General features: G+C 67.7%; 96 protein-coding genes, 1 tRNA gene and 1 pseudogene (1 of these 98 running past the window's edge). 52 read left to right on the top strand and 46 right to left on the bottom strand.

Going from position 1 to position 105,191, the window contains the following annotated elements; translation table 11 throughout:
* Nucleotides 1-469, top strand: the 3' portion of a protein-coding gene (gene aat, locus AC07M9_RS11180) for a leucyl/phenylalanyl-tRNA--protein transferase (RefSeq protein WP_494883759.1). It extends 374 nt beyond the left edge of the window; only the last 469 of its 843 coding nucleotides appear in the window; the start codon falls outside the window, past its left edge; it ends in the stop codon at nucleotides 467-469.
* 35 nt (nucleotides 470-504) lie between these two features.
* On the opposite strand, the pseudogene AC07M9_RS11185 reads toward aat, so the two are convergent.
* From AC07M9_RS11185 to AC07M9_RS11200, 4 genes and pseudogenes are all read right to left on the bottom strand, one after another.
* Nucleotides 505-921, bottom strand: a pseudogene (locus AC07M9_RS11185) (DUF2155 domain-containing protein); the annotation flags it as partial.
* A 10-nt stretch (nucleotides 922-931) separates the two neighbouring features.
* A complete protein-coding gene (locus AC07M9_RS11190; protein WP_494883760.1) occupies nucleotides 932-1,339 on the bottom strand; it encodes an NADH:ubiquinone oxidoreductase subunit NDUFA12 in 408 nt (135 codons plus the stop codon).
* Between the two features lie 68 nt (nucleotides 1,340-1,407).
* The gene (locus AC07M9_RS11195) at nucleotides 1,408-1,899 is read right to left on the bottom strand and encodes a DUF192 domain-containing protein (protein ID WP_494883761.1); all 492 of its coding nucleotides are present in this window, start codon (nucleotides 1,897-1,899) and stop codon (nucleotides 1,408-1,410) included.
* On the bottom strand, nucleotides 1,900-2,472 hold the full coding sequence (locus tag AC07M9_RS11200) for a regulatory protein RecX (protein ID WP_494883762.1): 573 nt from the start codon (nucleotides 2,470-2,472) through the stop codon (nucleotides 1,900-1,902). It lies immediately after the preceding gene.
* 152 nt (nucleotides 2,473-2,624) lie between these two features.
* Here AC07M9_RS11200 and AC07M9_RS11205 point away from each other — a divergent pair, with 152 nt between their 5' ends.
* The 3 genes from AC07M9_RS11205 to AC07M9_RS11215 all read left to right on the top strand — a co-directional run bounded on the left by AC07M9_RS11205 (nucleotide 2,625) and on the right by AC07M9_RS11215 (nucleotide 5,518).
* Nucleotides 2,625-4,385 carry a fatty acyl-AMP ligase gene (locus tag AC07M9_RS11205; RefSeq protein WP_494883763.1) on the top strand — a complete coding sequence of 587 codons (1,761 nt, stop codon included), beginning with the start codon at nucleotides 2,625-2,627 and terminating at the stop codon, nucleotides 4,383-4,385.
* A gap of 111 nt (nucleotides 4,386-4,496) precedes the next feature.
* Entirely contained in the window at nucleotides 4,497-5,033 is a 537-nt protein-coding gene (locus AC07M9_RS11210) for a hypothetical protein (protein WP_494883764.1), read from the top strand.
* On the top strand, nucleotides 5,033-5,518 hold the full coding sequence (locus tag AC07M9_RS11215) for a DUF421 domain-containing protein (RefSeq protein ID WP_494883765.1): 486 nt from the start codon (nucleotides 5,033-5,035) through the stop codon (nucleotides 5,516-5,518). Before AC07M9_RS11210 ends, AC07M9_RS11215 begins: the two co-directional genes overlap by 1 nt.
* Before the next feature lie 3 nt (nucleotides 5,519-5,521).
* Here AC07M9_RS11215 and AC07M9_RS11220 read toward each other — a convergent pair whose 3' ends face one another.
* The 5 genes from AC07M9_RS11220 to AC07M9_RS11240 form a co-directional block, all read right to left on the bottom strand.
* Nucleotides 5,522-6,781, bottom strand: coding sequence for an MFS transporter (locus tag AC07M9_RS11220; RefSeq protein WP_494883766.1), 1,260 nt, complete (start codon nucleotides 6,779-6,781; stop codon nucleotides 5,522-5,524).
* 74 nt (nucleotides 6,782-6,855) lie between these two features.
* Nucleotides 6,856-7,296, bottom strand: a complete 441-nt coding sequence (locus AC07M9_RS11225) for a DUF2721 domain-containing protein (protein WP_494883767.1) — start codon at nucleotides 7,294-7,296, stop codon at nucleotides 6,856-6,858.
* 18 nt (nucleotides 7,297-7,314) lie between these two features.
* Nucleotides 7,315-8,136 (bottom strand): class I mannose-6-phosphate isomerase, encoded by an 822-nt coding sequence (locus AC07M9_RS11230; RefSeq protein WP_494883768.1) that lies wholly within the window; start codon nucleotides 8,134-8,136, stop codon nucleotides 7,315-7,317.
* A gap of 10 nt (nucleotides 8,137-8,146) precedes the next feature.
* Entirely contained in the window at nucleotides 8,147-9,190 is a 1,044-nt protein-coding gene (locus AC07M9_RS11235) for a mannose-1-phosphate guanylyltransferase (protein ID WP_494883769.1), read from the bottom strand.
* 89 nt (nucleotides 9,191-9,279) lie between these two features.
* Nucleotides 9,280-10,008: a TonB family protein gene (locus AC07M9_RS11240; RefSeq protein WP_494883770.1), complete on the bottom strand. Its 729-nt coding sequence runs from the start codon at nucleotides 10,006-10,008 to the stop codon at nucleotides 9,280-9,282.
* Nucleotides 10,009-10,160: 152 nt separating this feature from the next.
* Here AC07M9_RS11240 and AC07M9_RS11245 point away from each other — a divergent pair, with 152 nt between their 5' ends.
* Entirely contained in the window at nucleotides 10,161-10,880 is a 720-nt protein-coding gene (locus AC07M9_RS11245; protein ID WP_494883771.1) for a dienelactone hydrolase family protein, read from the top strand.
* 350 nt (nucleotides 10,881-11,230) lie between these two features.
* Complete coding sequence (locus AC07M9_RS11250; RefSeq protein ID WP_494883772.1) at nucleotides 11,231-13,759, top strand: TonB-dependent receptor; 2,529 nt, start codon at nucleotides 11,231-11,233, stop codon at nucleotides 13,757-13,759.
* A gap of 106 nt (nucleotides 13,760-13,865) precedes the next feature.
* Here the strand turns inward: AC07M9_RS11250 and AC07M9_RS11255 are convergent, their stop codons facing one another.
* The gene (locus AC07M9_RS11255; RefSeq protein ID WP_494883773.1) at nucleotides 13,866-14,936 is read right to left on the bottom strand and encodes an aminoglycoside phosphotransferase family protein; all 1,071 of its coding nucleotides are present in this window, start codon (nucleotides 14,934-14,936) and stop codon (nucleotides 13,866-13,868) included.
* A gap of 134 nt (nucleotides 14,937-15,070) precedes the next feature.
* Between AC07M9_RS11255 and AC07M9_RS11260 the strand changes: the two genes are divergently transcribed.
* The 5 genes from AC07M9_RS11260 to AC07M9_RS11280 all read left to right on the top strand — a co-directional run bounded on the left by AC07M9_RS11260 (nucleotide 15,071) and on the right by AC07M9_RS11280 (nucleotide 20,584).
* Complete coding sequence (locus AC07M9_RS11260) at nucleotides 15,071-16,279, top strand: CaiB/BaiF CoA transferase family protein (protein ID WP_494883774.1); 1,209 nt, start codon at nucleotides 15,071-15,073, stop codon at nucleotides 16,277-16,279.
* Nucleotides 16,279-16,698, top strand: a complete 420-nt coding sequence (locus AC07M9_RS11265) for a Zn-ribbon domain-containing OB-fold protein (RefSeq protein ID WP_494883775.1) — start codon at nucleotides 16,279-16,281, stop codon at nucleotides 16,696-16,698. Before AC07M9_RS11260 ends, AC07M9_RS11265 begins: the two co-directional genes overlap by 1 nt.
* The gene (locus AC07M9_RS11270) at nucleotides 16,695-17,879 is read left to right on the top strand and encodes a thiolase family protein (RefSeq protein WP_494883776.1); all 1,185 of its coding nucleotides are present in this window, start codon (nucleotides 16,695-16,697) and stop codon (nucleotides 17,877-17,879) included. The genes AC07M9_RS11265 and AC07M9_RS11270 overlap by 4 nt, the downstream gene beginning before the upstream one ends.
* Nucleotides 17,880-18,075: 196 nt before the next feature.
* Complete coding sequence (locus AC07M9_RS11275) at nucleotides 18,076-19,275, top strand: amidohydrolase family protein (RefSeq protein WP_494883777.1); 1,200 nt, start codon at nucleotides 18,076-18,078, stop codon at nucleotides 19,273-19,275.
* A gap of 1 nt (nucleotide 19,276) precedes the next feature.
* Nucleotides 19,277-20,584 carry a cytochrome P450 gene (locus tag AC07M9_RS11280; protein ID WP_494883778.1) on the top strand — a complete coding sequence of 436 codons (1,308 nt, stop codon included), beginning with the start codon at nucleotides 19,277-19,279 and terminating at the stop codon, nucleotides 20,582-20,584.
* A gap of 13 nt (nucleotides 20,585-20,597) precedes the next feature.
* Here the strand turns inward: AC07M9_RS11280 and AC07M9_RS11285 are convergent, their stop codons facing one another.
* The 4 genes from AC07M9_RS11285 to AC07M9_RS11300 form a co-directional block, all read right to left on the bottom strand.
* Nucleotides 20,598-21,212: a hypothetical protein gene (locus AC07M9_RS11285; RefSeq protein ID WP_494883779.1), complete on the bottom strand. Its 615-nt coding sequence runs from the start codon at nucleotides 21,210-21,212 to the stop codon at nucleotides 20,598-20,600.
* A 130-nt stretch (nucleotides 21,213-21,342) separates the two neighbouring features.
* The gene (locus tag AC07M9_RS11290) at nucleotides 21,343-22,335 is read right to left on the bottom strand and encodes a sterol desaturase family protein (RefSeq protein WP_494883780.1); all 993 of its coding nucleotides are present in this window, start codon (nucleotides 22,333-22,335) and stop codon (nucleotides 21,343-21,345) included.
* A 315-nt stretch (nucleotides 22,336-22,650) separates the two neighbouring features.
* The gene (locus AC07M9_RS11295) at nucleotides 22,651-24,024 is read right to left on the bottom strand and encodes a class II 3-deoxy-7-phosphoheptulonate synthase (RefSeq protein WP_494883919.1); all 1,374 of its coding nucleotides are present in this window, start codon (nucleotides 24,022-24,024) and stop codon (nucleotides 22,651-22,653) included.
* Between the two features lie 217 nt (nucleotides 24,025-24,241).
* Nucleotides 24,242-27,184, bottom strand: a complete 2,943-nt coding sequence (locus AC07M9_RS11300) for a M16 family metallopeptidase (RefSeq protein ID WP_494883781.1) — start codon at nucleotides 27,182-27,184, stop codon at nucleotides 24,242-24,244.
* A gap of 117 nt (nucleotides 27,185-27,301) precedes the next feature.
* Between AC07M9_RS11300 and AC07M9_RS11305 the strand changes: the two genes are divergently transcribed.
* The 6 genes from AC07M9_RS11305 to AC07M9_RS11330 all read left to right on the top strand — a co-directional run bounded on the left by AC07M9_RS11305 (nucleotide 27,302) and on the right by AC07M9_RS11330 (nucleotide 31,050).
* On the top strand, nucleotides 27,302-27,877 hold the full coding sequence (locus tag AC07M9_RS11305) for a NifU family protein (RefSeq protein WP_494883782.1): 576 nt from the start codon (nucleotides 27,302-27,304) through the stop codon (nucleotides 27,875-27,877).
* Between the two features lie 33 nt (nucleotides 27,878-27,910).
* Nucleotides 27,911-28,567 carry a tRNA (adenosine(37)-N6)-threonylcarbamoyltransferase complex dimerization subunit type 1 TsaB gene (tsaB, locus tag AC07M9_RS11310; protein ID WP_494883783.1) on the top strand — a complete coding sequence of 219 codons (657 nt, stop codon included), beginning with the start codon at nucleotides 27,911-27,913 and terminating at the stop codon, nucleotides 28,565-28,567.
* Nucleotides 28,564-29,022, top strand: coding sequence for a GNAT family N-acetyltransferase (locus AC07M9_RS11315; RefSeq protein WP_494883784.1), 459 nt, complete (start codon nucleotides 28,564-28,566; stop codon nucleotides 29,020-29,022). Before tsaB ends, AC07M9_RS11315 begins: the two co-directional genes overlap by 4 nt.
* A gap of 169 nt (nucleotides 29,023-29,191) precedes the next feature.
* On the top strand, nucleotides 29,192-29,638 hold the full coding sequence (locus AC07M9_RS11320) for a Ros/MucR family transcriptional regulator (RefSeq protein ID WP_494883785.1): 447 nt from the start codon (nucleotides 29,192-29,194) through the stop codon (nucleotides 29,636-29,638).
* A 199-nt stretch (nucleotides 29,639-29,837) separates the two neighbouring features.
* The gene (locus tag AC07M9_RS11325) at nucleotides 29,838-30,284 is read left to right on the top strand and encodes a Fur family transcriptional regulator (RefSeq protein WP_494883786.1); all 447 of its coding nucleotides are present in this window, start codon (nucleotides 29,838-29,840) and stop codon (nucleotides 30,282-30,284) included.
* 1 nt (nucleotide 30,285) lies between these two features.
* Nucleotides 30,286-31,050, top strand: a complete 765-nt coding sequence (locus AC07M9_RS11330; RefSeq protein ID WP_494883787.1) for a lysophospholipid acyltransferase family protein — start codon at nucleotides 30,286-30,288, stop codon at nucleotides 31,048-31,050.
* A gap of 434 nt (nucleotides 31,051-31,484) precedes the next feature.
* Here AC07M9_RS11330 and AC07M9_RS11335 read toward each other — a convergent pair whose 3' ends face one another.
* A complete protein-coding gene (locus AC07M9_RS11335) occupies nucleotides 31,485-32,153 on the bottom strand; it encodes a hypothetical protein (RefSeq protein WP_494883920.1) in 669 nt (222 codons plus the stop codon).
* Between the two features lie 67 nt (nucleotides 32,154-32,220).
* Between AC07M9_RS11335 and ispH the strand changes: the two genes are divergently transcribed.
* From ispH to AC07M9_RS11355, 4 genes are all read left to right on the top strand, one after another.
* A complete protein-coding gene (gene ispH / locus AC07M9_RS11340; protein ID WP_494883788.1) occupies nucleotides 32,221-33,198 on the top strand; it encodes a 4-hydroxy-3-methylbut-2-enyl diphosphate reductase in 978 nt (325 codons plus the stop codon).
* Between the two features lie 4 nt (nucleotides 33,199-33,202).
* A complete protein-coding gene (gene thrB / locus AC07M9_RS11345; RefSeq protein WP_494883789.1) occupies nucleotides 33,203-34,192 on the top strand; it encodes a homoserine kinase in 990 nt (329 codons plus the stop codon).
* Nucleotides 34,189-34,623 carry a ribonuclease HI gene (gene rnhA / locus AC07M9_RS11350; RefSeq protein WP_007687120.1) on the top strand — a complete coding sequence of 145 codons (435 nt, stop codon included), beginning with the start codon at nucleotides 34,189-34,191 and terminating at the stop codon, nucleotides 34,621-34,623. Before thrB ends, rnhA begins: the two co-directional genes overlap by 4 nt.
* A 135-nt stretch (nucleotides 34,624-34,758) precedes the next feature.
* On the top strand, nucleotides 34,759-35,850 hold the full coding sequence (locus AC07M9_RS11355) for an FUSC family protein (protein WP_494883790.1): 1,092 nt from the start codon (nucleotides 34,759-34,761) through the stop codon (nucleotides 35,848-35,850).
* Nucleotides 35,851-35,853: 3 nt separating this feature from the next.
* On the opposite strand, the gene AC07M9_RS11360 is transcribed toward AC07M9_RS11355, so the two are convergent.
* Nucleotides 35,854-36,939, bottom strand: a complete 1,086-nt coding sequence (locus tag AC07M9_RS11360; RefSeq protein WP_494883791.1) for an NAD(P)/FAD-dependent oxidoreductase — start codon at nucleotides 36,937-36,939, stop codon at nucleotides 35,854-35,856.
* A gap of 5 nt (nucleotides 36,940-36,944) precedes the next feature.
* On the bottom strand, nucleotides 36,945-37,925 hold the full coding sequence (locus AC07M9_RS11365) for an alpha/beta fold hydrolase (protein WP_494883792.1): 981 nt from the start codon (nucleotides 37,923-37,925) through the stop codon (nucleotides 36,945-36,947).
* A 77-nt stretch (nucleotides 37,926-38,002) separates the two neighbouring features.
* On the opposite strand from AC07M9_RS11365, the gene AC07M9_RS11370 reads away from it, so the two are divergent.
* From AC07M9_RS11370 to AC07M9_RS11415, 10 genes are all read left to right on the top strand, one after another.
* Nucleotides 38,003-38,713: an A24 family peptidase gene (locus tag AC07M9_RS11370; protein ID WP_494883793.1), complete on the top strand. Its 711-nt coding sequence runs from the start codon at nucleotides 38,003-38,005 to the stop codon at nucleotides 38,711-38,713.
* A gap of 69 nt (nucleotides 38,714-38,782) precedes the next feature.
* Nucleotides 38,783-39,796: a Flp pilus assembly protein CpaB gene (gene cpaB / locus AC07M9_RS11375; RefSeq protein WP_494883794.1), complete on the top strand. Its 1,014-nt coding sequence runs from the start codon at nucleotides 38,783-38,785 to the stop codon at nucleotides 39,794-39,796.
* Between the two features lie 47 nt (nucleotides 39,797-39,843).
* The gene (locus AC07M9_RS11380; RefSeq protein ID WP_494883795.1) at nucleotides 39,844-41,370 is read left to right on the top strand and encodes a type II and III secretion system protein family protein; all 1,527 of its coding nucleotides are present in this window, start codon (nucleotides 39,844-39,846) and stop codon (nucleotides 41,368-41,370) included.
* Between the two features lie 14 nt (nucleotides 41,371-41,384).
* A complete protein-coding gene (locus tag AC07M9_RS11385; protein WP_494883796.1) occupies nucleotides 41,385-42,047 on the top strand; it encodes a CpaD family pilus assembly protein in 663 nt (220 codons plus the stop codon).
* A gap of 3 nt (nucleotides 42,048-42,050) precedes the next feature.
* Nucleotides 42,051-43,322: a CpaE/TadZ family protein gene (locus AC07M9_RS11390; RefSeq protein WP_494883797.1), complete on the top strand. Its 1,272-nt coding sequence runs from the start codon at nucleotides 42,051-42,053 to the stop codon at nucleotides 43,320-43,322.
* Between the two features lie 31 nt (nucleotides 43,323-43,353).
* Nucleotides 43,354-44,325, top strand: coding sequence for a type II secretion system F family protein (locus AC07M9_RS11395; RefSeq protein ID WP_494883798.1), 972 nt, complete (start codon nucleotides 43,354-43,356; stop codon nucleotides 44,323-44,325).
* Between the two features lie 19 nt (nucleotides 44,326-44,344).
* Nucleotides 44,345-45,358 carry a type II secretion system F family protein gene (locus tag AC07M9_RS11400; protein ID WP_494883799.1) on the top strand — a complete coding sequence of 338 codons (1,014 nt, stop codon included), beginning with the start codon at nucleotides 44,345-44,347 and terminating at the stop codon, nucleotides 45,356-45,358.
* A 123-nt stretch (nucleotides 45,359-45,481) separates the two neighbouring features.
* Complete coding sequence (locus tag AC07M9_RS11405) at nucleotides 45,482-46,684, top strand: efflux RND transporter periplasmic adaptor subunit (protein ID WP_494883800.1); 1,203 nt, start codon at nucleotides 45,482-45,484, stop codon at nucleotides 46,682-46,684.
* Between the two features lie 8 nt (nucleotides 46,685-46,692).
* Nucleotides 46,693-48,642 (top strand): MacB family efflux pump subunit, encoded by a 1,950-nt coding sequence (locus AC07M9_RS11410; protein ID WP_494883801.1) that lies wholly within the window; start codon nucleotides 46,693-46,695, stop codon nucleotides 48,640-48,642.
* A 2-nt stretch (nucleotides 48,643-48,644) separates the two neighbouring features.
* Nucleotides 48,645-50,030, top strand: coding sequence for an efflux transporter outer membrane subunit (locus AC07M9_RS11415; protein ID WP_494883802.1), 1,386 nt, complete (start codon nucleotides 48,645-48,647; stop codon nucleotides 50,028-50,030).
* 147 nt (nucleotides 50,031-50,177) lie between these two features.
* Here the strand turns inward: AC07M9_RS11415 and AC07M9_RS11420 are convergent, their stop codons facing one another.
* Together AC07M9_RS11420 and AC07M9_RS11425 are read right to left on the bottom strand one after the other, a co-directional pair.
* Nucleotides 50,178-50,678, bottom strand: coding sequence for a GNAT family N-acetyltransferase (locus AC07M9_RS11420; protein ID WP_494883803.1), 501 nt, complete (start codon nucleotides 50,676-50,678; stop codon nucleotides 50,178-50,180).
* Nucleotides 50,675-51,847, bottom strand: a complete 1,173-nt coding sequence (locus tag AC07M9_RS11425; RefSeq protein ID WP_494883804.1) for an aminotransferase — start codon at nucleotides 51,845-51,847, stop codon at nucleotides 50,675-50,677. The genes AC07M9_RS11420 and AC07M9_RS11425 overlap by 4 nt, the downstream gene beginning before the upstream one ends.
* Nucleotides 51,848-51,990: 143 nt before the next feature.
* Here AC07M9_RS11425 and AC07M9_RS11430 point away from each other — a divergent pair, with 143 nt between their 5' ends.
* The 4 genes from AC07M9_RS11430 to ftsH all read left to right on the top strand — a co-directional run bounded on the left by AC07M9_RS11430 (nucleotide 51,991) and on the right by ftsH (nucleotide 59,484).
* The gene (locus tag AC07M9_RS11430) at nucleotides 51,991-53,811 is read left to right on the top strand and encodes a hydantoinase B/oxoprolinase family protein (protein ID WP_494883805.1); all 1,821 of its coding nucleotides are present in this window, start codon (nucleotides 51,991-51,993) and stop codon (nucleotides 53,809-53,811) included.
* Nucleotides 53,812-53,997: 186 nt separating this feature from the next.
* The gene (locus AC07M9_RS11435; RefSeq protein ID WP_494883806.1) at nucleotides 53,998-56,073 is read left to right on the top strand and encodes a hydantoinase/oxoprolinase family protein; all 2,076 of its coding nucleotides are present in this window, start codon (nucleotides 53,998-54,000) and stop codon (nucleotides 56,071-56,073) included.
* Nucleotides 56,074-56,368: 295 nt separating this feature from the next.
* Nucleotides 56,369-57,418, top strand: a complete 1,050-nt coding sequence (locus tag AC07M9_RS11440) for a sensor histidine kinase (protein WP_494883921.1) — start codon at nucleotides 56,369-56,371, stop codon at nucleotides 57,416-57,418.
* A 134-nt stretch (nucleotides 57,419-57,552) separates the two neighbouring features.
* Nucleotides 57,553-59,484: an ATP-dependent zinc metalloprotease FtsH gene (gene ftsH / locus AC07M9_RS11445; RefSeq protein ID WP_494883807.1), complete on the top strand. Its 1,932-nt coding sequence runs from the start codon at nucleotides 57,553-57,555 to the stop codon at nucleotides 59,482-59,484.
* An 89-nt stretch (nucleotides 59,485-59,573) separates the two neighbouring features.
* Here ftsH and AC07M9_RS11450 read toward each other — a convergent pair whose 3' ends face one another.
* The 12 genes from AC07M9_RS11450 to AC07M9_RS11505 form a co-directional block, all read right to left on the bottom strand.
* Complete coding sequence (locus AC07M9_RS11450; protein ID WP_494883808.1) at nucleotides 59,574-60,617, bottom strand: DUF3667 domain-containing protein; 1,044 nt, start codon at nucleotides 60,615-60,617, stop codon at nucleotides 59,574-59,576.
* Nucleotides 60,618-60,687: 70 nt separating this feature from the next.
* Nucleotides 60,688-61,455 carry a ParA family protein gene (locus tag AC07M9_RS11455; protein ID WP_494883809.1) on the bottom strand — a complete coding sequence of 256 codons (768 nt, stop codon included), beginning with the start codon at nucleotides 61,453-61,455 and terminating at the stop codon, nucleotides 60,688-60,690.
* Nucleotides 61,456-61,580: 125 nt separating this feature from the next.
* Nucleotides 61,581-61,925 carry a DNA-directed RNA polymerase subunit omega gene (gene rpoZ / locus AC07M9_RS11460; RefSeq protein WP_007687077.1) on the bottom strand — a complete coding sequence of 115 codons (345 nt, stop codon included), beginning with the start codon at nucleotides 61,923-61,925 and terminating at the stop codon, nucleotides 61,581-61,583.
* Between the two features lie 93 nt (nucleotides 61,926-62,018).
* Complete coding sequence (locus AC07M9_RS11465; RefSeq protein WP_494883810.1) at nucleotides 62,019-63,080, bottom strand: phosphotransferase; 1,062 nt, start codon at nucleotides 63,078-63,080, stop codon at nucleotides 62,019-62,021.
* Entirely contained in the window at nucleotides 63,077-64,294 is a 1,218-nt protein-coding gene (locus tag AC07M9_RS11470) for an acyl-CoA dehydrogenase family protein (RefSeq protein ID WP_494883811.1), read from the bottom strand. The genes AC07M9_RS11465 and AC07M9_RS11470 overlap by 4 nt, the downstream gene beginning before the upstream one ends.
* Nucleotides 64,294-64,857, bottom strand: coding sequence for a VOC family protein (locus AC07M9_RS11475; protein ID WP_494883812.1), 564 nt, complete (start codon nucleotides 64,855-64,857; stop codon nucleotides 64,294-64,296). Before AC07M9_RS11475 ends, AC07M9_RS11470 begins: the two co-directional genes overlap by 1 nt.
* Before the next feature lie 14 nt (nucleotides 64,858-64,871).
* Nucleotides 64,872-66,314 carry a dihydrolipoamide acetyltransferase family protein gene (locus tag AC07M9_RS11480; RefSeq protein ID WP_494883813.1) on the bottom strand — a complete coding sequence of 481 codons (1,443 nt, stop codon included), beginning with the start codon at nucleotides 66,312-66,314 and terminating at the stop codon, nucleotides 64,872-64,874.
* A 13-nt stretch (nucleotides 66,315-66,327) separates the two neighbouring features.
* Complete coding sequence (locus AC07M9_RS11485; RefSeq protein ID WP_494883814.1) at nucleotides 66,328-67,341, bottom strand: alpha-ketoacid dehydrogenase subunit beta; 1,014 nt, start codon at nucleotides 67,339-67,341, stop codon at nucleotides 66,328-66,330.
* A 17-nt stretch (nucleotides 67,342-67,358) separates the two neighbouring features.
* On the bottom strand, nucleotides 67,359-68,348 hold the full coding sequence (locus AC07M9_RS11490; protein ID WP_494883815.1) for a thiamine pyrophosphate-dependent dehydrogenase E1 component subunit alpha: 990 nt from the start codon (nucleotides 68,346-68,348) through the stop codon (nucleotides 67,359-67,361).
* Between the two features lie 34 nt (nucleotides 68,349-68,382).
* The gene (locus AC07M9_RS11495; protein ID WP_494883816.1) at nucleotides 68,383-69,591 is read right to left on the bottom strand and encodes an acyl-CoA dehydrogenase family protein; all 1,209 of its coding nucleotides are present in this window, start codon (nucleotides 69,589-69,591) and stop codon (nucleotides 68,383-68,385) included.
* Nucleotides 69,592-69,596: 5 nt separating this feature from the next.
* Nucleotides 69,597-70,760 carry a thiolase family protein gene (locus AC07M9_RS11500; RefSeq protein WP_494883817.1) on the bottom strand — a complete coding sequence of 388 codons (1,164 nt, stop codon included), beginning with the start codon at nucleotides 70,758-70,760 and terminating at the stop codon, nucleotides 69,597-69,599.
* Nucleotides 70,757-71,152 (bottom strand): Zn-ribbon domain-containing OB-fold protein, encoded by a 396-nt coding sequence (locus AC07M9_RS11505; protein ID WP_494883818.1) that lies wholly within the window; start codon nucleotides 71,150-71,152, stop codon nucleotides 70,757-70,759. The genes AC07M9_RS11500 and AC07M9_RS11505 overlap by 4 nt, the downstream gene beginning before the upstream one ends.
* A 135-nt stretch (nucleotides 71,153-71,287) precedes the next feature.
* On the opposite strand from AC07M9_RS11505, the gene AC07M9_RS11510 reads away from it, so the two are divergent.
* Entirely contained in the window at nucleotides 71,288-72,919 is a 1,632-nt protein-coding gene (locus tag AC07M9_RS11510) for a GMC family oxidoreductase (RefSeq protein ID WP_494883819.1), read from the top strand.
* A 21-nt stretch (nucleotides 72,920-72,940) separates the two neighbouring features.
* On the opposite strand, the gene AC07M9_RS11515 is transcribed toward AC07M9_RS11510, so the two are convergent.
* From AC07M9_RS11515 to AC07M9_RS11530, 4 genes are all read right to left on the bottom strand, one after another.
* Nucleotides 72,941-73,321, bottom strand: a complete 381-nt coding sequence (locus tag AC07M9_RS11515) for a hypothetical protein (RefSeq protein ID WP_494883820.1) — start codon at nucleotides 73,319-73,321, stop codon at nucleotides 72,941-72,943.
* An 8-nt stretch (nucleotides 73,322-73,329) separates the two neighbouring features.
* Nucleotides 73,330-73,671: a hypothetical protein gene (locus tag AC07M9_RS11520; protein WP_494883821.1), complete on the bottom strand. Its 342-nt coding sequence runs from the start codon at nucleotides 73,669-73,671 to the stop codon at nucleotides 73,330-73,332.
* Between the two features lie 237 nt (nucleotides 73,672-73,908).
* Entirely contained in the window at nucleotides 73,909-74,361 is a 453-nt protein-coding gene (locus tag AC07M9_RS11525; RefSeq protein ID WP_494883822.1) for a GNAT family N-acetyltransferase, read from the bottom strand.
* 317 nt (nucleotides 74,362-74,678) lie between these two features.
* Nucleotides 74,679-75,452, bottom strand: a complete 774-nt coding sequence (locus tag AC07M9_RS11530) for a helix-turn-helix transcriptional regulator (protein WP_494883823.1) — start codon at nucleotides 75,450-75,452, stop codon at nucleotides 74,679-74,681.
* A gap of 168 nt (nucleotides 75,453-75,620) precedes the next feature.
* On the opposite strand from AC07M9_RS11530, the gene AC07M9_RS11535 reads away from it, so the two are divergent.
* The gene (locus tag AC07M9_RS11535) at nucleotides 75,621-76,745 is read left to right on the top strand and encodes an acyl-CoA dehydrogenase family protein (RefSeq protein WP_494883824.1); all 1,125 of its coding nucleotides are present in this window, start codon (nucleotides 75,621-75,623) and stop codon (nucleotides 76,743-76,745) included.
* A 71-nt stretch (nucleotides 76,746-76,816) separates the two neighbouring features.
* On the opposite strand, the gene AC07M9_RS11540 is transcribed toward AC07M9_RS11535, so the two are convergent.
* A complete protein-coding gene (locus AC07M9_RS11540) occupies nucleotides 76,817-77,599 on the bottom strand; it encodes a ThuA domain-containing protein (protein ID WP_494883825.1) in 783 nt (260 codons plus the stop codon).
* 4 nt (nucleotides 77,600-77,603) lie between these two features.
* Nucleotides 77,604-79,052: an aromatic ring-hydroxylating oxygenase subunit alpha gene (locus tag AC07M9_RS11545; RefSeq protein ID WP_494883826.1), complete on the bottom strand. Its 1,449-nt coding sequence runs from the start codon at nucleotides 79,050-79,052 to the stop codon at nucleotides 77,604-77,606.
* Between the two features lie 142 nt (nucleotides 79,053-79,194).
* On the opposite strand from AC07M9_RS11545, the gene AC07M9_RS11550 reads away from it, so the two are divergent.
* The 5 genes from AC07M9_RS11550 to AC07M9_RS11570 all read left to right on the top strand — a co-directional run bounded on the left by AC07M9_RS11550 (nucleotide 79,195) and on the right by AC07M9_RS11570 (nucleotide 83,965).
* Nucleotides 79,195-79,974: an SDR family NAD(P)-dependent oxidoreductase gene (locus AC07M9_RS11550; RefSeq protein WP_494883827.1), complete on the top strand. Its 780-nt coding sequence runs from the start codon at nucleotides 79,195-79,197 to the stop codon at nucleotides 79,972-79,974.
* Nucleotides 79,971-80,786, top strand: a complete 816-nt coding sequence (locus AC07M9_RS11555; RefSeq protein WP_494883828.1) for an SDR family oxidoreductase — start codon at nucleotides 79,971-79,973, stop codon at nucleotides 80,784-80,786. Before AC07M9_RS11550 ends, AC07M9_RS11555 begins: the two co-directional genes overlap by 4 nt.
* A gap of 155 nt (nucleotides 80,787-80,941) precedes the next feature.
* Nucleotides 80,942-81,721: an SDR family oxidoreductase gene (locus AC07M9_RS11560; RefSeq protein WP_494883829.1), complete on the top strand. Its 780-nt coding sequence runs from the start codon at nucleotides 80,942-80,944 to the stop codon at nucleotides 81,719-81,721.
* 36 nt (nucleotides 81,722-81,757) lie between these two features.
* Nucleotides 81,758-83,437 carry an FAD-dependent oxidoreductase gene (locus AC07M9_RS11565; protein WP_494883830.1) on the top strand — a complete coding sequence of 560 codons (1,680 nt, stop codon included), beginning with the start codon at nucleotides 81,758-81,760 and terminating at the stop codon, nucleotides 83,435-83,437.
* Nucleotides 83,438-83,464: 27 nt separating this feature from the next.
* Nucleotides 83,465-83,965: a VOC family protein gene (locus AC07M9_RS11570; RefSeq protein WP_494883831.1), complete on the top strand. Its 501-nt coding sequence runs from the start codon at nucleotides 83,465-83,467 to the stop codon at nucleotides 83,963-83,965.
* A 420-nt stretch (nucleotides 83,966-84,385) separates the two neighbouring features.
* On the opposite strand, the gene AC07M9_RS11575 is transcribed toward AC07M9_RS11570, so the two are convergent.
* Nucleotides 84,386-85,885 carry an aldehyde dehydrogenase family protein gene (locus tag AC07M9_RS11575; RefSeq protein ID WP_494883832.1) on the bottom strand — a complete coding sequence of 500 codons (1,500 nt, stop codon included), beginning with the start codon at nucleotides 85,883-85,885 and terminating at the stop codon, nucleotides 84,386-84,388.
* 119 nt (nucleotides 85,886-86,004) lie between these two features.
* On the opposite strand from AC07M9_RS11575, the gene AC07M9_RS11580 reads away from it, so the two are divergent.
* Complete coding sequence (locus AC07M9_RS11580) at nucleotides 86,005-86,460, top strand: GbsR/MarR family transcriptional regulator (RefSeq protein ID WP_494883833.1); 456 nt, start codon at nucleotides 86,005-86,007, stop codon at nucleotides 86,458-86,460.
* A 66-nt stretch (nucleotides 86,461-86,526) separates the two neighbouring features.
* Here the strand turns inward: AC07M9_RS11580 and AC07M9_RS11585 are convergent, their stop codons facing one another.
* Both AC07M9_RS11585 and AC07M9_RS11590 read right to left on the bottom strand, forming a co-directional pair.
* A complete protein-coding gene (locus AC07M9_RS11585) occupies nucleotides 86,527-87,291 on the bottom strand; it encodes an SDR family NAD(P)-dependent oxidoreductase (protein ID WP_494883834.1) in 765 nt (254 codons plus the stop codon).
* Between the two features lie 93 nt (nucleotides 87,292-87,384).
* Entirely contained in the window at nucleotides 87,385-89,682 is a 2,298-nt protein-coding gene (locus AC07M9_RS11590; RefSeq protein WP_494883835.1) for a TonB-dependent receptor, read from the bottom strand.
* A gap of 150 nt (nucleotides 89,683-89,832) precedes the next feature.
* Between AC07M9_RS11590 and AC07M9_RS11595 the strand changes: the two genes are divergently transcribed.
* A complete protein-coding gene (locus AC07M9_RS11595) occupies nucleotides 89,833-90,846 on the top strand; it encodes an NADP-dependent oxidoreductase (RefSeq protein WP_494883836.1) in 1,014 nt (337 codons plus the stop codon).
* Between the two features lie 64 nt (nucleotides 90,847-90,910).
* Here AC07M9_RS11595 and AC07M9_RS11600 read toward each other — a convergent pair whose 3' ends face one another.
* Nucleotides 90,911-91,672, bottom strand: coding sequence for an SDR family NAD(P)-dependent oxidoreductase (locus AC07M9_RS11600; protein ID WP_494883837.1), 762 nt, complete (start codon nucleotides 91,670-91,672; stop codon nucleotides 90,911-90,913).
* 146 nt (nucleotides 91,673-91,818) lie between these two features.
* Between AC07M9_RS11600 and AC07M9_RS11605 the strand changes: the two genes are divergently transcribed.
* Nucleotides 91,819-92,625 carry an SDR family NAD(P)-dependent oxidoreductase gene (locus tag AC07M9_RS11605; RefSeq protein ID WP_494883838.1) on the top strand — a complete coding sequence of 269 codons (807 nt, stop codon included), beginning with the start codon at nucleotides 91,819-91,821 and terminating at the stop codon, nucleotides 92,623-92,625.
* A gap of 82 nt (nucleotides 92,626-92,707) precedes the next feature.
* Here the strand turns inward: AC07M9_RS11605 and AC07M9_RS11610 are convergent, their stop codons facing one another.
* A complete protein-coding gene (locus AC07M9_RS11610; RefSeq protein WP_494883839.1) occupies nucleotides 92,708-94,345 on the bottom strand; it encodes an AMP-binding protein in 1,638 nt (545 codons plus the stop codon).
* A gap of 154 nt (nucleotides 94,346-94,499) precedes the next feature.
* On the opposite strand from AC07M9_RS11610, the gene AC07M9_RS11615 reads away from it, so the two are divergent.
* From AC07M9_RS11615 to AC07M9_RS11630, 4 genes are all read left to right on the top strand, one after another.
* Complete coding sequence (locus tag AC07M9_RS11615; protein ID WP_494883840.1) at nucleotides 94,500-95,678, top strand: aromatic ring-hydroxylating oxygenase subunit alpha; 1,179 nt, start codon at nucleotides 94,500-94,502, stop codon at nucleotides 95,676-95,678.
* Between the two features lie 160 nt (nucleotides 95,679-95,838).
* Entirely contained in the window at nucleotides 95,839-96,633 is a 795-nt protein-coding gene (locus AC07M9_RS11620) for a sugar phosphate isomerase/epimerase family protein (protein ID WP_494883841.1), read from the top strand.
* Nucleotides 96,630-96,983, top strand: a complete 354-nt coding sequence (locus AC07M9_RS11625) for an EthD domain-containing protein (RefSeq protein WP_494883842.1) — start codon at nucleotides 96,630-96,632, stop codon at nucleotides 96,981-96,983. The genes AC07M9_RS11620 and AC07M9_RS11625 overlap by 4 nt, the downstream gene beginning before the upstream one ends.
* A 51-nt stretch (nucleotides 96,984-97,034) precedes the next feature.
* A complete protein-coding gene (locus AC07M9_RS11630; protein ID WP_494883843.1) occupies nucleotides 97,035-97,370 on the top strand; it encodes a hypothetical protein in 336 nt (111 codons plus the stop codon).
* 3 nt (nucleotides 97,371-97,373) lie between these two features.
* Here the strand turns inward: AC07M9_RS11630 and AC07M9_RS11635 are convergent, their stop codons facing one another.
* Entirely contained in the window at nucleotides 97,374-98,381 is a 1,008-nt protein-coding gene (locus AC07M9_RS11635) for an NADP-dependent oxidoreductase (RefSeq protein ID WP_494883844.1), read from the bottom strand.
* Nucleotides 98,382-98,527: 146 nt separating this feature from the next.
* Between AC07M9_RS11635 and AC07M9_RS11640 the strand changes: the two genes are divergently transcribed.
* Nucleotides 98,528-100,981 (top strand): TonB-dependent receptor, encoded by a 2,454-nt coding sequence (locus tag AC07M9_RS11640; RefSeq protein WP_494883845.1) that lies wholly within the window; start codon nucleotides 98,528-98,530, stop codon nucleotides 100,979-100,981.
* Between the two features lie 180 nt (nucleotides 100,982-101,161).
* Nucleotides 101,162-103,213, top strand: a complete 2,052-nt coding sequence (locus AC07M9_RS11645) for a M13 family metallopeptidase (protein WP_494883846.1) — start codon at nucleotides 101,162-101,164, stop codon at nucleotides 103,211-103,213.
* 41 nt (nucleotides 103,214-103,254) lie between these two features.
* On the opposite strand, the gene AC07M9_RS11650 is transcribed toward AC07M9_RS11645, so the two are convergent.
* Nucleotides 103,255-103,683 carry a nuclear transport factor 2 family protein gene (locus AC07M9_RS11650; RefSeq protein ID WP_494883847.1) on the bottom strand — a complete coding sequence of 143 codons (429 nt, stop codon included), beginning with the start codon at nucleotides 103,681-103,683 and terminating at the stop codon, nucleotides 103,255-103,257.
* A gap of 75 nt (nucleotides 103,684-103,758) precedes the next feature.
* Nucleotides 103,759-104,109, bottom strand: a complete 351-nt coding sequence (locus tag AC07M9_RS11655; RefSeq protein ID WP_494883848.1) for a Rieske (2Fe-2S) protein — start codon at nucleotides 104,107-104,109, stop codon at nucleotides 103,759-103,761.
* 145 nt (nucleotides 104,110-104,254) lie between these two features.
* Here AC07M9_RS11655 and AC07M9_RS11660 point away from each other — a divergent pair, with 145 nt between their 5' ends.
* Complete coding sequence (locus AC07M9_RS11660; protein WP_494883849.1) at nucleotides 104,255-104,665, top strand: nuclear transport factor 2 family protein; 411 nt, start codon at nucleotides 104,255-104,257, stop codon at nucleotides 104,663-104,665.
* Nucleotides 104,666-105,114: 449 nt separating this feature from the next.
* Here the strand turns inward: AC07M9_RS11660 and AC07M9_RS11665 are convergent.
* Nucleotides 105,115-105,191: transfer RNA gene (locus AC07M9_RS11665), tRNA-Met, on the bottom strand.

Consider the following 105,191-nt stretch of genomic DNA (forward strand, 5'->3'; position numbering starts at 1 on the left):
AGAGGGCCCTGCGCGCGAACTGGTCGGCGGACTGTATGGTGTGGGGTTCGACCGGGTGTTCTGCGGCGAATCGATGTTTTCGCGTGTCAGCGATTCGTCGAAGGTCGCGCTGTGCTGGCTGGTGGCGGCTTTGCGGCGCGGCGGCGCCAGCCTGCTAGACTGCCAGTTCATGACCCCGCACCTCGCCTCGCTCGGCGCAGTGGAGATGCCGCAGAAGCGATACCTGTCGCTGCTACAGGACGCGCAGGGCGAGCCATCGGCGTCCCCCGATCAGTTGGCGGCGACGGGTTCCTCGACCGGCTCGGGTTCGGCCGGCGTCGGCGCGGCAGTGGGAGACGGCGTCGCGGCAGGTGCGGGCGTGCTGGCGCTGCCGGACGCTTTCCGCGCGCTGCTGGCGGACGCGGCGTCCTGCGGGCTCGCCTCCTCGCCCGGGAAGCTCATCGCGCAGGCCTTGACCCAGACGTCGTAGACCGGGTGCTCAACCACGTTGAGCGAGGGGTTGTTCTTGAACAGCCAGCCCGAGAACACCTTGCGCCAGGCCAGCTTCTCGGCCGTGGTGCGCCGTTCCTCGACGAACACCTGGACGAAGGCGCCCTCTTCCTGCGGCCGCTCCCACGGGAGCGACTTCTCGCAAGTCGAGACCTTGACGACAAGGTTGCCAAGCCGGCGCGATTCGCCCGGCTTCATCACCATGTCCTGTGTCAGGTTGTTGCGCTTGTTGAGGACGCCGAGCGTGACCACGCGGTCCTTGTTCGGAGTGCCGATCTGCTGGCCGCGGGCCGCTTGTGCAGGGCCGGCAGCCATCCCGGCGATGGCGTCGGGGACCCCTGTGTCCTGCGCCTCAGGCTCGGGTTCGCCGCTTCCGCAGGCGGCGAGGACCGCCAGCAAGGCCAGGCCGGCAAGGCTCCGCACCCGGATCATGCCGTCAGCCTCAGGCGTCCGGGGACCAGGCTTCGTAGTCGCCGGTCGCGGCGGCGCGCACGCCTCCGCGCTCCAGCGCGCCCTGCGGGCGGTACGCCGTGACGGTGCCGGTGGCGTTGGGCGTGTAGTCCACTTCCCAGATCCGCGGCGGCGGCAGGTGGCTTTCGGGGACGCCGTCGTAGGAGTGGTGCAGCCAGCCGTGCCATTCGGCCGGCACGTTGCTGGCATCGTTGGCGCCCACGTACATCACCCAGCGGCGCTCGTAGCCCTCGGTCGTCCTGACGTTCTTGCCGGTGGACCGGAAATACTTGTTGCCTTGCGCGTCGGTGCCGACGTGCTCGCCGTTACGCGCGCTCCAGAGCGAGGTGCCGATGGTGGCGCCGTCCCACCAGGTGAAGATCTTGGACAGGATTCCCATGAGCGGCGCACTAGCCCCTCTGCCCCCCGGAAGGCAAGGGCATTGAGGAGATACGCGATGGAGAAATGCTACCAGCTGACCTTGTCGCCGGCCTTGATCCCGAGTTCGGCAGAGCGGCCGCCGTTGAGTTCGAGAACGCCGGAGGTAACGCCGGTCGAGGACACCGGGGTCTCGTCGTAAGGCACGGCGTTGGCGGCGATGTTGAGGATACGGTGGTCGGTGCCGATGAAGATGATGTCGAGCGGGATCACCGTGTTGCGCATCCAGAACGAGGCGGGACGCGGCGGATTGTTGACGAAGATCATGCCTTCGTCGGCGCCCAGCCGGGTGCGGAACATCAGGCCCTTGGCCTGCTCCTGCGTGGTGGTCGCCACTTCAACCCGGAAGGCGTGGGTACCCTTGGCCGACTTCACCTTGAGCGGCACCACCGGCAGACCCGATTCGGGATGGACGGCGGCCTGCGTGGCCGAAGGCTTGGCGTCGGCGTCGGCACCGCCCTGCGAACAGGCCGCAAAGGCCAGGAGGAAGGCTGCGGCAACACTGCTGCGGGTAAGGCGCATTCAATCGTCTCCGAATTCCGACTCACCCCACTCTTCGAGCGCGGCGGCGTCATCGCTCTCCACGATCCGGCGCGCGATGTCGAGCGGATGCCCGGCGCGCAGCATCGCCGACAGCTGCTTGTCGCGCGCCTTTGGATCGGCAGCGGTTTCGCCGCGCTGAACCGCGAAAGGGCCGAAGCGGCGGCGACGCGCCAGCACCAGCGCGGCGCGGCGCTGCTCGCCTATACCCGGCCGTTCCTCCGCGCGCAGATCCTCGCTCACCCCTGCCTGCCCCAGCGCCTCGCCCACCCGGCGGGCGCCGTAGCCGCGCCGCAGCAGGCTGCCCGCCTTCATGTGCGCCCAGGCCGCATCGTCGACGTAGCCCTGCTCGGCATAACGGCTCACCAGCCCGTCGAGCGGCGGCGTGTCCTCCCCATCCCAGCCCCGTTCCCTAAGCTTGCGCTGGAGATAAAGGCGCAACCTGGCTTGCGTCGTCGCGAAGCGCGCGACATAGGCCAGCGCCAGTTCCTCAAGGCGGACCGGGTTCAGGGGTTTGGGGCCGACACGGCCCTGATTGCGACGCTTGTCCGACATGCTGCCCTATTCGTGCCACACTCAGGCCGGATTGGGGAGAGTGCGTGGGACCGTAATCGGGACGCAAACGCAGCTAACCGGGGTTCACATTGGACCTGTTAGAGGCGCCGATCTCGCGAATACAACGGTATAACAACAACGGGTTAGAACACATGGGCGACACCATCAGCATGGTGCCGAATACGGGTCAGGCACTTATACCGACCCCCAACGAAGATACGCTGGAGCGCGTCTTCGCCGACTTCGCCACCTTCGGCGATGCCCTCGACTATGCCGCGAAAGGCCGGCGCGGGTTCAATTTCCACGATCCGCGCGGCACGCTGACGCGCGTCTATCCCTTCAGCGAGCTGTGCGAGGACGCGATCAAGGTCGCCCATGCGCTGATCGCGCGCGGCGTGAGGAAGGACGACCGCGTCGCCCTCATCGCCGAGACCGGCGTGGATTTCGCGGCGCTGTTCTGCGGCGCGGTCTATGCCGGCGCCTGGCCGGTGCCGCTGCCCCTGCCCACCAGCTTCGGCGGCAAGGATAACTACATCGACCAGCTTGCCGTCCAGCTCGCCAGCTCGGACCCCGTGCTTCTGATCGGCCCCGACGAGATCACCGCGATGACCCAGGCCGCGGCGACGCGCCAAGGCTGCGCCCACGCGACCTGGTCCGACTTCGCCGCCAAGGATGCCCCGGTGGTCGAGCTTCCCAAGGCCAGCCCGGATGACATCTGCTATCTGCAGTATTCCTCCGGCTCCACCCGCTTCCCGCACGGCGTCGCGGTGACCCACAGCCAGTTGCTGGCGAACCTGGCGGCGCACAGCCACGGCATGGATTTCCAGCCCTCGGACCGCTGTGTCTCGTGGCTGCCGTGGTATCACGACATGGGCCTCGTCGGCTGCTTCCTCTCGCTGATCGCCAACCAGGTCTCGGCCGACTACCTCAAGACCGAGGATTTCGCGCGTCGTCCGCTGGCATGGCTCGACCTGATCTCGCGTAACCAGGGCACCACGGCGTCGTACTCGCCGACCTTCGGCTACGACATTTGCGCCCGCCGCATCTCCAGCCAGAGCCCCGTCGCCGACCGCTTCGACCTCTCGCGCTGGCGGATCGCCGGCAACGGCGCCGACATGATCCGCCCTGACGTCATGCAGAACTTCGTCAACGCTTTCGCCGATGCCGGCTTCAAGGCCAGCGCGTTCCTGCCCAGCTACGGCCTTGCCGAAGCGACGCTGGCGGTGACCATCATGCCGCCGGGCGAAGGCATCCGCGTCGAACTGGTAGAGGAGGAGCGCCTGTCGGGCAGCCCCCGCGACCTCAGCCGCCCCGCCCGCTACCGTGCCATCGTCAACTGCGGCAAGCCCGTGCGCGACATGGAAGTGGTGATCCGCGGCGAGGACGGTCACACCCTCGGAGACCACAAGATCGGCAAGGTCTGGTGCCGCGGCACGTCGGTGATGCATTCCTACTTCCGCGATCCCGAGGCGACCGCCGCCTGCATGGTCGACGGCTGGCTGGACACCGGCGACATGGGCTACATGGCACAGGGCTACCTGTTCATCGTCGGCCGCGCCAAGGACATGATCATCATCAACGGCAAGAACCACTGGCCCCAGGACATCGAATGGGCCGTGGAACAGCTGCCGGGCTTCAACCACGGCGACATCGCCGCCTTTTCGGTCGAGATGGACAACGGCGAGGAAACCCCCGCCGTGCTCGTCCACTGCCGCGTCTCCGATCCGGTCAAGCGCCTCGAACTGCGCGAGATGATCCGCGACAAGGTCCGCTCGATCACCGGCATGAACTGCGTCGTCGAACTGGTGCCGCCCAAGAGCCTGCCGCGCACCAGCTCGGGCAAGCTGAGCCGCGCCAAGGCCAAGAAGCTGTACCTTTCGGGCGAGATCGAGCCGTTCAAGCTCGCGGCCTGATCGGCCGCCGGACCGCGTGAAAAGGCAGGGCGCCCTCGGGTTCCCTGCCTTTTTTCTTGCCTTGGGCGCCGTTGGGAACACTTGCACCCGGCGCGGCTTTGTTGCTGCACCATGTCCCAAGACACCCTCCACTCGCAGGCCCCATACGGCATCGACGCCATGCACTGCGAGGTCGAGCGGTTCGCCCGCTGGCGCACGCCGCTGGCCGTGGTGGTCTTCATCGTCGTGCTGGGAAGCGCCCTGCTGGGCTGGCTCGGCGGCGGGCGCGCCAGCGTTACGGCCTACGTCTCTCCCTCGGCGCGCGTCGTGCTGGAGCATGAGCCCATCCTGCGCAGCGGTAACTGGTTCGAGACGGTGCTGACCGTCACCCCTGCCCGCGACGTCACGGACCTCGTCATGGCGATCGACCAGCCGCTCTGGCGCGGCATGAGCATCGACACCATCGCTCCGGATGCCGAAAGTGCCGAAGGTCTGGATGGCACCTACAGCTACCATTTCGGCCCGGTGAAGGCGGGGCAGCCGCTGCGCATCAAGTTCGACGGCCAGATCCAGCCCCGCGCCCTGCGCATACTTGAAGGGGACGTCACCATCGCCGACGACAAGAGCGACCTCATCGCCATCCCCCTCTCGATCACGGTCCTGCCGTAATGGAGATCGTCATCCGCGCCTCGGTGATGTTCATCCTAGTCTATGTCCTGCTGCGCCTCATGGGCAAGCGTGAGCTGGGGCAGATGGCGCCGTTCGAGCTGGTCTCGCTGATCGTCATGGGCGACCTGATCCAGCAGGGCGTCACCCACCAGGACTTCTCGCTGACCGGCGCGACGCTGGCGATCTTCACGTTCGCGGGCTGGAGCTTCGCACTCGGCCTGATCGCACACCGAATCCCGAAGATGCGCCGACTGCTGAAGAGCCGCCCGGTCGTTCTGATCCGGGACGGCAGGCTGTTGCCGGGCAATCTCGACGAAGAGCGCATCGACAACGACGAGCTTGCCATCGAGATGCGACTGGCGGGCATCTCCGGCCTGAACCAGATCGCCTGGGCCATACTCGAGCCCGAAGGCAAGATCAGCTTCATCCGCAAGGACGATGCCGACCAGGACCCGCGCGCGGCGGACGATTCGCAGGTCGCCTGAGCATCAGGGGAGAGCTTCCTTCTCCTCCTCCCACTTCGGCATCGGCGGCAGGGCCAGCAGCAGCGCCCCGCCCAGCGCGCAGGCGATCGCCCCGGCCCAGAGGAACGGCTCGTAATTGCCGGCCATGTCGTAGACCTTCCCTGCGATCCAAGGTCCCAGGCCCGAGGCCAGCGCCACCAGTGCCGACATCACGCCGTAGATCATCCCGAAGTTGCGCATGCCTGCATAGCCGGCGGTAAGGAACGCGGTGATCTGGGTCTTGGAGCCCGCAGCATAGCCGTTGATGATCATCGCCAGCAGCAGCGCGGGCGTGGAATCGAGCCACCATATCAGCACGAAGAACGTCACCGCAGTGACGCCCATGGTCACGCTGCCGGTCCAGTTGGGCCGGAACCTGTCGAGCAGCGCCCCGGTAACCAGCTTGCCGATGATCCCGGCGATGCCGCCGAGCGAAAGCAACCACGCCGCCTGCGTGCGCGGCACGCCAGCCTCGGTCAGGATCGGGAAGAGGTGCATGGCGAGGCCGATGGTCATGGCCATCACGATGAACGAGGAGATCGCCACCTGCGCCAGCGCCAGGCTGCGCAGCGCCTGCCGCTTCGTAAGCCCGGGCAGGATGACGACAGGCCGCGCGACCAGTCCGGCCTTCGCCTCCTTCGCCTTGCGGTCGTGGGCGTCGGTGAGGAACAACCAGCACAGGACCAGCGTAACCCCGCCCCAGCCGAGCCCGAACCAGACATAGGCCGCCCGCCAGCCGAAGCTCTCGATCAGGAAATTGCCGAGCGGCGGCACCAGGGTCTGCGCGATCGCGGGACCGGTCACCGCAAGGCCGAGCGCTAGGCCCCTGCCCTTGCTGAAGGCGCCCGCGACGGCGGTGGTCCAGATGGTCGACTTGATGCTGGTGAGGATGAAGCCGAAGACGACCCACATCACCACCCACTGCGCCTTGGAGCCGCTGGCGAATGCGAACATGCAGGTCGCGCCCATGGTCACCGCGACGCCCGGCAGGCCCAGCCGACGCGAACCGAAGCGGTCGATAAGGGCACCGTAGAAGGGCGATAGCAGCGCAGTAACGGCGGTCGCGATGGCAGGGCCCATCGAGAGCGTCGCGCGGTCCCATCCGAACTCGCGCTCCAGCGGCTGGATGAACAGGCCGGTGGCGGACAGCAGGACGGAGAAGAACGAGAAGCCAGCCATGGCCGCGACCACGATCGGCCAGCCGCGTTTCCACTCCTCGCGCGCGCCTTCGGTCCGTGTCCCCATGTGCCTCTCCTCTTATGAGGCGACACTAGGCCAAACCGCGCAATCTCCAACCGCCGCGGCGATGGCGGACGGCGTCAGATCTCGCGGTGCAGTTCCAGGTAGTCGTTGGGGATGCGAAGGGCCTTTGCGGCGACCTGTGTCTCGCGCAGGAACAGTACCAGCGCGACCAGCAGCAGCACGATCGAGGCGAGGAAGGTCATCGCCGCCGCCGTGTGCCAGTCGCGGCCGCTGAGCCCCGAGAGGAACAGGATCGCCACGGTCACGCCGATCGCGAGGCCCGAAAGCACCATCATGCGCACGGCCTGGGTGATGAGGGTGGTGCGCCGATGGACCAGGCGCAGTTCGCTGACGATCATGTCGTGCTGGGGCCCGTCCGTTGTGCCGTGCTGTTCCTGCAACAGCCGCGCGCGGTCCACCACGCGTCCCAGCCGCGACGAGAGGACGTTGAGGATGTTGCCGATGGCAACCAGCACGAAAACCGGGGTCAGGGCGAGCTGTATGGTCTGGACGATCATGCCGCCCTCCATGCAATATTATCGCTGCGGGGCACAGGGCCTTGCCAGCAGACAGACGCCGTTATCCGCAAAGCGGACATCCGCAAGGCTGGCCGCCAGCCCGCAACCGCCCGGCGCGATCGTCGCACCGGCGATCACCACCTCGCCCTCGCGGGGGATCACGAGCAGCGCGGCGGGGTAGCGGACGGCGACCTCGGCGGTCGGGGCACCGGCGACCTGATCGAGCACGAACAGCGGCCCATCGACCAGCGGCTGCGAACCATGCGCGGGAACCCGCTTGTGCCAGCGGCCGACCCCATAAGGCTCGCCTTTCGCCACCGCGACGCCGTCCTCCAGATGCAGCTCGCGCGGGCGGCCGTAGTCGTAGAGACGATAGGTGATGTCGCTGTTCTGCTGCACTTCGATCAGGCTAATCCCGGCGCCGATGGCATGGACGGTATTCGCCGGGATATAGAAGAAATCGCCAGGTGCGACCTCGTACCAGCTCATCAGTCCCTCGATCGAGCCGTCGAGCGCGGCGGCGCGCATTGCCTCTGCGGAAATCGGCCCCTCAAACCCCATGCCGAGCTTCGCGCCCGGCTCGGCGGCGACGATGAGCCAGCACTCTTCCTTGCCCTGCCGGCCGAGGCCCCGCTCGATCGTCTGCGCGTCCGTCGGATGGACCTGCACCGACAACGCCTCGCTGGTGAAGATGTACTTCACCAGCAGTTCCGGCAGCGCGGCGGGCGGCTCGAACCAGATCTCACCGATCCGCTGGCCTTCCGGCGCGGAAAAAGGCGCGGGAAGCCGGTCCTTGCCCCAGGGCTTCTCGACCTCACGGATCGGCAGGGCGGCACTCATCTGCGCAGGTTCATTGATTGACGGCTCCTGAAAGCTTGCCCACTTTCTGTACGCCGGAAACGGTGGTGATCATGATGTCGTTCCCGTCGACGACGACGATCACGTCTTCCAGCCCCACCACCGAGACGCGCGGCCCGTCGCTGTCTACCAGCACGTTGCGGCAGTCGACCATCTCGACTTCGCCGGCGCCGCGGACCGAATTCCCGTCCTCGTCGCGGTCGAGCGCTTCGTGGAGCGCGTGCCAGTTGCCGATGTCCGACCAGTTCATGTCGGCCGGCACCATGGCGGCGCGCGTGGTGTTCTCCATCACCGCGTAGTCGACCGAATCGCTGGGCACCTGCGCGAAAAGGTCGGCATGGGGATGGAAGCGCTGGCCATCCTCGCTCCCCTTGGCGACCGCCTCGGCAACGCCGGCGGCAATCTGCGGACGGTGGGCCTCCAGCTCGGCGATGAAGTCCTTGACGCGGAACGCGAAGATGCCGCCGTTCCAGGCATAGATGCCTTCCGCAAGGAAGGCCTTGGCGCGTTCGAGGTCGGGCTTCTCGACGAACTGGGCGGTGCGGTAGGCCGTTTCGGAGATCGCCTCGCCGCGCTTGAGGTAGCCGAAGCCGGTCTCGGGCGCGGTGGCTTCGATGCCGAAGGAGACCAGCCAGCCGTCCTGCGCCAGGTCGGCAGCCGCGCAGGCGGCGACCGCGAAGGCCTCGGCATTGCCGATGTGGTGATCGCTCGGGCAGACCAGCATGACCGCATCCTCGGGCAGGCGGTAGGCCGCCAGCGCGATGGCGGCGGCCGTGTTGCGCGCCGCCGGCTCGACGATCACCTGCGCGCCCTCGATGCTGCCGAGCTGCCTCTCGACATGCTCGAGATGCTTGTGCCCGGTGACAACGACGGGCGCGGCAAAGCCACCCGACGCGGGACAGCGGGCCAGCGCGGCCTCGAACAGCGTGTTGTCGCCGACGAGCGGCAGGAACGGCTTCGGCTTGCCGGCGCGGCTGCGAGGCCAGAGGCGCGTGCCGCTGCCTCCACAAAGGATCACGGGAACGATCGTGGGCATGAAATCTTTCGCTCGTCGAATGCGGGCAGGGTGACTTGATGTAATAGCCGGTGCTTGCTGCATTGCAACGTCACAGGTTATGTTGACGCTCAGTAAAACCAGCGTTGTCGCCAGCGATAGACTGCGGCGACCGGCAACCCCTCCGCATTACGCGCGGGGCGGAACCGAAAACGCTTCTGCGCCAGAGCGCAGGTCACTGCGTCGGCCTGCGGATCGGGGCTTGGCTGGATTACCCGGCAACCCGTCGCCCTGCCGTCCACGCCTACCGAGAGGTCGATGGTGACGGAGGCGCCGATGCGCAGGTCCCGGGTCTTGCGCGGATAGTCGCCGGCAGAACTGATGTCGCCGGCGATCTTGACGGTAGGAGCGCTCCCGCCGCCTCCGCCGGTGCCGCTCCCGCCCGATCCGGCGCCCGTCCCGCTTCCGTCACCGAACGCGCCCGTGCCCTCGCCCTGCCTGCTCGCGCCCGCAGCATCCGCCCGGCCCTGGCCGGCCACCGGCGGCGCCTGGGTGGGCATGACGACCAGCGGCGCCTTCGGCGCGGCAACGGGGCGCGGGTCGGCCCGCCGCCCGGGCGCACCGGCAGCACCCTCCCCGCCGCGCAACGCAGTCCGGGGCGAAACCGCGGGAACGGGTTCACGAGAGGGCGGCGGCGGCGTGACAAGCTCGACCGAGAACGCCTGCGTTACTGTCCGCACCGCCTGCGCTGCGAACTGCGGCGTAAACGCCCGCACGAGCGCCGCGATCACGGCAAGGTGGATCAGCAGCACCAGCGCCGCGACGCTCCAGCGGGGCCGCCGGCCGGTCAGGTATGACATTCGATAAGACTGACGCCTCATGCCCCGCCGATCGCACGAGCGGACAACCGCGCGCAAGCTTTGACAAGGCGTGCGCGCCCCCCCATTCCCCTGACCGACACCGAGTTCGCATATGCGACCGGCAGGCGGACTATGACCATGGGAGAGGCGCAATGACCGACACCTTCGAATCCGTACGATGCACCCATGACGGCGTGGACCTGGAAGGCTTCATGGCCCGCCCCGCCGGGGACGAGCCCCATCCGGCCGTGCTGATGTTTCCCGGTGCGACGGGCCCCGGCCCCGCCTTCCGCGGCGCCGTGCGCGAACTGGCCGAGGTAGGCTATGTCGCGGTGGGCATCGACATGTACGGGCGCGACGCCGACGTTTCGAGCCCACAGGCCGCCGGCACGTACTTCGCGCAGCTCATGGCGCGGCCCGAAGCCATCCGCGAGCGTACTGTCGCGTGGTTCGAGGCCGTCCAGGCGCTGCCTGTCGTCGATCCGGAGCGGATCGCCGCAATAGGCTACTGCTTCGGCGGCAAGTGCGTTCTCGAACTCGCCCGCAGCGGTGCGGCGGTGGCCTGCGTGTCGAGCTTTCACGGCCTGCTCACCACCCATGCACCGGCGCTGGCCGGAGCGGTCTCCGCCCGGGTCGCCGTATGGTCGGGCGGCCGCGATCCATACGCACCGATCGCGGAGTTCGACGGCTTGCGCGCCGAATTCGACGCGGCCCACGTCGATTACCAGGCCACCCTGTTCGCAAGGGCGCAACATTCGTTCACCGACCCCGATCACGACGGTATCGCTGAGGGGATAGCCTATGACCTGACGGCACACCGAATTGCCTGGAGCGGCACACTCGCGCTTCTGAAGGTAGCGCTGTCGGTGTGAGCGGCTGAACAGCTGTTACAAATGCGCCACAACGAGGCATGAATTCGCATATACGATGCATCTTCCTCCATTGTGAACTGAATTCCCGCCAGTTATTCTTGCAAACAGACGAGGGATTCGTACTGTTTCCCCAAGCCAAGAACTGATGCCGGCATTCGGCACGATGGGGAGATGAGGATAGACGCTGGGGGGCGTCACACGCGGTTATCCGCGCTGCGATGCAGTATGCCTGCCGGGCACTTCCCCAAATTTTGAATCCCATAAACGAACTTGCGCAGACCGGAACGCCGGCTGCGATGCCGCATCAGTCGGCTGAAAAGAAAACAAGGTTTCCGGAGGAGAGGAAAGTCATGATTACACGGAATTTCAGGAATGCGCTGATGCTCGGCGCCGCATTTGCCGGGACGTCGGCGGCAGCTCCGGCCTTCGCGCAAAGCTCGGAGGCGATCAATCCTGGCGACATCATCGTCACCGCCCGCCGTACCGAGGAACGGCTTCAGGACGTGCCGATCTCGATGACCGTCTACAGCGGCGACCAGATCGAGAAGCGCAACATCGCTGTCGCCTCCGATCTCGCCGCGTTCACGCCCTCGCTCTCCGTCAACACCCGTTACGGCCCTGAGAAGTCGACCTACTCGATCCGCGGCTTCAACCAGGACGCGGCGACCGCCCCGACCGTGGGCGTCTATTTCGCCGACGTCGTCGGCGTGCGCGCGCAGGGCGGCACCGCGGGCGGCAACAGCGTCGGCGCGGGCGCCTTCACCGACCTCCAGAACGTCCAGGTCCTGAAAGGTCCGCAGGGCACCCTGCAGGGCCGCAACACCACCGGCGGCGCCGTCATGCTGGTGCCGTCCAAGCCGACCGACGTGCTCGAAGGATCGCTCGAAGGCACTTACGGCAACTATGACCAGAAGCGTGTCCAGGCGGTGTTCAACGCCCCGCTCGCCGAGACCTTCAAGGTCCGCCTCTCGATCGACCGCAACGAGCGCGACGGCTACATGAAGAACCACTCGGGCGTCGGTCCGAAGGACTTCAACGACGTCAACTACTTCTACGGCCGCCTCAGCATCGTGGCCGACCTGACGCCGGAACTCGAGAATTACACGATCTTCCACTACAGCCGCTCGGACACCAACGGCTACGCCTCGCACTACGAAAGCTGCGACCGCAACCCCGCCTCGCCGCTCGCGGGCGGCAGCCTGACACGCTACTACACCGCGCTTTCCGGCTGCGATCAGATCGACCGCCAGGCCGCCCGCGGCGACGGCCCGCTCGACGTCGAGGTGAGCAATCCCAACCCGCGCATGTTCCTGCGCCAGTGGCAGGCAATCAACACCACCACCTGGCAGGCCAGCGACACGCTGACGGTCAAGAACATCGTCAGCTACGGCGAGTACCGCGAACAGAGCCAGTTCCAGCTCTACAGCGACAACTTCTTTATCCCGAACACGCCGGTAACCCAGTTCTTCGCATCGCGCGGCGGTCCGCGTCCGGGTCAGCCCTACGACTACATCCAGCTCGGCACGCAGCCCGGCTACAACGCAGCGGCGGAATCGACCACCACCGAGGAACTCCAGCTGCAGGGCCGCTCGGCTGACGGCAAGTTCAACTTCGTGGTCGGCGGCTATCTCGAATTCAGTCGCCCGCTCGGCTGGAACCAGCAGCGCACGGGCATCTACGGCAACTGCGTGGATCCCGGCATCATGGACTGCACGGGCGGCCTCCCGCTCGTGCCGATCGCTCCGGGCGTGACTGTGCCGGGCTCCATCATTTCGGAATCGCGCACCAAGCTCGCCTTCGACAACCACGGCATCTTCGCGCAGGGCACCTACCACTTCACCGACCAGCTCGCGCTGACCGCCGGTGGCCGCTGGACCTTCGACAAGATCGACGGGTATTCGGAAAGCAACCGTTACACGCTCGCCACCATTCCCGGCCGCGGTACGCTGCCGGTAGCGCGCAGCTGCAACGACGTGCTCAACCATCCGACCGTCAACCTGCTCACCAACGGCGGCGACACCTCCGCCTGCGGCACCCGCATCGTCAACAAGTCGAACAAGCCGACGTGGCTGATCGACCTCGACTTCAAGCCGACGGCCGACACCCTGTTCTACGCCAAGTATGCGCGCGGCTATCGCCAGGGCACGGTCAACTTCACCAACCCGGGTCTCGAAACCGCGAAGCCCGAAAAGGTCGATGCCTACGAAGTGGGCGCCAAGCTGACCTTCCGTGGGTCGCTGCCTGGGTACTTCAACGTCGCCGGCTTCTGGAACGACTTCTCGAACCAGCAGGTCTTCGGCGCGCTGGTCGCCAAGCAGGGCAGTGGCCTCGCCGGCGGTGCGGCGATCATCAACGCGGGCAAGTCGGTCATCAAGGGCGTCGAGGTCGATGCGGGGATCTCGCCGTTCCAGGGCATGCGCCTCTCGGCCGGTTACACCTACCTCGACACCGAGCTGAAGGAACTCGTCGCACCGACGCTTTCGGCCGACAGCCCGTTCGAGCAGATCATCCCGCGCGGCGTGGTCGGCGGTCCGCTGACCTATTCGCCCAAGCACAAGCTGTCGGTCTCGGGCGATTACACCGTGCCGCTGGGCGAGAACGTGGGTGAGCTGAACTTCGGGGCGATCTATACCTACACCGCCAGCCAGTTCGTGGACGGCAACAACAAGATCCCCGGCTACAACCTGCTCAACCTCAACGCGAGCATCACCGATGTCGGCGGCACCGGCTTCGACCTCGCCTTCTTCGGCCAGAACATCACCAACAAGCACTACCGCACGACTTCGGGCGGCGGCTACGAAAGCGCCGGCGTCATCGACTTCATGTACGGTGCGCCGCGCATGTACGGCGTGCGCCTGAAGTACGCCTTCGGCAGCTGATCACAAAGAACCCCGCGCCTTCTACCGAGTGGCGCGGGGTTCGAAACGGCCTTCGGGCCAGACTTGAGCCACGCCCCACCGGGCGTGGCTTTTTCATGCGCCGTGCCTAGCCTGCTCCGAGCAGTCCGAAGCTGTCATGACGGGTGACCGCCTTGCCGAGCCGGTCGACGAACTGGACGATGATCGGCGGATCGACGCGCCGGGTGATCGACCACAGGTAATAGCCGTAGGTCACGCCCTCGCGGTACTGGAGCCAGGCCTCCTCCTCGCCCGGCATGTCCATGCCGTGGCCGCGCATCATGGCGAGGTATTCGCCGAGCAGCCGGCGCTCCTCGACCTCGGCCACCTCGGTCGGCAGCACCGCATTCAGGTGGTAGGCGACGTCGAGCGCCCAGCCGCCGCGCTGGAGCAGCTGCCAGTCGATCACGCCAAGCCCCTCCGAGGTGCGGAACACGTTGCCGGCATGCGCATCGCCGTGAATCATGAACTGCGGGCGCCGGCCGTCGCGCGCGGCGAGTTCCTTGATCGCCACCGCGAGATTTGCGGCGCTGCGCACGCGCGGGTCGAGGTTGTCGCCGCGCGGGCCGTCGAGCAGCTCCTGCAGCGCCTCGGGCGTCACGTAGCTCATCTGCGCCAGTTCCGCGGCCCGGGGGCGGATCCAGTCGGCGCCCCCCAGGAACGCGCTGCGCGCATGGAGCAACGACAGCTGCCCCAGGCTCTGCACCGCATCGTCCGCGCTGAACGGATCGAGCGCGGAGCAGAACGTCGCGCCGTCGACGATGAGGTCGCGCATCAGCGTCACCGCCTGCTGCGTCTCGCGGTCGATCACGGTGGCGACGCAATCGGGCACGCGCACGGCGATCGTCGGCGCGACCTTGTTGTAGAACTCGGCCTCGAGCACGCAGGTCGGCCCGCCGCGCGCGGTCATCGCGTCCACGTCGAGCAGGCCCTTGAGGCAGAAGGCCAGGGTTTCACCGTCGTCGAATGTCACCGCGAAGCGGACCTTGGTGGCGACGGTGCGAATCACCTCGACCCGTTCGACCTTCGCGATTCCCCGCCCGCCCGCGATGTCGGCCAGCGCGCCGGCCAGCCACTGCGGATCGAGCGCCTCGACCAACGTGGCAGGCACCGCGACCTGCGGCTGCGACGGAAGCCGCCTTTCCAGAAGCTGTGACATGTCTTCTCCCATTTTTGATATCTCGGCTTGGCTTGACCTAATTCGCCATTTCGGTCCATCCTTCGCAATAGAGAATTTCAACGGTCGCGCGATAGTCACGCAAAAGGCCGGATCAAACGGGAGAGGCACGGCCCATGGGCAAGCCGCTGGCAGGAATCAAAGTCGTCGAAGTCGCGATGTGGGCTTTCGTGCCCGCCTGCGGCGGCATGCTCGCGGACCTCGGCGCCGACGTCATTAAGATCGAGCCGCCCACCGGCGACCCCCTGCGCGGGCTCAAGATCGGGGGCATGGGCTCCAGCACGATCGACTTCTCGTGGGAAAGCTACAACCGCGGCAAGCGCTCGGTCACGCTCGACCTCAAGCAGGAAGCCGGGCGCGCCGTGCTCTACCGGCTGCTGGAGGACGCCGACGTGTTCCTCACCAATCTGCTGCCCCCCGCCCGCCGCGCCATGACAATCGACGAGGCCAGCATCCGCGCCGCCTTCCCGCAGATCATCTACGCCAGCGGCAGCGCGCTCGGCCCCAACGGCCCCGACTACGAGAAGGGCGGCTACGACGCGATCACCTTCTGGGCGCGCGGCGGCATCTCGTCCTCGCTGACCGAGGCGGATGCGGCGCACCCGGTCGGCCCTCCCGGCCCGGCGTTCGGCGATACGCTGTCGGGCTCGATGCTCTCGGGCGCGATCTGCGCCGCCATCGCCAAGCGCGCGCTGACCGGGGAGGCGTCTGCGGTCGACGTCTCGCTGCTGGGCACGGCGCTGTGGTCGATGCAGCGCTACGTCTGCCAGGCGACGGCGGACGGCGTGCAGAAATTCCCCAAGCCGCCCGCCGACCAGCCGCACAACGTGCTCGTCAGCAACTACCGCACCTCCGACGGCCGGTTCCTTGCGCTCTGCATGCTGCAGGCCGACAAGTACTGGGCGCCGTTCTGCGAGGTTGCCGGCCGCCCCGACCTCGCCGCCGACTCGCGCTTCGCCGATGCCGCCGCCCGGCGAGAGAACATCGCCGAATGCTACGCCGAGGTGAAGGCGCTGTTCGCCAGCAAGACGCTCGCCGAATGGAAGCAGATCCTCGCCCGCCAGCAGGGCCAGTGGGACGTGGTGCAGGACGTGGGCGAGATGAAGGACGACGTTCAGGCGCAGGCCAACGGCTACCTCAAGCACATCGACTACGGCGACGGCACGCAAATCCCAATGGTCGGCCTGCCGATGGTGTTCGACGGCGCGCCGCTGTCCTCCACCCGCTCGCCGGAACTGGGCGCGGACAGCGACGCGGTGCTGGAAAGCCTTGGGTACTCGGAGCACGAGATCATCGACCTCAAGGTGCAGGGCGTGGTGTTCTGATGAGCGAAGCGCCTGTCCGCAAGCTGCCGAAACTCGAGCCCGAGACCGCGTTCTTCTGGACAGCCGGGGCCGATGGCGCCTTGCGTATCCAACGCTGCACCGACTGCGGCTTCTACCAGCACCCGCCCTTCCCGCTCTGCTCGAAATGCCACGGCGAGGCAGTCGTGCCCGAGGCTGTCTCGGGCAAGGGCCGTCTCGCCAGCTACACGATCAACCATGAACCATGGGCTCCGGGCCTTGCGGTGCCGTTCGTCTTCGGCGTCGTCGAACTGGCCGAGCAGGCACAGCTCTACGTCTTCACCAACGTGCTCGCAGAGTTCGACGCGGTGCGCGTGGGCATGCCGCTGGCGGTGGAGTTCGAACGGCACGACGACGTCTGGCTACCGATGTTCCGACCCGACGAGGGACGCACGGCATGACCCTCCTCCCCGAAAAGCTCGCCTGCATCACCGGCGCCGCGCAGTCCGAGGTCGGCCGCCCGTCGAAGCGCAGCGCGTTGCAGCTGACCGCCGACGCCTGCCTTGCCGCCATCGCCGATGCCGGGCTCACCCCCGAGGACATCGACGGCATCGCCACATACCCGGGCAAAAGCAGCGAAGGCGGCGGCATCGCGCCGGTCAGTCCTTCGGAAGCAGCCGCCGTGCTCGGCATCGAGCCGCGCTGGATCCTCGCCTCGGCGGAGGGGTTCAGCCACATGGCGCCGATCTTCAACGCGGTCACCGCCATCGCCTGCGGGCTCGCACGCCATGTCGTGGTGTTCCGCAGCGTCGCACAGGCGCAGGCGCGGATGGTGTCGCGCTCGTCCACGCTGATGTCGGGATCGCGCGAGCGGGTGGACGGCAACAATGCGTGGACCGTGCCGTACAACGCGCTTTCGCCGATCAACACCTTCGCGCTCTACGCGCAGGCCTACTTCGAGAAGTACGGGGCGAACGAGGCACAACTGGGCGCGATCGCGGTCAACAACCGCGCCAACGCCGCGCACAATCCGAACGCGATCTACCGCAAGCCCCTCACCCTCGAAGACTATCTGGCGAGCCGCGTGATCTCCTCGCCGCTGCGTCTGCTGGACTGCGACTCGCATATCGACGGCTCCACCGCGATCGTGCTCTCGCACCGCGACGCAGCAAAGGATCTGCGCAATCCGCCGCTCCACATCGAATCGATGGGCATGGCGGTCGGCGGGCTGTGGGTGGGCCGCTTCGAGGGCGACTTCACCGAAATGCCCGCCGCCGGGCGTGCCGGACGGATGCTGTGGGAGCGCACCGAGCTCACGCCCGCCCAGATGGACTGCGCGCAGATCTACGACGGCTTTTCGATCCACGTCTGGATGTGGATGGAGGCGCTCGGCCTCGTGCCGCCCGGCGAGGCGTGCCGCTTCGTCGAGGGGGGGAAGCGCATCGCCATAGACGGCGAACTGCCGCTCAACACCGGCGGCGGTCAGCTCTCTGCCGGGCGCTTCCACGGCTACGGCCATATCCACGAGGCGACCGTCCAGCTCTGGGATCGCGGCGGCGGGCGGCAGGTGCGGGACGCGAAGACCTGCGTGATCTCGAACGGCGGCTACGGCTACGGCGCGATGATCCTGCGGCGGGATTGAAACTTCGTCGTCCCGGACTTGATCCGGGACCGCTGTCCGCGACCAGCCCACCTGTCGGCAAGGCTGCGCCCGCAGCGCGCGAGTGATGCTCGGGCAGCGTCGACACTTGACCAACTCATTCATAACTGCGATAATGCATTCACCATTTCGAATTATTGATCAGGCCGCAAAAGACGGCGCGAGAGGAGCCCCAGAGATGAGCGAAGCAGATCCGGCGATCAAAGGCGGCACCACCGCCGACTGGCCCTACGGCCCCATCTTCGATGCCGACGCCCACATCGATCCCCCGCACGACATGTGGAAAAACTACCTCCCCTCGCACCTCAAGGACCGCGCGCCCTTCATCGAGCATGCCGAGGACGGGGACTACATCTGCTTCGAAGGCGGCCGCCGTCCGTTCATGATGATCAACAACCAGGCCGGGCGCGAGGGCAAGAATTTCAAGATGAAGGGCCGCCTCGCCGACCAGCGCACGGTGTGGGAGCCTGCCACCCGCCTCGCCGACATGGACGCCGACGGCATGGACGCCGCGCTGCTGTTCGGCGGCGGGCCGCTCGGCTCGTTCGACAACGAACTCTACGTCGCCAGCTACGTCGCCTACCAGGACTGGGTGATGGACTTCGCCTCGGTCGCGCCGGACCGGCTGTTCCCCGTCGGCTACGTGCCGATGCGCGACATCGACGAGACCTGCCAGCATGTCGAGCGGCTCGCCAAGAAGGGCTTCCGCGCGATCAACCTGCCCGCCTTCCCGCAGAACCCGGACGCCTGGAAGACCTCGTCCGGCATCCAGAACATGAAGGACGGCCAGGTCTCCGCCCTCACCGGCGACAGCAAGGGCGCGCTGCAGTATTCAGACCCCGCCTTCGACAAGCTGTGGAAGACGATCTGCGACCACAACCTCGTCATCACCTTCCACCTCGGCGCCCGCGTGCCGCGCTTCGGGCAGAAGGAGTTCTTCCTCCCCGACATGCCGATGAGCAAGATGGCGATGGCCGAGCCGATCGGCATCTTCATCTTCAACTGCATCTTCGACCGCTTCCCCGACCTTCGCATCGGCAGCATGGAAAGCGGCGTGGGCTGGTTCGCGTGGTACACCGAATACATCACCCGCACCTGGGAACGGCAGCGCTTCTGGACCGAGAGCGCGCTCAAGAATCCGCCGAGCTACTACATGGACCGCAACGTCTTCGGCTCGTTCATCCAGGACCGCACGGGCATCCTCAACCGCGACCTGCCGGGCGGCGGCAACATCATGTGGTCCTCGGACTATCCGCACTCGGAGACCACCTTCCCCAAGTCGCGCGAGATCATCCTGCGCGACTTCGCCGGCGTCCCCGAGGCCGACGTGCGCGCGATCATCCACGACAACGCGCGCAAGCTGCTGGGCCTGAGCTGACATGCTGGAAGGTGCCGACGCAACCGACGTCCTGACCGCCGACGACCCGCTCTACGAGGAGCTCTACGACGTCCGCAAGGAAGCGGAGTCGGTGGGCAACTCGGTCGAGGTCGCCGCGATCATGCCCGCCGTCCATGCCCTGAGGGCGCAGGGTCCGGTGCTAAAAGGGCGGCTGCGCGAGCTGCTCGGCCTCCCGCTGCACGAGCGCCACGCGCGTGCGGCGGGGCGCCCGCACTGGACGGTGCTGTCCTACGATGCCTGCGAGGCCGCCTTCCGCAACCCGGCGATCTTCTCCAACTCGGTGCAGGGCCACGACAATCCGGCGGGCGAGAAGGCGATGGGCATCCTCGAGATGGACCCGCCGATGCACCGCGCCTACCGCCGCACCATCCAGCCCAAGTTCAACATGCCCGAGGCGCTCGGCTGGTGGCGCGAGCACACCATCGACACCATCATCGAGCGCCTGATCGCCCGCATGGGCAAGGGGGAGCGCGCCGACCTCAACCTCGATTACTGCGCGCGCATCCCGGTCTACACGATCACCACCGCCATCGGCCTCGACGGCGACGAGGCGCTGCGCTTCCGCCACGCCTACCTCAACTCCACCAGTTCCAGCCGCTCGGTGACGATGGAGCAGCGGATCGCCAATGCCAGGATCGTCGAGAGCACCGTGCTCGGCCTGATCGCGCGCCGCCGCGCCGCGCCGCAGGACGACCTCGTCAGCTTCCTGCTCGGCATGAAGCTGCAGATGCCCGGCGAGACCCCGCGCGCCCTCACCGACCGCGAGATCCTCGCCCACGTCAAGCTGGTGATGGTGGCCGGCGGCGGCACCTCGTGGCGCCAGATGGGCATCGCCCTGTTCGCCCTGCTCACCCACCGCGAGCAGCTCGACGCCGTGCGCCAGGACCGCGCCCTCATCGACGACGCGATCGAGGAAAGCCTGCGCTGGAACCCCACCGCGCCCTACTTCTACCGCATGGTAATGCAGGACACCGAGTTCTACGGCCACCAGATCCCCGAAGGCGCCGTCCTCGAACTCGGCCTCGGCCCCGCCAACCGCGACCCCGCGCGCTGGGAGCGGGCGGACGAATACGACCTCTTCCGCCCCAAGCTGACCAACATGGCCTTCGGCCTCGGCACCCACCGGTGCCTCGGCATGAACGTCGCCCGCGTGGAGATCAACCGCGGCATCAACGCCCTGATCGACCACTTCCCCAACCTGCGCCTCGACCCGGATGCGCCTGCGCCGTTCATGACCGGCGGGCTGGAGCAGCAGGGCGTTTCAGGGCTTCCGGTCTTGCTCCGCTGACGGCAGGGACGAGCTAGGCTGCCTGCAATTTGCGCCGGAACAGGGATCTGATCTTCCGGTCCTCGAGAATGCGGCCGATGACGTAGAGCGCGGCGAAGATCGCAGCGAAGACATAGGCGGTGGTGGGCGAGTGTTCGTCGTCCTTGTCCTCGGCCTTTTCCTTGGCCTTGTCCGCTTTCTTCTTTTCCGGGGAATCGGGTGCGGGCGCGCCAAGGAACTTGTCGACCGGGTTCAGGACCTGCGCCTTTTCCGGCTTCTTCTTTTCTTCGGTCTTGGCCGCCGGTTTTTCGAACTTGCCGATCGTCACCGTCAATTGTCCGAACGCGATAAACAGCAGCGGTGCGAGGAAACAGAACAGCAAGGCCCGGCTGGTCAGGTGATATCGCAGCACGGGGCCGGTCGCCATGCGTTCGACCTGCAGCACACCTCCGTCGAAAACGGCCATCTTGTCCTGCGCCGCCTGGTCCTTCTTGCGGAAGGTCAGTGTGTCGCTGTCCTGCTCGTGACTGGTGCCGGTCTCGCGAAACAGGGGGCGGAGCCTGTCGAAGGCATCGTCGCTCGATTGCTCGGGAGCGAGCGCCAGACTGCCCCGGATGTGCCAGATCCAGTCTATGAAACGCGAGTTCATGTGATCTCCAGTCGGGAGAGTTTTCCGATGCCGCCAAGGCGGCAAGGCTCAGGCAGGACCGCTCTGCCGCCGCAGCGGTCGGGGCCTGACAAATGGGATGTGTGGGCGTTACCGGGGCGAGCCGGTCCCGTTACTCGGCCGGGACCGCCGTATCGCCGAAGGACTGTTTGCCGAAGCGCTGCTTGAGCGACTTCCAGCCTTCGGTGAAGGGGAAGGTCATCTGTTCGCGGATGCCCATGCGGCGGCCACCTTCCATGCCGAGCAGTTCGGCTTCGCCATCGAGGCAGGTCCCGAACATGCGGTCGATGAAGATATAGGCGCCGGAGTAGTTGCTGCGGGTGGCTTCGAAGTCCTGCGAGTGGTGCAGGCTGTGATGCTCGGTCGTGTTGAAAAGGAAGCGCCACCAGCGCGGCGAGTTGAAGCGGACGTTGATGTGCTGGTAGCTTCCGACCGCCAGGCCGACGGCGCCGGCAAGGAGAAACGCCCTCGGCACGAAGTCGAAGAACCCGCCGATGCCAAGGCCGATCAGGAACAGTTCGACCGGGTTGCCGACTGCGCCCTTGTTGATGTTCAGCTGGGTGATGTAGTGATGAACCGAGTGCGGCAGCCAGAGCGGGTACCAGTTGTGCATCCCGCGATGCATCCAGTACTGCCCGAAATCGAAGATGAACGAGATCAGGAACGCCTGCAGCAGTAGCGGCATACCCGTGAACCAGGCGAACTTGTCCCAGTTGAAGGAATGCTGGACGGCCTCGATCATCACGTCGCCGCCGATGTAGCCGTCGATCATGCGCAGGATGGTGTAGCCAAGCCCGACGTAGAACAGGTCGGTGGTCAGTTCCTTCCAGGTCACGTCCCAGCTCTGGTGGCGCGGGAAAGCCCACTCCATGCCGAGCAGCAGCAACCTGAAACCGATGCCGATGGCGATGCCGGTCGATGCCGTAGCGATCGAATTGGGCGCGTAGTACCAGAAGGCGATCAGCGCGAAGAGTACGACCGGCTGAAACCAGGTGAAGAAGAGGACCTTCAGTGGGCCGCCTTCAACCTTGGGGACGTTTTCCCAGCCGATGGTTACCGGAGCCTGGGTGCCGATCATTCTCTTACCTACGCGAACGCCTTCCATACGCCTTGCCCTCGTAATATTCGGTCACCGGTGTAAGTAATACTAATCGATAACATGGTAATACGGACTGCCTGACGCGTCTACAGGATTCGCAGATGTTACCGTAGAAGGACGATCTGCGGCATCACGGATTGCGAGATGGCGGTCTGGCCTCATAATGTTTCGCTGGCCTTTCATGCACATGCCGTGCGCACGGCCGTCATCAGGCGTAACCGCAGACCACGCTGCAACACCGCCCTGCCCGCGCCCCGGGCAAAGAAAAAGGCGCGGGAAGCCTTGCCTCCCGCGCCCTTGTCGCTCCGGTTCCGGTGGCGGTTACGCCGCCTGCTTGTGCCGTTCGGTCGCTTCGAGGTTGAGCAGGTCCGCCATTTCGAAGGCCAGCTCGATCGACTGCGCGCCGTTGAGGCGCGGGTCGCAGTGGGTGTGGTAGCGGTCGGCGAGCGAGGCATCGGTGATGGCGATGGCGCCGCCGGTGCACTCGGTCACGTCCTGCCCGGTCATCTCGATGTGGATGCCGCCCGCATGCGTGCCCTCGGCGCGGTGGACCGCGAAGAAGCCGCGCACTTCGGACAGGATGCGGTCGAACGGACGGGTCTTGTAGCCGCTGTCGGCCTTGATGACGTTGCCGTGCATCGGATCGCACGACCACACCACCGGATGGCCCTCGCGCTGCACCGCGCGCACCAGCTTGGGCAGGCCCGCCTCGACCTTGTCGTGGCCGTAGCGGCTGATCAGCGTCATGCGGCCGGCCTCACGCCCGGGGTTCAGCGTGTCGAGCATGCGCAGCAGCGCGTCGGGCTCGAGGCTGGGGCCGCACTTCATGCCGATCGGATTGCCGACGCCGCGCAGGAACTCGACGTGGGCCGAGTTCTCGAAGCGGGTGCGATCGCCGATCCACAGCATGTGGGCCGAGCAGTCGTACCAGTCGCCCGTCAGCGAATCGCGGCGGGTCAGCGCCTGCTCGTAGGGCAGCAGCAGCGCTTCGTGGCTGGTGTAGAACTCGGTGCCCTTGAGCTGCGGCACGGTCGTCGGATCGACGCCGCAGGCGGCCATGAAGTCGAGCGCCTCGCTGATGCGGTCGGCCATCTGCGCGAACTTCTCGCCCCAGGGGCTGCGGCCGATGTGCTCCATCGTCCACTGGTGCACCTGGCGCAGGTTCGCGTAGCCGCCATGCGCGAAGGCGCGCAGCAGGTTGAGCGTCGCCGACGACTGGCCGTAAGCCTTGAGCATGCGCTCGGGATCGTTGCGGCGCGCCTCGGCGGTGCCCTCGATGCCGTTGATGATGTCGCCGAAGTAGCTGGGCATCTCGACGCCGCCGACGGTCTCGGTGGGCGCCGAGCGCGGCTTGGCGAACTGGCCCGCCATGCGGCCCAGCTTCACCACCGGCTGCTTGCTCGCGAAAGTCAGCACCACGGCCATCTGCAGGATGACGCGGAAGCTGTCGCGGATGTTGTCGGCGCTGAACTCGGCGAAGCTCTCGGCGCAGTCACCGCCCTGGAGCAGGAAACCGCGGCCGGCCGCCACTTCGGCAAGGTCCGCCTTGAGCGCGCGGGCTTCGCCGGCGAAGACCAGCGGCGGAAACTTCGCCAGCGTGGCCTCGACCTCGCCCAGCTTCGCCTCGTCGCCATAGACCGGCAGGTGGCGCGCTTCGTGCGCTTTCCAGCTCTCCGGTGTCCAGTTGCTCGCCACGTTCTTCACTCCCGATGTCCGCGGCACCATGCCGGGACCGTTACCGACGCCGCTTCGTCATGCACGGCGCGAACGAGGGGCGGCCCATAGCGCCTGTCGGCAATTTTTGCAAAGTCGGGATTGACGATCAGCGTGATCGGTTGCGCGGGGGTTGAAGCTGGCTGCTGCCCTTCACGCGGGCGATGGCGCGAGACATCCGATCGTGGCGCCGCCCGGCCTACTTCGCCGCGACAGTCCTGGACTCCTTGCCCTCAGGCATGACTTCCAGGCGCCACGAGTGGTCCTTGCCGAGGTAACGCGCCGCCAGGGCCTGCATCGCCTGCGGAGTGGTCACCGTATAGTCGCTGAGCACCGTGCGCACGGTACCGATGCGCGAAGGATCGCTGGTCGCCCCTTCGAGCTGGCTCATGAAGAACGAGGTGCTCGATGCCGCCCGCGTCACCTGCTGGCGCAGCGGTTCGACGACAAGCGCCAGTTCGTCGGCGGTGGGAGGGCTGTTGATGAGGTTCTGCGCGATCTCGTCGGCGGTCTGGAAGAAGATCGGCACCGACTTGGGATCGAGCTGCGCCATCGCCGTGATCGAGCCGCCGGCGGCGAGGTCCACCGGCCAGGTCGAGTAGACGTAAGGCGCATAGGAAACGCCGAGCTTCTCGCGCACCGCGTCCATCAGGCGGTTGGTGAACAGCTGCGTGAGGATCTCAAGCTGGCGCGATTCGCGGATGCCCATGACGCCGCCGCCGGTGGGCCACGAAATCACCGCCGCCGCCTGGTCGGGATCGCCGTGATGGACGAGCGTGACCGGCTTGTCGGAAGGCTGCGGGACGGGAATCTTCACGTCGGTCGTCGTCACCGCGACCGGCTGGCGGCCCTTGAGCGCACCGAACGTCTTCTCCAGGGCGGCGATCGCCGCGACCTTGTCGAAGTCACCGAAGATCTGGACCTCGACCGGGCCTTCCTTGAGCGCCTTGCTCCACACCCGCTTGAAGCCTTCGGGCGTGGTCGCCTCGATCTCGTCGGGGGTCGGGGTGGCGAAGCGGGCGTCCTCGCCGCGCTGGTAGAACTGCAGGTCGCGGTTGAGCACGCCCTGCGGCGATGTCGAGAAGGTCGCGTACTGGATCTTGGCGGCCGCCTTGGCGCGGGTGAACGGGGCTACGTCCCATTGCGGCAGGTCGAGCTTGGCGGCGAAGAGGTAGAGCTGGTCAGCGAGATCGGCCGGGCGCGTCTCGGCGGAAAGCTCGAAGGCGGCGTCCTGGACCTCGAAGTCGAAGCCCATCTTGCGGCCGGTGGAGATGCGGTCGAGATCGTCCTGGCCCAGCGTCGCCAGGCCAGAGCCGACGAGCGCGTAGTTGCCCAGCGTGATGTAGGCCGCGTCCTTGGGATCGACCGCGCGGTAGCCGCCGCCGAAGCGGGTCTTGACCATGACGCGGCCCGGCTCCTCGGCGACCGGCCAGAGCAGCGCCTTGACGCCGTTGGCGAAAGTCAGTTCCTCGATCTCCAGCAGGCCGGTCGGCGCGTCGGTCACGGCCTTGGCGGGCTTGCCGATGACCGGAAGCTTCTCGAACGAGACAGGCGCCAGTGCGGCGCGCACGCCGGCGTCCGCCTTGACCGGCTCCGCGAGCGCGAGCTGGAGCTGCCGATCGGTCGCCTTCCCGGCTTCCTGAACGGTGAACAGCCCGCGCGTGACGGTGCCGGTGAAAAGCTGGCGGGTGTGCTTGAGAACGGCGTCGGGCGTGAACAGCGCCTGCGATTCGCGGAAGATGCGCAGTACGTCGTTCGGCGCTGCCACGGTTTCGCGGATGTCGAGCGCATTGACGAGGTCGTCGGCGAGCTTGGAGCCGGGCAGGATGCGCTGCTGCTCGACAGGCACCTGGAAGGCGACGTCGAGTTCGGCGGCCTCGCGGTCGATCTCGGCCTGCGTGGGCGCGCGGGTCAGGGCGTCGGCGATCACCGAACGCACGTCGCGCAAGGCCCCCTGCCAGTCGTCGCCGAGCGGAGTGACCGACACGAAGGTCGCATCGGCAGAGCGCGAGACGTCGTCCTGGTTGACCGAGGCCGAGAGGAACGAGCCGCCGGCACGTGCCTTCGATTCCAGCCGGCGGTTGATGATCGCCTGCGCAATCGCATCGGTCATCAGGCCCTGGTTGTAGACGATGTTGTCGTTGACCTGCCGCCAGGGGCGCAGCACCGCATACATCAGCGAGGGCGGCAGGTCGGGCTCGACCAGCACGCGCGTCTCGCCGACCGGGTTCTTCGGGTCCGCACCCTTGGGAGCGGCCGGATCGCCGAAACTGGGCGCTGGCGTGCGCTTGCCCTTGGCGGACCAGTCGGTGAACCACTTCTTGACGTAGGACTCGAGCATCGCCGGATCGACGTCGCCGGCGACGATCACCGCCACGTTATCGGGGCGATACCAGCGCGAATAGAACGCGCGCACGCTCTCAGGCGTTGCCGAGGTCAGCGATTCCAGCGTGCCGATCGGCTCGCGGTTGGCGAGCGGCTGGCCGGCATAGAGGACCTTCTGCATCGCATCCTGCACGCGCTTGGAAGCGCCGCCGCGCTCGCGCATTTCGGACAGCACGATCGGCAGGTCGGACTTGAGGTTCGAGGCCGAGAGCGTGGGCGCGGTGACCATGCCGCTCATCAGCTTGAAGGTCTCGTCCAGCGAGGTCGGCGTGGCGTTGGGCAGGTCGAGCTTGAACACGGTCTGCGTGGTGGAGGTAACGGCGTTGGTGTCGGTGCCGAAGGTCGCGCCCAGGCGCTGGAACGCGGCGATCGCGGTGCCCTCGGGAATGTACTTCGACTGCCGGAACAGCATGTGCTCCAGCAGGTGCGCATAGCCACGCTCGGCGTCGGTCTCGTAGAGCGAGCCGGCATCGACGCGGATGCGGATCGAGACCTGGCCCGGCGGCACCCCGTTCTTGCGCACGGCATACTTGATGCCGTTGGCAAGCTCGCCGAAGTGCCATTCGGGGTCATGCGGGATGTCGCTCCCGCGATAGAGCCAGGGGTCCGACTGGCCGACGACCGGGGTCGCCAGCGGAGCCGTCGCCGGGGCGGCGGCCGGCTGTGCGGCAGCCTCCTGGGCAAGCAGTGGCGGGATCGGAGCCTGAAGGAGAAGCAGGCAGGCGAGCGTGCGTGCGGCGCGCGGAGAAGTCGTCATTGCGCAAGGTATAGGGGGCCGCTTCCTTAAGGACCAGTGAATAGCGCAGTCATCCCGGCTTCGGTTGGTCGCGGTTGGACTTGACCCAACGGCCACTTCACCTACATCGCAAGCATCATGTTCATCGAAACCGAAACCACGCCAAACCCCTCGACGATCAAGTTCCTGCCCGGGCGGCAGGTCATGACCGCGGGCACCCGCGAGTTCACCTCGCCCGAGGACGCGGTCGCATCGCCGCTGGCGGAAGCGCTGTTCGACCTGGGCGACGTCACGGGCGTGTTCTTCGGCGGCGAATTCGTCTCGGTTACTGCGGCGCCCGGCGTGGAATGGGCCTCGCTGCGCCCACAGGTGGTCTCGATCCTGCTCGACCACTTCGTCTCGGAAGCCCCGCTGTTCGCGGGCGGGACTGCCGGCAGTTTCTCGGTTCCCGCCGAGGACGAGGACTTCGGCGACGATCCCGCCGACGCCGACATCGTCGAGCAGATCAAGGACCTGATCGAAAGCCGCGTCCGCCCGGCCGTCGCCAACGACGGCGGCGACATCGTCTACCGCGGCTTCCGCGAAGGCGTAGTCTACCTCTCGATGCAGGGTGCCTGCTCCGGCTGCCCGTCGTCGAGCGCGACGCTCAAGCAGGGCATCGAAAGCCTGCTCAAGCACTACGTCCCCGAAGTCAGCGAAGTGCGCGCGGCCTGACCGGGCCGTGGGCATGCTGCGCGAAATCGACGCGTGACAGCCACCATCGACGATAACTTTCCGTCCGCCGCGACAACGCTGGTCATCGACAGCGCGACCGATGCCTGCTCGGTCGCGCTTTTCGCGGGCAAGCGCCTCGTCGCGGGCGACTTCCGCGTGCTCGGGCGCGGACATGCCGAAGCACTGGTGCCGATGATCGCCGCCCTGCCCGGCAAGGGCCGTGCGGACCGCATCGCCGTGGCGCTCGGTCCGGGCAGCTTCACCGGGGTGCGCGTTGGCCTCGCCGCCGCGCGCGGGCTGGCGCTGGCCTGGGGTTCGGACCTCGTGGGCTACCCCAGCCTCGCACTTGTCGCTGCGATGGCCCGCGATGCCGAGGGGGAGCAGCCCGTGGGCGTGGCGATGACGGGCGGTCACGGCGAATGGTTCGTCGAGGGCTTCGGGGCTTGCGGTCAAACCACCCGCGCGCTGGCATCCCGGCGACCGGCCGCCGCCGCCGCCGACACAGTCGAAGCCCTGGTCGCCGGCAATCAGGCCGAAGCGCTGGTCGCTGCGCGGGGCCATGGACGCGCCCTGCCGATCTGGCCCGACGCGCGCGCCTTCGCACTGCTGCCACGCTCCGCCCTCATGGACGAAACGCAACCGCTCTACGGCCGCGCGCCGGACGCCCGTTTACCCGCGGGAGCCGCATGATCGAAGATGTCGACAAGATCATGGCGGTCATGGCGACCGCCTTCGACCCCGCCTACGGGGAGGCGTGGAACAGGCGCCAGGTCGAAGACGCGCTCGCCTTCGGCACCTGTCACTATTGCCTGACCAATTCCGCGGGCGGTCGAACTTCCGAAAACGAGCCGGCGGCCGGCTTCTTCTTGTCGCGCACGGGCTACGAGGAAGAAGAACTCCTTCTACTTGCGATTGACCCGCAGTATCGGGGCCAAGGACTAGGCAGATCGCTGCTTGAAACCTTGCGAATCGATGCGGCTTCCCGCGGCGCCCGACGGCTGCTCCTTGAAATGAGAAGAGGAAATCCTGCGGAAACGCTTTACCGCAGCTTTGGCTTCAATTCTATCGGAGAAAGGCGCGAATACTACCGAACTCCGGGAGGAGAACGCCTCGACGCCATCACCTTTGCATGCGACATATCCTGATCGAATGTATTAATTCTTCGTCATGGGTATCAATTTGGGACCGCAATCGGGCTGCAACTTCGAATTGAACTTGCACTTCTGTGCAGAATCGTTCACTGCACTATCCGCAAGCCCTGACAGGCCTGCCTCCCCCCGAACTAAAATTGGTCGCACCAAAGGATAATAAGAAATGGATAATATCCAGCCCGACATGAACGAAACGTTGATCACGCTGGCGTCGGACATCGTCTCCGCGCACGTGAGCAACAACAGCGTCGCGGTCGAGGATCTTCCCGCCCTGATCACCAACGTCTACGGCGCGCTGGCCGGCCTTGGCGGCACTGCCCCGGTGATCGAGGAAAAGCCCGAGCCGGCTGTTTCGATCCGCGCTTCGGTCAAGCCCGACTACATCGTCTGCCTCGAGGACGGCAAGAAGCTGAAAATGCTCAAGCGCCACCTCATGACCCACTACAACATGACCCCCGACGACTATCGCGCGCGCTGGAACCTTCCCGCGGATTACCCGATGGTCGCCCCCAACTACGCCGAAAAGCGTCGCGAACTGGCCAAGAAGATCGGCCTGGGTCGCAAGCCCGACGTACGCCGTGGTCGCAAGCCCAAGGCGGCCGTCGCCTGATTTCCGGCGGACGGACCGCAAGGGCTTCGCTGGTCGCACGGCGCCGTCGGCATCCGCACTCCACGCCCGAGTCCGATTTCTCGGGGACAAAGATGCCGATGACCGCCACCGCAGAGTGACAGGCCATCCATTGCGGTTGTGATTGCAGGCGCATCGCCCTATCTAGGCGATGCGCCTCATTCATTTTACAGGTCCATCCGTGCATCAACCCATCGACATCGAAGCTCTCTGCGCCGAACGCGGCCTTCGCATCACCGAGCAGCGCCGCGTGATCGCCAAGGTGCTTTCGGAAAGCACCGACCATCCCGACGTCGAAAAGCTGCACGAACGCGCCACCGCGATCGACCCGGGCATCTCGATCGCCACCGTCTACCGCACCGTTCGCCTGTTCGAGGAAGCCGGCATCCTCGACCGTCACGATTTCGGCGACGGCCGCGCCCGCTACGAAGCGGCGCCCGAGGCCCATCACGACCATATGATCGACGTCGAATCCGGCCAGGTCACCGAATTCGTCGATCCCGAACTGGAAGCGCTGCAGCGCCAGATCGCCGAGCGCCTGGGCTTCCGTCTCGTCGACCACCGGATGGAACTGTTCGGCGTCAGGCTCGACCGCCCGGAAGGCGCCGGTACACCCACCCGCAGGTGATATGACGCGGACGCTGCCGGCCCCGGCTCGCCGCCTCGCTCCCTGGACATGGCCGCTGATCGCGGTCCGACTGGCAGCCCTGCTCGGACTGCTGGCGGTCTGCACCCCGCTCTACTACCTTCTGGCCCCGTTCACGGCGCGCAACCCGGCGCCGCGATGGTTCCTGCGCGGCGTCGCGGCGATCGCAGGCGTGCGCCTGCACATTCGCGGCCACCGCCCGGCCCGCCGCAGCTTCTTCATCGCCAACCACGTCAGCTGGATCGACATCCCCGCCATCGCCGGCGCCAGCGGCAGCGCCTTCATCGCGCATGACGGGCTGGCGCAGATCGGCCCGCTGCGCTGGCTCTGCGGCCTCAACGACACCGTCTTCGTCGCCCGGCACGAGCGGCGCAGTGTCGCGGCGCAAGTCGAGCAGGTCCGCACCGCGCTGCGCGAGACCGGCGCGCTGACGATCTTCCCCGAAGGCACCACCTCGGACGGCAGCGGGACACTGCCGTTCAAGTCCTCGCTGCTCTCGGCGCTGGAGGGGGAATTCGACGCCGAAGCGATCCCGGTCTGGCTGGACTACGGCGCGGAAACGCGCGTGATCGCCTGGGTCGGCGACGAACCCGGCCTCGACAATGCCTTGCGCATCCTCGCGCGGTGGCGCCCCGTCGCGCTCACCTTGCACTTCCTGCCGCCGCTGGCCCCCGAAGAACGCGGCGACCGCAAGCGCATGGCCGCCGCCGCCCGCGCCGCGATAGAGGCAGCCCAGGCCAGCGATTGACACAACGAACCATTTAGGTTATATACTCGGCCGTCGATCCCCTTCGACACATGCGGCGGGACGGGAGGCGCGAAGCTGGCGCCGAGCGCTTTTCCGTACGCGGTCGGCGCCCGGTCACGGACCGGACAAACCGTACCATGGATGCGTGGATGAACATGAGGGTATGCCCTCAGGAACGACGGCCAAGGAGCGAGCCCGCACCGTCACCCCGCGCACCGAGGGCCGAGCCGGAGAGTCCCACGCGGTACTGCCCCTCTCCAGCCGTTCGCAATCAAAAGGCAGGACCCAGCACCCGCCGCCTGATGCTGGCGGCACCCCAGCGCCGGCCGCACCCCGTCCGCTGCCTCTTCCCCGGCGTAACCCCGCATTCGCCAGCGGGCGCTTTCGTGCGTCCAGAATCCCCCCTGCCGCGAAGCGAGAGGGGGATGTTTGCCTCAGCGGGTGGCGTTGTAGGCCAGCTGGGTTTCGTTGAGCTGGAAGCCGACCAGCACTTCGAACGAAGAGCGCGCCACGGCGGCCTTCACTTCGGGATCGGCCAGCGGGTCGACGGCGGCGTCGGTATCGCCGGCCTTGCGCTTGCGCGTGATGCGCTCGCGAATCTCCTGCGGCAGCGTCGCGGCGGCACGGTCGATGAAGGCGTTGACGTCACCGCTGACCTGCGCGCGCTGCTCGCCATCGGCGAAGGTCAGCGTCACGTTGCCAACGCGCTTGCTGATGACGGCGGAGCCGCCCTGCAGCACGGTCACGAAGTAGGGCAGCGTCACCTGGCGAGCGCCGGCGGTGTCGTTGCGCCGAGCCTGGACCTGGAACGAGACGGTGGAGGTCACCTTGTCGCCGGCAGTTTCGGTTTCGTTGCACTGGGCGCGCACGTCGGTCATCGCCGCGACGAGATCGATGTTCGGGGCGGTGCGGTCGCCCGCGACGCGGAACAGGGTCACGTCGCCGGTATACTCGGGGATGCCGACGGCCGGGCACTTGCTGCGGATCGAGGTAATGCCCACGCCCTGGTCGACCACGATCTCCCCCTTGGTCTTGCACCCGCCAAGCAGCGACAACGCGGCTGCGGAGCACAGGACAGTGGCAGTCAGGCGGCGTGCATTCATCGTCACTTCCTCGAATGGCATGCGCTTGCCCTAGCGATGCAAGCGGCAAAGCGCTAGAGGGCCGATCATGAACGCGCCCTTTCAGTCCCCGACGCCGTCCGACGGCACCCGGCAGCCCCTGCGCCTCCTGATCGCCGCCCCGCGCGGCTTCTGCGCCGGCGTGGACCGGGCGATCGAAATCGTCGAGCGGGCGATCGAAATCTACGGAGCGCCCGTCTACGTGCGGCACGAGATCGTCCACAACAAGTTCGTGGTCGACAATCTCAAGGCCAAGGGCGCCGTCTTCGTCGAGGAACTGGACGAAGTGCCCGACGGCGTGCCGGTGATCTTCAGCGCCCACGGCGTACCCAAGGCCGTGCCGGCGGCAGCCACCTCGCGCGGGCTGGACTGGCTGGACGCGACCTGCCCGCTGGTGAGCAAGGTCCACCGCCAGGCGGAGCGCCAGATCGAGGCCGGCCGCCACATCCTGTTCATCGGCCATGACGGCCATCCCGAAGTGATCGGTACGCTGGGCCAGGTGCCCGAGGGCACGATCACCCTCGTCGAGACGGTCGACGATGTCGCCTCACTCGAATTCCCGGCCGAGACCGAACTCTCGTACCTTTCGCAGACGACGCTCTCGGTCGACGATACCGCCGCGATCATCAGGGCGATCGAGGCGCGCTTCCCGAAAGTCGTCGCGCCCAAGGCGGAGGACATCTGCTACGCGACGTCCAACCGCCAGGCCGCGGTCAAGCAGATCGCCCCGCAATGCCAGCTGGTGCTCGTGATCGGCGCCCCCAACAGCTCCAACTCCGTGCGCCTCGTGGAAGTCGCCGAGCGCGAGGGTTCGGCCGCGCAGCTGATCCAGCGCGCCGATGAGATCGACCCCGCCTGGCTGGAGGGCATTGACGTGCTTGGCCTGACGGCAGGCGCCTCCGCGCCCGAGGAACTGGTCAACGAAGTCATTGCCCGGATCAAGGAACTGCGCCTGGTGGAGGCCGAGGAAATCGTGACCACCAAGGAGCACATGACCTTCAAGCTCCCCCGCCAGCTGGTGCGCTGATCGCATGGCAGTCTACACCAGGCTCGGCGCCGAGGAGATGGCCGGGATCATCGCCGCCTTCGACGTGGGCACGCTGGTTTCGGCCAAGGGCATCGCCGAAGGCGTATCGAACAGCAACTGGCTGATCGAGACGCACGACGGCGCCGGTGCCAGCCGCCGTTTCATCCTGACGATGTACGAGAGCCGGACCGAGATCGCGGACCTGCCCTTCTTCCTCGACCTGCTCGACCACCTCGCCGCAAAGGGCGCCCCGGTGCCGCGCACGATGCACGATTGCGAGGGCGCCAGCCACCGGCTGCACGCGACGGCCGAAGGCACCAAGGCGCTGGCGCTGATCGAGTTCCTGCCCGGCGTCTCGGTCTCGGAACCCACGCCCGAGCAGGCGCGCGCGGTGGGCGGGGCGCTGGCGCAGATCCACCTCGCCGCTGCCGACTTCCCATCGTCGCGCCCCAACACGCTGGCCCTGCCCGACTGGCAGAAGCTGCTGGACGACTGCGGGCGCGAGGGACTCGAATCGATCCACCCGGAACTCGGCCGTATCGTCGAGCGCGAACTGGCGGCGCTTGCCGCGAGTTGGCCCGCCGACCTGCCGCGCGGCGTGATCCATGCGGACCTGTTCCCCGACAACGTGCTGATGCTCGGCGACGCTGTGACAGGACTCATCGATTTCTACTTCGCCTGCACCGACCTGTTCGCCTACGACGTTGCCGTGACACACGCAGCCTGGTGCTTCAGCCCCGACGGTGCCCGCTTCCTGCCGGCGCTGTCCGACGCCCTTGTCGAAGGCTACACCGCCGTACGCCCGCTTTGCGAGGCCGAGCACGCGGCGCTCCCGCTGCTGGCACGCGGCGCGGCGGTGCGTTTCCTCGCCACCCGCGCCTACGACTGGCTGAACACGCCCGCCGGCGCGCTGGTGACGCCCAAGGACCCGATGGCCTTCGCGCGGCGCCTCGAATTCTATGCCGATCCGGCCAACGCAGGGATTTTCGCATGAAACAGGTCGATGTCTTCACCGACGGCGCCTGCAAGGGCAATCCCGGCCCCGGCGGCTGGGGCGTGCTGCTGCGCATGGGAAGCCACGAGAAGGAAATGTCCGGCGGCGAGCCCGACACCACCAACAACCGGATGGAAATGACCGCCGCGATTCGCGCGCTCAACGCGCTGATCGAGCCGTGCGACGTGACGCTCCACACCGACAGCAAGTATGTCATCGACGGCATCACCAAGTGGGTGCACGGCTGGAAGAAGAAGGGCTGGATCAACGCCAGCAAGCAGCCGGTGCGCAACGCCGACCTCTGGCACGACCTGATCGAGGCCTCCGGCCGCCACAAGGTCCGCTGGGAATGGGTGCGCGGCCACTCCGGCCATGTCGAGAACGAACGCGTCGACAAGCTGGCGAGCGATGCCGCCAAGGCGGCGGCTTAGGTTTTTGCGACCATACGCTCGGCCTGATCTTTCTTTCTCCGTCTTCCCCGCCTTCGCGGGAATGACGGGAGCGTTTTAAGGCGCCAGAGGGGGAGTTACGACGTGTCGATTGGCGGTCCTCGGCAAAGCGCACTCATGAACAACTTCACCGCCGAACTGCGCGCCCTCGTCTCGCCGGGCCCCCGCATGGCGGACGAGTGGGCCTGCGTCGCCTCGGTCCTGCTGGCGATCGTGCTCGCCCACGCCATCGGCGCGGACATGGTTTCGTGGGCAGCGTTCACCGCCTTCGTGCTGCTCAAGAGCGACGTCTCCGAGACGCTGCTGCGCGGCGTCCTGCGGATCGTCGGCACCATCGCCGGATCGGGGCTGGCGCTGGCCGTGGTCCCTTATGCCGCCCGCTCGCTGCCCTTCGCGATGATCGCCGCCGCGCTCGTCGGCGCGGTGGGGCTCTACGGGATGCTGACGGCGCGGCGGGCCTATGCGTGGCTGCTGTTCGGCCTGACCTTCGAGATGATCCTGCTCGACAAGCTCGACCGTCCCGACCTCGACACCATCGGCTTCGCGCAGACGCGGCTGCTGGAAGTCATCGCCGGCACCGTCGCCTGCACGATCGTCAGCCTCGCGGCGGGAGCGCTGGCCGGCAAGCGCTGGTGGGCCGACCGCAAGCCCGCGCCGGCGCGGATGGGCTGGCAGCCCCACGCCGCGCGCCATGCCGCCCAGGCGGGCCTCGCCATCGCCGTGCTGCCGCTGCTGCACGCCCTGTTCGACCTGCCGGAACTGCCGCAGGCGGCGGTGACGATCATGGCAGTGATGATCGTACCCGTCGCGGGCATCGGCGCGAGCGGCTTCGTCCCCGTCACGCGCCGGCTGTTGCACCGGGCGCTCGGCTGCATGGCGGGCGGAGCGCTGGCGCTTGCCGTGCTGCTGCTGGCGCAGGGCAGCGCGCCGGTGCTCATCATCGGAACCTGCATCGGCATCGTCGTCGGCCGCCACATCGAGAACGGGCTTCCCGGCGTGACCTACATGGGCCTCCAGTTCACGCTCGCGGTGCTGGTGGTGCTGGTGCCCGACAGCTACGCCGACGCGCGGATCGGCCCCGCCATCCAGCGCCTCGTCAGCGTCTTCGTCGGCATGGCGGTGCTCGAGCCGGTCCTGCTGGGCTGGCATCTCTTCGCGCCGGGTCGCAAGGCCGGCTCCGCCGCATCGGATGGACCGGGCGGGGAATGAGCCTCAGCCGAAGCGCCCCGGCCCGAACGGCTCGGGATCGACCGCTCCCGGGCCCTCGCCCATGAGCATCCGTGCGGCGAGATCGGCGGCGGCGGGGGCGGTCTGGATGCCGAAACCGCCCTGCCCCGCGAACCAGAAGAACGCTTCGTCCTGGGGCGCGAAGCCGTAGACCGGCAACCGGTCGGGCGCGAAGGAGCGCAGGCCCGCCCAGCGATGCTCGACGCGGGAGACCGGCCAGTCGACCACCTGTTCGAAGCGGTCGACCGCCAGCGCCACGTCGATTTCCTCCGCCGCCGCGTCGCAGGGCATGCTCGGCGTCTCGTCGTGCGGACTGAGCCAGAGGCGCCCGCTTTCAGGCTTGAAGTAGAACGTCTCGGCCACGTCGAGCACCAGCGGCAGGTCGTCCGGCACCGGAACGCCGATGCCAAGCTGCGCGATGGTGCGGCGGTAGGGCGTGATGCCGAGGGGATCGAGGCCGGCGATCCGCGCGACCGGATCGGCCCAGGCTCCCGCGGCGTTCACGAGCACACCCGCTGTCACGCGCCGTCCGTCCGCCAGCGCCAACGTCCAGCCCGGGGCGGTACGCTCCGCAGCGGCGAGGCCGGCGCGGCACCACAGCCGGGAGCCTTCGCGCTGGGCCTGCGCGAGATAGTGCTGGTGCAGCGCCGCCACGTCGATGTCGCAAGTGCTGGGCTCCAGCGCGGCGCTGGTCCAGCCGGCGCGCAGGCCGGGCACGCGCGCCTCGATTTCCTGGCGGCCGAGTACTTCGACCTCCACCCCGGCGGCGGCATAGCGCGCGGCGAACGCATCGACCTCACGCTCCTGCCCGGCCCGGCCCAGCGTCAGCGCGCGGCGCGGGGTAAGCACGCCGAGATCGCGCAGGATCGGACCGGACGCCGTCGTCAGCGGCTGCACGCCCGGCCCGCCGTAACTTTCGGTCCAGAACGCGGCGGAGCGGCCGGTGGCGTGGTAGCCCGGCCTGTCTTCGGCCTCGAGCATCAACACCGAAGCCCGCGCGCCGATCGCGGCTGCCAGCGATGCACCGGCCATGCCGGCGCCGACGATGACGATATCGAACACCGCGTCCATGGCGTTCAGCCTCTCGCGGGGGCGTGCGAATCGAGGAAGTCGGCGATGGCGACCAGCGCACGGCCGCGCACCGGATCGACCTCGCGCAGGATCTCGTGGCGGCATTCGCTGCCGAACGTCACGAGTTCGCCCCTGGGCAAGCGAGCGGCGGCACGGCGAATCGCGGGCCACGAGACGAGACCGTCGATGCTGGTGCCCAGCAGCAGGGTCGGCACGTCGACGGCTTCCAGCGCGCCGCGCCGTTCCAACCCGCGAATCGAGGCGAGCGCGCGCTCGATCCAGCCCCAGCTTGCCGCGCCCATGGCGATTTCGGGCCGCCGTTCGCGCCACCACTGCTCGTCGTCGTAGCGGCTGTCGTCATGGGTCAGAAGCAGGCTGCGCGCCCGGACGATCGCGCCGGGCTTCTCCCCCCCCTTCCACGCCGGACGGGCAGGGTCGCCCAGCGATGCGATGGCGCGGCTGACGGGGTGCAGGACGCTCGCCGGAATCCAGGTCGGATGGATGCCGAGCATCGGCGCCGAAAGCACCAGCGCATCGGGACGTACCGCGCCCTCGGCCACCGCGCGCAGGACGATCTGGCCGCCCATCGAATGCGCGACGGCGACGTGCGGCCCCGGCGTGCGTGCCGCCCAGTCGGCGAACAACGCCGCATAGTCGTCCACCCAGACGGCAAAGTCGGAGACGTGCCCGGTCGTCGCGTCATTCCCCAGGCGGCCGGAACCGGCCTGCCCGCGCCAGTCGGCGGAAGTGACCTGCCAGCCTTCGCGGTGCCAGCCGTCCAGCGTCTCCAGCCACTTCTCGTAGGCGTCGCCGCGGCCGGGCATGAACAGGATCGAGCCGCGCGGCCCTGCCGGCCAGTCGATCCGGCGCAGCGCATGGCCGTCCGGCAGCGCCCAGCGCGATTCGGCGGCCTCGGGCGGGATTGCACGGCGGGCCGGTGACGGGCCGTGGGCAACCGGGTCTTGGATCGCGGGAATAGTCGTCACTGCGGAGGCCGGGTGCCTTGGTTACTATTTGGTAGTGGTGACCGATGTAGATGCCTGTCCATCAATGGGACAAACCTATGTCGGGCGCGTATTTTTCCTATGCTCTGCTGGCCGCCTTGGCAACGGCGCTGCTGATCGCGGCGGTGACCGACCTGCGGCGCCGGGAGATCAACAACTGGCTGACCGCCTCGATCGCGCTCGCCGCGCCGCTGTGGTGGCTGGCGATGGGGCTCGGGCCGATGGCCGTCGCCTTCCAGATGGCGCTGGCGGCGGTGACGTTCGTGGTCGCCTGTCTGCTGTTCGCGACCGGCCAGATGGGCGGCGGCGATGTCAAGCTGCTGGGCGCGCTGGCGCTGTGGTTCACGCCTTCCAGCTTCCTCGACCTCGTCGTGCTGATGGCGCTCGTCGGCGGCGGCGGCTCGATCGCGATGGCCGCGCTCAACATGCAGCGCGTGCCCGGGGAGGCGCTGCGTAACGTTCTGGCGGGTCTGGTCGCGCTGGTCTGGGTGTGGTGCGCCGCCGCCATCGTCTTCGCCGTCGCGACGGGCCGCCCGGTGGTCGAGAAGGCGACGATCGAGGCGCTGGTACGGCATCTTCCCAGCCCCTGGGCCATCGTGCTCGTGGTGCTGGTGGCGGGCGCGATCCTGATGCTGGGCTTCCGCCACATCATGCGCCGCCAGAAGTCGCGAATCGAGGTGCCCTACGGCATCGCCATCTCGGCGGCGGGGCTCTGGGTGCTGGGCGAACAGACTATCGCCGCAGCCCGTATGGCCGCGCAAACGGGGTGAACCCGATTTTAACCAATTTGCCCGATAAAGCGCTCTGGATCGGGGATTTTTCAAGGGGCTTACCAGGCCATGGATAGGAAGAAAGTGCTGCTGCTCGCAGCGGCGCTGCTCATTGCGGCATTCACTGCCTTCGCCGCAAGGTCGATGTTCGCAGGGGGCGCCGCGCCGCAGGCCGAGGCCGTGCAGGCGCAGAACGTGGGGCCCAAGGTTCTTGTGGCCCAGCGCGCCCTGCCGGTCGGCACGATCATCACCGCCGATTCGGTCTCCTTCCAGGGCTGGCCGGACCAGCTGGTGAAGGACGCCTATTACATCGAGGGCCAGGCCGACATGAGCAAGCTGCTCGGCACGGTCGTGCGTTTTCCGATCACCGCCGGCCAGCCGCTGACCCAGGGCGCGCTCGTCGCGCCGGGCGACCGCGGTTTCCTGGCCGCCGCGCTGGCTCCCGGCATGCGCGCCATCACCATTCCGGTTTCCGCCAAGACGGGCGTCGGCGGCTTCGTGTTCCCGGGCGACCGCGTGGACCTGATGCTGACGCAGGACGTCAAAGGCGAAGGCTCGGGCGATTCGCTGCGCACCGCCGAGACCATCCTGCGCAACCTGCGCGTGCTCGCCACCGACCAGGCGACCGACAGCGAAGTGGTCGACGGCAAGACCGTGGTCCACGCCTTCCGCACCGTCACCCTCGAAGTCACGCCCCGCATCGCCGAGAAGGTCGCCGTCGCACAGGAGATCGGCGAGATCAGCCTGTCGCTGCGCGCCATCGCCGACAACCAGGGCGAGTTCGAGCGCATCCTCGCCAGCGGCGACGTCAAGGTCCCCGAAGGCGCCACGCGCGAGCAGGAGGAATCGCTCATGAAGCAGGCGATGGCCCGCCCGCTCGACGGCGCGACCACGTACGTGACCGGCGGCGACGTCTCGCGCTTCCAGCGCAGCAGCGTGCCGACCGCAGCCCCTGCTCCCGCCGCCATGGCCGGACCCGCGCCGCAAGGCGGCCCGGCAAGTGCGGCTCCCGTGCGGACCGGCCCGGTGGTGCGCGTCACCCGCGGCAAGGACACGACCGAAGAACCGGTCGGCACCAAGTGATGATCCCCCGCGACAACAAGCGTTCCCACGCCTTTGAGGGCACTTCCATGAAGTCCAGCATTTCCCAGTTCATGCTGACTGCCGCCTGCGCGATCGTTCCGATGGGCGCCATGGCTGCCCCGGCCGCCGCCCCGTCTGTCGTCCGCCCGGTGCAGGATATCGAGCTGTCGATCGGCAACGGCCAGCTCGTGACGATGCCCGGCGCCATGACCGACGTCTTCGTCGCCAACGATTCGGTGGCCGACGTGCAGGTGAAGTCCGCGCGCCAGCTCTACGTCTTCGGCAAGGCCGGCGGCACCACCACCGTCTACGCCAGCAACGCGGCGGGCGCGGTGGTCTGGTCGGGCACGGTGCGGGTTGGCTCGAACCTCGACAGCGTCGATTCGATGCTGCGCCTCGCCATGCCCGAGGCCAGGATCGCGGTCTCGACGATGGGCTCCAGCACTTTCCTGCTGACCGGCGTCGTCCGCTCGCCCGAAGATGCCGCCGAGGCCGAGCGCCTCGTGCAGGCCTATGCCGGCAAAGACGCCAACGTCATCAGCCGCCTGCGCATGGCGACGCCGATGCAGGTCAACCTGCAGGTCCGCATCGCGGAGGTCAGCCGCTCGCTGGTCAAGTCGCTGAGCGTCAACATCGCCAGCTACGACCCCACCTCGGGCGCCAAGTTCGTGATCGGCCAGGGCACCGGCAAGTTCCCGCAGTACGCGCCCGGCGGCCCGATCGGCATCGGCGACGAATGGACCGAGGGCGTCACCGCCGTCACCTCCAGCAGCAGCAGCACGACGCTGGGCCTGACCGGCAAGGTGCTCGGCGTCGATCTGCTCGGCTCGCTCGACGCGGGCGAGACGGTCGGGCTCGTCACCACGCTCGCGCAGCCCAACCTGACCGCACTCTCGGGAGAGACCGCCGACTTCCTCGCGGGCGGCGAATACCCGATCCCGATCAGCCAGGGCCTGGGCGCCACCTCGGTCGAGTTCAAGCGCTACGGCGTCAGCCTCAGCTACACCCCCACCGTGCTCGCCAACGGCCGCATCTCCATGCGCGTCCGCCCCGAAGTGTCGGAGCTGACCAGCCAGGGCGCGGTCACGCTCAACGGCTACGAAATCCCGGCGCTGAGCATCCGCCGCACCGAGACGACCATCGAACTGGGCTCCGGCCAGAGCTTCATGATCGCCGGCCTGCTCAGCAACAACACCGCGAACACGATCCAGAAGATGCCCGGCGCGGGCGACCTGCCGATCCTCGGCTCGCTGTTCCGCTCGACCAGCTACAAGCGCGGCGAGACCGAACTGGTCATCATCGTCACGCCCTACCTCGTCAACCCGGTCAACGGCTCGCAGATCGCGCTGCCGACGGACGGCTTCAACTCGCCCAACGAGTTGCAGCGCCTGCTGGGCAACATGGAGAACGACGGCGTCAGCGGCGCCAAGCGTCCCGGCCCGACGCAGGCACCCACGGGCGCCACCGGTCCCGGCGTAGGCGCCGCCGCCACGCCCGCCGTCCCCGCGTCGGACAAGGCGGCCAAGCGCGCCGCGGCCAGCGACGCGGCCCGTCCCGGCTTCAGCCTGAAGTGAGAAAGATGACTTCCATGCGCAGCGCCCTCATCGCTCCGACCAATCACTTCGCACGTTACGGCCTTGCCCTCTCGCTGGGCCTCGCTCTCGCCGGCTGCGGCGGCGTGCCGTCCAACCGCTCGATGAACTCGGTACACCAGCCGGTGGTCGAACGCTCGGACTATACCCTCGACGTCACCACCGGCGCATCGGGGCTCGCCTACGGCGAACAGGCCCGCATCGCCGACTGGTTCGACGCGATGGGCCTCAAGTACGGCGACCGCGTCACCATCGACGATCCCAGCGGCAACCCCGGGACGCGCAGCACCGTCGAGGCGCTGGCCTCGCGCCATGGCATCCTGCTCGGCGACCAGCCCGCCCCGCAGACCACCGGCTATGTGACCGAGGGGACCGCGCGCGTGATCGTCACCCGTTCCAGGGCCTCGGTACCCGGGTGCCCGGACTGGTCGGCGAAGAGCGATTTCAACCCGGCCAACGGGCTGTCCAGCAATTTCGGCTGCGCGACCAACAGCAATCTCGCGGCGATGGTCGCCAACCCGGAAGACTTCATCCGGGGCGCGGAAGACACCGGCTACACCACGGCGGCGACCGCCACCAAGGCGATCGACGCCTATCGAACCGCGCTGCCCACCGGCAAGGGCAACGCTGTGTCCACCACCGGCAGCAAGGGGAACTGATCCATGAACGCACCCTGGAAATCGGGCGGACCGGCATCGCGTGACCAGTTCGCGGCCTTCCTGTGCGACGACGCCTCGCTCGACGTGGTGCGTTCGCTCGCCATGGACCTGGGCTGGCAGTCGGAGAAGTGCGGCAAGGGCGGCCTGCGCAGCGGCGTCCAGGCGCTCTCGATCACCGCGAGCCCCAACATCCTGATGGTCGACCTGTCGGAAAGCGGCGATCCGCTGAGCGACATCAACGCGCTCGCCGAAGTGTGCGAACCCGGCACCGTCGTCATCGCGGTGGGCCAGGTCAACGACGTGCGCCTCTACCGCGATCTCATCGCCAGCGGCATCCACGACTACCTGCTCAAGCCGCTGTCGCCCACGCAGGTGCGCGATTCGCTGGCGCAGGCCCAGGCGGTCTTCGCCGCGCCGCGCACCCATGACCCGGCCGCCGCGCAGGCCCACGTCGCGACCGCCGTCATCGGCACGCGCGGCGGCGTCGGTGCCTCGACGCTGGCGACCTCGCTCGCCTGGCTGTTCAGCACGGACCACAAGCTGCCGACTGCGCTGCTCGATCTCGACATCCACTTCGGCACCGGCGCGCTGTGCCTCGACCTCGAGCCGGGCCGCGGCCTGACCGACGCGATCGAGAACCCCAGCCGCATCGACGGCCTGTTCATCGAGCGCGCGATGATCCGCGCGAACGACAACCTCGCGATCCTCTCCGCCGAGGCGCCGATCAACGCCCCGCTGATGACCGACGGTTCCGCCTTCGTCCAGCTCGAGGAGGAGTTCCGCGCCGCCTTCGAGACGACCGTGATCGACATGCCGCGCAACATGCTCATCAACTTCCCGCAGCTGGTCGCCAACGTGAACGTCGTGGTGCTGGTCACCGAGATGACGCTGGCTTCCGCGCGCGATGCGATCCGCATGCTGTCGTGGTTCAAGGCCAACGCGCCCCACACCCAGGTCCTCGTCGTCGCCAACAAGGTCCAGCCCGCGCTCGCCGAGATCAGCAAGGCCGACTTCGAAGCTTCGATCGAATCGAAGCTGGATTTCATCATCCCCTACGACCTCAAGGCCGCCTCGATGGCCGCGAAGCTGGGCCAGACCTTCGCCGACGCCAACCGCGCGACCAAGGCCGGCGCCGTGATGCGCGACCTGGCGAACCTGATCGCCGATTCGGGCGAGGACCGCGTCGTCGCGGCTCCCAAGCAGTCGCTGCTCGGCAAGATCGACTTCAAGGCGATGATGCCCAAGGCGAAGAAGAAGGCGCAGGCGGCGCAGTGATGCGCCCGCACCGTAGAGGCACAGTCAGGCGATGAACTTTCTCCAGCTGATCATGGTGGCGTGCGGCCTCGGCGGCGTTTTCCTGCTGCTCTGGGCGGCGCTTTCGGGCCCCTCGCCCAGCAAGGAATCGACGCGCCGCCTCAAGACGGTGCGCTTCCGCCATTCGGCCAGCAGCAGCGACCGGCTGGAGGCGCATATGCGCCGCGCCGTCGCGGCCCGCAAGCCGAGGATGCACCAGATCGCCGGCTCGGGCTCGCGCGCCGAGGCGCTGTCGCTGCGCCTGCACCGCTCGGGCCTGTCCTGGACGATGCAGCAGTACATCTACGGCTCCGCGGGCCTCGGCACCGTCGTCTTCCTGCTGGTGACCCTGAAGACCGGCGCGCTGCTGCTGGGTCTCGCCTTCGGTGCCTTCGTCGGCGCCGGCATCCCGCACATGGTCGTCGGCCACTTCGTCAAGAAGCGCACCAATGCCTTCACGGTGAAATTCGCCGACGCCATCGACCTGCTGGTGCGCGGCCTGCGCTCGGGCCTTCCGGTGTCCGAGACGCTGACCGTCGTCTCCCAGGAGATCCCCGGCCCGGTCGGCGAGGAGTTCAAGCTCGTCACCGACCGCATGAAGGTCGGCAAGACCATGGAGGACGCCCTCCAGGAGACCGCGGACCGCCTCGGCATCCCGGAGTTCAACTTCTTCTGCATCACTCTCGCCATCCAGCGCGAGACCGGCGGCAACCTCGCCGAGACGCTGGCGAACCTCTCCGACGTGCTGCGCAAGCGCGCGCAGATGAAGCTCAAGATCCGCGCGATGAGCTCGGAATCGAAAGCCTCGGCCTACATCGTCGGCTCGCTGCCGTTCATCGTCACGGTCATGATCTACTGGGTGAACCCCAAGTACATCGGCGCCTTCCTCGTCGACGAGCGGCTGATGGTCGCCGGCATGGGCGGCGCGGTGTGGATGGGCATCGGCGCCTTCATCATGGCCAAGATGGTCAGCTTCGAGATCTGATCCAGGGACTTTGACGAACATGCTCGACCAACCTGCCGGTCCGACGATCCTCGGCTTCGACGTCACTCTCGTCGGCACGCTGCTGTCCATGGTGGCGGCCGCTGCGGTGCTGCTGGCGATCTACTCGGCAATCACCATCCGCGATCCGATGGCCAAGCGCGTGAAGGCGCTCAACGACCGCCGCGATGCGCTCAAGGCCGGGCTCGTCACCACCGCCCGCAAGCGCCAGAGCCTGATCCGCCGCAACGAGACGACCGACCGCATGGGCGCGTTCCTCGGCGGCGCCAGGATGCTGCAGGACAGCCAGATCAAGGTGATCGAGCAGAAGCTCGCGCAGGCCGGCATCCGCAACAAGGAATGGGCCGTCGCCGTCGTCTTCGCGCGCCTCGTCGCGCCGATCGTGCTGGGCAGCCTCGGCGCGGCCGTGATCTACTGGATCGACTATTTCCCCGACTGGAGCACCTTCAAGAAGTTCATGGCCTTCGCGGCCATGGTGATCGCGGGCTACAAGGGCCCCGACATCTTCATCCAGAACCTCGTCACCAAGCGCACCGACGCGATCCGCAAGGGCCTGCCGGACGCGCTCGACCTGCTGGTGATCTGCGCCGAGGCCGGCCTCACCGTCGACGCCGCGTTCGAGCGCGTGTCGCGCGAACTGGGCCGCGCCTATCCCGAGCTGGGCGACGAATTCTCGATGACCTCGATCGAACTGTCGTTCCTCCACGAGCGCCGCCAAGCGTTCGAGAACCTCGCCTACCGCGTCAATCTCGATGCGGTGAAGGGCGTGGTGACGACGATGATCCAGACCGAACGCTACGGCACCCCGCTCGCCTCGGCGCTGCGCGTGCTCTCGGCCGAGTTCCGCAACGAACGCATGATGCGCGCCGAGGAGAAGGCGGCGCGCCTGCCGGCGATCATGACCGTGCCGCTGATCCTGTTCATCCTGCCGACGCTGTTCGTGGTCATCCTCGGCCCCGCGGGCTGCTCGATCGCCGACGCCTTCTCCGGCGGCGACCCGCACCCCGTGAAGTAAGGCGCAAAACCCCGGCGGGGGCGGCCCATGCGTCGCCTCCGCCGTACACCTTGCGACAACTTGCGACTTCCATTTCAAGGGCTTTCGGCCACAAGCGGTCTGACCAGAGCCAAACCGGAAGCCATGTTCACAAAACGTCGCATCGTGATCGGGAGCGCCATTCTCGGCGCCCTCATTCTCCTCATCCTCGTCTGGAAGCTGTTCCTTTCCGGCCCCGTCCAGCCCGACGTCGCGACCACCAGGGTCCAGCGCGGCGCGATCGAGCATACCGTCGAGGCGACGGGCACGCTTGAGCCCAAGGAGCTGGTCAGCGTCGGCGCGCAGGTCTCCGGCCGGCTCGACGAACTGCACGTCGCGGTCGGCGACGTCGTCCATCAGGGCGACCTCATCGGCAGGATCGACCCGCGCACCGCCACCAACGCGCTCGAGACCGCCCGCGCCCAGGTCGCCAACACCCGGGCGCAGCTTGCCGGTGCCAGGGCCACGCTGGCGCAGGCGCAGCTCGCCTTCCGCCGCCAGCAGGTGCTCGGTTCGGGCGAGGCGACCTCGCAGCAGGACTTCGAGGCCGCGCGCGCGACGCTGCAGTCCGCGCAGGCCAGCTACGACGCGCTGCAGGCGCAGATCCGCTCGGCGGGCGTCAGTGTCGATACCGCCGAGGTGCAGCTGGGCTTCACCAAGATCACCGCGCCGATGGACGGCGTCGTCGTCGCGGTGGTCACCAAGCAGGGCCAGACGGTCAACTCCAACCAGTCCGCGCCGACGATCGTGATCCTCGCCAAGCTCGACGTCATGACCATCAAGGCCGAAGTCTCCGAGGCCGACGTCATCAACGTCAAGCCGGGCCTGCCGGTCTACTTCACGATCCTGGGCGACCCCGACAAGCGCTACGAGGCCAAGCTGCGGCTGATCGAGCCGGCGCCCGAATCGATCGTCGACGAAGTCAGCTCCAGCTCCACTTCGTCCTCCAGCACCTCGACCAGCACCGCGATCTACTACAACGCGCTGTTCGAGGTCGCCAACGAGGACAACCGCCTGCGCGCGCTGATGACCGCCAAGGTCAGCATCGTGCTCGACCGCCGCGCCAATGCGCTGACCATTCCCGCCACCGCGCTCGGCACCCAGGCCAAGGATGGCCGCTACACGGTGCGCGTGAAGACCGAGGACGGCGCAATCGAGAACCGCCAGGTCAAGGTGGGCCTCAACAACAACGTCAACGTCGAGGTGCTATCGGGCCTCAGGGAAGGCGAGGCGGTCGTCATCGGCGAGGCTTCGGCCGACGCCGCGTCGAGCGGCGGACGCCGGCGCATGGGCCCGCCGGGGTTCTGAGCCGGGCGATGACCGACACCCCCCTGCTCTCGCTTTCGAAGGTCCGGCGCGAGTATCCCTCGGGCGACGGCGTCTTCGCGGCGCTCAAGGACATCGACCTGACGATCCACGCCGGCGAGATGGTGGCGATCGTCGGCCAGTCCGGCTCGGGCAAGTCGACGCTGATGAACATCCTGGGCTGCCTCGACCGGCCGACCAGCGGCGCGTACCGCGTCGACGGCCGCGACACCGCCAAGCTGGAGCCCGACGAACTGGCCGCGCTGCGCCGCGAGCATTTCGGCTTCATATTCCAGCGCTATCACCTCCTTACCGACCTCTCCGCGCTCGGCAACGTCGAGGTTCCCGCGGTCTATGCCGGCAAGGCCCGCAGCGAACGGGCCGAGCGCGCCTCGCAATTGCTCGCCCGCCTCGGCCTCGGCGAGCGCACCAGGCACCGGCCCGGCCAGCTTTCGGGCGGCCAGCAGCAGCGCGTCTCGATCGCGCGCGCGCTGATGAACGGGGGCGAGGTGATCTTCGCCGACGAGCCCACCGGCGCGCTCGATTCGGCCAGCGGCACCGAAGTCATGGCGATCCTGGGCGAACTCCACGCCGAGGGCCACACGGTCATCATCGTCACCCACGACATGCACGTCGCCGAGCATGCCGACCGGATCATCGAGATCCGCGACGGCGAGATCATCGACGACCGCTCCACCCGCGACGCGAAGCCCGCGCCCAAGCTGCCAGCGCCGCCGCCCGGCAACAGCGGCTTCCAGCAGCTCGCCGACCGCTTCCGCGAGGCGTTCCGCATGGCGGTACTGGCGATGCGGGCGCACAAGCTGCGCACGTTCCTGACGATGCTGGGCATCATCATCGGCATCGCCTCGGTCGTGTCGGTGGTGGCGCTGGGCAAGGGGTCGCAGGAGCAGATCCTCTCCGACATCTCCAGCCTCGGCACCAACACCCTGACGGTCTACCCCGGCAAGAGCTTCGGCGACATGCGCTCGGGCAAGATCCAGACTCTCAAGGATTCCGACGCCGAGGCGCTGTCCCAGCTGTCGTATGTCGACAGCGTCACGCCGAGCGTCTCCACCAGCGTCACCGCGCGCTACCGCAACGTCGCCGCCACCGCCAACATCAGCGGCGTGGGCGCCGAATACTTCCGGGTGCGCGGGCTCGAACTGGTCGCGGGCAGCCTGTTCGACGCGCAGAGCGTCAGGCAGCTGGCGCAGGACGTCGTCATCGACGCGAACACGAGCAAGACCCTGTTCCCCGACGGCGAGGACCCTCTGGGGAAGGTCGTGCTGCTCGGCAAGGTGCCCGCGCGCATCGTCGGCGTCGTCGGCACGCAGCAGCAGGGCTTCGGCGGCAGCGACAGCCTGACCGCCTACGTGCCCTATACCACGGCGATGAGCCGGATGCTCGGCCAGTCCTACGTCTCGAGCATCACCGTGCGCATCAGCGACGACACCTCCACCGCCGCCGCCGAGGCCGCCGTGACCCAGCTGCTCACCCAGCGCCACGGCGTGGTCGACTTCTTCATCAGCAACTCCGACGACATCCGCGCCACGATCACCAGCGCCACCCAGACGATGACGCTGCTGGTGGCGGCGATCGCGGTGATTTCGCTGATCGTGGGCGGCATCGGGGTGATGAACATCATGCTCGTCTCCGTCACCGAGCGCACCGCCGAGATCGGCGTGCGCATGGCGGTGGGCGCGCGCCAGTCCGACATCCTCCAGCAGTTCCTGATCGAGGCGGTCCTGGTCTGCCTGATCGGGGGCGTCATCGGCGTGCTGCTGTCGCTGGGCGTGGGACTGGTCTTCGTGCTCGCCAAGGCGCCCATAACCCTGTCCTATTCGACCACCTCGATCGTCGCCGCCTTCGTGTGCTCGACGATGATCGGGATCGTGTTCGGCTTCCTGCCGGCGCGCCGCGCGGCGCGGCTCGACCCGGTCGACGCCCTTTCGAGAGACTGACCGTGCCCTTCAAGCCCATCCGCCTTCTCCCCCTCCTCGCGCTGGTTCCGCTGACCGCAGGCTGCGGCGGCCTCGTGCGCACGACCTACGCCGCGCCGCCGGTTCCCGTCGCGGCGACATGGGATGCGTCTCCGCTCGGTGATCCGCAGCAGGCGGGCGGGCCGTGGTGGAACGCGTTCGAGGACACCGCGTTGACCGCCCTCGTCGAGCAGGTGCTGGCGGACAACGCGAACCTCGCCGCCGCCGGCCTGCGCCTCAAGCGCGCGCGCCTTTCCGCCGACCTCGCGCGGCAGGCGCTGCTGCCCAGCTTCAGCGCGGGTTTGTCGTCGGACGCCTCGAAGGCGCTCGAAGGCGGCGCCTCGTGGAACAGGAGCAGTTCCGCCTCACTCGGCACCACCTGGGAAATCGACCTGTTCGGGCGGCTCGACGCGCAGGCCGACGCGGCGCGCTGGGAAGCGCAGGCCACCGCGCAGGACCTCGCCGAAACGCGCCTCGCGCTGGTCAGCACGACCGTGCAGGCTTGGTGGCAGCTGGGATATGCGAACGAGCAGATCGCGCTTGGCGAACAGAGCCTCGCCTATGTGAAGCGGGCGCTGGAGCTGGTGCAGCGCCAGTACGACGCCGGCGCCGTCTCGCGCCTGGAACTGCGCGATGCCGAGCAGACCGTGGCCGCGCAGGAAGCCTCGCAGACGCAGCTGGTACAGGCGCGGGTGGAGGCCAGCAAGGCCATCGCCGCGCTGCTCGACCGGCAGGGTTACGACGGTCCTGAACTGACTGCCCTGCCCACCCGCGCCCTGCCCGCGATCGACGCCGGTGTGCCTGCTTCGCTGCTGGCGCGCCGTCCCGACCTCGCCGCCGCAGAGCTGCGCCTGCGCTCGACACTGGCGACCAGCGACGCGACGGTGGCGAGCTATTATCCGAATTTCAGCCTGACAGGCGCGCTGGGCACGGCCAGTTCCTCGCTGCTGAAGTTCTTCAGCAACCCGGCCGCCAGCATCGGCGCGGCGCTGTCGCTGCCCGAGCTGAACCCGGCGAAGGTCCGTCTCGCCACCGGCATTGCGCGGGCGGACTACGACATCGCCGCGCAGGACTTTCGCCAGACCTTCTACGACGCCCTGCGCGACACGCAGGTCACGCTTTCGGCGCGCGACCAGTATATCCGGCAGGCCGAGTTCACGGACGCCAACTACGCCGCCGCGCGCGATGCGGAAGCGCTCTACGAACGCCAGTACCGCGCCGGGCTCATCCCCCTGCGGTCCTGGCTCGACGCGCAGGAACGCCTGCGCTCCGCCCGCAGCAGCCAGATCCAGAACCGCTACAACCAGCTGACCGCGCAGGTGCAGGTCTATCAGGCGCTGGGCGGAGACGTGGCGGCGGCGGGGTCCTGACCGCTGCCTGAATCCCTGTACTCGTCGCGCCCCGACGGCGGAGGCCCCGCTTGCTTGCGCGCCCGAAGGGATAAGCGGGATCCCCGCCTGCGCGGGGATGACGGACGGAGGGGTGGCAATTGACCGCGAACGGCTGCCGGGCGACCGTCAGATGGCCCGCACCATGTACGTGGAATCGCCGCCGTAGCTTTCGAGCTTGCGGCGCATCGCCTCGTCGCCGGTGACGGGCTCGAAGCCCATGCCGCGCCAGAACGCGAGCGTATCGTTCACCGAAACCAGCGCGACTTGGCGCCCGCCGAAGCCGCGTAAGTCCGCGACCAGCCGCTCGACCATCGGCCGCGCCAACCCCTGCCCGCGTACGTCGGGGTGGAAGGCGAGGTCGTGCAGGTAGAACGTCTCGCGCGTGTCCGGCAGCGCGGCGAGCAGGCTGTTGAGCGGCGGAACCGATCCCAGCGGCCAGGGATAGGCGATCAGGTAGCCCTTCACCGCCTCGGCCGAAGCGAGCACGAAGCACCCGTCAGGAAACAGCGCGAGGCGCTGCGCGAAGCATTCCCGAGCCTCGAAGTGATCGGGAAAGGCCTCCCGCGCGACCGCGACGACGCCGTCGATGTCCTGCGGCTCCATGGGGCGCCATGCGAACACGCTCACAGCCGTGCGCGCCACGCTGCCAGCCGCGCCGCCGCCTCGTCCAGCACGGCATCGGGCTTGGTGAAGCACAGCCGCACGATGTGGGCGGGCGCCCCCTCGCCTTCGTAGAGCGCGCCGACCGGCACCGTCGCCACGCCCGCCTCGGCCACCGCCCGCTCGGAGAACACCCGGTCGGTGAGCGCCGCGCCCGAGGCGGCGAGATCGATGCACAGGAACCACGTCGCGGCATTGGGCAGGACGACGAAGCCCGCGTCCTCCAACCCCGCCCTGAGCCTTGCGCGCGATGCCGCCCAGCCTTCACGCTGGCTTGCCAGCACTTCATCCGGCAGCGCCAGCCCCTCGGCCACCGCCCATTGCAGCGGCACGGCGGTGGCATAGGTCAGGAACTGGTGTGCGCGCGCGATCGCCGTGCCCAGGTCCCCGGCGGCGATCATCCAGCCGATCTTCCAGCCGGTCAGCCCGAAGATCTTGCCCGCCGAACCGATCTTCACCGCGCGTTCCGCCATGCCCGGAAAGCGCATCAGCGAGCGGTGGGGGATACCGTCGAAGCGCACGTCCTCCCACACCTCGTCGCAGATGGCGATGAGGTCGTGCGCGACGCAGGCGCGGGCGATCATCTCCAGCTCGCCGTGGGTGGCGACGGTCCCTGCCGGATTGAGCGGGTCGTTGAGCATCAGCACCCTGGTGCGCGGTGTGATCGCAGCGGCCACCGCCTCGGCTTCATAGCGGAAGTACGGCGGCGACAACGGGATCGAGACCGGCACGCCGCCCGCCCGCCGCACCATCGGCGCATAGGCGTCGTAGGCGGGCTGGAACAGGATCACCTCGTCGCCCGGCTGGACGAAGGCAAACACGGCGGCCGCGATCGCCTCGGTCGCGCCGGAGGTCACCGTCACCTGCTCCACCGACAGCGCCAAGCCCTGCCGCCGCGCATAGTAGCCGCAGATCGCCTCGCGCAGCTCCATCAGCCCGGCGCCGGGCGGGTACTGGTTCGATTTTTCGCGCAGGGCCCGCGCCGCCGCCTCGATCAGCGGCTCCGGCACCGGACCATCGGGGAAGCCCTGCCCGAGGTTGATCGCTCCATGTTCACGCGCCAGCGCCGACATGCGGTCGAACACGGTGCGCTCCATCTGGGCATAGACCGGGTGGATACGGCCGTCTGTCTTCATCGCGGTGCTGCTCCGATGGCTCGCGTAGGCATGGCGGGATAGCGCGGACTTTCGCAATTTGCACGCCGACCCGCACGGCCTGTCGAGAACAGGCATGCGCATCGATCTATCCCGAAAACAACGGGCAAGAGGAAGTGCGAAAGATGTCCTACGAGTTGAACCGCAAGCTGGCCGCCCCGCGCGGTCCCTTGCCGACCACGGCGAGCATCGACCCGGTCACCGCCGACATCATACGCGGCGCGTTCGAGACGGTCTGCTTCGAAAGCGCGACGTACCTCGGCCGCGCGGCAAGCTCGCCGATCATCAACCAGTCGAACGAGCGCAATGCGGCGATCGTCGATGCGCAGGGCCGCCTCGCGATGGGCGCGGTGGGCACCCCGCACCTGACCTTCGTCAACCCGATGGCGACGCGCTGGGGTCTGATGAACCAGGATCGCTACGACTGGGGCCCGGGCGACGTCTTCCTCGCCAACGACCCCGACCACGGCGGCGGCCACCTGCCCGACTACTGCGTCTACGGCCCGGTCTACGACGAGACGGGCGAGCTGATCTGCATCCAGACGCTGCAGGCGCACCAGGGCGACACCGGCGGCAAGGACCCCGGCGGCTTCTCGCTCGACGCGACCGACGTGTTCACCGAAGGCGTGATCTACCCCTGCCTCAAGCTCGTGCACCGGGGGGAACTGCGCCGCGATGTGTTCGACACGGTGGTGCGCAACAACCGCTTCGCGACCTTCGCGGGCGACATCGCGGCGATGATCGGCGGTGTGCAATATGCCGTCAGGATGCTCGACGAACTGATCGCCAAGTGGGCTTCGGGCGTCATCAAGGCGGCGATCAACCAGTCGATCGAGCACACCGAGAAGCGGGTGCGCGAGGAAGTGGCGCGCTGGCCCGACGGCGCCTACGAGGCCACCGTCTTCATCGACCACGACACCGCCGGCACCAGGGACGTCAAGGTCCACGTCACCTGCACCATCGCCGGGGACCAGCTTACCGTCGACCTCACCGGCACCGACGACCGGCCCGAACTCGTCGGCGTGTGGAACACCTTCGCCAACACCCGCAGCTACGTGATGTGCCAGGTGGTTGCGGCGATGGACCCGACGATCGTCAAGAACGAGGGCTATTTCAACGCGATCGAGATCGTCGTGCCCGAGGGCTGCATCGCCCAGCCGCCGCCGAACAAGCCCGCCGCGCTGGGCTCGTTCCATCCGGCCTGCGAGATCACCGAGGCGGTCTGCATCGCCCTTTCCAACGTCGCGCCCGAACGCTCGCAGCCGCAGCTCTACAAGATCGGCATGCCCAACATGGTGGTCGGCTTCGACGACAACGGCATGATGTGGATGGACCAGGGGGTCGACTGCCGCTCGATGGACGTCTCGGCGGTCCAGGGGCTGGATGGCTGGGGATCGTGCCCCTCCGCGCTCGGCAGCCTGATCCTGTCAGAGGCGGAGGATGCGGAGAGCCGGTTCCCGATCCTCAACATCAGCCGCGAAATGACCACCGACGGCGGCGGCGCCGGCCAGTGGCGCGGCGCGCCGGGCTCGCTCAACGTCAAGCAGGTGCTGAAACCCACCTCGGCGATGGCGTGGATGGTCTCGGCCGAACACCCCTTGCGCGGCATGTGCGGCGGCGACGACGCCATCCCCTACAGCAACCACTTCGAGGTCGGCTCCGAAAACGAGCGCAAGATCGCCCACACCGCGCAGGATCTGCTGCCGCAGGGCGCGGTGATCGCCTACCAGCACGGCGGCGGCGGCGGCTTCGGCCTGCCGCTCCTGCGCGATCCCGAGGCGGTGAAGGAGGACGTGCTCGACGAGTACGTCAGCGTCGCGGCCGCCCGCGCCAAGTACGGCGTGGTGCTGACCGGCCGCCTCGACGACTACACGCTGGGAGTCGATCACGCGGCGACCGAGGCGCTGCGGGCGGAGATGACAGGCTTGGCGGAAGCGGCGGAATAGCGGCCGCCGGGTAGCACTCTGAACCAGCATAAAATTCGTCGTCGCCCCCGCGAAGGCGGGGGCCCCGCTTTCTCACACCGCCCGAAAGACAAGCGGGATCCCCGCCTTCGCGGGGATGACGATGTGAAGGGGACGGGCGAAATCGGAGGTCCGGGCTTGGCGCCGGATCGGGAGAGATAATCAAAAATGACCTATCGTGTTGGCATCGACATCGGCGGCACCTTCACCGACTTCGCCCTCCTGAAGGGCGACGAAGTGATCCTGCACAAGAACCTTTCCACGCCCGAGGACCGCTCGCTCGGGGTGATGGAGGGGCTGGGCAAGCTCGCCGAGAAGGAAGGCCTAGCGCTCTCCGTCTTCCTCAGCCAATGCGACGCCATCGTCCACGGCACCACCGTCGCCGACAACACGCTGATCGAGATGAACGGCGCACTCACCGGGCTTATCACCACCGAGGGGTTCCGCGACGAGATCGAGTACCGGCGCGGGTTCAAGGAGGACATCTGGGACGTCCGCCTCTCCCCGCCCCGGCAGATCACCCCGCGCCGCCGCCGCCTGACGGTTCCCGAGCGCGTGCTCCACGACGGCACCGTCCACGTCGAACTCGACGAGGACGCCCTGCGCGAGGCCTGCCGCAAGCTGCGCCTCCAGAACGTCGAGGCAGTGGCGATCAGCTTCCTGTTCTCGTTCGTGAACCCCGAGCACGAACGCCGCGCCAAGGAGATCGTCCGGCAGGAGATCCAGAACGCCTACGTCTGCGCCAGCCACGAAGTCCTCCCCCGCGCGCCGGAGTACGACCGCACCTCCACCACCATCGTCAACGCCTACGTCGGCCCGCGCGTCACCGGATACCTGGAAAAGCTGGTGCAGCGGCTGGTCGAGGGCGGCTACGCGAACCAGCTGATGGTCATGCAGGCCTCGGGCGGGGTGATGACCAAGGAGTACATCGACGGCGCGCCGATCCGCGTGCTCGCCTCGGGCCCGGCGGGCGGGGTGATCGGCTCGGCGCATTGCGGCAAGGCCAAGGGATGCCCCAACCTGCTCTGCGTCGACATGGGCGGCACCAGCTACGACATGTCGCTGGTGGTGGACGGGCAGGCCCCGGCCGAGGCGGGTTGGAACATGCACCACCGCTACCTCGTCGGCGTGCCGATGGTGAAGGTGGAGACGCTGGGCGCGGGCGGCGGCTCGATCGTCCACGTCAATGCCGGCGCGCTGGAAGTCGGCCCGCGCTCGGCCGGCTCCGAGCCCGGCCCGATCTGCTACGGCCGCGGCGGCACCGAACCCACCGTCACCGACGCGCTGGTGATGCTGGGCATCCTCTCCACCGACGAGGGCTTCGCGGGCGGCAGCTTCACGCTCTCGCGGCAAGGGGTGGCCGAAGCCTTCCAGCGCCTCGCCGACGAGATGGGGCACGGCGATGCCGAGCAGGCCGCCTTCGATACATGGCGCGTGGTCAATGCCAACATGAGCCAGGGCGTGAGGCGCACCACGGCGGGCAAGGGCATCGACCCCAAGGACCTCGTCATGCTGGCCTACGGCGGCAACGGCCCCGCCTTCGCCGCGATCCAGGCCGAGGACCTCGGCATCACGCGCGTGCTGGTGCCAAAGGCCTCGCCGACGTTCTCGGCGCTGGGCACGCTGGTGGCCGACCCGACCATCGACGAGGAACGCTCCTACATCGCCTCCGCCGGGGCGCTCGACGCGGGCCGCATCCGTGACCTCTGGACCCAGCTTTCCGACCGCGCGCGGCGCTACTTCACCGACGCCGGTTTCGACGCGCAGGCCATCCGGGTGAACTACCAGCTCAACATGCGTTATCCGGGGCAGAACTTCTCGCTCTCGTTCCCGTTCGAGGCCGGCGCGCCGCTCGGCGATCTGTCGTTCATCGGCGAGGACTTCGGCCCGCGCGCCATCGCCCTCTTCAACGCGCGCCACATGGCCGAATACGCCCATATCCGCGAGCACGAGGTGCCCGAAATTTCGGGCGTGCGCCTCGTCGCCCATGTCGAGACGCCCGGCCCGCGCGCCGCCGGCGGCTTCACACCCTCGGGCGCGCCGCCCCAGGCCGACCGCCAGCGCCGCGCCAATCTCGGGCAGGGTTTCGGCGAGGTGCCCGTCTACCTCGGCGCCGACCTCGCGCCCGGCATGGAAGTGCCCGGCCCGGCGATCATCGAGGAGACCTTCACCACCATCATCATCTATCCCGGGTGGAAGGCGCAGGTCGACGACGCGGGGGATTACCAGTTGCTCAAGGTCTGAAAACCGAAGACCCGGCCGCCGTCCCGGCGCCGGCTGGGACCGCTGGGTACCCTTGAGGCGATAGCTCGCCGGGGGCCACTCTGCGGGGCGCTTGTCCTTCAGGTCGCGCCGCGCGGCCAGCGATCCCAGCTTCCGCTGGGATGACGCACTTTGCCGATATCACCCACACCCCCGGCGCCCCTTTTCCCCGCGAAGGAACCTTGGGCCACTTTCGCACGTCTATTCCATGCAGTACGACGGGATCGGCTGCATCCCGGACCGGGGCCAGCCGCGATTGGGGTCTGCATTGAACACCTTGAGCCGGTTTACCGAACGCCTTCCGCTCCTGCCCGGCAAACCGCTCGTGCAATACGGATCCACGGTGGCGCTGTGCCTCTTCGCGCTGTGGCTGCGCTGGGCCCTCGATGGCGCGTTTCCGCCCGGCTACCCGTTCGTCTCGTTCTTCCCCGCCGTCATCCTGAGCTCGTTCCTGTTCGGCCCGCGCCCCGGCGTGGTCGCCGCCCTGATCTGCGGCCTGTTCGCGTGGTACGTGTTCATCCCGCCGCGCATGACCTTCGAGATCGACGGCGGCACCATCACCGCAATGCTGTTCTACACCGGCGTCGTCACGGTCGACATCTGGCTCGTCCACCTCATGCAGGCCGCCAACCACCGCCTGGCCGCCGCGCGCGAGGAGGTGCGCCTGCTCGCCGAAGAGCGCGGCCAGCTGGTCGAGCGGTCCGAACTGCTGTTCCAGGAGATGCAGCACCGCGTGGGCAACAACCTGCAGATGGTGGGCGCGGTGCTCTCGCTCCAGATGCGCGGCCTGACCGAACCCACCGCCAGGCGCGCCCTCTCCGACGCCGCGGCGCGGCTGCAGGTGATCGGCAACATCCAGCGCCAGCTCTACCGGCAGGACGGCCAGCTGGTCCCCCTGGACGGCTTTCTGCGCGAAGTGGCGAGCAAGATGATGGCCTCCAGCGCGCGGCCCGGCATAACCTGCGCGGTCGAGGCCGAGCAGGACATCATCCTGCGCCCCGACAGCGCCGTGCCCGTGGCCCTCATCGTCAGCGAGGCGATCGCCAATGCGCTCGAGCATGGCTTCGCCGATCGCCCCGCCGGCGCGATCGTGCTGCGCGTCGCCCGCCGCGACCACACCATCACGCTCACGGTCGAAGATGACGGATGTGGCCTGCCCCCCGGTTTCGACCCTGCCACCACCGACTCGATCGGCCTGCGTATCTCGCGCGTGCTGAGCCAGCAGCTCGGCGCCGAGATGGCGCTGGAAAACCGCGAATCCGGGGCCCGCATGACCCTCCACCTGCCCCTGTCACGGCTCGCGGAAATCGCTCCCGAGGACGCCTGACCGGCGCTTTTGGCGGGGCATTCCGCCAGTCCGGAGCAATCAAGCGCCGAAACGATTGCGCCGGACATGCGACGTAACTTGAGATTCACCAGCGGACGCCTACATTGGCGGTCTGAAAGGACGGTTTCCTCCACATGAACGACGACCAGCCTAACGGCAATCCCTGGGTGAAGAGCCTGCTCGTATGGGGCGGCATCTTCCTCGCGCTCCTGATGGTGGTGTCGATGTTCAGCACCCGCGCCACGACAGGCCCCGCGATTCCCTACTCCGAATTCCGCGGCAAGGTGGCCGAAGGCAGCGTCGCGTCGGTGGAGATCGCCGATGACCGCATCGACGGCAAGCTCAAGAACGGCGATGCCTTCAGCACCGTTCCGGTGCCGAACGACATCACGCTGACCCAGCTGCTGTCGCAGAACGACGTCAAGTATTCGGGCAAGGAAGCCGAGCAGGGCAGTCTGCTGTTCTACATCCTCGCGCAGACCCTGCCCTTCCTGCTGATCGTCGGCATCGCGTTCTTCGCGCTGCGCCAGGTCCAGAAGGGCGGCGGCTCGGGGGCGATGGGCTTCGGCAAGTCCAAGGCCAAGCTGCTGACCGAACGCTCGGGCCGCGTCACCTTCGACGACGTCGCCGGCATCGACGAAGCGCGCGAGGAGCTGGAGGAGATCGTCGAGTTCCTGCGTGATCCCACCCGCTTCTCCAAGCTCGGCGGCCAGATTCCCAAGGGCGCGCTGCTGGTCGGCTCGCCAGGCACCGGCAAGACCCTGCTCGCCCGCGCCATCGCGGGTGAGGCTGGGGTTCCGTTCTTCACCATCTCGGGCTCCGACTTCGTCGAGATGTTCGTGGGCGTCGGCGCCAGCCGCGTGCGCGACATGTTCGAGCAGGCCAAGAAGAACGCGCCCTGCATCGTCTTCATCGACGAAATCGACGCCGTCGGCCGTCACCGCGGCCACGGCCTCGGCAACTCGAACGACGAGCGCGAGCAGACGCTGAACCAGCTGCTGGTCGAAATGGACGGCTTCGAGGCCAACGAGGGCATCATCATCATCGCGGCGACCAATCGCCCCGACGTGCTCGACCCCGCGCTGCTGCGTCCCGGCCGCTTCGACCGCCAGGTCGTGGTGCCGGTGCCCGACATCGACGGCCGCGAGAAGATCCTCGCCGTCCACATGAAGAAGGTGCCGCTCGCCCCCGACGTGAACCCGCGCGTCATCGCTCGCGGTACTCCGGGCTTCTCGGGCGCAGACCTCGCCAACCTCGTGAACGAGGCCGCCCTGCTCGCGGCGCGCCGCAACAAGCGCCTCGTCGCCATGCAGGAATTCGAGGACGCCAAGGACAAGGTCATGATGGGCGCGGAACGCCGCTCCATGGTCATGACCGAGGACGAGAAGAAGATGACCGCCTACCACGAGGCCGGCCACGCGATCGTCTCGGTGAACGAGGCCGCGTCGGACCCGATCCACAAGGCGACCATCATCCCGCGCGGCCGCGCGCTGGGCATGGTCATGCGCCTGCCCGAGCGTGACAGCTACTCGTACCACCGCGACAAGATGCTCGCGAACCTCTCGGTCGCGATGGGTGGCCGCGTGGCGGAAGAGATCATCTTCGGCCACGACAAGGTCTCCTCGGGCGCCTCCTCGGACATCCAGTACGCGACCAGCCTCGCGCGCTCGATGGTCACCAAGTGGGGCATGTCGGACAAGCTGGGCCCGCTCCAGTACGAGGAAGCCCAGGAAGGCTACCTCGGCATGGGCGGCTCGCAGCGCACCATGGGCTCGGACGAGACCAACCGCCTGATCGACAGCGAGATCCGTCTCCTCGTCGACACCGCCCACGCCCGCGCCACGCAGATCCTCAAGGATCAGGCGGACGCGCTGGAAACGCTGGCGCAGGCGATGCTGGAACACGAGACGCTCTCGGGCGAGGACATCAAGGTGCTGCTCGCCGGCGGCACGCTCGACCGTCCCAACACCCCGCGCGGCCCCTCGACCCCGCGCGCGCTGACCGGATCGGCGATCCCCAAGTCGGGCAAGCGCTATTCGGGTGGCACGGCGCCTCAGGGCGCCTGAACGAACACGAGTTCTCCCCCGGGAGAATGCAGGAGGGGCGCCGGGGAAACCTGGCGCCCCTTTTTATTCCTCCCCGCGCCGGGGAGGAATCAGAAACTCGTCTGCGCCATGATCATGAGGAAGAACATGAGCAGCGCCGTCCCTGCAAACATCAGGAGCAACGCCGTGCGCACCAGCGCCGACCTGCGCCGCAGCCCGTAGGCGCCGCGCAGCTGGCGATACATGTGGACCGGCGGCACCAGGAACAGCAACGCCAGCAGCCCCCCCGCGCCGAGCGCTCCCCCGATCATGGCGACGATCAGCAGCAGCGTCATGAAGCACAGCGAGTACGTCACGAACACGGTGTGATCGTACAGGTGAAAGCGCCGGCTGAACGGAAAGAGCAGCCACAGGAACGGCACCGAGATCGGGATCAGCGCCCAGCTGTACTTATAGGCGTAGGTCTGGAGCTTGTAGGTCGCGAGGTCGGGGTTGGCGTTGAACTTGCGGATCGCATGGTCGATCTGCGGGATGTCGCTGACCGCCTTGTCCGCCTTGGTGTGAACCATGCCGCCGCCCAGCCCGGACTGGACGTCGCGCAGGGTGTCGAGCGCCTCCTGGCGGTCCTGGATCTGGGCGTCGAACGGCGCGGTGTCCTGTCCCTTGGCGAGCGCCGCCTTGCGCTTCCCCTGAAGCCCGGCGATCTCGCCCTGTAGCCGGGTCTGGTTCTCTTCCAGCCCCTGCACGTTCATGGCATGCTCGCTATCCTTGCCCTCGGTCGCGTGGAACACGGCGAACATCAGGAAGACGCAGAACAGGAACAGCGCGATCGGCGAAACGTAGCTGGCGCGCCGCCCGTCGATGTATTCGCGCGTCAGCCGGCCCGGATGCCAGGCGAGCATCGGCAGCGTGCGCCAGACCTTGCCCTCGAAGTGGAAGACGCCGTGCAGCAGGTCGTGGAAGAACGCGCCGAGCGTGCGGTGGACGTGCGCCGCCTGCCCGCACGCATGGCAGTGCGAGCCGATCAGGCCGGTGCGGCAGTTGAGGCAGGCGGTTTCGTGGGTATGGCCGTGTTCGCCGGTCGGCGGTTCGACCGCCACCGCCGCGGCGGCGCCCTGTCCCAGTTCCGCCAGTCCTTCACCGATCCCGCTCATGCTCGCCCCCGATTGCCGCCGGCGCGGGTTCTAACCTGTGGGACGCGCTCTGGATAGGTGGCGCGGCGGATCAGCCCGCGCGCTGGTCCAGCTTCTTCTCGATCGCGGCCCAGAGGCGGCCGAACGCCTGCGCCGCCGGGCTCTGCGGGGCGAGCGCGCCGACCGGCTGGCGGTGGACCGCGCTCTGTTCGACGACACTGGCGTAGGGGATGGAGGGCCAGTTGGGGTTCGCCTCCTGCGCCTGTTTATGCAGCGCGCGGCGCAGGTCGAGCATCGAGAGCACCGGCAGGATCGGCGGATGGCGCTTGGTGTTGCCGGCAATCTCGCGCACCACGAGGTCGAAGGCGCGCGCCGAGAGGGGGGACGGCGGCAGCGGCACGATCACCAGGTCGGCGGCGCGCACGATCTGGGCGGACAGCTCGTTCATCACCGGCGGGCAGTCGAGGATGATGCGCGGATAGTCGGCCGAGAGTTCCTCGGTCAGTTTCGCCAGCCGCTTGCGCTTGCCGATCCGCGCCAGCTGCGCGTCGAGCGCGCGGATCGATTCGTCCGCCGGCAGCACATCGAGCCCGGGATAGGCCGTCTGCTGGATCAACCGCGTCGCGGGTCGTTCACGCGCGAAGACTTCCTCGGCCAGCTGAGCTTCCTGGGGCTCGAGACCGTAGAGGAAGGCCGAGCCACCGGCAGCGTCGAGGTCCCACAGGAGAGTGCGTCGCGCGCCGGCGACGGCGGAACACCAGGCGAGATTGGCCGCGAAAGTCGTCTTCCCGACCCCGCCCTTGACGCTGTAGACCGCAATCGTCGCGGAGTGGGAAGCACCGGCGGATGCATGCGACACAGACGTGCCAAGGGGACCGGCCCTTTTGGGCGGTCCCCCGGAAAATCCGATAATACGAGGCAGTTTCGATTTGGCGGCCACGCCCGATCGTTGACCGCCGCACGGCGGCAGTCAACGAAAACCCGTCAGCCGTCGTAATCGCCACCGATCGAGGTGTTGCGGGTCGGGGCCGACGCGGTGATGCGCAGGGCCTCAGCCGACTGGCTGAGCGAGCCGACATCGTCCATCTCGTCGTCGTCGTCGGGCAGGACGCGCTGCATCGAGGTGATCAGCGTTTCCTTGAGGATCGACGGGGTCACGGTCTGGTCGGCGATCTCGCGCAGGGCGACGACCGGGTTCTTGTCGCGGTCGCGATCGACGGTAAGCTCCGCACCGCCCGAAATCTCGCGCGCGCGCTGGGCGGCGAGCAGGACGAGGTCGAAGCGGTTGGGGATCTTGTCGACGCAGTCTTCGACAGTTACGCGCGCCATTGGGCACTCCCGGAAAGAATCTGAAGGTTCGGAAAGGCCGGCAGATAGGCCGCAGGCGTGCGGAAGTCAAGGAAATGGGCGGAGGCCCTATCGCTACCCCTGCGCGAAGCCCCAGGCCAGCCGCGCCAGTTCCGGGAACGCCTCCGCCCGCTCCCTCGCCTGGGCGTTGGCGGCGGTCCCGCGGATGACGCGGCCCTTGATGCCGTGGAAGATCGCGGCGAGGCGGAAGAAGTTGAACGCCATGTAATAGCGGTAGTCGGGCAGCCCCTCGCGCCCCGTGCGGCGGCAGTAGGCGGCGACGTAATCCGCCTCGGTGGGGATGCCGAGCGCGGCGATGTCCGCCCCGCCCAGCCCGGCCACGATGTGCGGGGGCATGTGGTACATCATCGCATGGTAGGCGAAGTCCGCCAGCGGATGCCCCAGCGTCGAGAGTTCCCAGTCGAGCACCGCCAGCACGCGCGGCTCGGTGGGGTGGAAGATCATGTTGTCGATGCGGAAGTCGCCGTGGATCACGCTGGAGGCGCCGTCGTCCTCTGGCATGTTCGCCTCGAGCCAGGCGATCACCGCGTCCATGTCTTCGTTGCGGCCGGCCGCCTCGTCCTCGAAGTACTGCTTCGACCAGCGGCCGACCTGGCGGGCGAAGTAATTGCCGGGCTTGCCGTAGTCGCCAAGTCCGATCGCCTCGGGGTCGAAGCCGTGGAGCTGCGCGATCGTCGCGTTCATGGCGTCGAAGATCTCCGCGCGTTCCTCGTTGGAGACGCCGGGGACGGTGGCGTCCCAGAAGATGCGGCCCTCGACCATCTCCATAACGTAGAACCACGTCCCCAGCACCGCCTCGTCGGTGCACAGGCCATAGACCCGCGCCGCCGGGAAGCCGGCACCATGGAGCGCGGAAAGCACCTTGGCCTCGCGCTCGACGGCGTGGGCGCCCTTGAGCAGTTCGCCCGGCGGCTTGCGGCGCAGGACGTAGCTGCGCGCGGGCGTCACCAGCTTGTAGGTCGGGTTCGACTGGCCGCCCTTGAACTGCTCCACGCTGAGCGGCCCGGCGAAGTCCTCGACGTTCGCCTCCATCCAGGCGACCAGCGCCGCCTCGTCGAAGGCATAGCCCTCGCGAACGGCGGTGGTGCCGGAATTGGCTTCCGCGACGTCGGTCATGCCGGCTCGGCTTCCTTCGCTGCCAGCGCTTCCTGCGCCTTGCGCCAGTCCCGGCGGATCTTCTTGGCGAGGCTCCACTTGTGGACTTCGGTGGGGCCGTCGTAGATGCGGAAGGCGCGGATCTCGCGGAACACCTGCTCGACGATGGTGCGCTCGGTGACGCCGATGCCGCCCAGCACCTGGACGCAGTTGTCGGCGATCTTCATCAGCGCCTCCGAGACGGAAACCTTCGCCATCGAGCTTTCGACGGTGCCGAGCGAGCCCGAATCGAGCACGCCCGCGCACCAGTCGATCATCAGTTCGCACTGCTTGATGAGGATCGCGTTCTCGGCGAGCATGAAGCCGACGCCCTCGTGCTCGATCAGCTGCTTGCCGAAGGCCATGCGGCGGCAGGCGTAGTCGCTGGCGATCTCCTGCGCGCGGATGCACGCCCCCAGCCAGCGCATGCAGTGCGACAGGCGGGCGGGGCTCAGGCGGACCTGCGCATACTTGAACCCCTCGCCCGGCGCGCCGAGCATCTGGTCGGCGGGGACGCGCAGGTTGTCGATCGTCAGCGTGGCGTGGCCGCCGGGCATCGAGGTGTCGATAGTGTTGGGCACTTCGTCGATGCGGATGGCCTCGTCGGGCAGGTCGACGAGGAACATGCAGGCGCCGCCCTTGGTGTCCTCCTCTTCGGAGGCCGCCATGACGATGCCGACCATCGCCCCCTGAGCGCCGGTGATGAAGGTCTTGCGCCCGTTGATGACCCACTGGTTGCCGTCCTTGCGGCAAGTGGTCTTCATCATCGAGGGGTCGGACCCGGCGCCCCCCCAGTCGGCAGGCTCGGTCATGAAGAAGGCGGAGCGGCCCCTGCCCTCGACCAGGGGTTTCAAGAACCGCTCCTTCAGCTCGGGCGAGCCGACGTGGCCGATGAGGTACATGTTGCCCTCGTCGGGCGCCATGGTGTTGCAGGCCAGCGGGCCGAGCGGCGAGAGGCCGGACTTGATGAGCACGGCGCCGGTCTCGCGCTGGGTCAGGTGCGATCCGTCCGCCCTGATGTGCGGGGTGAGCACCCCGGCCTCGCGGGCCAGGGCGCGCATTTCCATCACCAGCTCGTCGGTCGGCGCGCCGTGGTGGTCGCGGCGCGGGTCCTTCTCGTAGGGGACGATCGCCTCGCGCACGAAAGCCTCGACCTTGTCGGCCATGTCGAGGGCGTATTGGGAAATCTCGGTCATTATTGCAGCACCCGGATAGGATCGGCGCCGTCCCAGTCGCGGGCGGCGTCCTTCATCATCTGGAACAGGCCCTCGCTGCCCGAGAGCGGCTGGAGGTATTCGATGACGTGGCCGGGGCCCTGGCCGGGATCGACGTAGATCACCTCGCCATCGGCGCCGACCTTGCCCTCGACGATCACTGTCGCGCCTGCCTCGGCGCAGGCCGCGCGGGCCTCGGCGATCGATTCGACGAAGACGCAGACGTGGTGCAGCCGGTCGCGCACAGCGTATTCGCCGGAATAGAGCGAAGGCGCATCGCTGTCGGTCTTGATGAGTTCGATCTGAATGTCGCCCCAGTACCCGATCGCCATGGTGAAGGTCGCGTCGGTGGGCTCGCCCTTGTACTTCATGTCGTCGAGCCGCACGTCGTTCAGCACGAAGAACGGGCCGACGCCGACGGTTTCGATCCAATACTTCATGGTCGCGTCGAAATCGGTCGGGAAATAGGCGAGCTGGATCACGTCGCCGAGCCGCTTGAGCGGGCCGGGCTTGGCGATGGTTGCAGTCGTAGCCTCTCCGGTCATTTTTTGGTTTCCTTTCAGGCGAAGAGGCCCTGCGGCGCCTCGATCAGGGATTTGAGCGTCTGCAGGAACTGCGCGCCCGCCGCCCCGTCGATGGCGCGGTGGTCGACCGACAGGGTGAAGGAAATGCGCGTCTCGAAGGCAATGTCTCCGGCGGCAGTCTCGACCGGCTGGCGCAGCGCGGCGCCGACGGCAAGGATCGCGCCCTGCGGCGGGTTGATGATCGCATCGAAGTTCTCGATCCCGAACATGCCGAGGTTGGAGACCGAGAAGGTGCCGCCCTCCATGTCCTCCATCGAGAGGCCCTTGCCCTGAACCTTGTCGATCAGGCGGCGGGTTTCGGCCGCGATCTGGTCGATGCGCATGAGATTGGCCTGGCGCACGACCGGGGTGACGAGGCCCTTCGGCCCGGCGACCGCGATCGAGACGTCGGCGTGGGGGAAGCGGTGGATCTCTGTCCCATGAACCTGCACGTTGACGTCGGGATGGCGGACCAGCGCCATCGCGCTCGCCTTGACGATCCAGTCGTTGACCGAGGCCTTGCTGCCCAGCACCACGTTGGCAGTCTTGCGCATCTCCAGCAGCGCATCGGCGCTGGCCGACATGCGCAGGTAGAAGTGCGGAAGCTCCTGCTTGGCCTGGGTCAGCCGCTGGGCGACGACCTTGCGGATACGGTCGAAGGGCACGACCTCGGCGCGGTTTTCGCCGGCGACGAATTCGGGCGTGCCGAAGCCCGCTGCGGCCGCCTTGGGAGCTGGCACCAGCGCCAGGACGTCGGCCTTGGAGATGCGGCCGCGCGGACCGGTTCCGGTGAGGCCCGAAAGCGAAAGCCCGTGCAGCGCGGCGAGGCGGCGCGCGAGCGGCGAGGCGAGGACCTTCATGTCGTCCTCAGGTACGGTCAATGTACCCTTAGGTGCCGCCTGGGAAGGCCCGCGCAGGGCCTTGATGACGTCCTGATGGGTGATGCGCCCGTCCCGGCCCGATCCCTCGATACCGGCGATGTCGACGCCCTCCTCTTCCGCGAGACGCAGGGCCTCGGGGCTGATCGGGCGATTGGTGTCGATCTTGACGCGGGGCTTTTCAGGCGCCGCAGCAGGCACGCTTTCGGCGTCGGCCTGAGCGGCGACCTTGGCCTTTTCCGCGCCTTTGGCGATGCCGCCCTCGGCCGGCTTGAAGCTGGCGACGAAAGCCTCGATCTCCTCGTCGGAATGCGAGCCTTCGTCGAACACCGCCAGCAGCGCGCCGACGGGCTCGGACTCGCTGCCGCCGTCGACCAGGATGCGGCGCACGGTGGCGTCGTATTCGGCCTCGACCTCGTTGGTGATCTTGGCGGTTTCGATCAGGCACAGCGTCTGGCCGCGTTTGAAGGTATCACCCTCCTTCACCGTCCAGTCGGCTATGGTGCCCTCGGTCATTTCGATGCCCCACTTGGGCATCGTGAATGCGCGGATGCGGCTCATGTCAGCAGCCCCTTCAACGGTATTCGAGCGTCTTGCGCACGGCGGCCGCGATCTTCGCGGGGCTGGGCAGGTAGGCGCTCTCGAGTTCGCGGGCGAACGGCACCGGCGTGTGCGGCGGCGTCACCATCTCGATCGGCGCCTTCAGGCTGGCGAAGGCCTTCTGCGCGATCAGCGAGGAGATGTCCGTCGCCAGCGAGCAACGCGGCGGCGCCTCGTCGACGATCACGGCGCGGCCGGTCACTTCGACCGAATCGAGAATCGCTTCCTCGTCGAGCGGCGAAGTGGTGCGAAGGTCGATCACGTCGCAGCCGATGCCGTCCTGCGCGAGGTCGTCGGCGGCGGTCTCGGCGTAGCTGACCATCATGCCGCTGGCGATGATGGTGGCGTCCTGCCCGGCACGGGCAAGGCGGGCGTGGCCGAAGGGGATGCAGAAGTCCGGGTCGTCGTTCACCTCGCCGCTCATCGCGTAGAGGAACTTGTGCTCGAGGAAGACCACCGGATCGTCGTCGCGGATCGCCTGGCGCAGGAGGCCGCAGGCGTCCTCCGGCGTGGCGGGCATGACCACCTTGAGCCCGGGCATGCCCGTGACGAACTGCGAGATCATCTGGCTGTGCTGCGCGGCGGCGTTGTAGCCGGCGCCGCAGGGCATGCGGATCACTGCCGGGCAGACCGACTTGCCGCCGAACATGTAGCGGAACTTGGCGATCTGGTTCCAGAGCTGGTCCATGCAGACGCCGATGAAGTCGGCGAACATGATCTCCGCCACCGGCCGCTTACCAGCGAGGGCAAGGCCGCCCGCCGCGCCCATGATGGCGCTTTCGCTGATCGGGGTGTCGATCACGCGGTCCGGCCCGAAGGCGTCGTAGAGGCCGGTCGAGGTCGACCAGATACCGCCGATGGCCTCTGGCCCGCCGGCGGTGCCCATGCCGCCCACCACGTCCTCGCCCAGGACGACGACGCGGCTGTCGCGCTGCATCTCCTGGAAGATCGTGTTGCGGATGGCGTCGCGATACATCATTTTTGCCATGGTTCTCGCTCCTGCCGTCAGTAGCTGATGTAGACGTTGTCGAGGACGTTCTCGGGCTGCGGCCGGGCCGCGGCGCGGGAAGCCTGGACCGCGTCCTCGATGGCCTGGAGCGCGTCGGTGTCGACCTTGTCGAGGTCGGCATGGTCCATCAGCGCCGCGCCCGTCACGCTCTTGCGGAAGATCTTGAGGCAGTCCCGCTCGGCGCGCAGGCGGTCGAGTTCGCCGTCGCCGCGGTAGCGCTGGGGGTCGCCCTCGAAGTGGCCGAAGAAGCGCTCGGTATCGAACTCCACCGCGGCCGGGCCGTTGCCGGGGACGCGCACGTATTCGAGCACTTCCCGGAAGGTGTCGTAGACCGAGAAGAAGTCGGTCCCGTCGCCGCGCCACACCTTCATGCCGAACGCCTCGGCGCGGCTGGCGATGTCCCTCACCGTGCCGACCGCATAGTCGACGCCGGTGTGCTCGGAATAGTGGTTGTTCTCGAACACGAAGATGCACGGCGCCTTGGTGACCACCGCGAGGTTCATCGCCTCGAACGTGGTGCCCTGATTGCAGGCGCCGTCGCCCGAGAAGGCGATCGCGACGGCCAGGTCGCCGTTCTCGTCCGGGCCGTCGATCTTGTTGGAGATGGCCGCTCCCACCGCGATCGGGGCGCCCGCGCCGACGATGCCGTTGGCGCCGAGCATGCCCTTGTCGATGTCGGCGATGTGCATCGAGCCGCCCTTGCCGTTGCAGAGGCCCTCCTGGCTGCCCCAGATCTCCTTCATCATGCCATCCACGTCGCAGCCCTTGGCGAGACAGTGGCCGTGGCCGCGGTGGGTGGAGACGATCTTGTCGCGCTCGGTCAGGTGCTCGCACACGCCGACAGCGACGGCTTCCTGACCGCAGTAGAGGTGGGTGAAGCCCGCGATCTCGCCGGTCTGGATCTCCTCGTGGAGCCGTTCCTCGAATTCGCGGATCAGCTTCATCTGCCGGTAGGCACGGGTCAGCGCCTCGCGGTTCAGCTGCATGCAGGATTCCTCTCGTTTTTCAGGCGCCGGGCCATCACAGGCCCAGCACGGATTTGGCGATGATCGTGCTCTGGACTTCGTTGGTGCCCCCGAAGATCGTCCAGGCGCGGCTGTTGAGATAGCGCGCGGAGGCGACCTGCGCGCCCTTGGAATGGAGCCCTTCCGGAGCATTGTCGCCGTAAAGCGGGCGCATGGTCTCCAGTTGGAGCCCGGCGGGGCCGTAGAGGTCCACCGCGAGCAGGTCGATCTCCTGCCGCAGGTTGGAGGCGAGCAGCTTGGTCAGCGAGGTCTGCGGGCCGGGCTTGCGGCCCTTGGCGATCTCGGAAATGATCCGCAGCTCGATCATCTCGAGCGCGTTGACCGACAGCCGGGCCTTGGCCACGCGGCGGCGCCAGTCGACCTGGTCGGACAGCTGCCCGCCCTTCCCGTCGCTCTGGTCCCTGGCGGCAGCCTCCACCTGGTCGAGATCGTAGGCGAGCTTGGGTGCGTGGCACGATCCGCCGCGCTCGTTCTCGAGCAGGAACTTGGCGATGGTCCAGCCCTGCCCCTCCTCGCCGACGAGGTTTTCGGCTGGCACGATCACGTTGTCGAGGAAGACCTGGTTGACCTCGTGGTCGCCGGCATTGGTGAGGATCGGACGCACCGAGACGCCGGGGGTGTTCAGGTCGATCAGCAGGAACGAGATGCCCGCCTGCTTCTTCACCTCGGTGTTGGTGCGCACCAGCGTGAACATGCGGTTGGCGTGGTGCGCGTGGGTGGTCCAGATCTTGGTGCCGGTCACGACATAGTGGTCGCCCTCAAGGACCGCGCGCGTCTTGAGGCTGGCAAGGTCGGACCCCGCGCCCGGCTCGGAAAAGCCCTGGCACCAGTAGTCCTCGCCGGTCAGGATACGCGGCAGAACCTCGGCCTTCTGCGCCTCGGTCCCGAAGGTCCAGATCACGGGGGCGAGCAGCTTGAGGCCGAGCACCGTGAGATTGGGCGCGCCGGCGGCGGCGCATTCCTTCTCGAACAGGTAGCGCTGGAGCGGGGTCCATCCGGTGCCGCCATGCTCGGCGGGCCACTGGTAGCCCAGCCAGCCCTTCTCGTTGAGCACGGCGTTCCAGACCTGCCCGATCTCGGGCTCGACGAAGACCGACGGCGTCGCCGCCGCCCCCGCCTTCACATCGGCGGGCAGGTGCTCACGCAGGAAGGTCCGGACCTCTTCGCGGAACGCAGCGTCGTGGGGAGAAAGTTCGATGTCCATTCGCTTCAGCGTTCCAGAATGGTGACGGCGGAGACGCCCGGGGCGCCGTAGACGTGGCTGTAGGCGGTCTTGGGATCGCCCGGGACCTGACGGCCACCGCCGTCTCCGCGCAGTTGCACGACGTTTTCGTAGACCTGGCGCAGGCCCGATGCGCCGATCGGCTCGCCGCAGGCAAGGCAGCCGCCATCGGTGTTGACCGGCAGCGCGCCATTGATCTCGGTATGCCCGTCGGCGAGCCACTTCTCCTGCTCGCCATCCGCGCAGAAGCCGTTCTCGGCCATGTGCATGATTTCGGCGCCGGCCTCGGTGTCCTGGAGCTGGGCGAGGTCGATATCGCCCGGCCCGATGCCGGAGAGGCGGAAGGCGTCGGCGGACGCGATGCGCGAGGCGGTGCCGCGCGGCCGCGTGTCATCCTCGACCACGTCGACCGAGGGCGCGAAGACCTCGAAGCTGTGCGGCGGGCGGGTGCGCATGGTCGCGGCCTTGAGCCGGATCAGGGGCTTCCCCAGCTCGCGCGCCTTCTTCTCGCTGGCGAGGACGAGCGCGACGCCGCCCTCGGCGGGCGAGCAGAACATGTACTTGGTATAGGGATCACTCACCAGCGGCGCGGCGAGGATGTCCTCGAGCGCCACCGGCTGACGGCGCCAGGCGTGGGGGGCGTGAACGGCATTGCGGAACGCCTTCTCCGCCACCCGGCCCAGCGTCTCCTGCGAGATGCCGAACATCTGCATGTAGCGCATGATCTTGGCCGCGAAGAACTGCGTGGTGACCATCTGGCCGACCTCGCCATACCAGTCGGGCAGGTTGTATTCGGCCGGCAGCGCATTGAAGGCGCCGCGCGGGTGCTTGTCGAAGCCGACCGCGATGCCGAGCTCGAACTCGCCCGACTTGATCGCCATCTGGCCCGAGAACAGCGCCGAGCCGCCCGCCGCGCAGCCGTTGCGCACGTTGATGAACTGGACGCCTGTGAGGCCGAGCCGGTCGACCATGGTGTCCGGGTTCCCCGCCGCGTCCGAGGCGCCGTAGGCGAACTGGACCTGCGGCCACTCGACGCCCGCGTCGGCCAGCGCCTGCCGCACCGCGAAGACTCCCTGGTCGAGACCGGAAAGGCCATCGGTGCGCCCGAACGGGTGGATGCCGATGCCGACGATGCAGACGTCACCGCTCATTCGGTATCTCCCATGGCGACGAAGGCGGGAATGAAGACGCTATCCGAGTCCTGCGGGTTGAGCGGCGCGGGCGAAAAGCGCACCGGCATGCCGATCGTCACCTTCTCGAACGCGACGCCGTAGAGCGGCGCCTCGACGATGACCTGGCCCGGCAGCTCGACATAGGCGACGACCCAGGGGGAGAACGCATCCGGCCCGGCGTAGGGCGGGGTCTTGGGGCGGTATCGCTGCACGGTGTAGGACCACAGGGTTCCCTCGCTCGCCAGCGGCACGGGTTCGTGCGTCTTGGCGGACGGGCACGGGAACACGATCCGGCCGGTTTCCCGGTCCTTGCCGCCGATCAGACGCGGGGGCGTCTCGTCGGTGAACAGGCCTTCTGCGATCGCTCTCATCTCTCTCCGATCCCGGTATTGGAGTCCGGTCATGAAGAGGGTTTTGGCCCGCCTGCCTTCGCATTGTGACTCACCAAAACGCTAGGGTAGTCATTGCGCTAGTTCGTGCGACCTCTGGGGAGGGAGAGACGAACAATGTCGAAACAATGGGACTACATCGTGGTCGGCGCCGGCTCGGCAGGCTGCGTCGTGGCCGAGCGGCTGAGCGCGGACGGCCGTTCGCAGGTGCTGGTGCTCGAGGCCGGCGGCGAGAACGACAGCTTCTGGGTCAAGCTCCCCAAGGGCGTTGCCAAGCTCGTCAAGAAGCCCGAGCACATGTGGGCCTACCACGTCGCCCAGCCCCGCGATCCCGGCGCCAACGACAAGGGCGACGGCGAAGTCTGGATCCGCGGCAAGGGCCTTGGCGGATCGTCCTCGATCAACGGCATGATCTGGAGCCGGGGCGAGCCCGCCGACTACGACGCCTGGGAGCGCGAGGCCGGAGCAACAGGGTGGAACGGCGCCAGCATGACAGCCGCCTTCCTCGAACTGGAGGACCACAAGGCCGGCGCAGGTCCCATGCGCGGCAGCGGCGGACTGGTGCGCGTCGATCCGGCCTGCTTCAAGTACCCGCTGGCCGAGCGCATGATCGAGGCCGGGGAGGCACAGGGCCTTCGCCGCGTCGACGACCTCAACGGTTCGACAGGCCCGCGCGTCGGTTATTACAGCCACAACATCCGCAAGGGCAGGCGCGATTCGTCCGCCCGAACCTACCTGGCGGCGGCGCGCAAGCGGCCCAACGTCACGGTGATGACCGGCGTCATGGCGGAGCGCATCATCTTCGACGGCACCCGCGCTGTCGGCCTCGACGTCACCGTCAAGGGCCGCCCGCAGAGACTCGACTGCCGGGGCGAGATCGTCGTCAGCGCGGGCGCGATGGAGAGCCCGCTGCTGCTCCAGCGCTCCGGGATCGGCGACGCGGGCCGGCTGGCGGCAGCGGGCATTCCCCTCGTCGCGCACTCCCCCGACGTGGGCGAGCGGATGATCGAGCACCTCTCGCTGTCGATGCCGTTCCGGCTCGACCACGGCAAGGGGACCAACAGGAGCTTCTTCGGCATCGGCGCCGCCTTCGCCATGCTGCGTTACCTGCTGCGCGGCGACGGCGTGCTGGCGACCGGGCCGTTCGAGGTGGGCGCCTTCAGCAACGTCGCTCACCCGGACGGGCGCACCGACGCGCAGTTCTATCTCGGCGGCTACACCTTCAAGGTCGGCGACGACAAGGACCCGGTCCCGCTCGACAAGATCGACCCGCTGCCCGGCGTCACCATCTACGGCCAGCTCCTGCGCCTCACCAGCGAGAGCAGCGTGCGCGCGGCCGGGCCAGAGGCCAGCGACGCGCCCGAGATCCTGCACAATTTCCTGACCACCGAGCACGACAGGCGCTCCGCCGTGGCGCTGGTCCGCGCGATGCGCGCCTACGTGCGCGCGGGGCCGCTGGCGAACATGGTCGGCGAGGAACTGGTGCCCGGCGCCGAGGTGCAGAGCGACGCGGACGTGCTTGCCATGTTCCGCCGCCTGTCGAGCTGCGGGCTCCACGCGATCCGCTCGTGCCGGATGGGCGGGGATGCGGATGCGGTGGTCGATCCGCGCCTCAGGGTGAACGGCGTGCAGGGGGTGCGCGTGGCGGACTGCTCGGTCATGCCCTGGCACGTCACCGGCAACACCAATGCGCCCGCGATGGCGGTGGGGCTGCGCGGCGCGCAGCTGATGCTGGAGGACCGGGGCTGATCGAAAGGCCCGCCCCGCGCATCACTGATAACGCAGCGTCTTCTCGAACCCCTCGTTGGCCTTGGTCATCTTCGCCAGCTTCCTGAGCTGGCCGCGGACGTTGCGCTCGAACCGCCTGTCGTCGTGGACGCCGGTCACGCGGTATTCGTCCTGGGCGATCAGGTCCTTGAGGCGCTTCGCGAACGCGGCCTGGTCATGCGTGCAGTCGGGAAACCCGAGCGCGCGGCAGACCCATTCCTCGGCAGCCGCCATGTCGTAGTCGTCCTGCGCCTCGTAGCCGCGCCGGTCGGCGGCGGCCTGATCGAGCTTAGACGCTGCCAGCCGGCGTTCGAGCCAGGTGCGCACGAGCCCCCCGTCCCACGGCTTCGGCGCATCGCCCGCCTTTTTCTCCAGGTCCGCCATCGCCGCGCTCAGCGCTTCTTCTTCGCCGTGGTCGCGGTGAAGTCGGGGTCCTTGTTCGCCACCCAGTCGACGAACTTGCGCACGGTGGGGTTGGCCAGCAGCGCTTCCACGTCCATGCCGTGGCGCTGGAGTTCGGAATTGGTGAAGTTGGCGATCAGCGTCTGCTGGCAGATCGGGTGCATCGGCACGACGTCGCGCCCGCCCCGGCTCTTGGGCACGGGATGGTGCAGGACCACGCTCTTGCCGGTCGGCCGGCCGCAGAGCCAGCAGGGGACCACCACTTCGGGCGTTTCCTCGTCGTCGCTTTGCAGGTCTTCGTAGGGACCATGCTTGGAATGCTTGCGGGCCATGCGTCTGCCTGAATTGCCTGAACGTGCGTTGCCCTGCCTATAGCGGGCGCGAGCGGCATTACCACCGCGCCTTGCCGGAACCTCGCGTTCCGACGCTCGTTTCCACCCGACACAGATGGAGAATGGATCATGGGTAAGGGTATTCTGCTTTGGCTGATCGGCGTTCCGATTCCCGTGATCCTGATCCTGTGGCTGCTTTTCCGTTAAGCGGCAGAGGCGATCACTCCGGCGCGCCTGTCAGAGCGCCAGCATCATGAACTGGTTGTGCGGGCTCGGCAGGTAGTCCGCGAAGGGCCCGCACGGGACGAACCCCGCACTGCGGTATAGCGAGACGGCGGGCACATGCAGGTCCGCCGTCCCGGTTTCCAGGTAGAGCGCGCCGTACCTGCGCGCCCGCGCCTCGGCGACGATATGGCTGAGCAGCGCCCTTCCCGCGCCGGTCCGCCGCGCCGAGGGCGCCGCGCGCATCGACTTCACTTCGCCGTCGCCGTCACCCAGCGCCTTGAGCGCGGCGAAACCGGCCAGTTCCTCGCCGCGCCATGCGGTCCAGAAGGTCACGCCGGGCAAAGACAAACCGCCGGCATCCAGCGCGAAGGCGTGATCGCCCATGACGCTGCGCAGTTCCTTCAGGTGATGGTCCAGCAGCGCCGCCACATGGGGCGCGGCGGGGTCGTCGATTTTGATCTGCATGGCCCGCCCATGATCGGCCGACCGCGCGGGCGCAAGGCGGCGTAAAGCATTTTCCTACAGGCGAAGGCGCGCCGTATTCTCGCGCCATGCCCTCTGCCACCCCCTCCTCCTCTCGCCGCTATGACCGATCGTCGCCTCGCAAGGCGACACCTGTCATGCGCAAGGCGACACCCAAGGCGACACATCTGCCCCGCAAGGCGACAGTTTTGCGCCGCAAGGCGACACTTCCGGGCTGCGCAGGGGCCAAGATGACACTTGTTTCCCCCGGACCGTGTAAACCGTGTAAACCTCTGTCGCCTTGTGCGCGGGCGCGCGCCTCAGTTCTGCAGCGAGATGTAGCCCAGCTGCGCCGCCTTGAAGACGGTCTGGCTGCGGTTGACGGCATTGAGCTTGGTCGCCGCGTTGTGGATGTGGAAGCGCACGGTGGCGCGGCTGCGCGACATGATCATGCTGATTTCCAGGTCGGTCTTGCCGATCGCCGCCCACCGCAGGCACTCGACCTCGCGCTTCGACAGGCGCGATTCGGGCGGCAGCGCCTGGGTGCGGCCCATGACCTGCACGTACGTCGCGATGAAAGTGCGCGCGTAGAGCCCGAGCGCGTCCGACAGCAGGGCGAACTCCTCGGTCAGGTCGGTCTTGTTCTTGTCGAGCGGGTTGAAGCTGACCGCGCCGATCTGCCCGAACGGCAGGTGGACCGGCACGCCGATCGCGGCGCGGGTCATGGCGCGCTGCTCGAAGTTGCCGATGTCGATCGAGGCGAGGTAGGCGTTGGGCTCGCGCGTGCGGAAGCCCTCGGCGTTGGCCCAGAACGGCAGGCTCTCGAAGCGGCAGGCGGTGGTCAGCGGCGAATCGAGCGCGATGCGCGAATTGCGCCACCACACCCGGTCGTCGTCGCCCCAGCCGAAGATCTCGGTCGCCAGCATCTTGCCCTCCGCGTCCACGGGGGTGCGCTTGTCGGCGATGTCGTGGGCCGGGGCCGCGCGCATGCCGTGCGCCAGCGCGATCCGGTTCAGCGCTTCGGCGGCCGGACGGATGCCGTCGGGCGATATCACCCGCACGGCGTCGATGTTTTCCTGAGACAGCAGTTGCATTGGTATCCTCTCCCTCGACCTCTTAGCCCGGCGCAGCAGGCGGTACAATCGCTTGAAAGGCCGGGACGCTGCGTTTTCATGACTAGTCTTTTGCCCAGCGGTAACGCCCCCGCCGCCGATGGTAGAAGGTCCGTCAGAGCCGGGAAAAGGCCCCAGCGGGAGTCAGATGTGAATTTCGACCTCAGCGAAGACGAGGAAATGCTCAAGGCCCTGACCGAGCGCTTCGTCAGCGACCACTACGACCACGACAGCCGCCGCGCCTTCCTGTCCGGACCGGGCGGGTTCTCGGGCGCCAACTGGGCATTGCTCGGCGAACTCGGCCTGATCGCCGCCCCCTTCCCCGAGGAACAGGGCGGCCTCGGCCTCGACGCCACCGGCATCGCCACGGTGTTCGAGGCGCTGGGCCGCGGGCTGGTGGTGGAACCGCTGGCCGAAGCCGTGGTGATGGCCGGGCGGCTGTTCGCCCAGACCGCGCCGGAAGCCTTGCAGGGCGAATGGCTCGAAGCGCTGCTCACCGGCGAGAAACGCCTCGCCCTCGCCCATGCCGAGGCGCGCGCGCGCGACGGGCTGGTCTGGGTGGAAACCTCGGCGGCGGCGGCGGAAGGCGAGGGCTGGCGCCTGACCGGAACCAAGCCCTATTGCGCGGCCGGGGGCGGCGCGGACGGCTATGTCGTCTCGGCGCGCATTTCCGGCGAGGCGAGCGACGGGGACGGCGTCGCCCTGTTCCTGGTGCCCGCCGGCACGCCCCGCGCTTCGACCCGCGACTGGACGATGGCCGACGGCAGTGTCGCGACCTCGCTCGAACTGGACGGGGTCGTGGTCCCGGCCGGCCACCGGCTGGGCGAGGACGGGCTTGCGGCCATCGCCGCCCCCTCCGACCTTGCCGCCCTCGCCCGCAGCGCCGAGGCGCTCGGGATCATGGAGCGGCTGCTGGCCGACACCATCGACTACCTGCGCACCCGCGACCAGTTCGGCGCCGCGCTCGGCTCGTTCCAGGCGGTCCAGCACCGCATGGTCGCTCAGTACGCGGTGATCGAACAGAGCCGCGCGCTGCTCAACCTCGCGCTCGTGTCATGGGGGAGCGACGACTTCACCGCCGCCGTCAACGGCGCGCGGGCGTTCATCGCCGATGCCTCGGTGGAGCTGGGGCACGAGATGATCCAGTTCCACGGCGGCATGGGCGTCACCGATGAACTCGCCATCGGCGGCGGGCACAAGCGGCTGCTGGTCCTCTCGCGCTGGCCGGAAGGACCGCTGGCCGCGCTTGACCGCTATGCGGGCCTGCTCCACTGATCTTGCCGAACCACACCTGACGAGGGGGCGGCCCGTTTCCGGACCGCCCCCTTCTTTTTTGAATTCAGGCCTCAGTTCTCACGTTGCTTGAGCCAGCCTATGCCCCGCCTCAGCAACTCGTAGAACACCGGCAGGTCCCAGGCGCAGCGGTCCACTGTCGGCCACCAGTCCAGCATGGGCTGGAGGTCGTAGTGCCCCCGGCAATGCCCGAGCGTGTTGTAGAGCACCGCGCCGCGTCCGTGGTCCTTGAGGTACATCACCGCTTGCTTGCCGGGTGCGTCCTTCGCCTCGACGAAGCCGGTGCCCTCCTCGGTGCAGTCGGTTTCGAGCAGGACGTGGAGGTCGCCGTGGGTTTCCAGGTGATAGAGTTCGTCGGTGGTCTCGAACGGCTCGATGCCCGCGACCAGCGGATGACCCGGGTCCGCGACCGTCACCGTGTACGGCGCGATCGGGGGGTGCGAGATGAACTGCGAGCCCAGCATGTCCATGAACAGCGGCGCCCAGCGCGGTGCGTCCCACAGGCCCGCGTCCGGCCCGTCGGCCAGCAGGCGCAGCACCGAGTTGGTGCCATGGAGCGCGTACCAGCGCCCGCCCGCCGCCAGCCAGTCGCGCAGCACCTCCTGCGCCGCCAGCGAGGGGGTGACGTCGCAGGTGTAGGTGATGAGGATGTCCGCCTCGCGCAACGCGCCAAGGTTCTCGTAGTCCTCGAACACGCGGGTGCGCACCGACTGGTCCTCGGCGAGGAGCTTGAGAAGCTCCAGCCGGGCGAAGTCCATGTCGTGCCACACCCCGCCGCAGACCAGGACGCAGTTGATGCGCGGCGGCCTTGCCGCTTCGTTTTCCGCTTCGCTCATCGATTCAGGCCTGGCCCGATCCGCCGAGGTCGCCCTCGATGTATTTCATCATCGTGTCCTGGAACTGGCGGATGCGGATCTCCTGGTAGTTGCCCAGGTTCACCTTGCCGTTCTTGGAGACGTGCAGGCCCTGCTGGACGTAGGGCAGGTTGTCCATGTCCTGCTCGAACACGTCGCCCAGGATGCCGAGTTCGGGCGCCTCTGTCCACTTCTGGTCGAGCCGCAGCATCTTAAGCGGTGCGCCGCGCGGGATCGGCTGCCCCTTGGGAATGCGCGCGAGGATGCGCACTTCCATGATGCAGGTGTCCGGCGTCTTTCCGGGGAGCCAGTTGTAGACGATGTTCGGCATGTAGCCGCCCCAGGGCGCGAAGTTGGGGAACACGTTGTAGACCAGCCCGTCGAGCAGTTCGGCGTCGGTGGCATCGCCGTGGTCGTAGCCGGTGCTCTCGGTATAGGCCTGCCGCATGGCCTCGCCCAGCGCGGCGCGGGCGGTCATGCCCTCCGGCACCTGGATCGCCATCGGGTTGGCGTGGGCCTCGCCCTCGTAGTTGTCGCCCGAGCGGCCGTTGAACTTGATGAACTCGTCGACGATCCACTGCTCGCCCTGCCCTTCGGCGACGTGCGGGCTCATGATCCCGAAGGGCACGAGGTTGACGTTCACGTTGTCGCCCCAGGTCCAGTAGGCGGCGTTGGAATCGCCCGTGAAGGGCAGCAGCTGCGGGTGGGTGACGATGGTGTGCCAGGCCTCCATGAAGGCCTCCATCACAACCTTCCAGTTCGCCGGCACTTCCTTGGCGACCCGCATGACGCTCGCGCATTCCTCGTGCCGCCAGCGCTTGAAGTGCTCGGGCAGCGGCGCGAGGAATTCCTCAAGGCTGGGCCCGCCCTTCTCCTCTCGCAGGAACACGTAGCCGCCCCAGCGGTCGATTTCAGCGTCGGGCAGGTCGAGCTTCTGTTCAGAGAGGTGCGGGAAGTCCCACTGGCACGGCATCGAATCAAAGCTGCCGTCCTTCTTCCAGGCGAAGCCGTGGAACGGGCAGACGAACTTGTCGGCGTTGCCTTCCTCCAGCCGCAGCTTGCGGCCGCGGTGGAGGCAGACGTTGTGCATGGCGCGGATCGAGCCGTCGTCCTGGCGGCTGACGAGGTAGGAGCGGCCCGCGTTCTCGTAGACGATGTAGTCGCCGGCGTCGGGCAGGTCTTCCTCGCGGGCGACAAACTGCCAGACGTAGGGCCACATCCGCTCGCGCTCGAGCTTCGCGAATTCCTCGGAGGTGTAACGCTCGGCCGGGATCGGCTCGGAGCCGCGGAAGGTATAGCTCTCTTCGGTCAGGATCGCGGGCGCGGGGCGCGAATCCAGGGCGATGAGTTCGGCCCAGCTGATGCCCTCGCTACGGTCTTCGCCCAGCCGGGCGGCGTCGGTTTTCGTGGCGATTTCGGGGTCACGGTCGGCCATCGGTAATCAGTCTCCCAAGCACAGTTTCCCTGTTTGGGGACATGTCTGGACGGTCGCGAGCCAAGAGTCACCTTGCTCAAGTCATAGGTTGTCCCGCCGCCCGGATCGGTCATGTTCCACGCAAAGCAGATGGGAGAATGCCGTGAAGCGGCTTGAAGGCAAGGTGGCGCTCGTCACCGGAGGAACCTCCGGTATTGGCGCCGGCACCGTTGAGCGCCTGTGCGCGGATGGTGCGACCGTAATATTCACCGGCTCCAACCGCGCGGCGGCCGAGAAGGTCTGCGCCGCCACCGGAGCACAATTCGTACCGCATGACGTCACCGATGCCGCCGCCTGGGAAGGGCTGCTGGCGGATATCTTGGGCAAGCATGGCCGCCTCGACATCGCCTTCGCCAATGCCGGCACCGAAAGCGGCGACGGCAGCATCGAGGACATCGGCATCGAGGGCTGGAACAATGTCATCGGCGTGAACCTGACCGGCGTCATGCTCACCGTGCAGCACGCGATGCGGGCGATGGCGAAGAACCCGGACGGGCCGAACGGCTCGATCGTGGTCAATTCCTCGATGAACGCGCACCGGGCGATGGGCAATTTCGTGGCCTATTCGGTATCGAAGTCGGCGGTGGTGGCGCTGGTCAAGTCGGCGGCGGTCCATGCCGGCAATCGCAAGTACGGCATCCGTGTCAACGCGGTCCTGCCCGGCGTCGTCGAGACGGCGCTGATCGTGAACCTGATCGACAAGTCGGGGGACCCCGTCGCCACCCGCGCGGCCTACGAGGGCCTCTCGCCGATGGGCCGGATGGCCTCGGTCGAGGAAGTGGCCGGCATGGTCTCCTGGCTCGCCAGCGACGAGGCGCGTTTCTGCTCGGGCGGCGAATTCACCATGGACGGCGCGTCCACTGCAGGGATGAACGGCGTATGATCGAAGACCTGGGTTCGCAGCGGCTCAAGGGCCGCGTCGCGCTGGTATCCGGCGGGCTGCGCGGCATCGGCCTCGCCTGCGTCGAGCGGTTCCTGGCCGAGGGCGCCGAAGTGGTGCTGACCGACCTTTCCTCGCCCGAAGACGCCGCCGAAACGCTCGCTCGGCTCGGACAGGCAGCCAGCTACGTGCAGGCCAACGTCACCAGCGAGGACGACTGGGCGAAGGTGCTCGCCGCCGTGACCGAGCGGCACGGCAAGCTGCATATCCTCGTCAACAACGCCGGCATCGACCTCACCGGCCCGGTCGCCACCACCTCGCTCGAAGGCTGGCGCAAGATCATGAGCATCAACGTCGACGGCGTGTTCCTCGGCACCCGCACTTTCGTGCCGCTGCTCGAGCAGAGCGGTGCCGAGGTGAAGGGCGGCGCCTCCATCATCAACGTCAGCTCGATCATGGGCCTCGTCGGCATGAGCGAAGTGTCGGGCTACAACGCCAGCAAGGGCGCGGTGCGGCTGTTCACCAAGTCGATTGCGCTGGAATTCGCCGAGAAGAAGATGCCGATCCGCGCCAATTCGCTGCATCCCGGCTTCGTCATCACGCCGCTGCTGCAGGAAGGCTTCCAGCGCTGGGTCGACAAGGGCGTGGCCGAAAAGGCGCAGGACCTCGTCGACCTGATGTCGAGCAAGACGCCTATCGGCCGGCTCGCCGATCCGTCCGAACTGGCCAGCGCGGTGTACTTCCTCGCCGGCAGCGACAGCTCGTACATGACCGGCGCCGAGCTGGTGATCGACGGTGGCTGGACCGCGCAGTGACCCACCTCTTCCCGTCATTCCCGCGAAGGCGGGAGCGCAGCTGAGACGGAGCCTGTTGCCAGGACGTCAGATGGGTCCCCGCTTTCGCGGGAATGACGAAGGAAAAGGGAAAAAGGCAAATTAGAGTGCCTCGCGCACACTTGGAGAAACCTGAAATGACCATCGCCCTTCCCGACGTGATCGCCGTCGTCACCGGCGCCGCCGGCGGCATCGGCCGCGAGGTCGTCAAAGCCATGAAGGCGGCCGGCGCCACCGTGATCGCCACTGACCTGCGCGATACCGCCGAGATCGAAGGCGCCGATCACTACCTCCGCCACGACGTCACCAGCGAGGTCGACTGGCGCGCGGTGGAAGCCCTGGTGCGCGAGAAATACGGCCGCCTCGACGCGCTGGTGAACAACGCCGGCTTCTCGATCGTGACGAAGTTCGAGGAGACGCCGCTCAGCGAATTCCACAAGGTCAACGCGGTCAACGTGGATTCCGCGATCATCGGCACGCAGGTCCTGCTGGACCTGCTCCGGGAGGGCGGCAAGGCGAGGCCGTCCGGCGCCTCGGTCATCAACTTCTCGAGCATCGGCGGTCTTCGCGGCGCGGCGTTCAACTCGGCCTATTGCGTGAGCAAGGCGGCGATCATGATGCTATCGAAGTGCCTCGGCGCCGAGTTCGCCGCGCTGAAGTACAACATCCGCGTCAACTCCGTGCATCCGGGCGGGATCGAGACGCCGATGCTGGCCTCGATCATGGACCGCTACGTCGAACTCGGCGCCGCGCCTTCGCGCGAGGCGGCCGAGGCCGGGGTCAACGTCAACCACCCGATCGGCCGCCTCGGCCGGCCGGAGGAAATGGCCGGCGGCGTGGTGTTCCTCGCCTCCAGCGCATCCAGCTTCATGACCTGCGACGAACTCGTGATGGACGGAGGCTTCAGCCAGGTCTGACAACAAGCGGGCCAACGAGCCCTCGGGAGAGAGACAATGACCAACAAGGCAATTGGCAAGGCATACGACCTCGTCGTGCTCGGTTCGGGGGCGGCAGGCCTGACGGCGGCGCTGACGGCGGCCGAGCATGGCGCCAAAGTGCTCGTCGTCGAAAAGGGCGAGAAGCTCGGCGGCACCTCCGCATGGTCGGGCGGGCAGATCTGGATTCCGTGCAACCCGCACCAGAAGGAATACGGCAAGGAGGACAGCCGCGAGAAGGCGCTGACGTATCTCGAATCGATGTCCAACGGGTTGATCGAGCCCGCAATGGCCGAGGCTTACATAGACGGCGGCGTTGAGATGGTCGCGTTCCTCGAGGACAGGACCCCCGTCCAGTTCATGGTCGTCCCCCACTTCCCCGACTATCACCCGGAACAGCCCGGCGCCGCCAGCCGCGGTGGCCGCACCCTCGAATGTGCGGTCTACCCTTATGGCGAGCTGGGCGAGTGGCGCGACAGGGTCGAAGTCTCTCCCTACTACTGGCCCCACGTTTACTTCACCGTCGGCGAGACCTCGCTGGCGCAGGCCGTGCCCGATCCGCTGCCGCCCGAGGAGGCCCAGCGCCGCGCCGACAACGACGAGCGCGGCCTTGGCCATGCGCTCGTCGGCCGCCTGCTGCGCGGGTGCCTGGATCGCGGCGTCGAATTCCTGCTCGGCACCGGCGGCAAGGACCTAGTCATCGCAAACGGCGCGATCACCGGCGTCACGCTGGATGACGGCACCACGATCGACACCCCCAACCTCGTGCTGGCAACCGGCGGGTTCGAGCACAACGACGCCTTCAAGGCCGCCTTCCTGCGCGGCCCCCTCACCTCCCCGGTGTCCATCCGCACCAACACCGGCGACGGGCTGCGCATGGCGATGAAGGCCGGCGCGATGCTGTCCTCGATGCGCGAGGCGTGGTGGATGCCGGTGGTCGAGGCCCCCCTCAACTCCATGGGCTGCATGCTGTTCACCGGCGAGCGCACCCTGCCCGGCACGATCATGGTCAACCGCACCGGCAAGCGCTTCACCAACGAGGCGGCAAACTACAACGCCTTCGGTGCCGCCTTCCACGTGCAGGATCTCAACACCTGCACCTGGGCCAACCTGCCGGCGTGGTGCGTGTTCAACCAGAACTTCTACGACAAGTGGGGCTTCCTCGACACGCAGCTGATCGGCGTCGGCGATACCGGGCACAACAAGGCGCCCGCCGACTGGATCGCCCGCGGCGACACGCTCGACGAACTCTCCGCCAAGCTGGGCATCCCCGAAGGCGCGCTGGAGGCCACGGTCGCGCGCTGGAACGCGATGGTCGAGAACGGCAAGGACGAGGACTTCGGCAGGGGCGACAGCTACTACGACCTCTACTGGGGCGACCCCGAGCACAAGGGCCGGAAGGGAGCGACGCTCGGCAAGCTCGAAGGCGGTCCCTGGTACGCCGCCGAGGTCAAGTCCGGCGCGCTCGGCACCAAGGGCGGACCCAAGACCGACACTCTGGGCCGCGTCCTCGACGTCGATGGCCACACGATCGGTGGGCTCTATGCGGCGGGCAATGCCATGGGCTCGATGATGGGCATGACCTATGGCGGCGGCGGCGGCACTTTGGGGCCGGGCATGGTGTTCGGCTATCTCGCCGGCAGGCATGCCGCCCAGCGCAACGTCGGCGCGGAAGCGGCGGCCGAGGCTTCGGCCTGACGCCCGGGACCGCAGAGGAGCACATCCATGCCCAGCCTTCCCGGCGTCATCGGCGTCCACCACATCGGCGTTTCCGTGCCCGACCTCGGCAAGGCGCGCGAATTCTACCTGGACGTGCTCGGCGCGGTGGAGGAGGTCGCGCCGCTGAGCTGGGCGGACAACCCGTTCATCGACAAGGTCGTCGGCCTCGAAGGCAGCGCCGCGAACCAGTTCTTCTGCCGCCTCGGTAACTTGCAGATCGAGGTGTTCCGGTACGACGCCCCGAAGCAGGCGCCGCAGGACCCGCGCCGGGGCGTCAACGAATACGGCTACACCCATATCGCGCTGCAGGTGGAGGACATCGCCGAAGTCCACGCCCGCATCGTCGCCGCCGGTCTGCCGGTCCACACCCCGCCCGTGCTCGAGGCCATCACGGCCGACGAGCACGGTGTGAAGCGCGGCTACGCGGGCACTTACTGCCGCGATTTCTTCGGCAACGTGTTCGAGATCCTCGAAATCCACGAGACCCCGGAAATCCTGCCGATCTGAGGCTCCTCCCTGCCGCGCAGCGATGGGGAGCGAAGCCGTGACGGAGGGGCTTGTCCCGCGCGCCCACGCACAAGGCGACACGAGGTTTACACAGTTTACACGGTCCAGGGGGGAAACACGCATTCCTGGGCCCGGAATGTGTCGCCTTGCGCGCGAAAAGTGTCGCCTTGTGCGTTACAGGTGTCGCCTTGTGCGTCCGAAGTGTCGCCTTGTGGGTTGCAGGTGTCGCCTTGTGCGTCCGAAGTGTCGCCTTGTGGGATGCAGGTGTCGCCTTGTGCGTCCGAAGTGTCGCCTTGCGCCCAGGGCGACACTGCAGGTTCGAGGGCGGAGCAGGCGGGCAGGATCATGCGGCCAGCGTACCGCGCGAGGGTCGCTGTAGGAAAGCGGACCGTACGCGGCGCGCCGGATACCTGCGAAGGCTCACACCGGGTAGGCGATCACTTTCGTCTCCAGATACTCCTCGATCCCCTCGAGGCCCCAGGCGCGGCCCACGCCGCTGTGCTTGTAGCCGCCGAAGGGCAGGTCGCCGTTGATCGGGGTGCCGCCGTTCACCCCCACGGTGCCTGTGCGGATCGCCCTCGCGACCTTCAGCGCGCGGTCGCGGTCGCCCGACCAGACGCCGCCCGACAGGCCGTAGATGCTGTCGTTGGCGATGCGGATCGCATCCTCGTCGTCGTCGAACGGGATGACGACGAGGACGGGCCCGAAGATCTCCTCCTGCGCGATCCGCATGTCGTTGGTGACGTCGACGAAGCAGGTCGGCTCGATGAACCAGCCGTCGCCCTTGTCGGGGCGCAGGTTGCCGCCCGCCAGCAGCGTGGCCCCTTCCTCGATGCCGAGGTCGACGTAGCCCTTCACACGCATCATCTGCTTTTGCGACACCACCGGGCCCATCGAGCAGGCCGGGTCGTCGAAGTGGCCCCACTTGTCGGCGAAGGCGTCGTAGGCAGCCTTGAGGATCTGCCTGGCCTCCTCGTAGCGGCTGCGGGGCACGAGCAGGCGCGACTGCACGGCGCATCCCTGGCCCGCGTGGAAGACGAGGATGGACTGCGCCACGATCCGCGCGAAGTTCGGTTCGTCCTCGAGCACGATGTTGGCGGACTTGCCGCCCAGTTCGAGAAACGCGCGCTTCATGGTCTCCGCACCCTGCCGGACGATGTGCTTGCCGATCGCGGTCGAGCCGGTGAAGGTGATGATGTCCACGCGCGGATCGGTGACGAGCAGTTCGCCCGCCTCGGCCGGGTCGCTCGCGGTGATGACGTTGAACACGCCGGCGGGGAAACCCGCCTCGGCGGCGAGTTCACCGAAGATCGCGCCCGCCAGCGGGGTGTCGGGCGCGGGCTTGAGGATGACGGTGCAGCCTGCCAGCAGGGCCGAGACCACCTTCTCGGCATTGACGTAGAGCGGGAAGTTCCACGGCGTGATCGCGGCGGCGACGCCGATCGCCTCGTAGTGGGCGGTCCGCTGGCTCTTCCCGAACGCGGTCTGGCAAACCCCGTAGTCCTTCTCCCACGGGAGCTGGGGGTACACCTCCATGAGGTCGCGCCAGCTGTTCAGGCAATTGGCCACCTGGGCGCGATTGACCGCCACGAGCGGGGCACCGACCTCATGCCGGGCGATGTCGACCAGGCGGTCGCGGTTGGCTTCGAAAAGGTCGTAGAGCTTCTTGACGAGGGCGAAGCGCTTCTCGTGGTTGCTGGACCAGTCGGTCGTATCGAAGGCCCGGCGCGCGGCGGCGATCGCCTGCTCGACGTCGAGCGCGCTCGCATCGGCCGCGACGCCGACGGGCCTGCCGGTCCAGGGGCCGATATTGTCGTAGGTGCGGTCGCCCTCCGCACGGCGAAGTTCGCCGTCGATATAGAGCAGTCCTTCAGGCAGAACGGTGGTGGCAGCGGCAGCGATGGTGGGTGCGGTGGACATCTTTCTTCATCCCAAGACAGTTTTGACGGTTGAGCGGGTGAAGCTTTGCGCTAGCTCGGCCATCGCTTGATTCTCTCCGCTAATTTCGTATATTTACGTTATGGGAAATATTGTCAATCATGCAGACTGACGAACAGCGCCGCTTCCTGGACGAGTTCGCCACGCTTCTCGCGGGGTGGAACATGCCAGGCAACGCCGCCCGGGTTTACGGATTCCTGCTGTTCCAGAGCGATCCCGCGAGCCTCGACGACATCGCCGAGCACCTGGAGATCAGCAAGAGCAATGCCTGCAAGGCGGCCAAGGTGCTGGAAACCGCGGGGCACTGCCGGCGGGTGGCGGAGCGGGGCACGAAGCGCGTACTCTATGTCGCGCGCGAGGATTTCGGCACGCCGTTCCTGCTGCGCACCGCCTCGCTCGGCGCGCTCAACCGACTAATGTCGACGCGGGGGCCGAAGGTCGCCGAAGGGCCGGCCTCGGAGCGGCTCGAACGGCTGGCCAGCTTCTACGAGACGATGCAGAGCGCGATGGAGGGCATCATCGACACCGATACGGCAAGGGCAGACGACGCGACCTGAGCCTCGCCCGGTTTGTGGAAGGTTTCCACCGTATGAAGGGAGGCGGGACCCCGCCTCTCCCCGCCGTCACATCGCGGTGACGCCGCCGTCGACCACGAACTCGCAGCCGGTGATGTAGTTCGCCTCGTCGCTGGCGAGGAACAGGTTCATGTTGGCGATGTCGAGCGGGCTGCCCATGCGCTTCATCGGGATGCCGCCGACGATCTGCTTGAAGCCCTCGGGATTGTCCGAGCGCGCGACGTCCTGCATCGCGGTCTCGATCATGCCGGGGTGGACCGAGTTGCAGCGGATCTGCTCGGCCGCGCATTCCATCGCCACCACCTTGGAGAACACGCGCACGCCGCCCTTGGCCGCGCCGTAGGCCCCGCACATCGGCACGCCGACGAGGCCGCCGATCGAGGACAGGTTCACGATCGAGCCGCCCTGCCCGACCTTGCGCATCAGCGCGACGGCGCGCTGGGTGCCGTAGAACACGCTGTCGAGGTTGACCTTGTTCTGCTTCTCCCAGTCGGCGGCGGTGAGCTGTTCCAGCGGCTTGAGGATGGCGATGCCGGCGTTGTTGACCAGCACGTCGAGCCGGCCGTGGCCGCTCTCGATCGCGGCGAAGACTTCGTCCCACGAGGCCTCGCTGGTCACGTCCTGCGCCAGCGCCTCGGCCTGTCCGCCCGCCGCGCGGATCGTGTCGGCCACCCCTTGCGCGCCGGCGAGATCGAGGTCGGTGACATAGACGAACGCGCCTTCCTCGGCATAGCGCTGCGCGGTGGCGGCGCCGAGGCCGCGCGCGTTGCCCGCGCCGGTTACCAGGGTGATCTTGCCTTCAAGACGGCCCATTTCGTATTCCTTTCAAAAGCGCGGGGTGCCCGGCGGGGATTGCCGGACACCCCAGTCATTGTGCCGCGCACCAGGGCGCGGCGGGGGGTATGCTCAGAACTTCACGCCGACGGTGGCGCCGTACGTGCGCGGCTCGACCGCCATCCCGAACGAGAACAGCCCGGCCACGGTGAAGGCGTGCGTGGTGGTCTTCTCGTTGGCGAGGTTGCGGCCGAAGACGCGGAAGTAGGCTTCCTTGTCGCCGACGTCGAAGTTGAAGGTCAGGCTGGCATCGACGAGGTCCTGCGTGGTGGTGCGCACGCGCGGATCGTTGCCGTTGACCACGACCCCGGTGACGGTGCCCGAGCCATCGGTCACCGGCGTCAGCGAGGCCTGCGAGATCTGCTCGTCATACGGGCTGATATGGCGCCAGCCGGCGGTGGCGACGACCTTGCCGAAGCTGGTCGGCACTTCGTACTCGGCGCCCAGCGAGCCGGTGAACTTCGGCGCGTAGATGAGGTTGTTGGCGGAGTAGTCGAACGGCACGATCGCTCCGCCGTAGGCCCCGCCGACCACGAAGTCGCGGAAGTGCGACTTCATGTAGGCCGCCGAAGTGGTGATCCGGAAGAACGGCGTCACGCGCAGGGTGCCGTCCATCTCCAGCCCCTTGATGAGCGCGCCGCCCGGCACGTTGCCGGTGATCGTCTGGTTGCCGAGCGGGCCGCCCGGCACCGTCAGGTTCTGCTGCATGTCCTTGTAGTCAGACACGTAGCCGGCGAAGTTCAGCTCCAGCTTGCGGTCGAACAGCGCGAGCTTGGCGCCGATCTCGTAAGCGTCGACGGTCTCGGGCTGGAACGGAGTGCTGGCGGTCTGCGCGGTGGCGGCGCGGGGGCTGAAGCCGCCCGAGCGGTAGCCGCGCGACCAGCTGGCGTAGAGCATGACGTCGCTGTTGGGGCGGTAGTCGATGCCGACCTTGGGGGTGAACTTGGTGAAGTTGGCATCGCCCGAGCCGATCAGCCCGGCCTGCGCGAAGCTGTTGGTCAGCTTCTTGTTGTCATGGCTCCAGCGGCCGCCGAACGAGAGGCGCCACTTGTCAGCGAAGGCCCAGTTGAAGTCGCCGAAGAAGGCGTAGCTGGTGGTCTTGCCGAGGTTGGTCTGCGGGTTCTGGTCGAACTCCATCGGCGGGATCGACGGGTCGAAGCCGAAGAAGCGCGTCCACTGCGTGAGGTCGTACTTGGAGTGGAAGTAATAGCCGCCGACGACGTAGTCGAAGCCGGGGAAGAGGTTGCCCGCGGCGCGCAGTTCCTGGCTCCACTGCGTGTACTTCTGGCGGCGGTCGACGTAGTAGAGGTCGCTCGACGAACCGTCGAAGTCCTGCGTCTGCGCTTCCTTGCTGTGGCGCCAGCCGGTGATCGAGCTGAGCTTGATGTCGCCCAGGTCGTAATTCATCTGCAGCGTCGCGTTGGGCGCGCGGTACTTGCTCTTCGCCGGCAGCGTGAACACGGTGTAGAGGTCGCTGGTGTTGTTGCGGTTGCACTCGTTCGCCGGGATCAGCCCGCAGAACAGCTCGGTGCTGTTGGTGAGGTTGCTCACCACCGGCTCGAAGCTCTGGACCACGTTCTCGATCGTGAACTGCGCGTCGAAGCCCGAGCCCCTGGGTTCGAACAGCAGGCTGGCGCCGTAGCTGTCGCCCTTGCTGCCGCCGGCGCGCTCGCCGCGGATGGCGTTGTAGTAGAAGCCGTCGGTCTCGTTGTGGAAGTACCAGCCCTTGACGCCCCAGGTCTCGCCGTCGCCGTAGTTGACGATCGCCTTGCCCGCCCAGGTATTCCAGCGGCCATACGTGAATTCGGCCTTGCCGCCCGGCTCCATGGTCGGCTTGGTGCGGGTGATGTTGATGACGCCGCCGATGGTGTTGGCGCCGAACAGCGTGCCCTGCGGCCCGCGCAGCACTTCGATCTGGGCGATGTCGAAGGCATCCTGCAGCTGGCCGGTGTTGGTGCCGATGGTCACGCCGTCGACGACGACGCCCACGGTCGGGGTCTGCGACTTCTCGATGTCGGCATAGGTCAGCCCGCGGATCGAGATGTTGGCCGCCTGCGCGCCGGAATTCTGCTGGGTGATGAGCAGGCCCGGCGCGGCGCCCTGAAGGTCGCCGATGTTGGCCGAGGCCTTGTTTTCAAGCATCGCCGCGTTGATCGCGGTGATCGCGACGGGCGTTTCCTGCAGCGTCTCCGAGCGGCGGCGGGCCGAGACGATGATCTCGTTCGGATCGACCACGGCGGTGTCGGCGGCGGTGTCGGCAGGTGCTTCCTGCGCGAAGGCCGGCGCAGACAATCCGGTGAGCGCCGTAGTGGTAAGCGCGAACTTGACGAGCGTGCGGGCCCACGCTCCGCGAACAAATGCGGATGCCATCAGTCTATCCTCCCATGCGGCCGTTGCTTTCGGGGCCGTCACTTCGCGTTCACTATGCATCGGTTTCGCGGATGGCCTACCTGTCGAATTGCACAGGTGCGTGGGCCCCGGCGAAGTCCGACCAGTCCGGCACAACAAGGAGACGATGCCATGGCCGAAAACCGCCGATTCCTGCTGGTGCGCAGGCCGAAAGGTTCACCCGTTCCGGATGATTTTGTGCTGGAGACGCAGGATATCCCGGCCGTTCCGCCCGGCGGCATCGTCGTGCGCAACCATTACGCCTCGCTCGACCCGGCGCAGCGCGGGTGGATGGACGACGCGGAAAGCTACATGCCGCCGATTCCCCTCGGCGATCCGGTGCGCGCCACGACGGTCGGCGTGGTCCACGCCTCGGACAACCCGGACTTCGCGCCGGGACAATGGATCATGGGCCTGAATGCGCTGGAGGACTATTCCGTCGCCATGCCCGGCGGCTTCACCATGCCGATCGACATCGGCGCGGTGCCCCCCCCCTCCAGCTACCTCTCGGCGCTCGGCGCGGTGGGGCTCACCGCCTACTTCGGACTGACCGAGGTGGCGAAGCCCCAGCCGGGCGAGACGCTGCTGGTGTCCGGCGCGGCGGGCGCGGTCGGCTCCACCGTGGGCCAGATCGGCAGGATCATGGGCTGCCGCGTCGTGGGCATCGCCGGAGGGCCCGACAAGTGCCGCCGCCTGATCGAGGACTACCACTTCGATGCCGCCATCGACTACAAGGGCAAGGACCACGACGCCCTCGTCGCCGCCATCCAGGAAGCCGCGCCCGGCGGCGTGGACGTCGTGTTCGAGAACGTCGGCGGGGCGGTGCTGGAGGCGGAAGTCTTCGCCCTCGCCCTCCATGCCCGCATCCTGCTGTGCGGCCTCATCGCCGAGTACAACAGCCCGGAAAAGCTGGGCCTCAGGAACCTGTGGCAGATCCTGGCGCGCCGCGCGACGATCCACGGCTTCCTCATCGCCGACTATGCCGACCGCTTCGCACAGGGCGGCGCCCAGATGGCGCAGTGGCTGGCCGAGGGCAGGCTTCGCGCCGACGAGGATGTGCAGCACGGCCTCGAGAACGCCTACCCCGCCTTCATGCGCCTGTTCTCCGGCGCGAACACCGGCAAGCTGGTGCTGAAGATCGCGTGAGGCATAAAAAAGCGGCGGACCTTTTCAGGCCCGCCGCAATGATCCTTCCGGAGGGGAGGGAAACTCAGAACTGGGTGCGCTTGGTGTAGCCGTTGTCGACCACGATGTTGGCGCCGGTCATCGACTTGCACGTCGGCGAGACGACGAAGGCGATGGCCTTGGCCAGTTCCTCGCCGGTAGTGAAGCGGCCGGTGGGCATGTTCGCCAGCGTCGCATTGTAGAAATCAGGCGCGGCATCCTTGATCTTGGGCCAGGGGCCGTCCTCGGTCATCACCGGGCCGGGGGTGAAGCAGTTCACGCGGATGCCTTCCGGAGCAAGCGCCTGCGACATGGCCGAGGCGTAGTTCATGACGGCGGCCTTGAGCGCGTTGTAGGGCTGGACGCCCATGAATTCCTCGACCGCGCCGGTGGAGCTGAGGCACACGATGGCGCCGTTGTCCGACTTGGCGAGGTGCGGGCGCGCGGCGGCGATGCCGCGCCGCATCGGCAGGATGTCCGCCTGCATGACCGCATCCCACGCCGCGTCCGTATCCTCGCCGAGATTGGTGGAGGTGAAGCTGATGAAGATGTCGCAGCCGCCGAGCGCTTCGGCCGCCTTGTCCACGAAGGCCGGGACCGCATCCACCTCGGTCACGTCGAGCGCCGCGCCGTAGGTCTTGACGCCCGAGCTGGCGATTTCGGACAGGACGTTGTCGACCTTGTCCTGAGAGCGGCCGCAGATGGCGATGTCGCAGCCTTCCTGCGACAGCACATGCGCGACGACGCGGCCGATGCCGCCGTTCGCGCCCACGAGGATGGCCCTGAGGCCCTTGAGTCCGAGATCCATGCTTTGCGCTCCTCTGCCACGCGCGTGTTTTCTTGAAGGCACGGTGTCCACGCTTGGGCGCGGCGTGGCCACTATTAGTTTGATCAGGAATGGTCGCGCCTCGCCCGTGCTAGCCAGCGCCGCAACAATCGGAAGGAGACGGTGCCATGGGACGGCTTGACGGCAAACGCGCGGTGATCCTGGGCGCCAGCAGCCCCGGCAACATGGGCCAAACGATCGCCCGGCGGCTCATGGCCGAGGGCGCGCAGGTGCTGGTCTCCGGCCGCAAAGAAAGCGTCCTCGCCGATTTTGCTGCGCAGCATGACTGCGCCTGGGCGCCCTGCGACCTCACCGACAAAGGCAGCGTCGATCGCTTCGCCGACGCTGCGGCGCAGAAGCTGGGCGGTATCGACATCGCCGTCAACGCCACCGGCTGGGGCCTGCTCAAGGGCTTCCTCGAAACCACCGCCGACGAGCTGATGGCGATGACCATGCTGCAGTATGTCGGCCCCTTCCACTTCTATCAGGCGATGGTGGCGAAGATGGCGCGCAGCCTCGGCGGACAGGGCGGTTCGATCATCCAGATCAGCTCGGCCACCGCGACGATCATGCTCAACGACCACGCCGCCTACATGGGCACCAAGGCGGGCGCCGACCACGTCATCCGCTGCGTCGCCCACGAGTTCGGGACCGAGGGCATCCGCGCCAATTCGATCTCGCCGGGCCTCACCGACACGCCGATGACGTCGGACGCCAAGCAGGTGCCCGGGCTGTTCGACGCCTTCCTCGCGGGCTATCCGCTGGGCCGCATTGGCACTTCGGACGACATCGCCGCCGCCGTCGTCTGGCTCGCCAGCGACGAATGCTTCATGACCGGCGAGAACCTGCAGGTGAACGGCGGTCTGACCCTGCGGCGCAATCCGATGAAATCGGAGATCGACGCCGCCGTCGCGGCTGCTATGGGCGCAGCCTAGAGTTCAGCTTCCTGGGGAGGAAGGGCCGGCGGCGGCTGCCTGAGGGCGCCGCCGCCGATTCCATCCTTCTCCAGGCCCGGGCCTAAACCCCCACCAGCCCCTTCACATCCGCGCGCAGCATGTCCTTGCGCACCTTGCCCGAGGCGGTACGCGGGAAGTCGCCCCGGAATTCGAAGCGTTCGGGGATCTTCTGCTTCGCCAGCCCGCTCCCCGCGACATGCGCGGCGAGGTCGATCGCGCTGGGCGCTTCCCCCTCGGCGATGACGTAGGCGCAGACCCCTTCGCCCAGCCGCGCGTGCGGCATGGCCACGACGGCGGCCTCGCGCACCTGGGGGTGGAGGTGCAGCACGTCCTCGATCTCCTTGGCGGAGATGTTCTCGCCGCCGCGGATGATGAGGTCCTTCTTGCGGCCGGTGATGGTCAGCGCGCCGTCGCTGGTGCGCACGCCGAGGTCGCCGGTGCGGAAATAGCCGTCGGCGGTCAGCGCCTCGCGCGTCTGCCCCTCGTCGGCATAGCCCAGCATCATGCCCGGCCCGCGCGCGAGGATCTCGCCTTCGCTCCCGTCCGGCAGGTCGAGGTCCTCGTGGTCGACGATGCGGATGTCGTAGTCGACGATGGCGCCGTCGGTGGTGGCCGCGAGGCTCTCCACGTTGGGCCAGCCGAAGGTTACCAGCGGCACTTCCGAGGCGCCGAAGACGCGGAAGGCGCGGCAGTGGTCGAAGGCGGCATTGGCGGCGGGGATGAGGTCCGCCGGAACCGCCGCGCCGCCGCAGGCGAAGAAGCGGAAGCTCGGCAGCCGGTTGCCGCTTTCGCGGGCGGCAGCGGCCAGTTCGACGAGAAACGGTGTCGCTGCGACGGTGCCGACCGCCTGGTGCCGGTCGATCAGCGCCAGCGCCTCGGCCGCGTTCCAGCTTTCCATCAGCACCGTTCGGGTGCCGCAGAGGAACGGCGCCTCCAGCCCGTTGGCATAGCCCGAGACATGCGTGACCGGCGAGGGCATCAGCGTCGCCTCGCCCGGCGTCAGGCCCCAGTAGGCCCCGCTCTCGCGCAGGATGCGGGCGATCGAGACGTGGCTATGCAGCACGCCCTTGGGCTTGCCCGTGGTGCCCGAGGTGTAGAGCACCATCTTGACGCCGAGCGGATCGACCTTCGGCCGCGCGAAGGAAAGCGAGCGCCCTTCCTCGACGAGCGCGGCGAAATCGTCCGGGCCCTCGCCGCGCACGGTGAACACGAAATCGAGGTCCGGTAGCGAGCCCGCCAGCCGCGCGGCCATCGCCGCATAATCGAACTTGCGGAAGGTGGAGGGCACGAAGACCGCCCTCGCCCCGCAGTCGGCCAGCATCAGCGAGACCTCGTGGTCGCGGTAGATCGGCACGACCGGATTGACGACGAGGCCAGACATCGCCGCCGCCAGGTTGATGACCATGGCCTCGCGCCAGTTGGGCACCTGGAACGCGATCACGTCGCCGGGACGAAGCCCGCGGGCGTGAAGTGCCGCGCTCAGCGCCTCGGCATCGGCGACGACCTGCCCGCGCGTGACCGCGGTCTCGCCCTCGATGAGCACGACGAAGCCGGGGTCGGCCTCCGCCAGCGCGGCGGCCTGCTCGGCGACCGTGCGCTCGTCCCACAGCCCGGCGCCGGCATAGGCGGCCAGGTGCGGCGGCAGCCGGCGGGGTTCGTGTTCAAGCCATGCCCACTTGGGCCTTTTCCTCTCCGTCATGCCGCCATGAGTGCTCCGCCCGATCGCCGCGGCCAACTGGCCTAAATGCCAATCGCGCCGAAACGAGTGCCTCTCGCCTATCACCTTGCGCAGGTTGCCGTCACGCCCCCACTCGATCAGGATCACCGCACAAATAATGTGCCGGGAGAGATTTGTGGAACGCGTAAAGCGCATTGGCGACGTGGCCGAGATCATGCTCGACTACGTCGAAAACAAGAAGACCTACCAGACCGACAAGCCGCTCAACGTCCCCACCAGCAGCTACACCGACAAGGACCAGTTCAAGGCCGAGATGGAGCTGGTGTTCAAGCGCGTGCCGCTGATGCTCGCCTTCACCGCCGAACTGCCCAACCCCGGCGACTACAAGGCGATGGACGCGGTCGGCTCGCCGGTGCTCATCAACCGCGACAAGGCCGGCAAGGTCCGCGCCTTCCTCAACGTGTGCTCGCACCGCGGCGCGCCGGTCGCGCCCGATGGCACCGGCAACTGCTCGCGTTTCACCTGCAAGTATCACTCGTGGACCTACGGCGCCGACGGCAAGCTCATCGGCATCTCCGAGCCCGGCACGTTCGGCGATGTCGACAAGAGCCGCATGGGCCTGCGCGAACTGCCCTGCGAGGAGCGCGGCGGCATGATCTTCGTCTGCCTGACGCCCAACGCCCCGATCGACCTGGACGCCTACTTCCAGGGCTATCTCGAGGATTTCGAGGCGCTCGACTTCGCCAACTGGACGTACCTGGGCAACCGCACCATCGAGGGCGCGAACTGGAAGATCGCCTTCGACGGCTACCTCGAGGGCTACCACTTCAAGTCGCTCCATCCCGAGACGATCTTCCCGCGCACCCCGTCGAACTGCACGCATTACGAAGGCTTCGGGCCGAACATCCGCATCGGCTTCCCGCAGCACACCATCGCCGAACAGCTCAGGGACGTACCCCGCGAGGAGTGGGGCAACCGCGAGAACTACGGCTACGACTTCGTGCGCATCTTCTTCCCCAACGTGTCGATCTTCATCGCGCCCGAGATCACCCAGGTCGCCCAGCTGTTCCCCGGGCCGACGCCCGACCGCAACCGCACCGTGCTCAACTACCTGCGCCGCAATCCGGTGAAGGACGAGGCCGACCGCGAGGCGGCGGAAGCGGCGATGAACTTCTTCCGCGACGTCACGTACGAGGAGGATTACGTGATCGGCCTCGAGATCCAGCGCGGGCTGGAGTCGGGCGCGCACGACGAACTGACCTTCGGCAAGAACGAGCGCGGCAACCAGTACTTCCACGAATGGCTGAACTGGTACCTGGAAGACGACGCCTCGCTGCCGCAGCCGGTGATGTAGGCGGCGGCGATGAAGTAATGCGACAAGTCCGTCGTCCCAGCGAAGGCTGGGACCGCTCGCCGCCTCCGCGCGGGCTGTCGGACCGGCATTGCCTCCAGAGTACCCGGCGGTCCCAGCCTTCGCTGGGACGACGGGCTGCTGCGAACGGCTGGGAGAGGCCATGAAACACAAGTTGTCCCTCGCCTCCGGCGTCCTGCCCGAATTCGGCGCCGTCGACGTCATCGAGGCGGGCGGCGCCGCAGGTTACGACGCGGTCGGGCTCTGGGTCGATCCGCTCGCATGGACCGCGCAGCATACCCGCGATGCGCGCGCAGCATTGGCGCGCACCGGGCTGCCGGTGCTCGACGTCGAGGTGGTGTGGATCAGGCCGGACACGCGCCTCGACGACCACCGCAGGGTGCTCGACGTGGGCGCGGAGCTGGGCGCCGCCAACGTACTCTGCGTGTCCTCCCACCCCGACGAGGGCCAGACCGTCGCGCAGCTCGCCGCCCTGTGCCGCCATGCCGAGGGTTCGGGCATGCGCGTGGCGCTGGAGTTCGGCATCTTCACCGAAGTCAGGAACCTGGCACAGGCGCTGGGTGTGCTCGGCCGCGTGGGCCACCCCTTGCGCGCCGTGCTGGTCGATCCGATCCATGTCGACCGCTCCGGCACCACCGTGGCCGAGATCGCCGCGATCGACCCGGCTCTCCTGCCCTATGCGCAGTTCTGCGACGCGCGCGCGCTGCGGCCCGACCCGGCGGACTTCGACGCGGTCATCACCGACGCCATCGACCTGCGCGAGCAGGCGGGCGAAGGCGTGCTCCCGCTCTCCGCGATGCTGCAGGCGCTGCCGGCCGATATTCCCCTGTCGATCGAACTGCGCTCGGCGGCATTGCGCGAGGCGTTCGCGCAACCGGCGCCGCGCGCCAGGGCGGTGCTCGATGCGACCCGCCTGTGGATGGATCAGCTGGCGTGACGGTCACCGTCATCACCTTGCTCAAGCGGCGCCAGGGCATGAGCCCGCAGGACTTTCGCGCCTACTACGAAGGCAACCACCGCAAGATCGGCGAGGCGGTCCTGTCCGGCTACGCCACGCGCTACGTCCGCCGCTTCCTGACGCCGATGGACGGCATCGACCAGCCCTTCGACTTCGACGTGGTGATGGAGATCGACTTCCCCGACGAGCCCACCCGCGACGCCTGCTTCGCCGCGCTCGGCGATCCGCAGACGCTCGCCATGATCGTCGAGGACGAGGAAAAGCTGTTCGACCGCAGCCGGATCAGGACCTTCACCGTGACGGAGAGCGCATCGGTCATAGCGCGGTAAGCCGCGTACCCGCGCTTGCCTACCACCCCTTGCAGGTCTACGGCTCGCCGCATGGCCAAAGCCGATCGTCTTGAACGCCTCGATGCGCGCCGCGCCGACCTCGAAGCCGAGTATGCCGAGGCGCTGGTCGCGGCGCTGCGCGTCACCGCCGCCGGCAAGTGGGGCCTGTTCGGCCACAACGCCGACAAGGCTTCCCGCGCCGCCGCCGCGCCCATGATCGAGAACCTCGTGGAACTCGGCGAAGCCATTGACGCGATGCGCGAGACGCTGTTCATGGAGCCGTTCGAACTCCACCGCGAGTTCCTCGCCTCGCGTGGGCCGGTGGATTCGCAGTCGGTGGGCGAGCCAAAGCAGGCGCAGGCCTGGCTCGACCGGCTGACGAAATAACCGTCAGAGCCGCACTACCACCTTGCCGATGTTCTTGCCGGTGAGCATCCGCTCGTAGGCGGTCAGCACGTTTTCCAGCCCCTGCGTCTCGTCGAAACGAACCGCCAGCTTGCCCGCATCAAGCCACTCGCGCAGCTGCGGCATGAATTCCGCGCCGCGTTCGAGGAAGTCGGGGATGAAGAAGCCCTCGATCCGCAGCCGCCGCATCAGCACCTGGTCGAACTGCGCGGGGCCGGGCATGGCTGCATCGCTGTCGTAGCCCGCGACCATGCCGCAGACCGCGACGCGGCCGTAGTGCGCCATGTTGCCCAGCACCGCGTCGAGGATCGGTCCGCCGACGTTGTCGAAGAAGGCGTTCACCCCGCCCGGCACTTCGGCAAGCCGCGCCGCGACGTCTTCACCGCGATAATCGATGGCCATGTCGACGCCGAGTTCGTCGAGCAGGAAACGGCACTTCTCCGCGCCCCCGGCGATGCCGACGACCTTCGCGCCGAGGTTCTTGCCGACCTGGCAGGCGAGGCTGCCGGTGGCTCCGGCGGCGGCAGACACCGCCAGCCACTCGCCCGCCTTCACCGCCGCGACTTCCCTGACGCCGACGTAAGCCGTCCAGGCATTCATGCCGAGCGCCCCGAAATGCTGGCGCGGGTCGGCGACGGTCTCATCCACCACCTCGAGCCCGGTGAGCGCGGGCACCACCGTCGCCACGTCCGCCCACTGGCCGAAGCCGCGCACCAGGGCGCCCTCGGGATAGGCCGCGTCCCTGCTCTCGATCACGCGGCCGAGCACGAGGCCGACCATCTTCGAGCCCAGCGGCAGCGGCGGCTGGTAGCCGTCGGTGCGCGGGCTCATCCACATGCGGGTGCCCGCGTCCATCGACAGCCACTCGGCCGCGATGCGCACCTCACCCTCCGCCAGCGCGGCGCACGGCTCCTCGTGCAGGCTCAGCGACTGGGCGAAGTCGGTATTTCCCTCGGGGTGGCGGTCAAGACGCCAGAAACGACAAAGGCTCAATTCAGGTCTCCTCGGCCGACCCTCGCGCGGCAACCGGCGCAGGCCACCTGTCCAAACTGATAGGACTATCCGTTTGCACAGGACTCCCCCGCAACTGCGCGGGTCTAGGCAGCACGAAATAAAGATTACACGGGAGGTTTTCTGAAATGCGAGTCCACAAATCCGTCTTGTTCGTCTCCACGGCGCTGACGCTGGTCGCGGCGCCGGCCATGGCGCAGGATACCGCCCCGCCGCAGGAGACGGTGCAGGCCGGCGGCCTCAACGACATCATCGTCACCGCGCGCAAGCGGCAGGAAACCGTGCAGGACGTGCCGGTCGCGGTCACCGCCATCTCCGCCGAGCAGATCGCCAACCGCGACGTCACCAGCGTCGAGAAGATCACCGCGATCGCCCCGCAGTTCAGCGTCGGGCGCGCCTCCAACGGTTCGGGCGCGCAGCTGACCCTGCGCGGCATCGGCTCGTCGTCGACCTCGATCGGCATCGAGCAGTCGGTCGCGGTCGTCGTCGACGGCGCGTATTACGGTCAGGGCCGCGTCATCCAGGAGGGCTTCTTCGACCTCGCCCGCGTCGAGGTCCTGAAAGGCCCGCAGGCGCTGTTCTTCGGCAAGAACGCCACCGCCGGAGTGATCTCGATCACCACCGCCGACCCGACCTCGACCCCTGAATTCATGATCAAGGGCGGCTACGAGTTCAAGAGCCAGCAGTACCGTCTCGAAGGCTACGCCTCGATGCCGCTGACCGACACCCTGGGCGTGCGCCTCGCCGCGCGCTACACCAAGATGGACGGCGGCTACTACCGCAACGAAGCCGACGACATCACGTATACCGAAGTCGATTCCGCCAGCATCCTGGCTGGCGGCAACGGCGACCCGACCGCGCACAACGCCACCCCCGCCAAGCGCAAGGCCCCCGGCGAGGAGGAATTCCTCGCCCGCGCCACGCTCAAGTGGGAGCCGACCGACCGCCTCACCGCCACCCTCAAGGGCACGGTGGACGTCAGCACAGTGAACAACTCCTCATGGAACTACGTCGCTTTCCAGTGCGGCAACGGCTCCACCTCGCAGCTGACCGGCTATCCGTGCGAGAAGGACTTCGTCACCCACCAGAACAACATGCCCGCCGACATCGCGGCGAACTTCCCCTACGCCAAGAGCGACGGCTCGCTCTACAACAAGTACCGCTCGGCGGGCGGCACCCTCAACCTGACCTATGATGCCGACCTGCTGCAGGTCTCCTCGGTCACCAACTACCAGTGGAACAACAACCGCTGGGCCTGCGCCTGCGACTTCCAGTCCAGCACGGGCAGCAACTGGGCCACCGAGAATTCCTCGTGGAAGGCGTTCAGCCAGGAGCTGCGCGCGCTGACGCAGTTCGACGGGCCGTTCAACATGATGCTCGGCATGCTGTACCAGAACACCCGCCGCGACTTCGCGCAGTTCGTCATGACCGGCGCGGTGTCGAACTCGCTCGCCCCCGACGGCTACGAGCATGTCGCCACCGCCAAGACCAGCTTCACCAAGGGTGAGACGATGGCCGTGTTCGGCCAGCTTACCTACAAGATCCTGCCCGACCTCGAACTCGCGGGCGGCGTGCGCTACTCGGACGAGACCAAGAACAGCTACTTCACCCAGTTCTACAACAACCCGCTGCTGCTGGGCATCTTCCGCGACCAGAACGACCCCGACGGCCTCGGCGTCGTCACCGCGCGCCAGCACTTCCGCAACTGGTCGCCCGAAGCGACGCTGACGTGGAAGCCGACCCCGGACCTGATGATCTACGGCGCCTACAAGACCGCCTACAAGTCCGGCGGCTTCTCCAACGGCGGCATCAATTCCAAGTTCTCGGCCGACCCCACCGCCGACCTCACCTTCGAGCCCGAGAAGGCGGAAGGCTTCGAGATCGGCTTCAAGTCCACCCTGCTGTCGAACCAGCTGCGCTTCAACGTCACTGCGTTCAACTACAAGTACTCGAACCTGCAGGTCGACTTCTTCAACTCGCCGATCTTCGCGTTCCAGACGCTCACCGCCGACGCGCGTACCAAGGGGGTCGAGCTGGAGTGGCAGTTCGCCCCCAACGGCGTGCCCGGCTTCGACATCCACGGCTCGATCAACTACGACAAGGCGCGCTACACCGACTTCCCGCTGGCGCCCTGCTACGCGGGCGAGACCCCGGCCGAGGGCTGCAACCTCGCGGGCAACACCCGCCAGGATCTCTCGGGCGAGCAGCTTTCGGTGGCGCCCAAGTGGACCGGCAACCTCGGCATCAACTACGAGGTTTCGATAGGCTCGGCCAACAAGCTGGGGCTGAACGTCGACAGCAAGTACTCCGCCAGCTACCTCGCCTCGGGCTTCGGCAACCCGCTGTCGCGCCAGGGCAAGTACGTGACGCTCGACGCCGGGCTGCGCTTCGGCGCGCAGGACGACAACTGGCAGCTCGCACTCATCGGGAAGAACCTGACCAACCGGTTCTACGTCACCGGCGTGGTCGACGGCCCCTCGACCGGCAGCGGCACCGGTACCGCCGGCGGCATCAAGGCCGACCAGCTCGGCTTCGGCACCCTGCCCCGCACCGTCATGGTGGAGGTGACCAAGAAGTTCTGAGCCGGCCGATCTGAAAATCACGGGAGGCGGGGTCGCAGGGCCTCGCCTCTTTTTGTTGCGCACATACGCAATTTAATCGCCGCACCCGGTTGGCCCGGCGAGCGCCAGCGGCTAGGCGGCGGGTCATGAACCCGGCGGGCGGTTCCAAGCGTTGTCCCCCCGCTGCAAAAGGATCGCCTGATGAAAACCACTCGCCTGCTGACCGCCCTGCTGTTCACCGCAGCCCTCCCGCTGCCCGCCTTCGCCGCCGAGCCCGCCGCATCCGGCATCGACGAAACCGCGATGGACACCCGGGTGAAGCCGGGCGACGAGTTCTACCTCTATGCCAACGGGGCGTGGCTGGCGAAGGCGGAAATTCCCGCCGACCGCAGCCGCATCGGCTCGCACACCGTCGCCGCCGACGAGACCGAGCGCCAGCAGATCGCGCTCATCCAGAAGATCCTCACCGGCAAGCCCGCCGCCGGCAGCGACGAAGCCCGCCTGCGCGACTACTGGCGCGCCTACATGGACACCGCCGCGATCGACAGGGCCGGCATCGCCCCGCTCAAGGGCGACCTCGCGAAGTACGCCGCGATCACGGACAGGGCGGCGCTCGTGCGCGTGCTGGGCGAGCAGACCGAGAGCGACCTCGACCTGTTCAACAACAACAACGACATGGCGACCGAGAACCTCTTCGGCCTGTTCATCACCAAGGCGCTGAAGAGCGACGAGGTCGTGCCCTACATCTACCAGGGCGGCATCACCCTGCCCGACCGCGAATACTACGTCTCCACCGAGGCGCGGATGGTCACCGTGCGCGGCCAGTACAAGACGTACATCACCGACCTGCTGCGCCTCGCCGGGATCGACCAGCCCGAAGTCCGCGCGCAGCGCATCCTCGACCTCGAGACGAAGATCGCGCAGGCCCACCCCAGCAAGGCCGAAGTCGCCGACTTCACCACGGGCGCGGCGCTCTGGACCCGCGCCGATTTCGCGAAGAACGCGCCCGGCATGGACTGGGACGCCTACTTCACCGCCGCGCGCATGCCGCGCCAGCAGACCTTCGACGCCTACAGCCCGTCCGCCATCACCGGCCTCGCCGCGCTCGTCGCCTCGGAACCGCTCGATGCCTGGAAGGACTGGCTCGCCTTCCACCGCATCAACGCGAACACCGACGTACTGCCGACCAAGTTCGATGCGCTGAACTTCGCCTTCTTCGACACCACGCTTTCGGGCACCCCGCAGCAGCGTGCCCGCGAGAAGCGCGCGCTGTCCTCGATCAACGCCGACCTCGGCGGCGCGCTGGGCAAGCTCTACGTCGAAGCGTATTTCCCCCCTTCCGCCAAGGCGCAGGTCGAGGACATGGCCGAGCGCATCAAGCACGCCTTCGCCGCGCGCATCGACGCACTCGACTGGATGTCGCCCGCCACCCGCCAGGAGGCGCGCGCCAAGCTCGACGGCATGGTGGTAAGCGTCGGCTATCCCGACCAGTGGCTCGACTACTCGATGGTCACGATCCGGCCCGGCCAAGCCTACGCCAACCGCATGGCCGCGATCCGGGGCAAGACGCTCCAGCAGCTCGCCAAGCTCGGCCGCCCACAGGACCGCGCCGAATGGTGGATGAACCCGCAGCTGGTGAACGCGGTGAACCTGCCGGTGCAGAACGCCCTGAACTTCCCCGCCGCGATCCTGCAGAAGCCGTTCTTCGACCCCGCCGCCGACCTTGCCAGCAACTACGGCGCGATCGGCGCGGTGATCGGACACGAGGTCAGCCACAGCTTCGATGCCAGCGGCGCCGCCGTCGACGGCGACGGCATCCTGCGCAACTGGTGGAGCGCCGAGGACCTCGCCCACTTCGAGACGCAAAGCCGCGCCCTCGTCGCGCAGTACGACGCCTATGCGCCTTTCCCCGACCTGCACCTTAACGGTGAACTGGAACTGGGCGAGAACGGCGCCGATGTCGCCGGCCTCGCGGCCGCCTACGACGCCTACCGCGAGGCGCTGGGCGGCAGGGAGCTTCCCGTTGTGGACGGCCTGACCGGCGACCAGCGCTTCTTCATCGCCTACGCGCAGAGCTGGGCCAGCAAGCAGCGCGACGGCGCCCTGCGCCGCCAGGTCATCGGCAACGGCCACGCGCCGGGCCAGTACCGCGCGCTGACGGTGCGCAACATCGACGCCTGGTACAAGGCGTTCGGCATCAAGCCCGGCGACGCGCTCTACCTGCCCCCCGAAAAGCGCGTGAAACTGTGGTGATGTGAACGTCGTCCCCCGCTCGGCCGGGGACGACGATATTCTCACACGCCCCGAGGCGCGTGCTGCCGGTGGATGTTGCGGAACGATCGGCTCGCGAAATGCCACTTGCCGTCAATCCTGATGCAAGTATCCTCGTAGACGCCGCGATCGCGCATCGTCACCCCGTCGTGGTCGTAGACTTCCGAGGTATAGCTGCGCATCGTCGCCCGGTCGCCGTCGACCTCGATCGAGCCCGGCCAGGCTTCGAACATGATGCCGGGATAGGCTTTCATCGCCTCGATCCACATGGCGACGATCGCCTCGCGTCCCTTGGTGGTGCCGATCTCGGGATAGTCGGGCAGCGACCATTCGGCATCCAGCGCCCAGGTCGCTCCCCAGTCCCCCGCATCGCGCCGCGTCACCGCGTCGGCGTAAGTCTCGAGCAGCTCGCGAATGGCAAAGCGGTCCTCGAACGGGCCGGTGAAAGGCATGGCATTCTCCCAATGGTTATCGGCGCGATGCTAGAGCCTGCACCCGCCGGGGGAACCTGTGCCTTGTGGCAGGCGTCAGGCCCCGACCGGCCGCTCGTCCGGCCCGGGCGGAGCCTCCGGCACGGCCACTTCGATCATCCCGTTTTCGATCCGCAGCGGGAACACGCGAAGGTCGGCATAGGCCCCGCCGATACAGCGCCCCGTGGCCGCCTCGAACCGCGCGCCGTGGAGTGGACACATGATCGCCCCGCGCCGCACCCTTCCGGGCGACAGCAGCGCCGCCTGATGCGTGCAGCGATCGTTGACCGCGCGCAGCCCCTCCTCGGTTCGGACCACCAGCACGCTCCATCCGCCGAGCCGCGCGGCAAGCTTGCCCTCTTCAGGAAACGCGCTCTCGGCGATCAGGGCGTGATAGGTTTCACTCATCGTCATGCTCATCCCGGATATGTCCGCTGTCTCCCAAGCCAGCCTCTTAACCGCCCGCCACCGACCCGGAGGCTGGTCTAAACGCTAGGTTTGCTTGAGCTGCCGCTGCCGCCAGACTGCCGCCCAAACAGACGGAGCAGGATCGATGAGCATGACCCCCGAAGAGATGACCGCATTCGTCGACCGCCTCTACGGCGCCTGCGGGGTCGGCGACTGGGAAACGGCGGAAAGCATGCTCACCGACGATTTCGTGGCCTACGAGTCGAACGCCTTGCCGATGGCGGGCGAATATCGGGGCAAGGGCGGGCTCAAGGCGCTGTTCTCGGTCGCGATGGGCATGGTCGATGTCGCGGCGCTCGATCGCACCGACCTCGCCCTAGGCCAGGATCGCGCCATCGCGGTGCTGACCATGCGTTTTGCCGATCCGTCGCTGGCGCCCGCGGAACTGTGCGAGATGTTCACCTTCCGCGGCGACCTGTGCTGCGAGATCAAACCCTACTACTACGAACCCTCGGTCTTCCACGCAGCGGCGGCGGTAAAGGCGGCGGCGGCCTGACGGCACCTGCTCCGGGATTTCCACGGCTCGCGCGTTCGAGCGACACAAGGCTGTGAGGTCCTTGCAACCGGCCATGCCGGTCGGTGGAGCCTGACAATGGATACGGATCAAAAGACCTGCTCCGTTCGCATTGCCATTCCCATGGGCGGCGCACCAACGGCATCGCTCACGCCGGCGATCTCCTGCCCGGGCCACGGGATCGCGGTGAAGATGTGGCGGGTGGTTGGGGCCTGATCCGGGCGCGCGGGTCGAGCCGCGCTGGTCGGTCGGCCAAGCGACCCACGGGCGCCCCGCATCGGCAAGGCGCTCCCCGTCTCCCTTAGCGTCATCCCCGCGCAGGTGGGGATCCCGCTTGTTCTTCTTGGGCAGCATCAGCGGCCCGCCCGAACGCGGCGCGCCCCGCGGGCTTGCGCTGGCGGGGTTGTGTGTAAGTGCTGTGTTGTTTTGTTTGGTTGCGGGGGCAGGATTTGAACCTGCGACCTTCAGGTTATGAGCCTGACGAGCTACCGGGCTGCTCCACCCCGCG

This window comes from Novosphingobium sp. GW821-FHT09E05, assembly GCF_059416165.1.

Coding starts and splice junctions, on each gene's coding strand:
- AC07M9_RS11190 (WP_494883760.1), bottom strand. CDS start 1,339: ATGGGAATCCTGTCCAAGATCTTCACCTGGTGGGACGGCGCCACCATC.
- AC07M9_RS11195 (WP_494883761.1), bottom strand. CDS start 1,899: ATGCGCCTTACCCGCAGCAGTGTTGCCGCAGCCTTCCTCCTGGCCTTT.
- AC07M9_RS11200 (WP_494883762.1), bottom strand. CDS start 2,472: ATGTCGGACAAGCGTCGCAATCAGGGCCGTGTCGGCCCCAAACCCCTG.
- AC07M9_RS11205 (WP_494883763.1), top strand. CDS start 2,625: ATGGGCGACACCATCAGCATGGTGCCGAATACGGGTCAGGCACTTATA.
- AC07M9_RS11210 (WP_494883764.1), top strand. CDS start 4,497: ATGTCCCAAGACACCCTCCACTCGCAGGCCCCATACGGCATCGACGCC.
- AC07M9_RS11215 (WP_494883765.1), top strand. CDS start 5,033: ATGGAGATCGTCATCCGCGCCTCGGTGATGTTCATCCTAGTCTATGTC.
- AC07M9_RS11220 (WP_494883766.1), bottom strand. CDS start 6,781: ATGGGGACACGGACCGAAGGCGCGCGCGAGGAGTGGAAACGCGGCTGG.
- AC07M9_RS11225 (WP_494883767.1), bottom strand. CDS start 7,296: ATGATCGTCCAGACCATACAGCTCGCCCTGACCCCGGTTTTCGTGCTG.
- AC07M9_RS11230 (WP_494883768.1), bottom strand. CDS start 8,136: ATGAGTGCCGCCCTGCCGATCCGTGAGGTCGAGAAGCCCTGGGGCAAG.
- AC07M9_RS11235 (WP_494883769.1), bottom strand. CDS start 9,190: ATGCCCACGATCGTTCCCGTGATCCTTTGTGGAGGCAGCGGCACGCGC.
- AC07M9_RS11240 (WP_494883770.1), bottom strand. CDS start 10,008: ATGTCATACCTGACCGGCCGGCGGCCCCGCTGGAGCGTCGCGGCGCTG.
- AC07M9_RS11245 (WP_494883771.1), top strand. CDS start 10,161: ATGACCGACACCTTCGAATCCGTACGATGCACCCATGACGGCGTGGAC.
- AC07M9_RS11250 (WP_494883772.1), top strand. CDS start 11,231: ATGATTACACGGAATTTCAGGAATGCGCTGATGCTCGGCGCCGCATTT.
- AC07M9_RS11255 (WP_494883773.1), bottom strand. CDS start 14,936: ATGTCACAGCTTCTGGAAAGGCGGCTTCCGTCGCAGCCGCAGGTCGCG.
- AC07M9_RS11260 (WP_494883774.1), top strand. CDS start 15,071: ATGGGCAAGCCGCTGGCAGGAATCAAAGTCGTCGAAGTCGCGATGTGG.
- AC07M9_RS11265 (WP_494883775.1), top strand. CDS start 16,279: ATGAGCGAAGCGCCTGTCCGCAAGCTGCCGAAACTCGAGCCCGAGACC.
- AC07M9_RS11270 (WP_494883776.1), top strand. CDS start 16,695: ATGACCCTCCTCCCCGAAAAGCTCGCCTGCATCACCGGCGCCGCGCAG.
- AC07M9_RS11275 (WP_494883777.1), top strand. CDS start 18,076: ATGAGCGAAGCAGATCCGGCGATCAAAGGCGGCACCACCGCCGACTGG.
- AC07M9_RS11280 (WP_494883778.1), top strand. CDS start 19,277: ATGCTGGAAGGTGCCGACGCAACCGACGTCCTGACCGCCGACGACCCG.
- AC07M9_RS11285 (WP_494883779.1), bottom strand. CDS start 21,212: ATGAACTCGCGTTTCATAGACTGGATCTGGCACATCCGGGGCAGTCTG.
- AC07M9_RS11290 (WP_494883780.1), bottom strand. CDS start 22,335: ATGGAAGGCGTTCGCGTAGGTAAGAGAATGATCGGCACCCAGGCTCCG.
- AC07M9_RS11300 (WP_494883781.1), bottom strand. CDS start 27,184: ATGACGACTTCTCCGCGCGCCGCACGCACGCTCGCCTGCCTGCTTCTC.
- AC07M9_RS11305 (WP_494883782.1), top strand. CDS start 27,302: ATGTTCATCGAAACCGAAACCACGCCAAACCCCTCGACGATCAAGTTC.
- AC07M9_RS11315 (WP_494883784.1), top strand. CDS start 28,564: ATGATCGAAGATGTCGACAAGATCATGGCGGTCATGGCGACCGCCTTC.
- AC07M9_RS11320 (WP_494883785.1), top strand. CDS start 29,192: ATGGATAATATCCAGCCCGACATGAACGAAACGTTGATCACGCTGGCG.
- AC07M9_RS11330 (WP_494883787.1), top strand. CDS start 30,286: ATGACGCGGACGCTGCCGGCCCCGGCTCGCCGCCTCGCTCCCTGGACA.
- AC07M9_RS11335 (WP_494883920.1), bottom strand. CDS start 32,153: ATGAATGCACGCCGCCTGACTGCCACTGTCCTGTGCTCCGCAGCCGCG.
- ispH (WP_494883788.1), top strand. CDS start 32,221: ATGAACGCGCCCTTTCAGTCCCCGACGCCGTCCGACGGCACCCGGCAG.
- thrB (WP_494883789.1), top strand. CDS start 33,203: ATGGCAGTCTACACCAGGCTCGGCGCCGAGGAGATGGCCGGGATCATC.
- rnhA (WP_007687120.1), top strand. CDS start 34,189: ATGAAACAGGTCGATGTCTTCACCGACGGCGCCTGCAAGGGCAATCCC.
- AC07M9_RS11355 (WP_494883790.1), top strand. CDS start 34,759: ATGAACAACTTCACCGCCGAACTGCGCGCCCTCGTCTCGCCGGGCCCC.
- AC07M9_RS11360 (WP_494883791.1), bottom strand. CDS start 36,939: ATGGACGCGGTGTTCGATATCGTCATCGTCGGCGCCGGCATGGCCGGT.
- AC07M9_RS11370 (WP_494883793.1), top strand. CDS start 38,003: ATGTCGGGCGCGTATTTTTCCTATGCTCTGCTGGCCGCCTTGGCAACG.
- cpaB (WP_494883794.1), top strand. CDS start 38,783: ATGGATAGGAAGAAAGTGCTGCTGCTCGCAGCGGCGCTGCTCATTGCG.
- AC07M9_RS11380 (WP_494883795.1), top strand. CDS start 39,844: ATGAAGTCCAGCATTTCCCAGTTCATGCTGACTGCCGCCTGCGCGATC.
- AC07M9_RS11385 (WP_494883796.1), top strand. CDS start 41,385: ATGCGCAGCGCCCTCATCGCTCCGACCAATCACTTCGCACGTTACGGC.
- AC07M9_RS11390 (WP_494883797.1), top strand. CDS start 42,051: ATGAACGCACCCTGGAAATCGGGCGGACCGGCATCGCGTGACCAGTTC.
- AC07M9_RS11395 (WP_494883798.1), top strand. CDS start 43,354: ATGAACTTTCTCCAGCTGATCATGGTGGCGTGCGGCCTCGGCGGCGTT.
- AC07M9_RS11400 (WP_494883799.1), top strand. CDS start 44,345: ATGCTCGACCAACCTGCCGGTCCGACGATCCTCGGCTTCGACGTCACT.
- AC07M9_RS11405 (WP_494883800.1), top strand. CDS start 45,482: ATGTTCACAAAACGTCGCATCGTGATCGGGAGCGCCATTCTCGGCGCC.
- AC07M9_RS11410 (WP_494883801.1), top strand. CDS start 46,693: ATGACCGACACCCCCCTGCTCTCGCTTTCGAAGGTCCGGCGCGAGTAT.
- AC07M9_RS11425 (WP_494883804.1), bottom strand. CDS start 51,847: ATGAAGACAGACGGCCGTATCCACCCGGTCTATGCCCAGATGGAGCGC.
- AC07M9_RS11430 (WP_494883805.1), top strand. CDS start 51,991: ATGTCCTACGAGTTGAACCGCAAGCTGGCCGCCCCGCGCGGTCCCTTG.
- AC07M9_RS11435 (WP_494883806.1), top strand. CDS start 53,998: ATGACCTATCGTGTTGGCATCGACATCGGCGGCACCTTCACCGACTTC.
- ftsH (WP_494883807.1), top strand. CDS start 57,553: ATGAACGACGACCAGCCTAACGGCAATCCCTGGGTGAAGAGCCTGCTC.
- AC07M9_RS11450 (WP_494883808.1), bottom strand. CDS start 60,617: ATGAGCGGGATCGGTGAAGGACTGGCGGAACTGGGACAGGGCGCCGCC.
- rpoZ (WP_007687077.1), bottom strand. CDS start 61,925: ATGGCGCGCGTAACTGTCGAAGACTGCGTCGACAAGATCCCCAACCGC.
- AC07M9_RS11465 (WP_494883810.1), bottom strand. CDS start 63,080: ATGACCGACGTCGCGGAAGCCAATTCCGGCACCACCGCCGTTCGCGAG.
- AC07M9_RS11470 (WP_494883811.1), bottom strand. CDS start 64,294: ATGACCGAGATTTCCCAATACGCCCTCGACATGGCCGACAAGGTCGAG.
- AC07M9_RS11475 (WP_494883812.1), bottom strand. CDS start 64,857: ATGACCGGAGAGGCTACGACTGCAACCATCGCCAAGCCCGGCCCGCTC.
- AC07M9_RS11480 (WP_494883813.1), bottom strand. CDS start 66,314: ATGAGCCGCATCCGCGCATTCACGATGCCCAAGTGGGGCATCGAAATG.
- AC07M9_RS11485 (WP_494883814.1), bottom strand. CDS start 67,341: ATGGCAAAAATGATGTATCGCGACGCCATCCGCAACACGATCTTCCAG.
- AC07M9_RS11490 (WP_494883815.1), bottom strand. CDS start 68,348: ATGCAGCTGAACCGCGAGGCGCTGACCCGTGCCTACCGGCAGATGAAG.
- AC07M9_RS11495 (WP_494883816.1), bottom strand. CDS start 69,591: ATGGACATCGAACTTTCTCCCCACGACGCTGCGTTCCGCGAAGAGGTC.
- AC07M9_RS11500 (WP_494883817.1), bottom strand. CDS start 70,760: ATGAGCGGTGACGTCTGCATCGTCGGCATCGGCATCCACCCGTTCGGG.
- AC07M9_RS11505 (WP_494883818.1), bottom strand. CDS start 71,152: ATGAGAGCGATCGCAGAAGGCCTGTTCACCGACGAGACGCCCCCGCGT.
- AC07M9_RS11510 (WP_494883819.1), top strand. CDS start 71,288: ATGTCGAAACAATGGGACTACATCGTGGTCGGCGCCGGCTCGGCAGGC.
- AC07M9_RS11515 (WP_494883820.1), bottom strand. CDS start 73,321: ATGGCGGACCTGGAGAAAAAGGCGGGCGATGCGCCGAAGCCGTGGGAC.
- AC07M9_RS11520 (WP_494883821.1), bottom strand. CDS start 73,671: ATGGCCCGCAAGCATTCCAAGCATGGTCCCTACGAAGACCTGCAAAGC.
- AC07M9_RS11525 (WP_494883822.1), bottom strand. CDS start 74,361: ATGCAGATCAAAATCGACGACCCCGCCGCGCCCCATGTGGCGGCGCTG.
- AC07M9_RS11530 (WP_494883823.1), bottom strand. CDS start 75,452: ATGCAACTGCTGTCTCAGGAAAACATCGACGCCGTGCGGGTGATATCG.
- AC07M9_RS11540 (WP_494883825.1), bottom strand. CDS start 77,599: ATGAGCGAAGCGGAAAACGAAGCGGCAAGGCCGCCGCGCATCAACTGC.
- AC07M9_RS11545 (WP_494883826.1), bottom strand. CDS start 79,052: ATGGCCGACCGTGACCCCGAAATCGCCACGAAAACCGACGCCGCCCGG.
- AC07M9_RS11555 (WP_494883828.1), top strand. CDS start 79,971: ATGATCGAAGACCTGGGTTCGCAGCGGCTCAAGGGCCGCGTCGCGCTG.
- AC07M9_RS11560 (WP_494883829.1), top strand. CDS start 80,942: ATGACCATCGCCCTTCCCGACGTGATCGCCGTCGTCACCGGCGCCGCC.
- AC07M9_RS11565 (WP_494883830.1), top strand. CDS start 81,758: ATGACCAACAAGGCAATTGGCAAGGCATACGACCTCGTCGTGCTCGGT.
- AC07M9_RS11570 (WP_494883831.1), top strand. CDS start 83,465: ATGCCCAGCCTTCCCGGCGTCATCGGCGTCCACCACATCGGCGTTTCC.
- AC07M9_RS11575 (WP_494883832.1), bottom strand. CDS start 85,885: ATGTCCACCGCACCCACCATCGCTGCCGCTGCCACCACCGTTCTGCCT.
- AC07M9_RS11580 (WP_494883833.1), top strand. CDS start 86,005: ATGCAGACTGACGAACAGCGCCGCTTCCTGGACGAGTTCGCCACGCTT.
- AC07M9_RS11585 (WP_494883834.1), bottom strand. CDS start 87,291: ATGGGCCGTCTTGAAGGCAAGATCACCCTGGTAACCGGCGCGGGCAAC.
- AC07M9_RS11590 (WP_494883835.1), bottom strand. CDS start 89,682: ATGGCATCCGCATTTGTTCGCGGAGCGTGGGCCCGCACGCTCGTCAAG.
- AC07M9_RS11595 (WP_494883836.1), top strand. CDS start 89,833: ATGGCCGAAAACCGCCGATTCCTGCTGGTGCGCAGGCCGAAAGGTTCA.
- AC07M9_RS11600 (WP_494883837.1), bottom strand. CDS start 91,672: ATGGATCTCGGACTCAAGGGCCTCAGGGCCATCCTCGTGGGCGCGAAC.
- AC07M9_RS11605 (WP_494883838.1), top strand. CDS start 91,819: ATGGGACGGCTTGACGGCAAACGCGCGGTGATCCTGGGCGCCAGCAGC.
- AC07M9_RS11610 (WP_494883839.1), bottom strand. CDS start 94,345: ATGACGGAGAGGAAAAGGCCCAAGTGGGCATGGCTTGAACACGAACCC.
- AC07M9_RS11620 (WP_494883841.1), top strand. CDS start 95,839: ATGAAACACAAGTTGTCCCTCGCCTCCGGCGTCCTGCCCGAATTCGGC.
- AC07M9_RS11630 (WP_494883843.1), top strand. CDS start 97,035: ATGGCCAAAGCCGATCGTCTTGAACGCCTCGATGCGCGCCGCGCCGAC.
- AC07M9_RS11640 (WP_494883845.1), top strand. CDS start 98,528: ATGCGAGTCCACAAATCCGTCTTGTTCGTCTCCACGGCGCTGACGCTG.
- AC07M9_RS11645 (WP_494883846.1), top strand. CDS start 101,162: ATGAAAACCACTCGCCTGCTGACCGCCCTGCTGTTCACCGCAGCCCTC.
- AC07M9_RS11650 (WP_494883847.1), bottom strand. CDS start 103,683: ATGCCTTTCACCGGCCCGTTCGAGGACCGCTTTGCCATTCGCGAGCTG.
- AC07M9_RS11655 (WP_494883848.1), bottom strand. CDS start 104,109: ATGAGTGAAACCTATCACGCCCTGATCGCCGAGAGCGCGTTTCCTGAA.
- AC07M9_RS11660 (WP_494883849.1), top strand. CDS start 104,255: ATGAGCATGACCCCCGAAGAGATGACCGCATTCGTCGACCGCCTCTAC.